This is a genomic window from Chromohalobacter sp. 296-RDG, from assembly GCF_029889885.1.
Taxonomy (GTDB): Bacteria; Pseudomonadota; Gammaproteobacteria; order Pseudomonadales; family Halomonadaceae; genus Chromohalobacter.
Map to the genome: position 1 here is coordinate 1 of NZ_JARANY010000009.1, position 96,602 is coordinate 96,602.

Sequence of the window (96,602 nt, forward strand, 5' to 3'; positions counted from 1 at the left end):
GGGTTATCAGGCACTGCTCGAACTGGAGCGCGAGCTCAATTCCATGGCCGCCGATGCCGACGACGAAGGCACCGCTTCGCAGATGAGCGACTACATCCGCGAGCAGGAAAAGACCGTGTGGATGCTCAGCGCCTACCTAGGCTGATTCGCGCTAGGTCATTCCGTTCAAGACACCGCCCGGCCTTGTGCCGGGCGGTGTCATTAGGACTCCCCACGTGTCTCGTCGCCGGAAGAGCTATCTTCAGCGTCGGGCTCGTCGTCCGCCATGTCGTCCAGTTCTTCAGCGTCCACCTGCTCAGTCAGATGCGTTGGCAGGTCGCGCTTCATGCGCACGCCGAGACGCTTGAGCATCAGCGCCTGGCTGACCAGGCTCCCCTGCCCTGTTGAAAGGCGCCCCATCGCTTGCCGGTAGCTACTGTCGGCGCGCTCCAGATGTCGGCCAACGTCCTCGAGGCTATCCACGAAGCCACGAAACTTGTCGAGCAACTTGCCCGCCCGTGCGGCGATGACGCGGGCGTTGTCGTTCTGGCGCTCCAGCGTCCAGAGACTGGCCACGGTTCTCAAGCTCGCCAGCAGCGTGGTCGGCGTGACCACCACGATGTCGCGCGAGAAGGCGTCCTGGAAGAGCGTTTCATCATGCTGGAAGGCCACCGCGAACGCCGGTTCGACGGGCATGAACAGGAACACGAAATCCGGTGAGTTTAGCCCCGGCAAGTGCGGATAGTCGCGCCCGGAGAGCGTGTCGATATGCGCACGCACCGCCTGGACATGGTCCTTCAATGCCTGTGTACGCGTCGCGTCATCCTCGGCGTTGACGTAGCGCACATAGGCGTTGAGCGAGACCTTGGCATCGACGATCAGGTGGCGATTATCGGGCAGGTAGATAACCGCGTCGGGACGCTGACGCCCCGACTCTCCCTCCACCGAGACCTCGCGCTTGTATTCGATATCACGGCGCAGCCCCGAGCGCTCGAGCACCGATTCGAGTATCACCTCGCCCCAATCGCCCTGCATCTTCTTATCGCCCTTGAGCGCGCGCGTCAAGTTGGCGGCTTCCTCGGTGATCTGGCGATTCAGCGAGGAGAGATGCTCGATCTGCGTCTTGAGGGTCGAGCGCTCGCGCAGCGATTGGCCATGGATTTCCTCCAGGCGCGCCCGGAAGTCGCCTACCTGCTCGCGAAAAGGCGCCAGCATGGCCTCGAGATTCTCGCGACTCTGGGTATTGAACGTTTGCTGGCGTTCCTCGAAGATCCGCCCCGCCAACGCCTCGAAGTCCTTGGTGAGACGTGTCCGCGCCTCCTCGAGCAGGGCGAGCTTCTCGGCATGATGGGAGCGCTCCTGTTCGAGCTGCGTTTCCAGGCGACCATGCCGTTCGCGTAGCGCCGCGAGTTGCTCCTGGCGGTCATCTAGATCGCGTTCGCGTTGCCCCAACAGGCGCTGGGTCTCGAGGCTCTGCTCGCGCACGGCGTCTAGTTGGGCATCGCTCTGGGCCAGTTCGCGCTCCAACCGAGCACGTGTTTCCTCGGTTTCGGCATAGTGACGCTGGGCACGCTCGGCCTCGTGCTCGGCCGTTTCGCGACGCGTGCGTTCACGTCGCCATGCTATACCGAGCGTCAGCGCGGCGAGCACCAGGACAGCCGCAAGAAGGAGAAGATAAGCGACAGGGAACATGCTGGACATGGGCGTGATACCGGCAATGAAAACTTTCGATTGAAACGTTCAGTGAAAACTCTCGACTAGATACTCGATTAAACACTTCGCGCGCGCCACCTTCCCCCACTCCGCCGCATGACGCAAGCGGCCCGGGGCTTGAAGTCCCGCCTTGATGGCCCAAACTCAATCAGTGAAGCTGCCTGATACCGGACTAGGATCGCCCGGTGGTGGCTGTTGTCATCCATGAAGCATCACGACCAGGAGGTCACGATGAGTCAATCGCAGTCAGGTAAACGTGTCGCCATCCTCGCCACCGACGGTTTCGAGGAATCCGAACTTTCCGCACCGCGTGCCGCCTTGAAGAGTCAGGGCGTCGAAGTGCAAGTGGTCACCCCCGAAGGCAAAGGCATTCGTGCCTGGGCCGAAACCGACTGGGGCGACATCTACGAGGCCGACAAGGCCTTGAGCGATGTCGACGCCACCACTTATCACGCGCTGGTGCTGCCCGGCGGGCTCTTCAATCCCGATGAACTGCGCCTCAACGAAAAAGCGCTCGCCTTCGTGCATGGCTTCTTCGAAGCGGGCAAGCCAGTGGCTGCGATCTGCCATGCACCGTGGATCCTGATCAACGCCGATGTCGTCGACGGGCGCAAGATGACCTCGGTCGCCTCCGTGGGACAAGACCTCAAGAACGCTGGCGCCCAATGGGTCGATGAGCCGGTCGTCGTCGATAACGGCTTGGTTACCAGTCGCACGCCCCAAGACATGGACGCTTTCAATGCCAAACTGATCGAGGAGCTAGCCGAAGGTCGCCATAGCGGACAGCACGCCTGATGGCTCCCCACCGACCACAATCGACGTCCGCCTCGCATGAGGCGGACGTTTTGCGTACCGCCGAGAGCGGCGGCCCGCGACGCGGCATTCGAATGCCTTCACGACGCCTGCATTTCGCCGTCAAGAGCCTGTTACGGATCTTCGCGAGGCCGATGAAATCGGATCGCGGTCAAGGCGGGCCGGTCGTCCATCCCTATCGTGGTTACGGCACGCATCGCGAGGCGTTCCTGATGGGGCGGGTCTTCCGTCAGGTAGGGCTGGCGCGCGTCATCCCTAGACGCGGGGCGCTACGCGACGCCGCAGACGTGACTCGACGCCTGGCACGGCGCGGTTTTCCAGATGCCGAGGTGCGTATTCGTCTGGGCGACAATAGCGCCACCGTCACCACCGACCACGACGGCTATTTCGATGTCCGCCTGCCGCTCGACATTCCGCTCGACGAGCACGTTTCATGGCATCGTGCCGAGCTCGAGGTCATGACGGCCGACCGCGACAACGTCCGCTCGCGCGCCGATGTCTATATTCCACCACCAAATACCGATCTAATGGTGATCAGCGACATCGACGACACGGTGATGTACACCGGCGTCGCCGACAAGCTGCGTATGCTGTATCGCCTATTCGTCGAGAAGGCGCATCGACGCACCGCCTTTCCCGGCGTTGCCGAACTCTATCAGGCCTTGCATGCGGGCACGGCGGGCGACTCACGGCGACCGATACTCTACGTCTCGCGAGGCCCTTGGAGCATCTACGAGGTGCTCGAGGCGTTCTTCCAGCTCAACCATATTCCCGTCGGGCCGATCCTTTTCCTGCGCGAATGGGGAATTTCCTGGCGCCATCCCTGGCCACGCCGCGCCGAGGATCATAAGTACGACTTGATCACGCAGATGCTCACGTTGTTCGACACGTTGCCCTGCGTGCTGATCGGGGATAGCGGTCAACACGATCCCGAAATCTACACGCGTATCGTCAAGGAGAACCCGGACCGCGTGAAGACGATCTACATCCGTCGCGTCGACCGCAAGCCCGACCGCGAAGCGGCCATCGCCCGACTGCGCGAGGAGATCGAACATACCGATTGCGAGCTGCTGCTGAGCGATGACAGTGCCGCCATGGCCGCGCATGCGCGCGACCGAGGTTATATCTCCGAGACGGGGCTGGAAGCGGTACGTCAAGCGTCGCGCTGATTCACGCCGCTCGCGCCGTGGCCAAGTCTTCGATCACGGCACGCAGGACTTGCCAGAACTCATCCACGGAATCGAGTTCGACCCGCTCCGCTGGCGAGTGGGCGCCGCGGATCAAGGGACCGAAGGAGATCATCTCCAACTGCGGGTACTTGCCACCGAGAATGCCGCATTCAAGCCCGGCGTGGATGACCTTCACGTCCGGGTCGACTCCAGTCTGCTCGAGGTGCAGACGACGAAAGCGCGCCAACAGCGTGCTCTCGGGGTCCGGCGTCCAGCCGGGATAGGCGTTCTCGACCCGCGTTTCGGCGCCGATCAGCGAGAACAATGCCCGGAAGCGGTCAGCGAGATCTTGTGTGGCACTATCGCGCAACGAGCGTACCAGAGCGCATAGATGGAAACGCCCGGCCTCGAGCTTGACCACGCCCAGATTGTTGGACGTTTCCACCACGCCCGGCACTTCAACGCTCATGCGCTCGACGCCGCACGGCGCCACATGCAGCGCCGCGATCAGCAGGCGACTGGCAGCCTCAGTGAGTGGCGCCTCGGGCTCGCCGGGCTCAAGGGCGAGTTGCACGTCTTCGTCGATTCCCGCCAGTTCGCTGGCAAGTTCGGCCTGCAGTTCGGCCAGCCGCTGCGTGACCGCGTCTTCTTCGTCGGCGGGTAGCGCGATGCTGGCGAAGGCCTCGCGCGGCAGCGCATTGCGCAGCGTGCCGCCGTGATAGGCGACGAGGCAGGCACCGAACGGTTCCAGGGCGCGCAGAACCCGCACCAGCAAGCGATTGGCGTTGCCGCGCCCTTTGTGGATGTCGATACCCGAGTGGCCGCCCACTAGCCCGGTCAAAGCAACGCGTCGCACGATTTCGCCCTCGCCGAGATCCCGCGTGGGCAGCCGCGCACCGACGACCACATCGGCCCCGCCGGCACATCCGATATACACCTGCCCACGATCCTCGGAGTCGAGATTGAGCAGATAACGCCCCTGCAGCCAGCCCTCGTCGAGTCCCAGCGCACCGCGCATGGAGGCTTCTTCTTCCAGCGTGAACAACACCTCGAGCGGGCCATGGCGCAAGGTATCGTCCTCGAGGATCGCCAGCGCAGCGGCCACCCCCATGCCGTTGTCCGCGCCCAGGGTGGTCTCATGGGCATGCAGCCAGCCGTCTTCGACGTAGGTGTCGAGCGCATCGCGGGTAAAATCATGCGGGTGATCGGCATTGGCCTGGGCGACCATATCCAGATGCCCCTGCAGGATGACGCCGGGAAACGCCTCGCATCCCTTAGAGGCTGGCTTGCGAATCTTGAGGTTACCGGCGGCGTCGCGTTCATGCGTCAATCCGCGTTCGTCGGCCCAGGCGGTGAGCGTCTCTACCAGGCGCTGTTCATGACCGGAGGGACGCGGCGTATTGCACAACGTGCGGAAATGGCGCCACAGCGGTTCGGGAGAGAGTTGCAGAAGATGATCGTTCATGGGAAATCGTTCCTGTTGGGAGCCGCCGACATCGCGCGCCACGTCTCCCGGTAACGACAAACGATCAAGGAATGACGACGCAGCACGTGTCGGGCGTCATGACACCTTACGCGCTGAATCGCGCAACGCAAGCCCACCGACAGCGACAGTCATGGCGTCGGATTCAAGCGACACTGCAAGATGCCCGACAGGCGGCGCCAGTGGGCGAGCCGGGCCTGGCGTCCCATCGCACGCGTCGCCTCGACATCACGCCCCTGGAACAACGTCGCGGCCCAATCGTGCAGTGCTCTTGTGTCCTCGTCCGGCATCTCGTCGGCAGCTTCCTGCGGCTGGCGGCGCCACCAGGCCAGCCAGACCCGACACAGCCAGGGCCGTGCGAGGGCCAGCTCACCGCCGCCCTGCGCGAAGCGCTCCAGGCGTGCGCATAGATCGGCATTCACCTCGGGCGCCGCTCCCTCGTACAGCAGCGCCATGACGACATCGGTCTCCAGATGCGCCAGCTCGAAGGCCAGCAGGCTCGGCAGCAGGTGCTGGAAGTCATCCGACCAGGCCGACAACGACGCTTCCGCCTGGATCGTCAGCGCCTGCCCCATCATCAGCGCGTGTTCACCGCTCGCCGCTTCGCGGGTCAGCCCCAAACGCAGCGAGATGAATCCCAAACGCCGCCAGAAGGCGATCAGTGTCGCCTCGGCGCCGAAACTCACGCCCAGATGCGCGACGTCGTGCATGCGAGCCGCAGTGGCCACGGCCTCGACCAGTGCCCGCCCCACGCCGCGCCGCCGCGCGGCGGGATGCACGGCGATGCGCATGATGCGCCACCAGCGCGATGTCAGCGCCGTCTGCCAGCCACCATGCGCCGCCAACGACTGCGCCAGTAGATGACCGCGGGGACGACGCTCGCCGAGCACGACGCGCTCGGCCAGATCGTCGGGAAAACCGCCCTCCGCCTGCACCTGGCATACCCCGAGACAGGTATCGCCGACATAAGCCGCCGCGAGTTGCACGTCCGGGCCGTCGAGCAGTTGGCGCAAATCACTCGGGGAGGTGCGGTAATGCGCCTGCACCAGCAGACCGAACAGCGCCTCGAGGGCGTGCTCGTCATGGGCCAGTGCCTCCCGGTCGAGCCAGCGAATGCGCAGTGGCGCGGCAGCCAGCGCCTCTTCGGCCTGGCCATCGTCGTCCGGCGCGGCATCGAGCAGCAGCATGTCACGGGTCAGACGCTCGAGAGGATCGCCATCGGCCCAGCGGACCGGCTCGCGCAGATGGATCTCGCGCCAATCGGGCGTACGGCGCGATAGGCGCGCGTAAAAACGCACCTGGAAGCCACGTCCGGTGCCTTCGTAACCATGCACGGTGGTGGCGAAAGCAAGACGTGGGAAAGCGTCCAGCCAACGTGCCAACAGTGGCGTGGGGATGGCCGCCGCCTCATCGACGAACAGCGTCGGCGGCGCGTGACACTCCACGCCCGGCTCACTCAGGGCCGCCATGATGGCGTCCGGGGCGAGAAAGCGCACCTCGCACTCGCCCGCCTCCAGTGTGACGTGAAAGCGCGCCTCGGCGCGGTGCCCATGGGGATACAAAGCAGCCAAGCGCTCGAACAACGGCTCGATCGCTGCCCGACGTGGTGCAGTAACCCACAGCGTTGTTTCGCCTGCCGCCAGCCGTCGCGCGGCAGCGATGCCCAGCGCGGCCGACTTGCCACGTCCCCGATCGGCACTCAGGACCACGGGGCGCCGACGGCGCAGCCGCGTCAGCCGATGCACGGCCTCTTGCTGATCATGCGTCATACAGACGTCATCGAGAGAAGGCTCTGTGGGCGCGCTCGCCTCGGGCAGGCGACCGGAACACGGCGTGGCGTGCTCATCAGCCCAGCGCCAGAGGCTGGGCTCACGGAGCAAGCCGCGTGCCAGACGCGTCAGGTAATGGGCGCTCAGAGTCGTCGGCGAATGAGGCCAATGTGCCAGACGCACATAGTCGGCATCCGGATGGGCCTGGCCGCCGGCCCACTCCGCAGGCGTCAGCACGACCAGCAGCCCACCGGCACGCAGCGTACCGCTCAACGCCCCGAAGGCATCCGGATCGAAGCCCGGTTCGTCGCCGGCATCGATGATGATCAGATCATGCTCGCGTCCCAGGCGGGTGCGTGCCTGACGCGGAGCAAGCGCGTCGATGCTTTCTTGGGGGGCGACCGAACCGACCCACAAGGGTGCTTGCCACGTGCGTGCTCGCCATAGAGAAATTGCACGCGCACGTGCCTTCTCGGAAGACGCAGGTATCCAGATGATGCCGCGATGGCGACGTTCACGGCAGGCGTCGATCAAGGCATCCAGCCATGCGATGGAGGACGTCATGTCATCCGAGGGGGCATTCATGCGTCATCTCCCTTGCAGTATCCGCCCTCGACAGCCTCTCACGAACGTTCACAGACTCTCACAACTACGCACGCCCGCGAAGCGATTCGCGGGCGAGGTCGTCGGCGTCAGGCTGTCACCGCGCGGCGCGGCTAAGCGGTCTCACTCCAGGCCGTCGAGGTAGCGCTCAGCATCGAGCGCCGCCATGCACCCGGTACCCGCAGAGGTTACCGCTTGACGGTAGACGTGGTCCATCACGTCGCCGGAGGCAAAGACACCCGGCACGCTGGTCATGGTGGCATTGCCGTCGAGGCCCGACTTGACCCGAATATAGCCGCTGTTCATGTCCAGCTGGCCTTCGAAGATGCCCGTATTCGGCGAATGGCCAATGGCGACGAACAGCCCCGGCGCCTGAATCTCGCGCGAAGCGCCATCGACGGTGGAGATCAAACGCACGCCGGTGACGCCGGTGTTGTCACCCAGCACTTCCTCGAGGGTGTGGTTCCAGACGATTTCCATATTGCCATTCTCGACTTTGTCGAACAGCTTATCCTGCAGGATCTTCTCGGCACGCAGACTATCGCGGCGATGCACCAGCGTGACCTTGGTCGCGATATTGGACAGATACAGCGCTTCCTCGACGGCGGTGTTGCCCCCGCCGATAACCACGACTTCCTGACCGCGATAGAAGAAGCCATCGCAGGTCGCGCAGGCAGATACGCCCTGCCCCATGAACTTCTCTTCCGATGGCAGCCCCAGGTAACGCGCGCTGGCACCGGTGGAAATGATCAAGGAATCGCAGGTATAGGTGCCGTTTTCGCCCTTGAGCACGAACGGACGCTCACGCAGCTCGACCTCGTTGATATGATCGAATAGCACCTCGGTATCGAAACGCTCGGCATGGCTACGCATGCGCTCCATCAATTCCGGTCCCTGAACGCCTTCGGTGTCGCCCGGCCAGTTGTCCACGTCGGTGGTAGTCGTCAACTGACCGCCAGCCTGCATACCGGTAATCAGCAGCGGCTTGAGATTGGCACGTGCCGCATAGACGGCCGCCGTGTAACCGGCCGGGCCGGAACCGAGAATGATCAGTCGTTCGTGACGCACGTCGCTCATGGGGAAACCTCGCTTACGGGATACGCTGGCCGGCAACTGGACCAAAGAATGCTGTGTGGCATGCACGCGTTACGTGCAGGCCACACACCATTCGCTGCAAACGCTTGTCGACACAAAAGGCGGCCTGTTGGCCGCCCTTTGTTGCAAACGTGTCAACGCTTACAGTTCGTCGGAGTGCGTGCCCAGGTACTTGGCAACGCCTTCGGCGGTGTCTTTCATACCTTCCTGACCTTCGTCCCAGCCAGCGGGGCAGACTTCACCGTTTTTCTGGTGGAACTGGAGCGCCTTGACCATGCGCAGCATCTCGTCGACGTTGCGGCCCAGCGGCAGGTTGTTGATGGTCTGGTGCTGGACGACACCGTCTTCGTCGATCAGGAAGGACGCGCGCAGGGCGACGCCGGCTTCCGGATGCTCGATACCGAAGGCTTGCGTGATCTCGTGCTTGACGTCAGCCACCATCGGGAAGCCGACTTCACCAATGCCGCCCTTCTCGGGAGAAGTCTTGCGCCATGCGTGGTGAGTGAACTGAGAGTCGATGGATACACCGATCACTTCAACGCCGAGATCACGGAACTGCGCCAGACGGTTGTCATGCGCGATGATCTCGGACGGGCAAACGAAGGTAAAGTCCAGCGGCCAGAAGAAGACGACACGCATTTTGCCGTTGGTTTCGGACAGCTTGAAGTCGTCGACGATGGTGCCATCGCCCAGAACCGCTGCCGCTTCAAAATCGGGTACCTGACGTCCAACCAATACGCTCATTCGTTTCTCCTGAAAAGTTGGGTGGATGACTATGATTAAACCACGCCAAGACTACCGGCGGGATTCTCTTATGCCAATTTGATTGGCCCAATGGGCAATATAGGCACTCCCTATCGGGCCGATATACCGTGCTTGCCATAGCGGTATTCCCGTAGGGCAGCACTCAAAATACGTCGTCGTCTTGCCCTAGCATGACGTCCTCGAGTTCGCCGCTGAACGGCGATACTGTCACACGCACCTGAATCGGCGCACAGCACTGAGGGCAATCTTCCCAAGTAGCGTGACTACCCACACTGCTATCGATCAACATCTCGAAAGAGGCGTCGCAATAAGGGCACGTCGCCGGCCATGACAACAACATTTCTTCATTCATACCGACTCCTGGCGTCCTCGAGTACGGCGCATTACCGAAGGAATATCGGGCCACTCTTGCCTTCTTTCAAGCCAATGCGTCGAGATCCGCGCACAAGACTGGTGTGACACGCTTCAGGCATTGCCTACTTGCCACCTTGGTAACATGGGCGCGCTTGAAATAAAGGCTTATCATGACAATATCTCCGGTATCGATGATATTGTAGACATTGTCGAAGGAACCTGACTCGCGGCGAACCGAGCCATCGGATGGTCTCCAGACCTTTCCAGCATATCAAGGGCAACGTGGTTCGGCGTTCGCCATGAAAAATCGTCCAGCTTTGATGAGGAGGGGGGCCCATGTCCGAAGCTCCACAGAATACGTTATCGACACTCGATGTCGGCGATCATACCTACCACTATTATAGTCTTGACAAGGCCGCCCAAGCGTTCGGCGACGCTTCGCGCCTGCCCATGACACTCAAGGTATTGCTCGAGAACCAGCTGCGCTACGGCGACGATGAAAGCGTCTCCCCCGACGACATGCAGGCCCTCGTCGACTGGCAGAAGGAAGGACGCTCCACTCGCGAAATCGGCTATCGTCCGGCACGCGTGCTGATGCAAGACTTCACCGGCGTTCCCGGGGTCGTGGACCTGGCCGCCATGCGCGACGCCGTCAAGCGTCTCGGCGAATCTGCCGACCGCATCAATCCGCTCTCCCCCGTGGACCTGGTCATCGACCACTCGGTGATGGTCGATCACTACGGTGATCCTTCGTCGTTCAAGGACAACGTCGCCATCGAAATGGAGCGCAACCGCGAACGTTACGAATTCCTGCGCTGGGGCCAGCAGGCGTTCGATAATTTCCGCGTCGTGCCACCGGGTACCGGTATCTGCCACCAGGTCAACCTGGAGTATCTCGGCAAGACGGTGTGGACGAAGGAAGAAAACGGCAAGACGTTCGCCTATCCGGACACACTCGTGGGTACCGATTCCCACACCACCATGATCAACGGCCTGGGCGTCCTTGGTTGGGGCGTGGGCGGCATCGAAGCCGAGGCCGCGATGCTTGGCCAGCCGGTCTCGATGCTGATCCCCGAGGTCATCGGCTTCAAGCTCACCGGCAAACTGCGCGAAGGCATCACCGCTACCGATCTGGTGCTGACGGTCACTCAGATGCTGCGCCAGAAAGGCGTGGTGGGTAAATTCGTCGAATTCTACGGCGATGGCCTCAAGGACCTGCCGCTGGCGGACCGCGCCACCATCGGCAACATGGCGCCCGAATACGGTGCCACCTGCGGGTTCTTCCCGGTCGACGAAGAAACGCTCAACTACATGCGCCTCACCGGCCGTGACGAACATCAGATCGAGCTCGTCGAAGCCTATACCAAGGCGCAGGGGCTGTGGCGCGAACCCGGTGCTGAGCCGATCTTCAGCGATGCCCTGCACCTCGACATGAACGAAGTCGAGTCCAGTCTGGCCGGGCCCAAGCGTCCGCAGGACCGTGTCGCCCTGACCGACATGAAGTCCACCTTCGAGAAGATCCTCAGCGATCGCAAGCCGGACGTCGCGTCCACCGAGCAAGGCAAGTGGCTCTCCGAAGGCGGGCAGACCGCCGTGGGTACCGACGAGAGTCTGGAGCACGAAGACAGCCAGGCTTGCGAGGTCGATGGCGAGAAGTTCAAGCTCAACCCGGGCGCCGTGGTCATCGCCGCCATTACCTCGTGCACCAACACCTCCAACCCCAGCGTGATGCTGGCCGCCGGATTGTTGGCACGCAAGGCCGTCGAGAAGGGCCTCACCACCAAGCCGTGGGTCAAGACATCACTGGCACCTGGCTCCAAGGTGGTCACCGACTACCTCGACGCCAGCGGCACTCAGAGCGATCTCAACGAACTGGGCTTCAACCTGGTCGGCTATGGCTGCACCACCTGCATCGGTAACTCCGGCCCCTTGCACGAGCCGATCGAGAAAGCCATCGAAGATGGCGATCTGACGGTAGCCTCAGTGCTCTCCGGCAACCGTAACTTCGAAGGCCGCATCCATCCGCTGGTACCCACCAACTGGCTGGCGTCACCGCCCCTGGTCGTGGCTTATGCCCTGGCCGGCAACATGCGCATCGATCTTTCCAAGGATCCGTTAGGCAAGGATCAAGACGGCAATCCAGTGTATCTGAAGGATGTCTGGCCCAGCCAGGCGGAGATCGCCGAAGCCGTCGAACAGGTCAGAACCGAGATGTATCGCAAGGAATACAGCGAGGTCTTCGAGGGTGACGAGATCTGGAAGTCGCTCGATGTACCGGAAAGCGATGTCTACGCGTGGAACAACAAGTCCACCTACATCCAGCATCCGCCGTTCTTCGAAGGCATGGGTAAGGAACCCGCGCCGCTGGAGGACGTCAAGAGTGCCAACGTGCTGGCCATGTTCGGCGACTCGGTGACCACCGACCATATCTCGCCCGCCGGCGCGATCAAGCCCGACAGCCCTGCCGGCCGTTATCTGCAGGAAAACGGCGTCAAGCCTGCGGATTTCAACTCCTACGGCTCACGGCGCGGCAACCACGAAGTGATGATGCGCGGCACCTTCGCCAACGTACGCATCAAAAACGAGATGCTCGATGACGTCGTGGGCGGCTATACCCGCCACGTGCCCAGCGGCGAACAGATGGCGATCTACGACGCGGCGATGAAATACGTCGAGAAGGACACGCCGCTGGTGGTGGTCGCCGGCAAGGAATACGGTACTGGCTCCAGCCGCGACTGGGCGGCCAAGGGTACGCGGCTGCTCGGCGTGCGTGCCGTGCTTGCCGAATCCTACGAGCGCATCCACCGCTCCAACCTGATCGGTATGGGCGTATTGCCGCTGCAGTTCCCCGAGGGCGAGGACCGTAAGTCACTGGGCATGACCGGCGACGAAACGGTGTCCATCGAAGGCATCGCCGATATCGAGCCTGGCGCCAAGGTCAAGGTGACCATCGCATCGAGTAAAGGCGAGAAGAAGATCGAAGCGCTGTGCCGCATCGATACCGCCAACGAGATGGCCTACTATCGCCACGGCGGCATTCTGCACTATGTGCTGCGCAGCATGTTGCAGTAAGCAATAGCGCGCTGAGCTAGCGCTATCTAGTACCATAAAAAAGCAACACCCCGTCGGCATCGCCGGCGGGGTGTTTTTTGTCGATGGGTCGAAAGGCGTGCGTTTAGAAGGCGCGGCGACGATAGGTGCGGTAACGCGGATACCAGAAGTGACGCTCGATGGCGTTCCACAGCGCTTCGTCGCTAGAGGACAGCGCGACATTTTCCTCTTGGGCCTGCTTGGCAACGGCGAAGGCGATGTACTTGCTGATCTCGCGGATGTCGCTCAGTGAAGGCAACAGCGCGCCTTTTCCGGTCTTGACGATGGGCGCGTGCTGGGCCAACGCATTGGAAGCCGCCATCAGCATCTTGTCGGTGACGCGGGACGCGTTGGTCGCCACGACTCCCAGGCCGATGCCAGGGAAGATATAAGCGTTGTTGCACTGGGCGATCGCCACGTCGCGCTCGCCGACGCGCACCGGCGGGAAGGGGCTGCCCGTGGCTACCAGCGCTTCGCCCCGAGTCCAGTCGAGAACGTCCTGGGGAACAGCCTCGACCTTGGACGTCGGGTTGGAAAGCGGCATCACCAGCGGCTGAGCGCAGCCGGCGTGCAGCGTCTTGATCACCTCCTCGGTGAACAGGCCGCTTTGCCCGGAAACCCCGATCAATACGCTAGGCTTGGCATTGCGCACCACGTCGAGCAGGTCGCGGTCCTGGGTCTCCCAGTCGCTCAAGGTGGCGGTCTCGTGCGCGAGACGCTGCTGGAAGTCGTAGAGCCCCTCCATGTCACTGGTCAACAACCCGAAACGGTCGATCATGTAGATGCGCTGACGCGCCTCGGCCTCGCTCAGACCTTCCATCGTCATCGCCACGACGATCTGCTCGGCGATACCGCAGCCCGCAGAGCCGGCCCCGAGAAACGCGATGGTCTGATCCTTGAGCGCCTCGCCCTTGGTCTTGCAGGCCGCCAGCAGCGTGCCCACACACACCGACGCCGTACCCTGGATATCGTCGTTGAAGCAGCACAGCTGGTCGCGATAACGCTCGAGCAGCGGCATGGCGTTGGTCTGGGCGAAGTCCTCGAACTGCAACAGCACGTTGGGCCAGCGCCGTTGCAGCGCCTCCATGAACATACCGATGAACTCGTCGTACTCTTCCTGACTGACCCGTGGGTGGCGCCAGCCCATGTACATGGGGTCGTCGAGCAGCTTCTGATTGTTGGTGCCCACGTCGAGCACGATGGGCAGCGTGTAGGCCGGGCTGATGCCGCCGCAGGCGGTATACAGCGACAGCTTGCCGATGGGGATGCCCATACCCCCGATGCCCTGATCGCCCAGCCCCAGGATACGTTCACCGTCGGTGGCCACGATCACGCGCACCTTGTCCTTGGTAGCGCTACGCAGGATATCGTCCATGCGGTGACGGTCGGGATACGAGATGAAGAGCCCGCGGTGATTACGGTAAATATTGGAGAACTCTTCGCATGCCTCACCTACCGTAGGGGTATAGATGATCGGCAGCATTTCCTCGAGATGCTCTTCCAGCAGGCGGAAGAACAGCGTCTCGTTATCGTCCTGAATCGACCGCAGATAAATGTGCTTGTCGAGGTTGTTCTGACACAAAGTGTACTGGTGATAAGCGCGCTCGAGTTGCTCTTCGATGCTCTCGACATTCTGCGGCAACAACCCCACCAGGTTGAACTCGACACGCTCTTCGCTGGTAAAGGCGCTGCCCTTGTTGAGTAGCGGCATCTCCAGCAGTGAGGGGCCGGCATAAGGAATATAAAGGGGACGCTTGGATGTTTCGCTCATCGTTTGCCTCACGCAGGTGACGGAACTCGGAGCCCTGGGGCTCCGCACGGCTCGAGCTTCACTATATCACGCCGCCTTGCCACCCGCGCACGCCACAACGATGCACGGCGCCTCAAGGGACGCCGTGCATCATTTGCGCGTGTCGATTATACGCATCAGCCACTGCGCGCCACGGGGCGTGCCGAGCCCGAGAAGAACCACGGGCGTAGCCGCACGCCCAGCATGTTGCCGGCAAACGCCGCGACCAACCACAGCCAGCCGTGCAAGCTACCCGATGAAATGCCGCCGAAATAGGCGCCGATGTTGCACCCGAACGCCAGGCGCGCCCCATAACCCAGCAGGAATCCACCGATGGCCGCCGCCACCACGGAACGTAGCGGGATGTTGAATTTCGGCGCGAAACGGCCCGCCAGTGCTGCAGCGGCCATCGCCCCCAGAATAATCCCCACGTTCATGACCGTAGTGACATCGCTCCAGACATTGGCGTTCAAGGCCGCTTGATTGCCGGCCGCCTGCCAATAGCCCCAGCCGCTGACGTCGCCGCCTAACGCCTCGAAGCCCTTGGCACCCCACAGCGCCAACGCCGAGGTAATGCCCCATGGGCGTCCGGCGAGCGCCAGCGTGATGAAATTGAGCACCGCCAAACCCACTGCGCCGGCCAATAGCGGCCAAGGGCCTTGCAGCCAACGCGAGCGGCCAGCCTCGACCTGTGGCGCCCGTTCGAGCTGACCGTGCCGGCGTCTCTCCATAGCCACCGTCACCGCCGCGATCGCGGCGAACAACGCCAGGCTCACGACGATGCCGCCGCCCACGCCGAACAGGCCATGCAGCGACGTCGGCTGGAACGCCGGCCACGTCTGCCACCAGGCAAAATGCGCCGTACCGACCAAGGAGCCGATGATGAAAAACACCAGGGTGATCACCATGCGCGCATTGCCGCCGCCCACCGTGAACAAGGTTCCCGAGGCACAGCCGCCGCCGAGCTGCATGCCCAGACCGAACAGGAATGCACCGACCAGGACCGATACCCCGATGGGTGCGATATAGCCGGAAACCGGCGTGCCAAACAGAGTACCCGCGCCCAGAGCCGGGAAGAACAGCACCACCGCCAGGGCCAGCATGACCATCTGCGCGCGCAAGCCTCGCCCACGACGCTCGGTAATGAACACCCGCCACGCGGAGGTGAAGCCGAAGGCGGCATGATAGAGCACCATGCCCAGGGCGCCCCCCACGATCATGAGCAACCCCGTGGCCGCCCCGAAGGCCGTGCCCACGGCCAGGGCGCCCAGGAGCAAGACGATTGTCGCCGCCAATGCCAACGGCGGTACGCCGCGACGCGGCGTCGGCGCAGCGGACGAAACACTGGATGCGTCAGGCATCGCAACCTCCTGTTATCGTTTGAATGGAAATTGTTGCCTATCTTAGCGCCTGCCCAGACCTTTTAAAAATTCATAAAACGCATTCACGCTATAGCGTTTGGCAATATAAAAAGCCCGTGTCTCGTGACACGGGCTTTGGCAGTGCGCAAGACGCACCGATAAGAAGCGTCAATGAGGCGTCACACGAAACGCCCCAGGCCAGCGACTTCGCGCACACGCTCCATGAGAGGTTGCGCCTCGGCACGGGCCTTTTCGGCGCCCTGCTTGAGCACGTTCTCGATATGCCCGGGGTCTTCGAGCAGAGCATTATACCGCTCGCGAGGTTCGCGCAAGTGCGCGTTGAGATATTCGAAGACCCGATCCTTGGCCTCGCCCCAGCCGATGCCGTTCTCGTAGTCGGCCCGCATGGTGGCGGTCTCTTCGGCGGAGGCAAACGACGAGAAGATCTGAAACAGCGTGCAGCCATCGGGGTCCTTGGGCTCGCCGGGCTCCAGGGAGTTGGTCTTGATCTTGCGCACCAGCTTCTGGAGCTTCTTCTCCGAGACGAACAGCGGGATGGTGTTGTTGTAACTCTTGGACATCTTGCGGCCATCGAGTCCGTTCAATACTTCTACCTTGTCGTCGACTACCGCCTCGGGCAGCGTGAAATACTGTCCCTTGTAGAGATGGTTGAAGCGCCCGCCCATATCGCGCGCCATCTCGATATGCTGGATCTGGTCGCGCCCCACCGGGACTTTAGTGGCATTGAACATCAGGATATCCGCCGCCATCAGCACCGGATAACCGAACAGCCCCATGCTCACGCCCTTATCCATATCCTGATGGCCGAGCTCTTCGTTCTCGTCCACCGCCGCCTTGTAGGCATGGGCGCGGTTCATCAGCCCCTTGGCACAGACGCAGGACAGCATCCAGGTAAGCTCGGGAATCTCGGGAATGTCCGACTGGCGGTAGAAGACAGCATTGTCGGTATCCAGGCCCAACGCCAGCCAGGTGGCGGCGATTTCCAGGCGCGATTGCTGCACGCGCTTGGGATCCTGACACTTGATCAACGCATGCAGATCCGCGAGGAAATAGAAGGAATCCACATCGGGACGTTGGCTGGCCTCGATGGCCGGTTTGATGGCCCCGACATAATTGCCGAGATGCGGGGTACCGGTGGTGGTGATGCCGGTCAGAACGCGTGTCTTGGTCATGAAATTGGGCTGATCGCAACGAAATGTGAGAATCTGCCCAGTGTACAACGACGTCCCGGCCAAGGCGACCGGGCCCAGCCGGAACGTCGTCGTCCGCCACTACACCATCAGGTTCTTGGGATCGACCGCGTCCAGACCGAATGCCTGGGCCACCGCCGAGTGCGTGATGTGTCCGGCATGGACGTTGAGGCCCTCGAGGAAGTGAGGATCCTCCGCCAGGGCGCCTTGCCATCCTTTGTCGGCCAGTGCCAGTACGAACGGCAAGGTAGCATTGGTCAACGCCTGGGTGGAGGTACGCGCCACGGCGCCCGGCATGTTGGCGACGCAGTAATGCACCACACCATCCACGACATAGGTGGGATCGGCATGGGTCGTCGCGCGGCTCGTCTCGAAGCAGCCGCCCTGATCGATGGCCACGTCTACCAGCACACTGCCCGGACGCATGTCGCCGAGCATCTGGCGAGTGATTAGCTTTGGCGCCTGTGCGCCCGGTACCAGCACCGCACCGACGACGATATCCGACTCGCGGGCCGCGGTTTCCAGGGCGTCCGCCGTCGAGTACACGGTATTCAAACGACCTTGATAGCGATGGTCGAGCACTTCCAGCCGCTCCAGCGACTTGTCGAGCACGGTGACATCCGCGCCCAGCCCCAGCGCCATGCGCGCAGCGTTCTCCCCGACCACGCCACCGCCAATCACGGTGACCTTGGCCGGCGCCACGCCGGGCACTCCGGGAATCAGAATACCCGCACCGCCCTGGGCCTTTTCCAGGCTATGCGCGCCGGCTTGGATGGCCATGCGGCCGGCGACACGACTCATCGGTGCCAAAAGCGGCAAACCGCCTTCTTCGTCGGTGATCGTCTCGTAGGCGATGCAGGTCGCTTCGCTGTCCATCAGCCCTCGTGTCAGCGACTCTTCGGCGGCCAAATGCAGGTAGGTAAAAAGCGTATGGCTCGGCTTGAGACGCTTGACCTCCTCCGGCTGAGGCTCCTTCACCTTGACGATCAACTCGGCGTTATCCCATAGCGCGTCGAGATCTTGCTCGATACGCGCTCCCGCCGCTTCATACTCAGCGTCAGGGAAGCCGGCTCCCTCGCCCGCCGAGGCCTGCACTGCCACGCGATGCCCGCGTGCCACCAGTTCGCGCACCACGCTTGGCGTCAAGGCGACACGATACTCATGGTTCTTGATTTCCTTGGGTATGGCAATTTTCATGACGCTTCCTTTACGACGTGATCAACATAGGCTCAACGACTATTCATTACAGCACACGCACAGGAATCGGTGGGAAGGCGAAGAAAAAACGGAAGGACGCGCTATAAAAACACGTTTTAATAGAAAACTTTACGCTGACAACGTCCATGGCCGGACGATTTACGCCGGCCAGGTCGTGCATACCCTGCTCGCCTTAAACGGGACGTGCCTCGCCACACTGCCAGCAGGTATCGAAGACACCTTCCAGCCATTCACCACAGGCAGGGCAACGCCAGGCAGGGCAATCCTCAGTGGGACCGTTGAGGGCATCATCGACCAACGCTTCAGCGCGCTGGCGATGCCCCGCCGGCACCCAGACCTCCGGCTCGCATTCACCGGGCGGCAGTTCGCCGGCGCCACCGCCGAGCGTCATGTTGCGCAGCACGGGCACCAACCCGGCGCTGGCCAACACGTTGTGCACGTGGTTGACCAGCAACGCGTTGGGATGCCGAAAGACGCGAACGCTATCCAACGTCATGATCAGTTGCGGAAAACCCGCACACCCATTGCCTTGAGGTAGGCGGTTTCGGGAATCGCGGGGTGCACGGGATGATCCAGCCCCTGGTGGCCCTGATAGATGACCTGCCCATGGCGGTCCTGATGGCGGACCGCGCCGCGCACGCACTCCATCAAGCGCTCCGGCGTCAGGTGCATAGAGCACGACGCCGAGAGCAGCATGCCGTCGCGCCCCAGTAGCCGAATCGCCTCACGGTTGAGCCGCGAATAGGCACGCTCGCCGTTGGAAATGTCCTTGCGCTTCTTTATGAAGGCCGGCGGGTCGAGCACGATCACATCGAATTGCTCGCCTTCCGCCTTGAGGGCTGCCAATGCCTCGAAGGCCTCGCCCTCACCGACGGCCACTTGCTCGGCCAAGCCGTTAAGCGCAGCGTTATCGGCCACACGCTCCAGGGCCTGGGCGGAACTATCCACGCACAGCACCTCGCTAGCGCCATGTGCGGCCGCCTGAACACCCCAACCGCCCACATAGCTGAACACATCCAGCACGCGCTTGCCGGCGACCAGGCCATTGAGCCATGCCCGGTTGGCGCGGTGATCGAAGAACCAACCGGTTTTCTGGCCATCCAGCACCGGTACCGCGAAGCGCACACCGTTTTCCTCGAGCAGCACTTGATCAGGCAGCTCACCGTAGGCGACCTCGACCTCGTCGCCGAGCCGTTCCTGACGACGCCCGGACGAATCGTTCTTGAATACGATGGCGCGCGGCGCCAGTACTTTCTCGAGCGCGGCAACGATCTCGTCGCGCAGCCGGTCCATGCCTACGGTATTGAGCTGCACCACCAGCACGTCATCGAAACGATCGACGACGAGCCCCGGCAACAGATCGCCCTCGCCATGTATAAGGCGATAGAAAGGCTTGGCGAACATCCGCGCGCGCAGGCCCAACGCCTGCTTGAAACGGTGGACCAACAGCGAACGGTCGAGACGCACATCCATATCCCGCGACACGATACGCGCGCAGATCAGCGAATGCGGATTGACGTAGGCGATACCCATCGGCTTGCCATTAGCGGCCTCGATGACTGCCTGGGCGCCCGGTTCGAAATCCTTCAGCGGCGTGGTCGCGATATCGATCTCGTTGGAATAGAGCCACAAATGGCCCGCCTTGAGACGACGATCGGCGTTTTTCTTGAGGCGTAGACGTTCGGTCACGGAAAACCTCTTGGCAAAGATATCGCGCGGCGCGAAGCGCTCAGCGCTGACAGTGGGGACAAAAAACGCTGGCACGCTGCCCCAGCGTAGCCAAGCGTAAAGGCTCACCGCAACGCCGGCAAGGCGCTTCTTGCCGCCCATAGACGTTGAGGCGCTGAGCGAAATAACCGGGCTCGCCGGTGCCGCTGACAAAGTCGCGAAGCGTCGTGCCGCCCTGCGTGATCGCCGCCGCCAGCACCTCGCGTGCCGCCTCGGCCAGGCGCTCATAGCGCTCGCGAGAGATACGTCTCGCCGCACGCCGGGGGTCGATCCCCGCCAGAAACAACGCTTCGCTGGCGTAGATATTGCCAACCCCCACCACCACGGCGTTGTCCATCAAGAACGGCTTGACGGCAATGCGTCGCTTGCGTGAAAGCCGATAGAGACGTTCGCCGTCGAAATCCGGCGACAACGGCTCGGGCCCCAGACGCACCAGACGCGGATCGTCGACCGGCGAGCCCTGCAGCCAATCGACGATGCCGAAACGACGAGGGTCGTGATAACGCAAAATCGCGCCATCCTCCACGACCAAGTCGACATGATCGTGCTTTCTGGGCATATCGCCAAGCCGCGCCACACGCAGGCTCCCGGACATTCCCAGATGCCATAGCAGGGTACGTTCACCAACGGGCATGAGCAGATACTTGGCGCGCCGCCCTAGCGTACCGATTCGCTGACCGACGAGCATATCCGCCAGGTCATCCGGCACCGGCGTGCGCAGGCGTGGCTGGCGCACGATGACTTCACGAATCTCGCGCCCCTCTATATAGGGCGCAATCCCGCGGCGCGTCGTCTCGACTTCAGGGAGTTCAGGCATGCTGGCTTCCCGCCATCTTTCTTGCTGACATAAAAAAACCCGGAGCGACCCGGGTTTTTCTGACAGGTGAACGTCACCTGAGGCAAAGGAGGGCCAAGATCACTTGATCTTGGCTTCCTTGTACATCACGTGCTTGCGGACGACCGGGTCGAATTTTTTCATTTCGAGCTTGTCCGGCGTGTTCCGCTTGTTCTTGTCGGTGGTGTAGAAATGGCCGGTTCCGGCGCTGGACACCATCTTGATCTTGTCACGCATGAATCATTACTCCCTGTTTGGACGCGTGTTTAGACGCGGTCACCACGCTTGCGAATATCGCTGAGCACTTCTTCAATGCCCTTCTTGTCGATGATGCGCATGCCCTTGGAGGAAACGCGCAGCCTGACGAAGCGCTTTTCGGCTTCTACCCAGAAACGATGGGAGTGCAAGTTCGGCAAGAAGCGACGACGTGTTCTCCGCTGGGAGTGAGAAACATTGTTACCAGTCACCGGGCGCTTGCCGGTAACCTGACATACTTGGGACATGGAAGCCTCCAACCACTGGCGAGTTGTCAAAACCTGTCGGGCAAACCGGGAATGGCAGGCTACCGCCTTCTGCCCTGATTCAAAGGGCGTACTTTATACCAGACGTCAAGCCTTGCCGCAAGCTTGTGGAGGCTCGACGGACGGCCAACCCCTGGCATCGCGGGCACGGCCTCAAAGCCATCCGCGTTCGGCAAACGATGTTACCTCACCATCGCCGACGACGAAATGATCCAGCACACGGATCTCGAAAAGTCCCAGCGCCTCCTTGAGCCGCCGGGTGATCCGACGGTCGGCGTCGCTCGGCTCGGCCACGCCCGAGGGATGATTGTGAGCAAAGATCAAGGCCCCTGCGTTGAGTGCCAGCGCCCGACGCGACACCTCACGTGGGTAGACGGAGGCACTATCGAGCGTGCCTTCCGACAGCGTCTCGAAACGGATCACACGGTGCTGCGTATCCAGGAACAATGCCGCAAACGCCTCATGGGGCAAGTGACGCAACTGCGAGGTCAAGAACTGGCGCACCAAGGCCGGCGAGGTCAGGGCGCCGCCACGCTCCAACAAGCTCCCCAGGTGTCGCCGCGACAGCTCCAAGGAGGCCTGAAGCTGCACATACTTGGCTTTTCCCAGGCCATGCTCCGCGCAAAAGCGCGCCTGATCGGCCTCCAGCAACGGCCGCAGGCCTCCGAAAGCGACCAGCAGGTCACGTGCGAGGTCCACCGCCGAACGCCCCTTCACGCCGACACGCAGAAAAATCGCCAATAACTCGGCATCCGACAGTACCGGCGCCCCCAGGGTGAGCAACTTTTCACGCGGGCGTTCGCCTTCCGGCCAATCGCGTATTCCCATCGCCAGCTTCCCTCAGATTTCGGATGTCACGGCATACTCAGACATAATATCAGAAATATCTTATTAAATAACAACGTCGCACACCGATCACCTCCAACCAAAGTTGCATCGCATGATTATCTAACCTGACTACCATACTAGTCATACAATGTATCGATTCAGGATCTTTACATGACGCCATCGCTGCTCGCGCTCTGGGACGAACAGCCCGACGATAATGTCCGTCAACGCCTCTATGCGGTCCTGCGCCAATCGATCATTCGTATGACGTTGGCGCCCGGCCAAGCTCTATCGGAGAAAGAGATCGCGGACACCTTCGCGGTCAGCCGGCAACCCGTACGCGAAGCTTTTATTCGACTCTCGGAGGCCGGCCTGATCGAGGTACGTCCCCAGCGCGGCACCTACGTCGTGCACATCTCTCAAGCCGATGTCATGGAGGCACGTTTCGTTCGCGAAGCCATCGAGATCGCGGTCGCACGAGACGCCGCCGAACAGGGTCTCGCCCCAGCGGTACGCGACGAGCTTCACGAACTCATCGACCGCCAGCAACGCTGCATCGAGACGCAGGATCATGACCGTTTCTACCGTCTCGACGAAGCATTCCACCGCACGCTCGCGCTAGAGACTGGGCACGACGCCGCCTGGCGCGTGACACAGGAGGTCAAGGCACAACTCGACCGGGTTCGCTACCTGAGCGTGCCGGACGCCACACCGATTACGAAGCTGATCGATCAGCACACCCACATTCTCGAAAGCATCATTGCGCGTAACCCCGAGGCGGCAGAAAAAGCCGTGAGGGAACACCTGCGCGAAATACTCAGCTCACTGCCAAACTTGGTCGAGCGCTTCCCCGAACTGTTCGCGTCCACCCCGGCCGGTGGTCGTCGAACCTCGCTGCATTCTGGAGTCAGTGCATGAAGATTCACGACGCCTATACCATCGTCACCTGCCCCGGCCGCAACTTCGTGACGCTCAAGATCATCACTGACGCGGGTATTCACGGGATAGGCGATGCTACCCTCAATGGCCGTGAGATGGCAGTGGCGGCTTATCTCGACGAACACGTCGTTCCAGCGCTGATAGGCCGCGACGCCAGCCGCATCGAAGATACCTGGCAGTATCTTTATCGCGGCGCCTACTGGCGGCGTGGGCCAGTGACCATGACCGCCATTGCCGCCGTCGACATGGCACTATGGGACATCAAGGCCAAGGCCGCCGGCATGCCACTTTATCAGTTGCTCGGCGGTAAAAGCCGTGAGCGCGTAATGACTTACGCCCACTGCACCGGCCAGGAGATCGATGACTGCCTCGAGGAAGTGGCCCGCCACGTCGAGATGGGCTACCGGGCGGTACGCGTCCAGGCTGGGGTGCCGGGGATCAAGACCACCTACGGCGTGGCCAAGAACCCTGGCGAGCGTTACGAGCCGGCCGACTCCTCACTGCCTGCCGAGCACGTCTGGAGCACCGAAAAGTACCTTAACCATGCGCCCAAGCTGTTTGCCGCCGTACGCGAGCGCTTCGGCGACGAGCTGCACGTCTTGCACGACGTCCATCATCGCCTGACGCCGATCGAGGCAGCGCGATTGGGCAAGGCCGTCGAGCCCTATCACCTGTTCTGGCTGGAAGACTGCGTGCCGGCCGAGAATCAGGAAAGCCTCCGCCTGATACGCGAGCATACCACCACACCGCTGGCAATCGGCGAGGTATTCAACTCGATCCACGACTGCCGCGAGATGATCCAGAACCAGTGGATCGACTACATCCGTATGCCGCTCACCCACGGCGGCGGCATCACCGCGATGCGCCGCGTCGCCGACCTGGCGTCGCTGTACCACGTGCGCACCGGCTTTCACGGCCCCACCGACCTGTCGCCGGTATGTCTCGGCGCCGCGATCCACTTCGACACCTGGGTACCCAACTTCGGCATCCAGGAACACATGCCGCACGCCGACGAGACCGACGCGGTATTCCCCCACGACTATCGCTTCGAGGACGGCCACTTCCTGGTGGGCGAGTCCCCGGGACACGGTGTCGATATCGATGAAGAGCTCGCCGCGAAGTACCCCTACAAACGCGCCAGCCTGCCGGTCAACCGTCTGGAAGACGGTACGCTCTGGCACTGGTAATCCCGTTTCCCTTTCATAGAGCGGAGTCTGTCATGAAAGCCTTTGAGGTTCGCGCCCCCCACGATTTCAGCATCGTTGATAGCGATGCCCCTCGAGTTGCCGCTGGCGAGGTGAGCGTCGGCGTCGCCTTCGCCGGTATTTGCGGCTCGGACATGCATATCATTCACGGCGACAACGCCTTCGTACGCTTCCCACGGGTCACCGGCCACGAGTTCGCCGGCGTCGTCGAAGCGGTGGGCGACGGCGTAGAGGGCCTCTCGGTGGGTGATCGCGTATGCATCGACCCAGTAATCAACTGCGGCGAGTGCTACCCATGCCGTATCGGGCGGCCCAACGTCTGCAGCGCCATGCAGGTGATCGGCGTGCACCGCAACGGTGGCTTTGCCAACCAGGTCAGCGTTCCCGCCGCCAACGCCCATCGGCTGCCCGAGTCCATCGCTCTCGATCAGGCCGCACTGGTCGAGCCCTACACCATCGCCTGTAACGTCCTCGACCGGATGCAGCCGTATGACGGCGATCCTCTGCTGATCCTCGGCGCTGGCGTGATCGGCCTGACGATCCTCCAGGTCGCCCGAGCCAAAGGGCTCACCGACATAACCGTCTGCGACGTCATCGACGACCGGTTGAATGTCGCCCGCTCGCTTGGCGCCAGTCACACCGTCAACGGTCAGCGGGAAGATCTCGAGGCCGTGATGGCCGAGCGCACTAGCGGCGAGGGCGTGCCATTGATCGCCGACGCCGCCTGCGTGCCGGCGCTATTCCCTCAGCTCGCGCGGATCGCCTCGCCGGCCGGACGTATTGGCTTGCTGGGTTTCAACACTACGCCCAGCGACCTGGTTCAGCTCGAGGTGATCAAGAAGGAGCTGAGCATCGTCGGCTCACGACTCAACAACCGCAAGTTCCCCGAAGTCATCGAGATGCTCGCTAGCGGGCGGCTCGATGCCACGGCGCTGGTCAGCCACCGGCTGCCCTTCGCTGAGATGGGTGAGGCGATCCACATGATCGACCATTACCCGGAACGCGTGTGCAAGGTACTCATCGAGCTCGATGCCTGAAGCGCCAAGCGCTTCGCCCCCTCGCACTCGCCAACGATCGACTGCAAACCACTACTCAACAAACCACTACTCAACGCTCAACAACAACAGCCATCAATCAGAGTCAGGAGTGAACGTCATGCTCAAACAGCTACTCGCCAGCGCCGTTATCGGCTCAAGCATACTCGCCGCCCCGTTCGCCACCGCCGCGGATTACACCCTCAAATTCGGCCACCTGGCCAACGAAGACAACATCTGGAACAAAGCCGCCGAGCGCTTCAAACAAGTCGTCGAAGAGGAGTCCGACGGCCGCATCGACGTACAGATATTTCCCAACGAGCAGTTGGGCACCGAGATGGAAGTCATCAACAGCATTCAACTCGGCACCGCTGATATGACCATCACCGGGGAAAGCTTGCAGAACTGGGCCCCCAAGGCGGCGATGATGGCCGTGCCCTACGCCTTCCGCGATTCCGAGCACCTGCACAAGGCAGTCGAGGGCGATATCGGCAAGCAGATCGAACAACAGATCGAGGAGAAAGCCGGCCTGGTACCGATCGCCTGGTTCGAACGCGGCCCGCGTGAGCTGACGTCCAACCGGCCGATCAAGAAACCCTCTGACCTTGACGGTTTGCGCTTGCGCGTACCTAACGTGCCGCTGTTCGTCGATACCTGGCAGGCGCTTGGCGCCAAGCCCACGCCGATGGCCTTCAGCGAGGTCTTCACATCGCTGCAGCAGGGCACCATCGATGGCCAGGAAAACCCACTGTCGCTGATCGAAAGCGCCAGCTTCAATGAGGTTCAGGACTACGTAAACGTGACCGACCACGTGCGTAGCTGGATCTACGTGGTGATCGGCAAGAAAAAGCTCGAGTCAATGCCGAAAGATCTGCAAGAGGTGGTCCTCGATGCGGCTCAGCAGATGCAATCCTATGAAGCGAAACTCTTCACCGAGGACCAGAAACGTCTGCGCAATGCGCTCGAAGAGGCAGGCATGGAGTTCGTCGAGGTCGATCAAAAAGCCTTCGCCGAGGCAGCCGAACCGGCCGTCAAGGCATCGCTCAACGATGAACAGCAAAAGCTCTATGAGGCGATTCAGGACCTCTAATCGGGCGCATCCCCCAACGCCGGGGCTGGGCATGACAGCCCCGGCACTCTGCCGACTCGCCGAGGAATATCCCTGATGAGCGATTCCGATTCCATATCGAGCGATCCACTGCACGACATTGCCGAAATTCCAGCTCTCGGCGGTATCTGGGGGCGGCTTGTCAGCGGACTCGACCGCCTTTTCGCCCTACTCGCATCGCTGGCACTGATAGCCATCGCCGCGGTGGTGATCCTGCAAATCGTCTCCCGAGTGGCACTGCCTAGTTCCCCGGCCTGGACCGAGGAACTGTCACGTTATCTGTTCATCTACATGGTAGCGCTGTCGGCCGGCCTCGTCCTTCGCCGCAACCGCCACGTCAACGTAGAACTTTTCCAGCATCTGTTGGGCCGGCGCAGCCAGTTGGTCTACCGAGCGCTCTGTTGTTTGGTCGTGGGTGTCTTCTCAGCGTGGATGATTCCCTACGCCATGCAATTCGCCCAGGTAGGCGCCTTCCAGACCTCACCGACGCTCGAGGTCCACATGCACTACATCTTCTTCTCGATCGTCGCCCTATTCGGCCTGTCCGCCCTGTATGCGGTGATCGGCTTGATCGAGGCCGGGGTGGCCATTGCTCGCGGCGGATCGGCTCATGCCGGGGAGACGCCGTAATGGAAGTCACCGTCCTGTTCTGCGTATTCATCGTTCTGCTGCTGGTGGGTATTCCCATCGCCTTTTCGCTGGGCATCGCTTCACTTTCTTACCTGCTACTATCGGACATCTCGCTGACCATCGTCCCGCAGCGCATGTACGGTGGTATCGATACCTTCGTGCTGCTGTGCATTCCCGGTTTCGTGCTTGCCGGCAACCTGATGAATGTCGGCAACATCACCGATCACATCGTGCGTTTCGCGAACGCCCTGATGGGTCATATCCGCGGTGGCCTGGGGCTGGCCAACGTGGGCGGCTCGATGATCTTCGGCGGTATCTCCGGCACCGCCGTGGCCGATGCGGCAAGCATCGGCTCGGTGATGATCCCCGGCATGTCCCGTGCCGGCTACGACAAACCCTTCGCCGCCGCGGTCACCGCCGCCTCATCGACGGTGGGTCCGATCATCCCGCCCAGCGTGCCAATGATCATCGCCGGCTCGCTATCCGGCGTCTCGGTCGGCCGGATGTTCCTGGCCGGCGCCATTCCCGGCCTGTTGCTGGGCCTGGCGATGATGATCACCGTGTACATCCTGGCGGTGAAGCGCGGTTATCCCAAGGAGCGGCGGGCGACCTTCAGGGAACTGATCAAGGAAGGCCGTAGCGCTTTCTGGGCGCTGATGATGACCTTCATCATTCTCTACGGCATCATCGGCGGCGTCTTCACACCCACCGAGGCGTCTATCGTCGCCAGCCTATACGCCTTGATAATCGGCATGTTCGTCTACAAGGGCATCACCTGGCGCAACCTGCCGCAGATCATCGTCGACACGGTACTGACCTCTGGCTCGCTGATGCTGCTGGTGGGCTTGGCCAACCTGTTCGGCTGGATCCTCACCAGCCAGCAGATCCCGCAGATGATCGCCGACCAGATCCTGGGCTTCAGCGCGAATCCCATCGTGGTGATCCTGATACTCAACCTGATCCTGTTGGTGGTCGGCACCTTCATGGAAACCATCGCCGCACTGATCATCCTGTTCCCGGCGCTACTGGGAGTGGCTACCGGCGTAGGCATGGACCCGGTCCATTTCGCTCTAATGGCAGTGCTTAACCTGATGATCGGACTGACCACCCCACCTCTCGGGGTCTGCCTTTTCGTTGTCTCGGGTATCGGCAAGCTACCGATGCTGCGTGTGGCTCGGGCCATCGTGCCGTTTCTGATCTGCAACCTGGTAGTGCTGCTACTGGTGTCCTACGTGCCGGCTCTTTCGCTGTGGCTACCCAACCTGCTGATGGGAGACTGATCGATCATGACTCCGACATCAATACTCAGCACGCACGCGCCGGCCACGGTGGGCATCGTCCATCTCGGCCTGGGTGCCTTTCACCGCGCCCACCAAGCGGTCTACCTGGAGCGTAACCTGGCCCGCCATGATGGCGGCTCATGGGGCATCGCCAGCGCCAACCTGCGTTCCAACCGCCAGCTCGTCGAGCTGATGCGCGAACGCAATCAGCGCTATCACGTCGCCGAGTACACCGACAGCGAAACCCTGACTCTGCGCGAGGTCACGGCGATTCGCGAGACACTCTATGCCGGTCCCGGCGGCGAGGACCTCGACGCCCTGCTGGCCCGCATGAGCGAACCCGACGTACGCATCGTCACACTGACCGTGACCGAGAAGGGCTATCACCTCGACCCGGCGGACGGCCGGCTACTGCTCGAAGCCGAGCCGATTCGTCACGACATCGCCGCCCCCACGCAGCCGCAGACCGCACCGGGCATGCTGGTAGAAGCGCTGGCTAGGCGATTCACGGCCGATACTCCGGCATTCACGGTGCTGTGCTGCGACAACATGCCCGATAATGGCAAGCGCACTCGCCGCGCGGTGATCGAGCTGGCACGCCAACGCGACGAGGAGCTCGCCGCATGGATCACCGAACACGTCGCCTTCCCCTGCAGTATGGTCGACCGCATCGTTCCGGCAATGAGCGAGGCCGATTTCGAGCGCCTGCGCGCGCAGGGCATCGACGACCCGGCGGCGGTAACCTGCGAGACTTTCAGCCAATGGGTGATCGAGGACGACTTTCCCCAGGGACGTCCTGACTGGGAACACGACGGCGTGCAAATGGTCGCCGATGTCGCACCCTTCGAATCCATGAAATTGCGCATGCTCAACGGCAGCCATTCGCTGCTCGCCTACCTCGGCGTGCTGGCGGGGATCGAAACGGTAGCCGACGCCATCGGCCGCGAGGAGTTCGTCGACCTGCTGCGCCGCTACATGCGTGACGAGGCCGCGCCGACGCTGAACATGCCCGAAGGCACCGACCTCGACGCTTATGCCGATAGCCTGCTGGCCCGCTTCGCCAACGATAGCCTGCACCATCGCTTGCAGCAGATCGCCATGGACGGCTCGCAGAAGCTTCCCCAGCGCTGGCTCGATGGCGCCCGGAAACAGCTCGCCGACGATGCGGATATCCGCTGCGCCGCACTCGGCGTGGCGGCATGGATCCGCTATACCGCCGGTCGCGACCTGGCTGGCGCGCGCCACCCGGTCGACGACCCGATGGCCGAGACCTTCGCCGCGTTGCATGCCGAATACGAAAGGCCCGAGTCACTGATCGCCGCCTTTCTCGCTCTCGACGCTATCTTTCCGCGAGCGCTGGCCGAGGATGCCCGTTTTAGCGACGCAGTACTCGATGCCTACCGCACACTGAACGACCGCGGCGTCGCCACAGCCTTGGCCGATCTCGACGCCCCGATACGATAGGATACGACCATGGAACACACCTGGCGCTGGTTCGGGCCCAACGACCCGATCACTCTCGACGACATCCGCCAGACCGGGGCTACCGGCATCGTCACCGCCCTGCACGAGATCCCCAACGGGGAAACCTGGCCTTGCGAGGCGATTGCCGAGCGCAAGCGCTTGATCGAGGCCGCCGGACTCAACTGGTCGGTGGTCGAAAGCGTGCCGGTCCACGAGGACATCAAGAAGGCCAGCGGTGACTGCGATACCTACATCGCCAACTACCAGCAGACGCTGCGTAACCTGGCCGCCTACGGTATCGACGTGGTGTGCTACAACTTCATGCCGGTGCTCGACTGGACGCGCACCGACCTGGCCTGGCCACTACCCACCGGCGGCACGGCACTGCGCTTCGACCAGACCGCCTTCGCCGCCTTCGATCTGTATCTGCTCGAGCGTCCCGGCGCCGAACGCGACTACGATGCCGCCGAACGCGACGCCGCTCTTCGCTACCTCGAGACGCTCGATGAAACGGCGCGCCAGCGGCTAATCGACACCATCATCGCCGGGCTACCCGGCGCCGAGGAGCACTACACCCTGGCACGTTTTCGGCAGGTGATCGCCGAGTATACCGAGATCGATGCCACCCGCCTGCGCGACAATCTCGGCCACTTCCTGAGCGCCATCGTACCGGTGGCCGAGGAGGTTGGCATTCGTCTGGCGATCCACCCTGATGATCCGCCCCGCTCGCTGTTCGGCCTGCCGCGCGTGATCTCGACACCCGATGACGTTCAATGGATCCTCGATGCCGCCCCCAGCCCGGCCAACGGCTTGACCTTCTGCACCGGCTCTTTGGGGATCAGCGAAGCGATCGATCTGGTCGCGATGGGCCAGCGATTCGCCGAGCGCATCCACTTCACTCATCTGCGTGCCACTCAGCGCGAGGAAGATCCACGGAGTTTCCATGAGGCAGCCCATCTCGATGGCGACGTCGATATGGTCGGCGTCATGCAGGTCCTGATCGACGAGGAGCATCGCCGCGAGCGTGACGGCGGCCCGCGTCTGCCGCTACGCCCCGATCATGGTCATCACCTGCTCGACGATCTCAATCGCGAGTCGCGCCCCGGTTATCCACTGATCGGGCGTCTCAAGGGGCTGGCCGAGTTGCGGGGAATGGAGACCGCCATCAAGCAGCTGTGCACTTGAAGCGGCGCCGGCTACGCAAAGCCGGGGCACGATGGTAAGGTGGAAGTCCTGCACAACGGTCAGGACTCCCGTCATGCCAACACTCTTCGGCAAGCGCGTGTTACTCGGCATCAGCGCCGGTATCGCCGCTTACAAAAGCGCTCAGCTCGCTCGCCTGTTGAAAAAGGCGGGCTGTGACGTGCGCGTGGTCATGACCGAGGGCGCGCAGGCCTTCATTACCCCGCTGACGCTTCAGGCACTCACCGGTGAAGCGGTGCGCACGTCGCTGCTCGACCCCGAGGCGGAAGCCGGCATGGGGCATATCGAGCTGGCGCGCTGGGCGGAAGTCATCCTCGTCGCGCCGGCTACCGCCGATCTCATGGCGCGCCTGGCGCATGGCCATGCCGACGATCTGCTCACCACGCTGTGCCTGGCCAGCGAGGCGGAGTGCGTCATGGCCCCGGCGATGAACCAGGCCATGTGGCGCCATCCGGCGACCCAGGCCAATGTCGCGACGCTACGTACCTTGGGCTGGCGCCTGCTGGGCCCCGATGGCGGCGAGCAGGCATGTGGTGATATCGGGCCCGGCCGCATGCGTGAGCCGGAAACGCTGATCGCCGAACTTTCGATGGCGCCCGAGGATGCGCCTAGCTCCACGGCGCCCGACGTCGCACCGGCAGTGCGCGATGCCGAAGGATTGATAGTCACGATCACCGCCGGGCCGACGCATGAAGCGCTCGATCCGGTGCGTTACCTTTCCAACCATAGCTCTGGCAAGATGGGCTACGCCCTGGCCGAGGCCTGGGCCCAACGTGGCGCTCACGTGCGCTTGATCAGCGGCCCTGTCGTCCTGGCAACGCCCCCGGAGGTCGAGCACATCGATGTGACATCGGCCAGCGAGATGCTTGCCGCCGCCGAGCACGCCGCCACCGAAAGCGATATTTTCATCGGCTGCGCGGCGGTCGCCGACTATCGCGCCGAACACGTCGCCGAACACAAGCTCAAGAAGACCGACGCCAGCGAGACGATGACGCTCACCCTCGTCAAGAACCCCGATATCGTGGCCGAGATCGCCGCGCGTTCACCGCACCCGCTGGTGGTAGGCTTCGCCGCCGAGACCCGTGACGTGGAACGCTATGCACGCGACAAACTGACACGCAAGGGCATGGACATGATCGTCGCCAACGATGTCTCCCAGGCCGGGCTCGGCTTCGGCGCCGACGACAACGCCGCCCTATTGCTGTGGCGAGACGGCGATGACACCGATAGCCAAGCGCTGCCGCCACAGCCCAAGACCACCCTGGCCGACGCCATCGTCGACCGGGTATTGACGCTTTACGCCCAACGCGCCCCCACGGCGCACGACTGACGGACCCATTCCCATGTCAGATGCCTCGTTGTCTTCCGACACTACCTTGTCGGTGAAGATTCTGGACGAACGCGTTCACGACTTTCCTCTTCCCGGTTACGCCACCACCGGCAGCGCCGGCCTGGACCTTCGTGCCCTGCTCGATGGCCCGCTGACGCTGGCGCCGGGCGACTGCGAGCTGGTGCGCACCGGCCTCGCCGTGCACATCGGCGACCCGGGCCTTGCCGGCATGATTCTGCCGCGCTCCGGCCTGGGGCATAAGCATGGCATCGTGCTGGGCAACCTCGTCGGCCTGATCGACTCCGACTATCAAGGCGAACTGATGATCTCGGTCTGGAACCGCGGCAACCAGACGTTCGTTCTAGAACCGGGCGAGCGCTTGGCACAATATGTGCTTGTGCACGTGGTACAGGCCAAGCTCGATATCGTCGAGGACTTCGCCGCCAGCGAGCGCGCCGGAGGTGGCTTCGGTCACTCCGGCCGTCATTGAGTTCGGGCGGGCGACGCTGACGGTCGCCCCGATGTTCACGGCCACACGGCCATCGACTTGAAGGGATTCACCATGAGCCAACAAGCTCCCAATACGTCCATCAGCGCGTCCATCTTCCGCGCCTATGACATTCGCGGCATCGTCGACGACAGCCTGACCGAGGAAGGCGTCGAACTGATCGGTCGCGCCATCGGTGCCGAAGCCGCCAGCCGCGACGAAACCACCGTGGTCGTCGCCCGCGATGGCCGTCACTCGGGCAAGCGCCTGCAGGCGGCTCTGATTCGTGGCCTGCGCAGCGCAGGACGCGACGTGATCGATATCGGCATGGTGCCCACGCCGGTGCTCTACTTCGCCACCCACACGCTGGAAGGCACGAGTTCCGGCGTCATGGTCACGGGCAGCCACAACCCGCCCGACTACAACGGCTTCAAGATCATACTGGGGGGCGAAACGCTCTCCGGCGACGCCATCACCGCGCTTTATCAGCGCATCCAGGACGATGCGCTTGGCGAGGGTGAAGGCAGCCTGCGTGAAATGGATGTGCGCGATGCCTACCTGGATCGCATCTTCGGCGATGTCAGCCTGAGTGGGAAGATCAAGGCCGTCGTCGATTGCGGTAATGGCGTGGCCGGCGAACTTGGCCCGCAACTGATCGAACGCCTGGGGGCGGAAATGATACCGCTTTTCGCCGATATCGACGGCGATTTCCCCAATCACCACCCCGATCCCGGCAAGCTGGAAAACCTCGAGGACGTCATCCGCACCGTCAAGGAAACCGGCGCGGATATCGGCCTGGCCTTCGATGGTGATGGCGACCGTCTCGGCGTAGTCACGCCCAAGGGCGAGGTGATCTATCCTGACCGTCTGATGATGGCCTTCGCCGAGGACCTACTCGAGCGTAACCCCGGCGCACGCATCATTTTCGACGTCAAATGCACCGGCAACCTGGCCCAGGTGGTGGAAAACGCCGGCGGCACACCGGAAATGTGGCGCACCGGGCACTCGCTGATCAAGGCGCGCATGAAGGAAACCGGCGCGGCGCTGGCCGGCGAGATGAGTGGCCATATCTTCTTCAAGGAACGCTGGTACGGCTTCGACGACGGCCTCTATGGCGCCGCCCGGTTGCTGGAAATCCTCTCGCGGCAACGTTCTACGCAAGGGCTGGACGCCGACGCCTTCTTTGGGCGCTTCCCGCAGGACCTCAGCACGCCGGAGCTCAACGCCAAGGTCAGCGACGAGAACAAGTTCGCCATCGTCGACAAGCTGGCTCGGGAAGGCGACTTCGGCGAGGATGGGGTGAAAACTACCCTCGACGGCATCCGGGTCGACTATGCCGACGGCTGGGGCTTGTGCCGCGCGTCCAACACCACGCCGATGTTGGTACTGCGCTTCGAGGGCAAGAGCGAGGAAGCTCTGGCACGCATTCAGGGCCAATTCCGTGACGCCCTCAAGCAGGTCGCCCCCGAGGCCGATCTCCCCTTCTGACGTTCGGCGGCCGGTGCCTGAGCACCGGCCGCCTTCAAGGAGACAACATTCATGAATGAACACGCACGCGACCCGCGTCTAGTGGTCGAGATCCTGTCGGAGGCGCTGCCTTACATCCAGCGCTTCTCCGGCAAGACCGTGGTAGTGAAGTACGGCGGCAACGCCATGACCGAGGACCCCCTGATCGACTCCTTCGCCCGCGACATGGTGTTGATGAAAGAAGTCGGCATCAATCCAGTGGTGGTGCATGGCGGCGGGCCGCAGATCGGTGACCTGCTCGAGCGTCTAAACATCGAGTCCCGCTTCGTCGGCGGCATGCGCGTCACCGATGCCGAGACCATGGACGTGGTCGAGATGGTGCTCGGAGGGCTGGTCAACAAGAGCATCGTCAACCTGATCAACCGCAGCGGCGGCAAGGCCATCGGCCTGACCGGCAAGGACGGCGCGCAGATCACCGCACGCCAGTTGCGCGTCGAGCATCAAAGCCCGGAGATGACCGCACCGGAGATCATCGATATCGGCCATGTCGGCGAGGTCGAGCACATCGCCACCGACCTCATCGAGATGCTCACCGCGCGCGATTTCATCCCCGTGATCGCGCCGATCGGCGTCGACGCCGAAGGCCATAGCTACAATATCAACGCCGATCTGGTCGCCGGCAAGGTCGCCGAAGCACTGAGTGCCGAGAAGCTGATGCTGCTGACCAACGTCGCCGGGCTGATGAATGCCGAGGATGAAGTCATGACGGGCCTTTCCACCGCGCAGGTGGACGCACTGATCGGCGATGGCACCATCCATGGCGGTATGCTGCCCAAGATTCGCTGTGCGTTGGATGCCGTCAAAGGCGGCGTGGCCAGTTCGCATATCATCGACGGTCGCGTACCGCACGCCACGCTACTGGAGATCTTCACCAATGCCGGGGTCGGCACACTGATCACCGACACCGACGAAGGCGCCGCAGACTGACAATTCCCCTCGCACCCGGGACGGTGCGCCGCAATGCGCGACGATTTGTCGGCATCTCGGCAGCCCATTAGGATGGGCTAACACGATTCCAATAGAAGAAAATCGATGACGCAGGAAACACCCAAGCAAACTCGCCGGGAGCAGATCCTCCAGGCGCTGGCGCTGATGTTGCAAGAGGACAGCGGCAAGCGGATCACGACCGCAGCGCTGGCCCGCCAGGTCGGCGTCAGCGAAGCCGCCCTCTACCGGCATTTCCCCAGCAAGGCGCGGATGTTCGAAGGGCTGATCGAATTCATAGAGGAGACGCTGTTCGAGCGCATCCGTCGCATTCTCGATGAAGAGCCGCAGGCACAGGCGCGCTGTCATCATATTCTGACACTGCTGTTGGGCTTTGCAGAAAAGAACCCCGGTCTGTGCCGGCTACTCGGTGGCGATGCCTTGACCGGAGAAACCGCACGCTTGCGCGTGCGCATGACGCAGCTCTTCGACCGACTGGAGACCCAGCTCAAGCAGATACTGCGCGAAGCCGAGATTCACGAAGGATTGCGCACCACGCTAAAAGTCTCGGCCGCCGCCAACCTGCTGCTGGCCACCGCCGATGGGCGCATTACGCAATATGTGCGCAGCGACTTCCGGCGTCTTCCCACCGAGCACTGGGAAGATCAGTGGCAGATGCTCTCCGCTCGTCTGCTGGTCGCCACGCCACACCCTGCCCACGTATAGACGCTGCATACGACAATGCCCGGCGCATGGCCGGGCATTTGTTCATTGTTGCTTACGCGTACGGATTTTTTCGCTCTATCTTTTCGCGGCAGCGCTCGAACTCAGGCGGCGAAGGCGTCACCGAGCTGCTGCTTGATCTTCTTCATGGCGTTCTTCTCAAGCTGACGAATACGCTCGGCGGAAACGCCGTACACATCGGCCAGCTCATGCAGCGTGGACTTGGATTCGGAAAGCCAGCGACGCTTCAGAATATCCTGCGAACGCTCATCGAGTTCACCCAGCGCCGACTGCAAGCGATGCGAGGAGTCTTCTTCCCAGTCCGCGGCTTCGAGCTGCGCGGCAGGATCGTAACGCTCGTCGTCGAGATAATGGACCGGCGCTTGATAGCCCTGATCTTCATCCTCGGAGGGCGAGGCATCGTAGCCGGCATCGAACGACGAGAGACGGCCTTCCATCTCGCGCACGACCTGCGGCTTGACGTCGAGATCCTTGGCAATGGCATCGACCTCATCGTTGTTGAGCCACGCCAAACGCTTCTTGGCACCACGTAGATTGAAGAACAATTTACGTTGGGCCTTGGTGGTCGCGATCTTCACGATGCGCCAGTTGCGCAGCACGTATTCGTGAATCTCGGCCTTGATCCAGTGCACGGCGAACGATACCAAACGCACTCCCTGATTCGGGTCGAAACGCTTGACGGCCTTCATCAAGCCGACGTTGCCTTCCTGAATCAAGTCGGCCTGAGGCAGGCCGTAGCCGGAGTAGCTGCGTGCGATGTGTACCACGAAACGCAGGTGCGACATGACCAAGCGCCGCGCCGCTTCGAGATCCCCCTGTTCGTACAGGCGGAAGCCCAGTTCTCGCTCCTCGTCGGAGGACAGCACAGCAATGCGGTTGACGGCCTGAATGTAACCATTCAGGTCATGACCGGGAGAAAGATGACCCACGGGCTGAAGACTGTTGCTCATGCAGATGTCTCCATCGGTTGTTCACCCTGCGTGCGTGGCGTATCCAACATCCACGGCTGCACGGCGAAGGAATCATGTGCCTGATAGCACGCATGACCCATTAGAAGGCTAACTTGAACGAAAGTTCAATACATGCCATCAGGCTTGTCAAGCCTAGCGGGGTTTGATGTCGGCAAGATGACGGCCGACGGCTAACCAAGCACCCAGCCAGCCCAATATTGTACTACACACACATAGCAAAACCGATCCCCCGAAGCCGAGTCGCGGCAGCGTGAAGTGGGCCCCGTAACTCTCGGCCAAGGCAGTGACCGGGGCCGATAACCAATGGCCACCCAGGACCAGCAATACGATCGCCAGAACGCCGCCGCCCAGGCCGTACCAGGCACCGCTATAAAGGAATGGGCGGCGCACAAACGCATGGGTGGCCCCGATCAACGTCACCACTTCGATCTCCTGACGCCGGCTCTCCACTGCCAAGCGGATGGTATTGCCAACCACCAGCAGCACACCCAACCCGAACAGCCCCGCCAGCGCCAGCGTCAAACGCTGCCCCAACTCAGCCAAACGCCGCAGGCGCTCCAGCCAAGCGAGGTCGACACGCGCCTCATCGACGCCATCAACCGCCTCGAGATTGCTCGCCAGCACACGCACCGAATCGGGGTCAGTGTCGGCCGGGGTGACCACCACCGCTGCGGGCAGCGGGTTATCTTCCAGCGAGGCCAGTGCATCCTCGAGCCCCACGCCTTGCTGGAATTCGGCCAGACCTTCGGCGGCAGTCACCAGTCGTGCCCCCGCCACAGGTGCCCGATCACGCAGTCGCGCAGCGACATCCATCGCCGCACGCTCATCGAGGCGTGTATCGAGATAGACGGTCACGGTAGCGCTTTCGTCGAGCTCGGCATCCAGCAGTCGGGCGCTATCCAGGGCCAGCCATAACCCGCTGGGCAGTACCAGGGCGATGGCGATCGCCAACATGGTCAACAGGCTGCTCAGCGGGCGCTTGGCGAGCCGCTGAGCGCTATCGAGCCACATCGCGCGATGATGACGCAGCCACGCCCGCGTGCGACTTTCCAGCCCTACCTGCGAGGCTCTAGCGCCACGCCGCGTGGAGCGCTGACTTTCCGGGGACGTCGTGCGCCGTGTCATGCCGCCTCCTCATCGCCGACCAGTCGGCCTTCGCGCAGGCGCAAGACCCGGTGCCGCAGACGCGTGATCAGGGCCAGGTCGTGACTGGCGACCATCACCGTGGTACCGATACGATTGAAGTCCTCGAACAAGCGCATGATATCGGCCGAGAGCTGTGGATCGAGGTTGCCAGTGGGCTCGTCGGCGAGCAGCAACGACGGCTTGTTGACCACCGCCCGCGCAATGCCGATACGTTGGCGCTCACCGCTCGAAAGTTCGATGGGCAGCGCCGTTTCCCGATACAGCAAACCGACCTTGTCCAATGCAGCCCGCACACGACGCGCCGATTCGCGGGGCTCCACGCCCTGAATTTCCAACGGCAGCACTACGTTGGCGAAAACGCTGCGATCGAACAGCAGCTGGTGGTCCTGGAAGACCACGCCGATCTGGCGGCGGTAATAAGGAATCTGGCTGAGATGAAAGCGATCGAGGTCGTGGCCGGCCACCAATACGCGACCGCGCGAAGGCTTGTCCAGGCGCATGATCAAGCGCAGCAACGAGCTCTTGCCGGCTCCCGAGTGCCCGGTGAGGAACAACATTTCCCCCCGCTCTACCCGAAAGTTGATATCGGCGAGGGCCTCGGAGCGCCCGCCGTAACGTTTGCCGACATGCTCGAAGACGATCATACCGCTACGCGTCTCCGCCCGTGTCGCGCTCGAAAAGCGCGGAGACAAAATCCTCGGCGGCGAACGGTCGCAAATCATCGAGGGTCTCACCCACACCGATGAAACGAATCGGCGTACCCAGTTGCTTGGCCAGGGCGAAGATGATGCCGCCCTTGGCGGTGCCATCGAGCTTGGTCAAGGTGATGCCCGTCACCGGTACCGCCTCGTTGAAGGTGGAAGCCTGTGAAAGCGCGTTCTGGCCCGTTCCAGCATCCAACACCAGCATCACCTCATGCGGGGCCTGCTCATCGAGTTTGGCCATGACGCGGCGCACCTTCTTGAGCTCTTCCATCAGATGGTTCTTGTTATGCAGGCGCCCGGCTGTATCGGCGATCAGCACGTCAATATCGCGTGCCTTGGCGGCAGAGAACGCATCATAGATGACCGACGCGCTATCGGAACCGGTGTGCTGCGCTACCACCGGCACCTGATTGCGATCGCCCCATACCTTGAGCTGCTCCACCGCTGCCGCACGGAAGGTGTCACCCGCCGCCAGCATCACACTGCGCCCCTCGTTCTGGAAACGCTGTGTCAGCTTGCCGATGGTGGTGGTCTTGCCAACGCCATTGACGCCCACCATCAGGATCACGAACGGCCCCTCCCCCTTGGGCGGCAACGCCAACGGCTGGGCGACCGGGTCGAGCATATCCTGGAGTTCTTCCTGCAAGGCTGAGTAGAGCGCCTGCGGATCCTTGAGTTCCTTGCGCGAGACACGCTCGGTCAGGCGGTCGATGATCTCGGTGGTTGCCTCGATCCCCACATCCGCCATCAGCAGCTGGGTCTCGAGATCCTCCATCAACTCATCGTCGATCTGTTTCTTGCCCAGAAACAGCCCCGCCAGACCCTCGGTGAAATTGGCGCGCGTCTTGCCGAGGCCCGACTTGATGCGTGCGAACCAACTCTTCTTGGGGCGCTCCCGGGGTTGCGTCACGCTGGCCGGCTCGTCGACCTTTGGCGCTGTCACAGCCTCGTCGGTACGCGCTTCATCTGCTTCGTCGGGATCGGGATCGGGATCGGGATCGGGATCGGGATCGGGATCGGGATCGGCAATCGTCGTCGGCTCGGCCGCAGCCTGAGAAGACGTTGGCGTCGCCTCTTCAGCAGCCGATGGGGAAGACGCCGGCGGTGCCTCATCGTCTGCCGAGTCCTCGTGACCGGCACTGCCCTCTTCAGTGTCGAGCGCCGCCGCATCCTCTTGCGACTCATCGACGTCTTGGGCGGGAGAATCTTGCTTCTTCTTGCGCTTTAAAAAACCGAACATGGGCGTGATCTACGTCTACGCGGACGACGCGCGCCACGCTTCCCGCGACACGGCGGCAATGACGCTCGGCATCCTGAAGTGTCTGAATCGCCACATCCTATCACTGTGCAACGGGTGGCGGTACAATCCGCCGATCATGAATCGACGTCGCTCTTCCTCAGCCAAGCGTGCCGCCCGTGGCACGCACCGCGTCTCGCCGTCACGTGCGAGCGGGCGCTTGCGCCTCATCGGCGGCGACTACCGTCGCCGTCAGCTGCCCGTGCTCGAGCGGCCCGGCTTACGCCCCACGCCGGATCGCATCCGGGAGACACTGTTCAACTGGCTGGCCTTCGAGCTCGCCGGCGCACACGTTCTAGACTTGTACGCCGGCACCGGCGCACTAGGACTGGAGGCACTCTCGCGCGGCGCCGTTCAAGCCCTTTTCGTGGAGACCGACCGCGATGTCGCAGCCAGCCTGAGCACCAATATCGCCACGCTGGACGCCAACGGCCATGTGCGTCGCCAAGCCGCCCTGGAATTTCTCGCAGGCCCCATCACACCCTTCGATATCGTGTTCCTTGATCCCCCCTTTCGCCAGGGCCACGCCGTCGACGCCTGCCAAGCGCTGGAGGCACACGGTTGGCTGAGTGAGGAGGCGTTGATCTATCTGGAAATAGAGCACGAGTGCGAGCCTCGGGTACCCGCTAACTGGCAACTACATCGCGAGGTACGCGCGGGCGATGGCATCGGGCGTCTTTATCGCCGTCACGGACACGATATCTGACGCCCTGTCGGGGCTCGGAGACGCTTGTCGCGCGCGCCGCGCGCGCGTACGCTAACCACCAACGGCTCGGCAAGATTCGCCCGTGCCACTCGCATCGCCCCATCCAACGTGTAGGAGAAGTCCATGAGCCTCGAACTCTTCAACCAGCTCGAGCAGAAGGTGCAGAATGCTGTCGAGACCATCGAGATGCTGAAAATGGAAGCAGAAGAGCTGCGCGAGGAGAACACGCGCCTCAAGCAGGAGCGTGACGAATGGGAACGCCGCCTTAACGGGCTGCTAGGCAAGTTCCAGGATCTCGAAGACGACGCCGGCGATAACGCGCAAAACCAGTAACTCAGACTCGATACTCCAGACCGGGAAGCGCGGTCAGTCGGCCGCTCGCACCTCAAGCGGCCTCGACATCAGAACCGCCGCTTCACGCTCCCCCCCTCTGGTACCGAGGGGGGGATAGTAACCGCGCCGACGCCCATCCTCGCCAAAACCGTATTGACGGTACAGCGCCAGGGCCGGCGCGTTGTTTTCGCGCACTTCCAGCAGTAAGCGCTCGGCACCGCCTTGTCGGGCGCGCGTCACGAGGTGCGCGAGCAGCATGCCAGCTACGCCCTGGCGGCGCGCGTGTGGCGCCACGGTGATCGCTTGCAGCTCGGCCTCGAAGGGCAACCAGGCAAGCACCGCATGCCCCAGCAGGGTCGCGCCCTGCCATGCGCCCCAGACGTCCAGCGTGTCATCGTCGAGTGCCCGCTCGAGGATCGCCCGCTTCCAGGGATGTGCCTGCCCCGCTTCCTCGAGCGCCTCGACGGCATTCAGATGTGCCGCAGCGAGACGCTCAAGGCGCATCGTCGTGTCCCGCCCAGGCCTCACGCCACGCCGCAAGCTGCGGCCAGAGCGCGCGCTTGGCGGCAGCGGATGACTTAAGCGCTGCCAGCGACGGGAGTGTCCAGCAAGGCAAGCTCAAGGTCTCGCTGCGCGCGTCCTCGAGGGCCAGTACCGCGTTCAGGGTCGTATCCTGGCCGAACACCAATAGCCGCTCGGGACGCCAGCCTCGCCGCGCCTGACCAGCGAGATAGGCACGCAGACCATCGCGTGCCTCGTCCAGAGGCGCCGTAACCGATGCGTTATCGACGAGCGGCCATTGAAAACTGCGGAACTCGAGCGCCGCATCCACGCTGATGCCGGCCGCACGCAGCAGGTTGCCAAGCAGCTCACACGCCGTACGGTCAGGTGCATTCACCTCAGGCACCAGCAGCAACCAGCGCCCCTCCAAGGCCGCGACTTGCAGGTCATAGCGTAGTGCCGCGTGCGTCTCGGTCTCGCCGACATCAGCGGTCGGCGCTGCCGGCTCAGCGGCAGGTTCCGGCACCGAGGGCGACGACTCAGTGGGCGCATCGCCTAGCAATAATGCCCGTGCAGACCCACTAGCAGCCGGCTTATCGGTATCTCGCGATAGCGTCGCCCCCGGCGACATTTCTCCCGAAGGTGACATCGACGGCGCCTTCGCTGCATCGTCGAGCAGCGCTTGCAAGCGCTCACCATGACTCGTCGGCGCTTCAACCGGCGGCGCCTCCCATTCGCATACAGGCGTAGGCAACGCATTGGGCAACCGATAACGGCTAGTCCACGCGCCGAGCCCCATAGCCTCGAGATATTGCAACCGCTGGGCGTCGCCTACCATGTCAGCGTGCGCCGCCGCCTCGACAATTGGGAGAATCCGGGCGCGCCGCAGCACGCTGGTGCCATTCCTCAGGCGTATAAAGGTGCAAAGCCAAGGCGTGCACCGGGCCGGAAAGCTCGTCAGCGAGCAGCGCGTAGACCTGCTGATGGCGCTTGACCGGCATCAGGCCCGCGAAGCGCTCGGCGACCAACGTCACTTTGAAGTGCGTTTCGGAGTCCGACGGCACATTGTGCATGTAGCTTTCGTTCTCGACCGCCGCATGCTCGGGGTCGAGTGACTGCAGCTTCTCTTCGATACGTGCCTGAACACTCATGACACCTGCCTCCTCTGTCGGATACGCGTCATTGTAACGTTTCCCGCGGTGGGGAATAAGCATCGCTCACGCCTCGGCGCGCGCCAGCGGAATTCGCCACACGCTGAGTGCCAACGCCACCACCACACTGGCGCAGCCTAGCCACAGCGCATACGACAGCGATCCCCAGGAAAGCGCCAGCATCAATCCCACTGAGGCGGTCCCCAAGGCCTGGCCGAAGGTCCGCACCGAGGCCAGCACACCCGAGGCATTGGCGCTGTATGTCAGCGCGACGCTGCCGATCATTTCGCGATTGTTGGGCGCCTGGAACAGACCATAGCCGACCCCGCACAACACCGCGCGCCAAGCGATCGACACGGCGCCGGACTCCGCCGTCAACGTCACCAGACTCAGCATCCCGAGCAGGAAGATCGCCAGGCCGAGCGACGAGATCAGCGTCGGATTGAAGCGGTCGGCGAGCCGCCCCGAGAGTGGCCCCACCAGCATCAACGCCAGCGGCCAGGGGGTGAATAGCAGGGCAGCCTCGAGTGGTGCCGCGCCCATCACCGTCTGAAACATGAACGGCAGCCCCACGAAGGTGATTCCCTGGGCAACGAAGGCCATCAACGAGATCATCGCGGCGATGCTAAAACGCGTGGCACGAAACATGGGCAACGGTACCAAAGGCGCATCCGCGCGACGTTGGCGCCATACGAACAGCACCAGGCACAACACGCTTCCCAGCAACGGCAACCAGGCACTCGTACCGTGCGCACCGTGGCCGATATGATCGAGTGAAAACACGAAACCGCTGAGCATCGAAGCCGACAACAGAGCTCCCAGCCAATCGAATCCCCGCGACTCGATGGTCTCGCCGGGTAGCGCGCGCATCCCCAGGATCAAGGCCAGCAGCCCCAATGGCAGATTGATGGCGAACAGCCACGGCCAACTCGCGAAATGCAGGATAATGCCACCCAGCGATGGACCGAAGGCGATGCCAAAGGCCACCACCAGGGCCCCCATACCGATTGCCGAGCCCAGCAGGCGCGAGGGGAAAATCAAGCGGTACATGGACGGGCCGATGCTCAACATCGCCGCAGCGCCGATGCCTTGCAACATGCGCGATGCTACCAGCCACTCGAAACTGCGCGACAACGCACAGCACAACGAGGCCAGCACGAACAACGCCAGACCGCCCAAGTACAGGCGTCGCCGCCCGATGAGCCGACTCAAGGCGGCAAACCCCAGCAACAGGGCTGCGCACACCAGTTGATAGACGTTGGCGATCCACACCGCACGCGACTCGCTCACCGACAACTCTTGCGCCAGGGTGGGTAACGCGATGTTGACGATGCCGTTATCGAGTACCGACATCAACGTCCCCAGCACCATCACCAGCATCGCCAAGCGGCGTTGAGGGCCAGGCAAACCTTCATCGCCAGGACGTGTCACGAAAAGACGCCGCATCAGCACGTCGCCACGCCTTTGACCACCACCAACGCCCTTGTCTCGCGACACACCGAAGGCTTAAAAGCCACCGCGTACCGGTTCTCTACACCACTCACCGAAGGCGTCAATCCTCGTCGGTTTCCAGCAGCAGTCCATCGTCGATCTCGGAAATCTCGAGCGGCACTTCATCATCGAGATCCAACGCCAGATAACTATGCTCGACGATGAGGAACCGTTCGAACAGCGCCCAGTCGAGCGGTTCCGGCCACTGGCGCTCATCTTCTTCCCAAGCGCTCAACTCGTTCTCGAGCAGATCGAGGTGGCGCTCGCGCACGTAGGCAGCCAGCACCTCGGGCGAGTCCATTTCCGGAATCAGGTAAACGGTACTTTCACGTTCGACATCGTCGAGGGTCAGGTCGTCCTCACCGACGGTGGGCTCCAGCGAGTTGATCCAGTCAACGAACGCCTGAGTCGGCTTGACGCTCAGCGCAGAGCGATTGAGCAGCTTCATCGGTGTCACCTCTTTTGGGAACCGCTCGGGGTCGGCGGAATTCGAACCGCAGCCATTATGGGCGCTCACCGCGCCCCTTACCAATAACTCTTGCGCGGCTTCGCCGCGAGCCGCGAGCCGCGAGCCGCGAGCCGCGAGCCGCGAAAGTCAGTATCGAGTCATGCCGAAAGCTCACAACCCATTCTCGTAGCTCGTAGCTCGTAGCTCGTAGCTCGTAGCTCGTAGCTCGTAGCCATGGATGTTGACCTTTCTTCCAGCTTATAACTTCTAACTGACAGCTCTGGGCGAAGCCCAGCCTTATTCCGGGCGCATCGCCGGGAACAACAACACATCCCGAATCGATGGGCTATCGGTCAACAGCATGATCAAGCGATCGATACCGATGCCCTCGCCCGCCGTCGGCGGCAGACCGTATTCCAGCGCGCGGACGTAATCGGCATCGTAATACATCGCTTCCAGATCGCCGGCGTCTTTCTCGACCGCCTGCTCGGCGAAGCGCTCGGCCTGATCCTCGGCATCGTTGAGCTCGGAGAAGCCGTTGGCGAGCTCGCGGCCACCCACGAAGAACTCGAAGCGGTCGGTGACGTGAGGATTGGTATCGTTGCGCCGCGCCAGCGGACTGACCTCGGCCGGATATTCAGTGATGAACGTCGGCTGTTCGAGCTTTTCCTCGGCGACGTGCTCGAATATTTCGGTCTGCAGCTTGCCCAGACCCCAGTTCGGCTTGACCGGAACCCTCAAACGCTCGCAGGTCGCCTGAGCACCTTCGAAGGTATCGATGTCGCCTTCGCCGATACCGTCGCCGTATTCCAGAATCGACTGACGCAGAGTGAGACGCTGGAAGGACTCGCCAAGGTCGTAGCGTGCTCCCTGGTAGTCGATCGTCGTCGTGCCCAGCACGTCGCGCGCAACCTCACGAATCATCGCTTCGGTCAGGTCGAGCAGGTCTCGATAATCGGCATAGGCCCAATAGAACTCGAGCATGGTGAACTCGGGATTGTGGCGCGTCGACAATCCCTCGTTACGGAAATTGCGGTTGATCTCGAACACACGCTCGAAGCCACCGACCACCAGCCGTTTGAGGTACAGTTCCGGCGCGACACGCAGGTACATGTCGATGTCCAGCGCATTGTGATGCGTGACGAACGGCCGCGCCGTGGCGCCACCGGGAATCTGCTGCAGCATCGGCGTTTCGACTTCCATGAAGCCGCGTTCGACCAGGAAGCGCCGAATGCCAGCGATCACTCGAGAACGTACCTCGAAGACGCGCCGCGACTCGGGATTCATGATCAAGTCGACGTAGCGCTGGCGATAGCGTGCCTCGGTGTCGGTCAGGCCGTGGAACTTGTCGGGCAGGGGCCGCAGGCTCTTGGTCAGCAAGCGCGCCTCGCCCATCTTCACGTACAGATCGCCCTTGCCTGATTTATGCACCGGCCCGCGCGCCGCGACGATATCGCCGATGTCCCAGCTCTTGACGTCTTCCAGCACCTCAGCGGGCAGACCTTTCTTGTCGACATACAGCTGAATCTGGTCGGAAACGTCCTGAATGACGATGAAAGGCCCGCGCTGGCGCATGATGCGCCCGGCAACCGAAGCCTGACGGTCGAGCGTTTCCAACTCGGCCTTTTCCTTGTCGCCCAATTCAGCCTGTAATTCGGCGGCAAGGCTATCGCGACGAAAATCATTAGGGAAGGCACTACCGCCCTCTTCTGCAGCTTGGGCACGGCGTGCCGCCAACTTGGCACGACGTTCCGCAATCAGGTGATTCTCGTCGTGTTGAGAGGAGTCTTGGTTGGCCATGTCGTTACCTATGAAGAATTGGCTACGGGATGCGAACGGCGGGCCACGGGCACCATCGCTCACCGCCCGTGGCTAGAAGCGCGAGGCTATAGCCCTTGTTTCAGGCTCGCCTCGATGAACTGATCCAGGTCGCCGTCGAGCACTTTCTCGCAGTTGCTGGACTGCACACTGGTACGCAAGTCCTTGATGCGCTGGTCATCGAGCACATAGGAGCGGATCTGACTGCCCCAGCCGATATCCGATTTGTTGTCTTCGGCTTCCTGCTTGGCGGCGTTGCGCTTGTCCATTTCCCTCTCCCACAACTTCGCCCTGAGCTGCTTCATGGCGAAGTCGCGGTTGGCGTGCTGGCTGCGCTGACCCTGGCACGCCACCACGATCCCCGTGGGTTCGTGGGTGATACGCACCGCCGAGTCGGTCGTGTTGACGTGCTGGCCGCCCGCACCGCTGGAGCGATAAGTATCGACACGCAGATCGGATGAATTGATCTCGATCTCGAAGTTGTCGTCGATTTCCGGCGATAGAAACACCGAGGCGAACGAGGTATGACGACGCCCACCCGAGTCGAACGGGCTCTTGCGCACCAGGCGATGCACGCCGGTCTCGGTGCGTAGCCAACCGAAGGCGTAATCGCCTTGAATGTGCAATGTCGCCGACTTGATGCCCGCCACATCACCGCTGGACAACTCGATGATATCGGTCTTGAAGCCGTGGTGCTCGCACCAGCGCAAGTACATGCGCAGCAATATGTTGGCCCAGTCCTGCGCCTCGGTGCCGCCAGACCCGGCCTGGATATCGAGATAGGCGTTGTTGGTGTCCATCTCGCCGGAAAACATACGCTGGAACTCGAGCTTGGCGAGCTGTGACTCGAGCTTTTCGAGTTCGCCTCGCACTTCATCGACGGTGGCGTCGTCTTCCTCCATCACCGCCAGATCGAGCAGTTCTTGATGATCCGTCAGGCCTCGGTCCAGCGCATCGAAGGTTTCGACGACCGCCACCAGAGTAGCACGCTCCTTGCCCAGATTCTGTGCGTAGTCTGGATCGCTCCAGACATCCGGGTTTTCCAGTTCGCGGGTGACTTCCTCTAGCCGTTCTTTCTTTGCGGCATAGTCAAAGATACCCCCTCAGGACGTCTGTCCGTTCGGACAGGTCCTTGATGAGGTGATTGATCGGGTTGATCTCTTGCATGGGAATCCTTTTCAGGCGCGCTGATTCGCACCGCAGCGGCATGCTTGCCGGTCCACGGTGAAGAAAAGAGAACATTGTAGCCAATGCACCCGCGAGCGGCTATCCCATGCTGCGCTTTGCGGCATCAGCAAGCGCTCTATTGAATATATGCAAAAGCATATACGAAATTTGCAATGGACACGTTTCACCAGACGGGGAGAAAGTGATTCGACAGATGTGGTGTCTTACACGGCATCCGACACAACAACAAGCGGGACCCACAACATGCTTCGACAATCGCATACCCTACTCGGCGCCATGGCGCTTTCTTACTTGGCTCTGGCCACGCAGGCCCAGGCCGAGACACTGAATATCGGCGTCATGGGCGAACTCGCTTCCTTCGACACCTCGCAGGTCTCCGGCGGCGTCTGGGAATCTCAGGTGTTGATGGATGTCTACGAAGGCCTACTCAAGAAAAATTCCGAGGGCAAAGCTATCCCCGGCATGGCGGCCGACTGGGACATCTCCGAAGACGGCAAGACCTACACCTTTTACCTCCGCGACGACGCCAAGTGGTCCGATGGCGAACCGGTCACCGCAGAGGATTTCGTCTTCGGCTGGCAGCACCTTCTCGACCCGGCCAGCGCCTCGAAATACGCCTACCTGCTCTACCCGATCAAAAATGCCGAAGCCATCAATACCGGCGCAAAATCGCTCGACGCCCTGGGCGTGGAGTCACTCGATGGCGGCAAAACGTTCAAGGTGACCCTCAACGCGCCGATACCTTACTTCCCGCAATTGCTGACCCATTACACCACCTACCCCCTGCCCAAGCATGCTATCGACGAATACGGCAAGCAGTGGGTCAAGATGGACAATATCGTCACCAACGGCGCATTCAAACCCGAAGAGTGGGTCTCGCAGTCGCGTATCACCGTCGACAAGAATCCCGAATACTACGATGCCGACGAGGTCAGCCTCGACAGCGTGAATTACTTCAATACCGAAGATCGCAACGCCGGGATCTCACGTTTCCGTGCCGGCGAACTGGATGTACTGCGTGAATATCCCTCGAGCCGTTACCAGTGGCTCGAGAAAAACCTGCCAGAAGCCACTCACCTGAGTCCGATGCTGGGGTCCTACTACTACGTACTCAATACCCGCGAAGGCCGTCCGACCGCCGACAAACGCGTCCGCGAGGCATTGAACCTGGTCGCACGTCGTAAGGTACTCTCCGAGCAGATCATGGCCGGCAGTTTCAAGGACGCCTATGCGTTAGTTCCTCCGGGGACTAGCCACTACGACGTTCAGCAAATGGATGGTGTCGAGGGCGACTACGCCAAACGCTTGGCCAAAGCCAAGCAACTGATCAAGGAGGCCGGTTACGGCCCCAATCACCCATTGCATCTGAAATTGCGCTATAACACGTCCGACGAACACAAGAAGATCGCCATCGCCTTGGCGGCGATGTGGAAGCCGCTGGGTGTCGAGGTCGAAATGACCAATGCCGAAGCCACCGTGCACTACCAGACCATTCAGGAAGGTGACTTCGACGTTGCACGCGCCGGCTGGATCGCCGACTACAACGATGCCGAAAACTTCCTGACGCTGCTGCGCAGCGGCGTGGGCAACAACTATGGCGCTTACTCCAACCCCAAATACGACAAGCTGCTCGACCAGGCCGCCAGCACTCAAGACCTGGACAAGCGCGAGGCGCTCCTCGAGCAGGCCGAAAACGTCGTCCTCGATGACTACGCCTTGGTTCCGTTGCTCTACTACGTGACACGCAACCTGGTAAATCCCGAGATCACCGGTTGGCAGGACAATGCCGAAGATGACCACCCCTCACGCTGGGTGAAGTTCTCCGAGTAATCGCTCTTCCCCATGACGAATCCGCCGTCCCATAGGGGGGCGGCGTACGGAATCCCCCATGCTGACCTATACCCTGAAGCGCCTGCTCATGGCGATTCCTACCCTACTGATCGTGATCACGATCTCGTTTTTCCTGATGCGCGTGGCGCCGGGTGGGCCGTTCGACGGCGAGCGCCAGTTACCCCCGGAAATCGAAGCCAACCTCAAGGCGGCGTATCACCTTGACGAGCCATTGCCTCAGCAATACCTGCGCTACATGGGCAATCTCTTGCAGGGCGATTTCGGGCCGTCGTTCAAGTACAAGGATTTCTCGGTCACCGAGCTGATCGCTCAAGGCTTCCCGGTGAGTCTCGAGATCGGCGGCCTGGCAATTCTTCTCGCGCTATTGATAGGCCTCCCGCTGGGCATCATCGCTGCCTTGCGACGCAACTCGATGATCGATTACACGGTAATGGGCACGGCGTTGGCGGGTATCGCAGTGCCCAACTTCGTGATCGCGCCGATCCTGGCGCTGGTATTCGGCGTCCTGCTTGCCTGGCTCCCGGCCGGTGGCTGGAACGGCGGCGCCCTACCCAATCTGGTGTTGCCGGTGATCGCCTTGTCGATTCAGCAGATCGCCTACATCGCACGCATGATGCGCGCTAGCATGATCGAGGTGCTGGGCAGCCACTACATTCGCACGGCGCGCGCCAAAGGACTTTCCGAGCGTCAGGTGATCTGGCGCCACGCCATTCGCCCTGCACTGCTCCCCGTGACTTCCTACCTGGGTCCGGCGATCGCCGGAATCATCACCGGCTCGGTGGTGATCGAGCAGATTTTCGGTATCCCGGGCATCGGACGTTACTTCGTTCAGGCCGCGCTCAACCGCGATTACACCCTGGTAATGGGCACGGTGGTGTTCTACGGCGCACTGATCGTGCTGATGAACCTGCTCGTCGACCTGCTCTATTCCGCGCTCGATCCGCAAATCCGTTATGACGACTGACCGGCGAGAAACGACCATGACGACGGAAACCACGTCCTACAGCGGGCACAATCTACCTCCCGGCAGCCCCAATCCGTCGGCCGAGCCCGACCCCGTGGCGGGCGAAAGCCTCGGACAAGATGCCTGGCGACGGCTCAAGCAGAACAAGGCGGCGATGGTCAGCCTGATCTTGCTGATCCTCATCAGCACGGTATGCGTGATCGGCCCCTACCTGCTTCCCTGGGGCCTCGCCGAGGTCGACTGGAACGCCTTCAGCGCCGCGCCGAGCCTCGAGAGCGGCCACTTTCTGGGTACCGATGCCAACGGCCGCGACCTCTTGACCCGCACGCTCTATGGCGGCCGCGTATCGCTATCGGTGGCCTTGGTGGCCACCTTCGTCAGCCTGGTGATCGGAGTGCTCTACGGGGCCATCTCCGGCTATGTCGGCGGGCGCCTGGACAGCGCCATGATGCGCTTCGTCGACATCATGTACTCGCTGCCGTTCATGTTCCTGGTAATCCTGTTGATGGTGGTGTTCGGGCGTAACATCTTCCTGATCTACGCCGCCATCGGTGCGGTCGAGTGGCTCGACATGGCGCGCATCGTGCGCGGCCAGACACTGGCGCTCAAGCAGCGCGAGTTCATCGAAGCCGCTCACGCATTAGGGGTCCGCGATCGCAAGATCGTCACCCGCCACCTGATCCCCAACGCCATCGGTCCAGTGATCATCTACGTCACGTTGACCGTGCCCAAGGTCATCCTGCTCGAGAGTTTCCTGTCTTTTCTCGGTCTCGGAGTGCAGGAGCCGCTGACCAGTTGGGGCGTCTTGATTTCCGAAGGCACCGACATGATGCAGAGCGCGCCGTGGCTGCTGCTGGTGCCGTCGCTGTTCCTCGCCGTAACACTGTTCTGTCTCAACTTCCTGGGCGATGGGTTGCGCGACGCTCTGGATCCGAAAACACGCTGAGGTGACCGTGACTGACAACCTGCTTGAAATCGACAACCTGAGCGTCGACTTCCAACTGCCCACCGGGACCGTCTCGGCGGTCCAGGATGTGAGCTTTTCCATCCAACCCGGCGAGACGCTGGCGCTGGTCGGTGAATCAGGCTCCGGCAAGTCGGTGTCCTCGACCGCCGCGATGCGACTCTTGCCTGAGTTAGCCCAAACGTCTGGCGCCATCCGCTTCAAGGGTGAGGACCTGCTGAGCGTCACACCCAAACGCATGCGCCGCATCCGCGGCAATGCCATCTCGATGATCTTCCAGGAGCCGATGACCTCGCTCAATCCCTTACAGCGCATTGGAGCGCAGATCGCCGAGGTGCTGGAAAAGCACCTCAGTCTCAATAGGCGTCAAGCGCGCCCCAAGGTCATCGAACTTCTCGAGCAGGTCGGGATACCCGACCCTTCTCGGCGCATCGACAGCTATCCCTATGAGCTCTCCGGCGGCCAACGCCAGCGGGTACTGATTGCCATGGCACTGGCCTGCGAGCCGGAGCTTTTGATCGCCGACGAGCCCACCACCGCGCTCGATGTCACCGTCCAGGCGCAGATTCTGGCGCTGCTCAAGGATCTTCAGGCGCGCTACGGCATGGCGATTTTGTTCATCACCCACGACTTGGGGATAGTGCGTCACTTCGCCGACCGTGTGTGTGTAATGCGCCACGGTGAACACGTCGAATCCGGCACCATTAGCGAGGTATTCGGCAATCCCCGACACGATTACACACGCATGCTGATCGAGGCCGACCCCCGTGGTCGCAAGGCGCCGGTCGACACGACAATGCCAGTGCTTCTGGAAGCGAAGGACGTGCGTGTACGTTTTGCGCTCAAAAAGCACCTGTTGCATGACAACGAGTACTTCGAGGCGGTACGCGGCATCGACCTGAGCATTCGTCGCGGGCAGACCGTGGGCATCGTCGGTGAGTCCGGCTCGGGCAAGTCGACGCTGGGCAGGGCGCTGTTGCGCCTGCTCAAGAGTCGCGGCGAGATTCGCTTCGATGGCAGCGATATCGCCACGCTCGATACCGGCAGCATGCGACCGCTGCGTTCACGCATGCAGGTGGTCTTCCAGGACCCCTTCGGCTCGCTGTCGCCGCGCCTGACCGTCGGCGAGGTCATCAGCGAAGGCCTGCGTGTTCACTACCCCGAGCTCAATCGCCACCAGCGCGAGACGCGAAGAATCGAGACGCTCGAGGAAGTTGCGCTAGACCCGGCGATGCGCAACCGCTATCCCCACGAGTTCTCCGGCGGCCAGCGTCAGCGCATCGCCATCGCCCGGGCGCTGGTACTCAAGCCGGAATTCCTGTTGCTCGACGAACCTACCTCGGCGCTCGACCGCTCGGTACAGGTCACGGTGATCGACCTGCTGCGCGACCTGCAGCAAAAGCATGACCTGACCTACCTGTTCATCAGTCACGACCTCTCGGTCGTGCGTGCTCTGGCCGATACCGTGCTGGTGATGAAGGACGGCCAGGTGGTCGAGCAGGGCACCACCGAGGAGATCTTCGCCAACCCGCGCGAACGCTATACCCAGGAACTGATGAGGGCCGCCTTCGTCGACGCCGCTGCTTGACTTCAACCTCCCCCTCGTAATTCCCGCTGCAGACGTCTTACGTTTGCAGCGGCGGCATTGAATGGCACGACCTTGACATATGCTAAATACACACTCTGAACTGTGGCGTAGCCTCAACGCGTTCGTCTAGCAAACTTGGCGAGCTACAAAGACATACACGGCTATGTTTGTCGCTGCCAACCTCTCCGACTACGTTTACACAGGGGATGGCAGCAGCACCGTTCCTAGCAGACTAATGGAGGAGTTTGCGATGAAAGAGACTCAAGACCTTTTCCCGACGCGCCTGGAACGCAAACTGGGAATGTTCGAGCGCATCGACCCGGTGGTGCATAGCGAAGGCGAGCAACGCAAGGGGCCACTCAGCGAAGCCGAGCTCGACGAGTTCGAACGCAAGGGCTTCCTATCCTTCGAGGGATTTTTCGGCGAAGACGAGATGGCCGCGTTTCTGGATGAATTGGCCGACTACGAGAACGACGATGACCTCAAGCTCTCCGAAGGCACCATCCTGGAGCCCAGCAAGCAGGAAATTCGTTCGATCTTCGGTATCCACGAGGTATCCGAGCGTTTCAGCCGCCTGACACGCGACCCGCGCCTATTGGCGATGGTCCAGCAAATTCTCGGTGGCGATGCCTATATTCATCAGTCACGGATCAACTACAAGCCCGGCTTCAAAGGCAAAGGTTTCGACTGGCATTCCGATTTCGAGACCTGGCACAGCGAAGATGGCATGCCCCGCATGCGCTCGGTGAGCTGTTCGATCATTCTCACCGAAAACGGAGAATTCAACGGCCCGCTGATGCTGGTGCCCGGCTCGCATAATTACTTCGTTCCCTGCGTGGGCCGCACGCCGGAGAACAACTATAAAGAGTCGCTGAAAAGCCAGGAAATCGGCGTGCCGGACGATGCCAGCCTGCGCGAATTGATGCTCAAGGGCGATATCGAAGCGCCCAAGGGGCCTGTCGGCTCGCTGGTGATGTTCGAGTGCAACACTCTGCATGGCTCGAATACCAACATGTCGTGCTGGCCACGCAGCAACCTGTTCTTCGTCTATAACAGTGTCGAGAACACGCTGCACAACCCGTACTGCGGTAACCGCCCTCGACCCGAGTTTCTCGCCAACCGCAAGGACTGGGGCCCTCTGAAGCCTGTCGGATGAGACATCGTCAGGGAAGGTAGGGAGCTGTCTTCGCCAATGACACGGCCTTGAGCATGGCCGGTCACCCTGAAACGATGAACCCCGGCAACTCGCCGGGGTTCATCGCTATCAATACGGGTTGAAGCCTCGGTTCAGAAACGATAATCCATCGACAGTGCGAAGACGTTGGCGTCGACTTCATAGGTACCGGAAAGATCTCCGCGGGTCGCATTCTCGTTGGTCGGCGTTGCGTTCTGATCGATATCGCCATCATCACCGAACACGCGCATGTACCCTGCCGTCACACCAAACTCCGACGTCGGCATCCAGGTCGCACCGAGTGTCGCCCAACGGCGGTCGGCATCCGGTACACGCGGCGTGCGATGCTCGCTGTCCGGAACCGGCGATTCGTCGACCCCCAGCCCCGTTCTCAACATCCACTGCGAGTTGAGCCGATAGTTGGCCCCGACCGAGAAGGCCCAGGTATCGTCCCAGTTTTCGGTCGTGGTGCTCAGTTCGCGGCCACCAGACTCGACGGTCAGTTCCTTGAAGCTGCTCCATTCCGTCCATTCAGCGTTCGCCATCAAGGCAAGCCGATCGGTCAACTGATGATAGATGCCCAGGTTGAGGTTGGCCGGAGTGGTGATATCCGCCTTGCCTCCGGCATCTTGTAATGACGAATTCGCCAGCACTTGCTGGCCAACCGGATCGCTAGAGCTGTAATCGACGTCACCGTCCAGCGTCAGCTCGACTTCTGAGCGGTAGCTGATGCCCAGGCGAGTCCGCTCGGTCGCCTGGAATAACGCCCCCAGGGTATAGCCGTAACCCCAATCATCGCCGGTCACCTCGGCCATGCCGTCATTAGCACCCGGTGCAGCACCAGGCACACTTGCCAAAGCTCCCTGCCCACCTAGATCGATGGCATTAGACAGAGTAGCGTCAGCATACTGGGCACGCAGCCCCACCGCCAAGTTGAGACGATCGGTGGCACGGTAGTTCAGTGTCGGCTGTATATCGATGGTCTCGAGCTCAGTTTCGACAGCGTGATAGCGGCCGATCCACTCCTTGTCATACTTCGTCGAGAGGCCATACGGCGCAGAGATCGCAAGACCCAAATCGAACCGTTCATTCAGGCGCGTCTTGAAGGCAAAGCTGGGCACCCAGGCTTCCTCGCCGCCTTCGCGCGAGCCGCCACGATCATAGCTCACCGGTGATCCGGCTGGGCTCGCCGAGGCATCGGTCAATTCGAAGTTGGCATCGAGATAGGAAATACCGCCCGCTATTTGAGTGCCCTCGACATTACCGATGGCTGCCGGATTAAAGGTCATGTAACTGACATCCTCGGCACCGGCCGCCGCACCTGCCATGGCGTTACCCAATGCCTTGGCGCTCTGTTCACGAACCTGAAAGCCCGATGCGGCAGCCTGACCGGACACCATCACGGCAGATGCCAGGGTCACAGCGACAGTGAGCTTGTTGATATTGTTATGCATGAAAACGTCCTCTTCTGCGGAGACGTGGAGGAGAAAATCTTCTAGATTTTTTGCCTTTGTCCGAATAATGGCGTGCCTTTTCGTTTTGGCCGATGGGCGTTTTCAAGTCAAGAGCAAACGTTTGTTTTAATCCTGGAAACGCTCATTCTTTAGTCTTACCAAGACTCTCTTTTCTAGTGTCTTTAACAGCAGGCGGAGTATTTATGTATTTATTTCAATGCATTAAAAGAAGACATTGGAAATAGACTGGATCTTCCTTGACCTTTGTGTCACCCAAAGGTTTTAGACTTGTCTCATCATTCAGGAGGGTGCCATGAAAGTCAGCGATCTGGCCCGAGCCGCCGACGTCACCGGCGAAACAGTGCGCCATTACACACGCGAGGGGCTACTGCATCCGCAACGCGACCCCGACAACGGCTATCAGCTCTACGATGCCAACGACCTCAATCGCCTGCGTTTCATCCAGCGCGCACGCACGCTGGGGTTCAGTCTTCGCGAGGTGCGCGAGATTCTCGAGCATGCCGACCATGGCGACTCTCCATGCCCCATGGTGCGCGACCTGCTGGCCGAACGATTGCCGGAAATTCAATCGCGCATCCGTGAGCTGCAGGCCCTGGCGACGCGCATGGAACACGCTTTGGCCGCCTGGAGGGATATGCCGGATGGCACGCCCGACGGCCATAGCTTGTGCCGGCTGATCGAGAGCCTACCCATGGAAAGTGATGACGATTTCTCACGCCAGGCGCCATGAGCGCCCCGAACGGAGAACGCAAGATGAGCACAACGGCTCCCCATTCCTTCACCGTGCCCGGCATGAGCTGCCAGGGGTGCGTCAAACGCATGCGCGAGGCTATCCAAGCCGGGGATGATCAAGCTGAAGTCACCGGCGAGCCCGATGAAAAGCATCTCGACGTCAGATCATCTCTGGGCGCGGAGCGCCTGAGCGCGTTGCTCGAGCAAGCCGGTTATCCCCCCGAAACCTCGGCTGCTACAAGCAGCACGCACCATTTCCAAGTGCCCGGCATGAGCTGCCAGGGCTGCGTCAAACGCATGCGCGAGGCGGTTCAGGCCGAGGACGATCAAGCCGAGGTCACCGGCGAGCCCGATGAAAAGTCTCTCGACGTCAAATCATCTCTGGACGCAGAGCGCCTGAGCGCGTTGCTCGGGCAAGCCGGCTACCCTCCGGAAACGACGACCAGTGCCGCTGACGACAGCGCATCATCGACGGCCTCGAGCGGCGACCGGCAAGACACCGAGGCAACGCCCGACGGGGCGCCCGTTCGCCTATCGTTGTCCGGCATGACCTGCGCCGGCTGCGTCAACACCGTTACCCAGGCCTTGAACGCCACGCCCGGCGTGCGCTCGGCCAGCGTCAACTTCGGCTCGCATACCGCCGAGGTCTTCGGTGACACGCGCCCCCAACAGCTGGTGGATGCCGTTGAAGCGGTCGGCTACGGTGCCGAGCCCATCGAGGATCTCGGCCAGGCCGCACGCACCCGTGAGCAAAACGAGGCGCGCGAATATCGCCAACGGCTCCGCGACACCGCATTGGGGCTCATCCCCGGAGTGCTGCTGATGGGCAGAATGCTGTTCCATCAGCCACAGTTGAGCGGGCCGGAACGCTGGGTCTGGCTGCTGATCGGCGTGGTCACGCTGGGCATCATGGCCACGGCGGGCCGACGCTTCTTCGTCAATGCCTGGAAGACCTTCCGTCATCATCAAGCCAACATGGATACCCTGATCGCCGTCGGTACCGGCACAGCCTGGCTCTATTCGATGACGGTGGTACTGATCCCCGAGGCGATCCCAGTCGCCGCGCGCGGGCTCTATTTCGAAGCCTCGGTGATGATCATCGGCCTGATCAGCCTCGGCAATGCCATGGAACTGCGCGCCCGGGGGCGTACCTCACGGGCGCTCAATCGCCTGCTCGACCTGCAGGCGCCCACCGCCCGGGTGATTCGTGAAGGCGACGAGCGCGACATACCGCTCGAAGAAGTCGCCGTCGATGAGCGAATCCGCGTGCGCCCCGGCGAGCGCCTAGCCGTGGATGGTCGCGTCGAGGAAGGCGACAGCCATATAGACGAATCGATGCTAACCGGCGAGCCCCAGCCCGTCGCCAAGCATCCCGGCGACGAGGTCAGTGCGGGTACGGTCAACGGCCGTGGCACACTGGTCTATATTGCCACCCGTATCGGCGCCGACAGTCGCCTGGGACGCATCGTCGAGCAAGTGGCCAGCGCCCAGAACTCACGTCCTCCCATCGGCGCCCTGGCCGACCGAATTTCCGCCGTCTTCGTGCCCAGCGTGTTGATCATCGCCGTCCTCACGGCGCTGGTCTGGTTCAATTTCGGCCCCGCGCCGCAGTTGGTCCACATGCTGGTTACCGCCACCACCGTACTGATCATCGCCTGCCCATGCGCCCTGGGTCTGGCGACACCGATGTCGACCATGATCGGCGTCGGCAAGGCCGCCGAGCACGGCATCCTGGTGCGCGACGGCGAGGCACTGCAGACCGCCAGCAAACTGACCACGCTGGTCGTCGACAAGACCGGCACCCTGACCGAGGGTCGCCCGCGCGTGACTGCTGCCCAGTGGGCCACCGAGGATATCCACACCGCATTGAGCTGGGTGGCGGCCCTCGAACGCGGCTCCGAGCATCCCCTCGCCGAGGCACTCGGCGACTACGCCGACCAACAGGGCGCCACGCAGACCGCACTTCCCGAGTTGCGCGAGTTTCAAGCGCTCAGCGGGCGTGGCGTCACCGCCGTCACCGACACAGGCCAGTCGCTGCGACTCGGCAACGCCGCTCTGATGCACGAAAGCGATGTCGAACTGGGCCAGGCCCAGGCATGGGGAGCTGAGCTTGAAGGCAAGGCGCAGACACCGCTCTATCTGGCCGCCGACGGGCAGGTGCTGGGCGTCTTCGGCATCAGCGACCCGCTGCGCGAGGATAGCCGCGAAGCCGTGGCGCGCTTGCAGGCGGACGGCATCGAAGTGGTCATGCTGACCGGCGATAACGCACACACCGCCCGGGCCGTGGCACAAGCGCTGGGAATCGCGCGTGTCGAGGCCGAGCTATTGCCCGAGGACAAGCGCGAGATCGTCGCGCGGCTGCAACGCGACGGCCATCTCGTCGGCATGACCGGCGACGGCATCAACGACGCCCCGGCCCTGGCGCAAGCCAACGTAGGCTTCGCCATCGGCCAAGGCACCGACGTGGCGATCGAATCGGCGGGCATCACGCTGATGCGCAATTCGCTCCACGGCGTGGCCGATGCTATCGAGATCAGCCGCGCCACGCTGCGCAACATCAAACAGAACCTGTGGGGCGCCTTCGGCTACAACGGCCTGGGGATTCCCATCGCCGCCGGGGTGTTCTATCCGCTGACGGGAATGCTGCTCTCGCCCATCGTCGCCGCCGTGGCCATGTCACTGTCCTCGGTCACCGTGGTCAGCAACGCCAACCGGTTGAGGCTTTTCAAATCCACGGCACACAGTGCCAGAACATCCGAGGAGGCCGCATGACACTGCTCATCAATCTGATTGGGCTGGCATTGATCGCCGGCATCGTCTGGTGGTTCTGGCTATCGCCACGTTGAGATCATTGCCGTGTGATGGCTATGCTGGGAGGCATCGCGTCGCGGTAAACGAGGAGTGATATGCCACGCATCCAAGGCGTTCTCGAAACCGCCCTCTACGTCACCGACATGGCCCGCGCCCGGGCCTTCTTCGAGAACGTGATGACGCTGTCGGCCTTCACCGCCGATCATCGTTTCACCGCGTACGAGGCCGGGCCGGGCAGCGTGTTGCTGCTGTTTCAGCAAGGCAGCACCGAGGAAACCGTAAACCTGCCGCACGGCATGGGCACCATACCGCCCCACGATGGCACCGGGCGCGTGCATCTGGCACTGGCCATCGCCCGCGACGCATTGCATGACTGGGAAGCCCAGCTCGCCGTGCACGAAATTCCCATCGAAGGCCGCACCCACTGGCCGAAAGGCGGTGAAAGCCTCTACTTCCGCGACCCGGACGGTCACCTACTGGAGCTGGCCACACCCGGCGTCTGGCCGAACTACTGAGAGAAAAAAGTCAGTACGACGCTACGCGTCTTGAAGAAAGAAGAGCGCCGCTACGCGGCTGGAAGAAACCTCAGGGAAACAGAATCGCTTCCGCCTCTTCCCTCTTCCCTCTTCCCTCTTCCCTCTTCCCTCTTAAACAGGTTCTGCGTGCTCGACCATCAGCTGCAATGATTCACGACCCCGCCAGCGATTGCGCGATAACTTGTAGGCACAGCGCAGACGATCTCCGAGCCCGAACGGCGGCAGTTCGCCGGGTGTCAGGGCGCGAAACCAGATCGCCTTGAGGCTCACCGCGCCGCACGAGAGCTCGAGCATCAGATGGTTACCCTCGGCCCCCACCGGGCGTAGCTGCTCGATGCGAAACTCGCCGTCGAAAAGCGGGGCGTCGAACTCGCGACCGTAAGGCGCCAAGCGCGCCAGTTCATCCACCGCCGCCAGCGACAGTTGCTCGGGCGTCAAGGCACCGTCGGTCAGTACATACGGAAAAAGTTCGCGGTCACCGAGTCGTTCCTCGACCGCCGTGAGGAAGGCGTCACGAAATTCCGCCAGACGCTCGCGGGGTACGCCGATGCCCGCCGCGCCACTATGCCCACCGAAACGCGGCAACGCCTCGGGGGCCAGTTCATGCACACGCTGCAATGCATCGCGCAGGTGCAGCCCTTCTATGGAACGTCCCGAGCCAGTCAGCATGCCTGGCGCGGCGGCCGGTGTGAGCACCAGCGTAGGGCGCCCGAAGGACTGCACCAGACGCGAAGCGACGATACCCTGTACGCCGGCATGCCCATCCTCGAGGAAGACCACGATAGCCGATGCACCTTCGGCCAGCGCGTCGAGCGCCAATGTTCGGGCGCTCTCGACCATGTCCGCCTCGATCGCCTTGCGCGACTGATTGTCGGTATCCAGCACCTCGAGATGACGCCGTGCCGAGGCATCGTCGGCGGCAAGCATGAAATGCAGCGCCGCATAAGGGTCGTCGAGGCGCGAGCGTGCGTTGATGCGCGGCCCCATCTGAAAGGCCAGGGTCTCGGCATCGAAGGGCATGCTGTCGTCCCCAAGACGCTCGGCCATGACCCGCCAGCAGGCAGCCCCCATGCGGTTGATCAGCGTCAGTCCATGGCTGACCACGGCGCGGTTGGCGGGGCTCGCCCCCATCGAGACGCAATCCGCCACGGTGCCCAAGGCGACGTAGGACAGCCACGGCGATAATTTCGGGGTCGAGGGCGAGGCCACACCCTGCTCGATGAGCACCGAGCGCGTCAGTGACATGGTCAGCCACGCCACCATGCAACCGGCGATGGTGGGATCCGGGTAATCGCAATCGCTGCGCGTGGGATTGACGGTGGCATACGCCGACGCCGGTGGCCCCGCCGTCGGCAAGGCATGATGGTCGGTGACCACGACATCGAGCCCCGCCTCACGCAGGCGCGCGATACGCGGCTCATCGGAGCTACCGCAGTCGGCGGTGATCACCAGACCGGGTCGTGGCGACAATGCCAGGGTGCGCTCCACCAGCGGCAAACTGATGCCGTAGCCATCGAAGATACGGTGGCCGATCAAGCTGTGCAGCTTGTGCATCGGTACACCGAATAGCTCGTTCAGAGTCCGCAGGATGACGACGTGCGAGGTAATGCCGTCGACATCGTAGTCGGTCAAGATGCCGATATGCTCGCCCTCGGCCACCGCCAGGGCGATCCGCTCGGCGGCACGGCGCGCGTCCTGCAGACGCTCGGGATGCGCCAGATAGCGCAGGCTGGGGTCGATCAGCGATGCGATATCATCCGTGTAGTCATGCAGACGCCCGGCCAGTATCCGCGCCTGCAGTTCGCTGAGCCCGGCCGACTGCGCGCGGCGGTAGACACCCTCATCACGCGGACGCGACAAGATACGACGGTTCAGTAGGTGTTGCGGATCATGCTCAGCTACTGACACGAATGACTCCTCGGGAGACGGCGGTATGGCAAACCGGGACGTCGCGGATCACCACGACGCCATGGAACGTCAGCGGCGCTGTTCGGCGACGAAGGCTTGCACGGCCTCGAGCTCGGCCGGCAGCACCGTGTAGTGCTCTTCACGCTCGAGCAAGCCGGCCATGTGTACGGGCAGCGGCACGCCCTCGAAACCCGCCTGGAGCACCGCATCGGCGAACTTGGCCGGATGCGCGGTCGCCAGGGTGATCATCGGCGTCGCGGCATCCGCGCGAACACGCTCGGCAGCGCGATAGCCCGTCGCGGTATGCGGGTCGAGTAGTTCCTTGGTACGCCCATGCGCCTCGCGGATCACCTCGAGAATGGTGTCGTCATCCACGCTGTGGCTGGCGAACTTCTCGCGCAGCTTGGCGAGCGGTGCCTCGGCGAGTACCGCCGGCTCGTGCTGGAAGCGCGCGAGCAGATCGCGCACGGCGTCGCCATCGCGATCGTAAGCCTCGAACAGCAAGCGTTCGAAGTTCGACGACACCACGATATCCATCGACGGTGCCAGAGTTTCCTTGAGCGCCTGCTTGGAGAAGTCGTTGTCGGCCAGAGTGCGATGCAGGATGTCGTTGGCATTGGTCGCGACGACGAACTGCTTGACCGGCAATCCCATGCGATAGGCCACGTAGCCGGCGAAGACATTGCCGAAGTTGGCCGAGGGCACGCAGAAGCTCACCTCGCGATGCGGCGCGCCCAACGCCACCGCAGAGGCCACGTAATAGACCACCTGCGCCATGATGCGCGCCCAATTGATGGAATTGACCGCCACCAGACGCGTGCCGTTCAGAAACGCTTGATCGGCGAAGCTTGCCTTGACCATCGCCTGGGCATCGTCGAAGTCGCCCTCGATGGCGATGTTGAAGACGTTGTCAGCCAGCACCGAGGTCATCTGTCGACGCTGCACCTCGGATACACGATTATGCGGATGCAGGATGAAGATATCGAGGTTGTCGCAATGCCGACAGCCTTCGATCGCCGCCGATCCGGTATCCCCGGACGTCGCGCCCATGATTACCGCCCGCTCGCCACGCTTGGCCAGGAAGTGATCGAGGATGCGCCCCAGCAGTTGCAGAGCGACATCCTTGAACGCCAGCGTCGGACCGTGGAAAAGCTCGAGCAGGAAATGGTTGCTGGCGAGCTGGTTGAGCGGCACCACCGCCTCGTGGCTAAAGGCGGCATAGGCATCGGTGACGAGGCCTCGGAAGGTCTCGTCGTCGATCTCGCCACCGACGAAGGGCTTCATCACGCGAAACGCGATCTCGGCATAGGAAAGCCCCGCCATTGCCTCGAGATCCTCCGTCGAGAGTGCAGGAATCGTCTCCGGCACGTAGAGACCGCCATCGCTAGCCATCCCGGTCAGCACCACTTCTTCGAAACTCAGCGCCGGCGCCTGGCCGCGCGTACTGATATAACGCATCATTCCACTCCGTGGGTCTCGAGCCACGAGCTACGAGCCACGAACTCTTGATTGCTCGCCGCTCGCAGCCCGAAGCTCGCGGCCGATGTTATTCCTGCTCGTCGAGGGCTTCGACACGAATCCGGGTCACCGGACCGGCAATATCGGCCAGCGATTCGAGCTGACGGATCGCCTCGTTCATGTGCTGCTCGCGGGTGCGATGCGTCATCAGGATGATGGGCACCAGCTCACCTTCGGTGGCTTCCTTCTGGATGATCGCCTCGATGGAAATGCCCTGCTCGGAGAGGATCGTCGCCACTCGCGCCAGTACGCCCGGACGGTCCACCGCCAGCAGACGCAGGTAATAAGCGGTGACAATGTCCTCCATGGGCAGGATCGGCAACGAGCCGTCGGCCTCGTCAATACCGCTGAAGGCGAGATACGGCACACGGTAATGGTGCTCGGTGGTGATGTCGCGAGCCACATCCAGCAGGTCGGCGACCACCGCCGAGGCCGTGGGTTCAGCCCCCGCGCCGGCGCCATAGTAAAGCGTCGGCCCAACGGCATCGCCCATCACCGCGATGGCATTCTTCACGCCATGCACGCTGGCCAGCAAGCGCTCCTTGGGAATCAAGGTCGGGTGCACGCGAAGCTCGAGGCCCTTCTCGGTGCGCTTGGAAAGCCCCAGGTGCTTGATGATGTAGCCCAACTGGTCGGCCTGCTCGACATCCTCGGCGGTGACCCGCGAAATACCTTCCGTGTAGGCCTTGTCGAACTGAAGCGGTACGCCAAAGGCAATCGAAGCCAAGATGGTCAGCTTGTGGGCGGCGTCGATACCCTCGACATCGAAGGTCGGATCGGCTTCGGCATAACCCAGTGCCTGCGCTTCGGCGAGCACGTCATCGAAGGCGCGGCCTTCATCACGCATGTGGGTCAGAATGTAGTTGCCGGTGCCGTTGATGATACCGGCGAGCCATTGAATGCGGTTGGCACCCAGGCCTTCACGCAGCGACTTGATCACCGGGATGCCGCCGGCCACGGCTGCCTCGAAGGCCACGATCACGCCCTTCTCGTGCGCGGCCTGGAAGATTTCGTTGCCGTGCACGGCGATCAGCGCCTTGTTGGCGGTGACCACATGTTTGCCGTTCTCGATGGCAGTCATCACCAGCTCACGGGCCACATCGTAGCCGCCGATCAACTCGACCAGCACATCGACATCGGGGTTGCGTGCCACCTCGAAGACATCGCGGGTGACCTTGACCCCGGCGGTTTCGCATTGCGGGTTATCGCGACGCGTACCGACCTGCTCGACGATAATCGGCCGACTGGCGCGACGGGCGATATCGTCCGCATTGCGCGTCAACACATTGAAGGTACCGCCACCCACGGTCCCTAACCCACAGATACCCACTCTCACCGGTTTCAACGTCACGCTCCCCTTGCTCAGTGTATGTGTCCAGCGTACCTCCTGCGCCTAGCGTCGGAGGTCATCATATTTATCGTCGCTCGGTCATTCCTTGATGCCGAGCATCGACGCCAGCCGCTCGGCCGGCACGTACCCCGGCACCATGCGGCCATTCGGCAACACGATGGCAGGCGTTCCTTGAATTCCCAGTTCACGCCCCAGTGCATACTGCTCGGCCACCGGCGCCTCGCACTGCGCCGTAGCCTCCGGAGTTCCTCCGCGCATCGCGGCGGTGAGCGCTTCGGTGGCATTGTCGGCGCACCAGGCCTGGCTCAGCACGCGTGCCGCCTCGGCGTCGACACCGGCACGCGGAAAGGCCAGATAGTCTACCTCGATTCCCATCTGATTGAGACGGGGGACTTCCTTATGCAACTTTTGGCAATAAGGACACGAGGTATCAGTAAAGACGGTAATGCGCGCCTTGACCTCGCCGGCAGGCTTGTAGATGACGCGCTCATCCTCGGGGACGTTATCGAGACGCGACTGGCGGCGTTCGTTGGCGGCACGCTCGGTCAAGTTGACCATCTGCCCGTCACGGTTTCGATACAGGTCACCGACCACCATGTATTCCCCATCGGCGTCTGTATACAGGGTCTCGCCGCTCTCGAGGCGCACCTCATAGAGCCCCGATAACGGCGACTCCTCGATCGATGCCACTGGCATCGGCTGCCCGTTGTGGGTCAGCTTGGCGGCCAGCCCCTCGGGGGGCGCAGCAAGGCTTAGCGGCGCGGCCATAAGGGCCAAGGCGCCCCCCATGACGGACAATACGGCTCTAGACATAATCAACCTCTAGGATGATGTTGGGCGTGCAGCGCTTCCAGACGCGCTTGAGCCACCTGGGTATAGATTTGCGTGGTCGACAGGTCACTATGACCCAGCAACATCTGTACGACACGCAGATTGGCCCCATGATTCAACAAGTGCGTCGCGAATGCATGGCGCAGCGTGTGCGGCGAGAGAGGCTTGTCGATACCGGCCACCACAGCATGTCTCTTAATACGATGCCAGAACGTCTGGCGGGTCATGAACCCATCATGGCGCCCGGGAAACAAGGGCGGTCGGGTCGGATCGTTCATCAAGTCCCCACGCCCTTGACGCAGGTAGCGTTCGAGCCACGCGGCCGCCTCCTCGCCCAACGGGACCAGGCGCTCCTTATCGCCCTTGCCGAGCACGCGCAACACACCTTGACGCAAGTTGACCGCATCCACCGTCAAACCGATCAGTTCAGAGATACGCAGGCCGCAGCCATATAACACTTCGAGCATGGTGCGATCGCGCAGTCCTAGTGGCGTATCCGAGTCAGGCGCCTCAAGCAGACGCTCGACCTCAGCTTCATCCAGAGTGTTGGGCAATTTGGCGACGGCTTTGGGAGCACGCGCTTCGGCCAGGGGGGCATGGGCGATATGCCCTTCGGCCAGCGCCCAACGGTAAAAGCGCCGCAGACAAGATAACAGACGCGCTACCGAGCGGGGATGGTAGTGATCGCGACGCGCCGTCAGAAATGTCTCCAAGGCGTCTTCCCCGGGAGCCAGTAGACGCTCGCTGCGCGACGCGAGGTGCGCCAGCCAGGCGTCCAGATCGCGACGATAGGCATCCAGCGTATGCCGACTCAGCCCGCGCTCCAGCCAGAGCCCATCGAGAAAAGCATCACGCCACTTGAAATCATCCACTGATTCTGCCCTCCCCGCGTCGTCTGTGCCCGCCCCATATGCAAAAACCCCGCAAGCCAAGGGCCCGCGGGGTTCTCGTCGAGCGCACTCCAAAGAGAGCGCTCATGACGTCTCGACGACGCCGCAAGCCGCTTAACGAGTCAGCTTTTCCTTGATGCGAGCGGACTTGCCGCTACGCTCACGGAGGTAGTACAGCTTGGCCTGACGCACGTCACCGCGACGCTTGACCGCAATGGAATCGACCAAAGGGCTATATGTCTGGAAGGTACGCTCGACGCCAACACCATGGGAAACCTTGCGCACAGTGAAGGCGGAGTTGAGCCCACGATTGCGCTTGCCGATCACAACGCCTTCGAAGGCCTGCAGACGCTCGCGGTTACCTTCCACGACCTTGACCTGAACGGTCACGGTATCGCCCGGCGAGAATTCCGGAACGTTCTTGCTCATCTGCTCGGTTTCGAGCGCCTGGATCACTTTGTTCTTGCTGCTCATGACTAAACTCCTTGATATTTGGATGATCGACTCTTCCTGTGTCGAGAGCCGATCGTGATCCCGGCGTCGCGAAACGCAGGAATCGACGTTGTGGGTGACGCGCGGCGCTCATTCATCGAGCAACCATCGCTCCTCCGTCCTACCGACGTGCTGACTCGTGGCATGTTCCGCGATGAACTCGTCAAGCAATTGTTGCTGCTCGCGATCCAGAGCGCGACCTTCAAGAAGGTCCGGTCGCCTGAGCCAGGTGCGTCCAAGGGACTGCTTCAGCCGCCAGCGGCGAATCGCCGCGTGGTTGCCGCTAAGCAGGATGTCCGGCACGCCACGCCCATCGATCGTCTCGGGGCGCGTGTAGTGCGGGCAATCCAGAAGCCCCTCGCTAAAGGAATCCTCGAGTGCCGAATCACCATGGCCAAGCACGCCCGGCACCAGCCGGGAGACGGCATCGACCATCACCATGGCCGGCAATTCACCACCGCTGAGCACATAATCGCCGATCGACCATTCTTCGTCGATATCGGCATCGACCACTCGCTCGTCGATGCCTTCGTAACGACCAGCGATGACGATCAGCGCCTCCAGGTCGGCCAGCTCCCGCACACCACGTTGATCGAGCCGCCGCCCCTGGGGCGACAGATAAACCACGCGTGTACACTCTGGCGCACAACCACGGCGCTCGGCGTCGCGGCGTGCCTCGGCGATAGCGGGTCGCAACGTGTCGACCTTCATCAGCATGCCGGGGCCACCGCCATAGGGCCGATCATCCACCGTGCGGTGCTTATCCATGGCGTAATCCCGGGGATTCCAGAAATCCACCACTAGCAATCCCTGGTCGACGGCACGCCCCGTTACGCCGTAACGAGTGATCGCCTCAAACATATCTGGGAACAGGGAGACAACACCAATCCACACGGCTTCATCACTCGGCCAGTGACACCCAAGATACGGCGTCAGAATTCAGAATCCCAATCCACTGTCATACGCCCGGCACCGAGATCCACCTCGCGGATCACGCCATCGGGCAGAAACGGTATCAACCGCTCTCGGTCATCGAGACTCGCCTCACTAGGCTGGATCACCAACACGTCGTTGGCACCCGTCTCGAAGAGATAATCTACTTGCCCCAGACACTCACCAGATAGCGTCTCGACCCGCAGGCCTTCGAGCTGATACCAGTAATAATCGCCCGGCGCGAGCGCCGGCAATGCCTGCGTGGGCAGGAGAATATCCGCGCCGGCCCAACGTTCGGCCAGTTCACGGCTCGAGATGCCTTCCAGGCTGGCGACCAGCCCTTTGCCATGGGGACGCCCTTGGCTCAACTTGCACTCGAAGTGCTCGCCGCGCAGTGACAACACCCATTCGGCATGCTCGAAGATGCCCTCGATGGGGCTGGTGTACGAATACACCCTCAACCACCCTTTCACGCCGTAGGGACTGGTCAGGCGACCAAGCACCACGTGCTCGTCGTCTTGCGCCGCATCGGCGCGACCGGTCTCGTGCGACATAGCGGGTAGTGCACTCACGCTTGCTGCTTGCGTGCTTCTTTCAGCAACTCGGCGACGCGGTCGGAGAGCTGGGCACCCAGACCCTGCCAATGCTCGGCACGCTCGAGATCGACGCGTAGGCGCTCTTCCTGACCACGGGCTACCGGGTTGAAGAAGCCGATACGCTCGATGAAACGGCCGTCGCGAGACTTACGCGAATCGCTGACGGCGAGGTGATAAAAGGGACGCTTCTTGGCGCCACCACGGGCCAAACGGATGGTAACCATGCGCTATAATCCTACGGTTGAAGTTTTACGTTACGCCACGGACTGTCGCGGCGGGCACGACCCACCTGCGAAGATGCAGCATTCTACGGAAAAAGGCTCGTATTGGAAACCTTTTCCTTGACAACGGAAGACGTTATCAACGGCGCGGCAAGCCGCCGCCAGGGCCACCCATACCGCCTGGGCCGCCCATACCACCTGGGCCACCTGGGCCACCTGGGCCGCCGCCCATGTCTCGCATCATTTTCTGCATACCACCTTTCTTGCCAGCCTTTTTCATCATCTTCTGCATCTGCTTGTGCTGCTTGAGCAAACGGTTGAGGTCAGGTACCTGCAAGCCGGCGCCCGCCGCGATGCGGCGCTTACGCGAGCCACTGATGATTTCCGGCTTGCGGCGCTCTTTCGGGGTCATCGAGTTGATCAACGACTCGAGCTTGCCGAATTCCTTCTCGGCACCTGGCCCCTGCGCTGCCTCGGCCATCTGCCCCATACCGGGCAGCTTACCCATCAAACCACTCATCCCACCCATCTTCTTGAGCTGCTGGAGCTGTTCGCGGAAGTCCTCGAGATCGAAGCTGTTGCCTTTCTTGACCTTCTTGGCCAGTTTCTCCGCCTTGCCTTGGTCAACATTGCGCTCGGCTTCCTCGATGAGCGACAGCATGTCACCCATGCCTAGAATCCGCGACGCGACGCGATCCGGGTGAAACGGCTCGAGGGCATCGACTTTCTCGCCCATGCCCATGAACTTGATCGGCTTGCCGGTGACGTGTCGCACCGAGAGCGCCGCGCCGCCCCGAGCGTCACCATCGGCCTTGGTGAGAATCACTCCGGTCAACGGCAACGCTTCATGGAAAACCTGTGCGGTATTGGCGGCATCCTGACCGGTCATGGCATCGACCACGAAAAGCGTCTCGTCCGGCGATACCGCCCCATGCAAGGCCTGAATTTCTTCCATCATCGCCTGATCGACGGATAGTCGACCGGCGGTATCCACGATCACCACGTCATGAAACTGGATCTTGGCATGCTTGATCGCTGCCTGGGCGATGTCCACCGGCTGTTGGGCGCTGGCCGAAGGAAAGAAGTCGACCTCTACCTCTTTGGCCAGCGTCTCGAGCTGGTCAATGGCGGCCGGACGATAGACGTCGGCGGAAACCACCAGCACTTTTTTCTTTTCCCGCTCGCGCAGGAAGCTCGCCAACTTGGCGACCGAGGTCGTTTTACCCGCACCCTGCAGACCGGCCATCAAGACCACCGAGGGCGCGCTCTTGAGCGACAGCGCCTCGTTGGCCTCGCCCATGATGGCTTCCAGCTCCTGCTGGACGATCTTGACGAATTGCTGGCCCGGGGACAGGCTGCGCGAGACCTCTTGGCCCACGGCGCGCTCGCGCACCCGCTCGACGAACGCCTTGACCACCGGCAGAGCCACGTCGGCCTCCAGCAGCGCACGACGCACCTCGCGCAGCGTGTCCTTGATGTTGTCCTCGGTCAGCTTGGCCTGACCGGTGATCGACTTCAGCGTGCCCGACAGGCGATCGGTCAAACTTTCAAACATGGCGCTCTCCGGCAGGAATTGCCTAGGCATGAAAAAACGATTATACGCGTTCGCGACGACTCTCTCCATGCACCCGTTGCGATACGTAAGCGGCGGGGGGATTCGCTACCGCGCGGGGATTCGCTATAGTAACGTTCCCGAGTCCGCGTGACATGCTCACGTGATATTGATGCTTCATTTTCTTCGACGCCGACCGGCGCAGGGACTGGCCACCGATGCAGGCGCTGCCTTTTGCGATTCTCGCCATTATCTGTTACCTAGCTGCGGGCGCCTGGCAGGCGCTCGCGCTTGCCAGGCGTGTGTCCCCCAGGACGATCCTGGTACGCTCGCTGGGCTTACTCGCGGTCAGTGCCCACACCGTGGTCGTGGCACACAGTGTGTTTCTCGGGCACGGCCTGCATCTGGGGCTTTTCGAAAGCGCCTCACTCTTTAGCTGGTTGATCGCCGCCCTGTTGATCGCAGTCAGCCTGGTCAAGCCATTGTTGAATGCCGGTGTCGGCCTCTTCCCACTGGCCGCGCTGACGCTGGTTGCACTAATGCTTTATCCCAGCCACATGGTCGAAGCCAACGTCTCGCCCGGTATCGTCTTTCATATCGTGACCTCCAGCGTAGCCTCGGCATTGCTCAGCATCGCAGCGGTACAAGCCGTATTGGTGGCTTTTCAGCACCACGCGTTAAAACGCCGTCATACACGCGGGATCATCCAGGTATTGCCCGCACTGACGAGCATGGAGCGCTTGCTGTTCGAACTCATCGGCGCCGGCTTGCTGTTACTGACGGCGGCCATCGTCAGCGGCTTCATCTTCATCGACAATCTTTTCGCCCAGCACCTCGTCCACAAGACGGTCTTCTCTCTCGCCGCCTGGCTGGTTTTCACGGGGCTGCTCATCGGCCGACACTGGCTGGGCTGGCGCGGCACGCGTGCAATGCGCTGGACCCTGGGCGGCTGCCTGCTACTGGTGCTCGGCTACTTTGGCACCAAGGTTGCGCTACAATTGATCTTTCACGATATCTAGGCGAAAACGCAGCAACTTGACACTTTCAAGGGGAAACCCTACAAACGATGTTGGCTTTTCAGCGAGGACCTCTCCACCTTGAGCGATGACATACCCTTAGGGCTGCTGTTAACGCTGCTGCTCGTGCTCATCTGCCTATCCGCCTTCTTCTCCAGCTCGGAAACCGGGATGATGTCGATCAACCGCTATCGCCTGTCGCACCAGGCCAATAGCGGGGAGCGCACCGCCAAGCGGGTCTTGCGGTTATTGGGCCGTCCCGATCGGCTGATCGGCGTCATCCTCATCGGCAACAACTTCGTCAACAACCTCGCTGCCTCTATCGCCACGATCATCGCCATCCATTTCTTCGGCGATGTCTCCGGACCGGCCATCTCGACCGCTGTGCTGACCATCGTGATTCTGATCTTCGCCGAGGTCACGCCCAAGACGTTCGCCGCAGTCAAGCCCGAGCGCATCGCTTACCCCGCGTCTTTGGCACTAGAACCGCTACTCAAGCTCTTCTATCCGCTGGTGTGGCTCGTCAATGCGATTTCCAATGGCCTGCTACGGCTCTTGGGCGTCAAGGATATCGACGGCAGTGCCGACAACCTGACGCGTGATGAGTTGCGCACGGTCGTTCACGAGGCCGGCACCATGATTCCCCGGCGTCACCAGTCCATGCTGCTATCGATCCTCGATCTGGAAAACGTGACCGTCAACGACATCATGGTGCCACGTCAGGAAATCGCCGGCATCGATCTCGACGACGACCTCGAGCCCATTCTCGCCCAGATCCGCTCCAGTCAGCACACGCGAGTGCCGGTCTACAAGGGTGACATCAACAACATTATCGGCATCCTGCACCTGCGAAACGCTGCACGCTTCCTCTCGAAGCCCGAGGTGACCAAGGCCGCCATCGTCCAGGAGGCCCGCGAACCCTACTTCATTCCCGAGTCGACGCCGCTTCACACCCAGTTGCTCAATTTCCAGCAACAAAAGCGCCGTATCGGCATCGTGGTCGACGAATATGGCGACGTGGAGGGGTTGGCAACACTGGAAGACATTCTCGAGGAGATCGTCGGCGAATTCACCACCGACGAAGCGGCCACGCACCGCGAGATTCATCCCCAGGAAGACGGCAGCTACATCATCGAAGGCACTACCAACATCCGCGACATCAACAAAGTGCTCGCCTGGCAGCTGCCTACCGACGGCCCCAAGACGCTCAACGGCTTGATTCTCGAGCACCTGGAAGCCTTCCCCGACGCACCCGCCTGCCTACAGTTGGGGGCGATCCGCATGGAAATCCTGCAGATCAAGGACAACCTGATCACCTCGGCACGCTGCTGGCAATCAGCACGCCGTGCCCGGGTGCTGGGTTAATCCGGCGAAACGCCGATCTCGGCTTCAGCCTTGCGCTTGAGTTCGCTCACCTGCCGCTCCATGTCGGCGCGCCTGGCCTCGCCCACCGCAATAGGGTCCCCGAAATGGAGCGCCACCCGCGCCCGGAAACGCCGTGGCCACTTGGTCAACGCCTTGCCACCGCAATTTGATGTCCAGGATCCCCAAAGTCCGGCCAATCCGGCAGGTACCACCGGCACGGGATCCCGCGCCAGAATGATGTCCACGCCACGCCGAAAACGCTGCATTTCGCCGTCGCACGTCAAGCGCCCCTCGGGGAACAACATCACCACCTCGCCCTGACGCAGGGCGTGACTCACTTCGTCCAGGGCTCGTCGTACACCGCCAGGGTCGCAACGCTCGGAATCCACCGGGATCGCGCCAGCAATGCGAAAGAACCAGTTGAGCCATCGAGATTCGTAGATAGGGCGGTCCATCAAGAAACGCAGCGGACGTGGGCATCCGCCGCCCAGGATCAAGGCGTCCATGAAGCTGACGTGATTGCACACTACCAATGCCGCGCCGCGTGCGGGTACGGATTGGCGGCCGCGAAAACGCAGCCGATAGAGCACGCGAATCAGCACGAAAATCGACAGACGCAGTGCCGGGCGCGGCACCATGCACAGGATGACCACCGCCAGCGTCAGGGATACCGCCGACAAGGCCAGCATGAAGGTATTGAGCGAGGCATCGATCACACTCAGCACGACCACACCGAAGCCCGCCGCCAGCACCATGAACAGTGCATTGAGAATATTGTTGGCGGCGATCATCCGGGCACGATAGTCATCGTCGCTTTCGAGCTGAATCAGCGTGTACAACGGCACGATATACAAGCCGCCGCCCAGACCGATCACCGCGAAATCGAGGATCTGACGCCAGAAGCCCGGTGACAGGCTCAATGCTGCCAACCCGGTATCGCTGCCTGCCAGCGGCTGACTCAGCCCCAGATCGAGACCGGCCAAGCCGAAGAGCATGGCGCCGGCCGGTATCAAACCGACCTCCAGGCGCCCCGCCGACAACCGAGCACACAGCAGCGCGCCCGTGCCAACGCCCAGCGCGAACGCAGCCAACAAGGCACTGACCACGGCTTCGTCGCCATGCACAACATCGCGAGTCCAGGCAGGCAACTGAGTCAGGTAGCAGGCACCTAGAAACCAGAACAGGCTGATGCCCGACAAGGCACGGAATATCCGTGGTTGACGCCAGGCGTCGCGCATCACTTCACGTCCGCCATGCCAAGGCCGCCACTGTGTTGTGCCCCCCTGACTGGGCGGTGCGCTAGGCACCCAGAGACTAGCGACGAGCCCCAAGAGCGCCAGCGCCACCAAGGTGGCGGCGATACTCCCCCGCGCCCAGTCACCGTCGAGCGATGCCAGCACTCCTGCCAGCAGCGTCCCCAGCAGAATCGACAAGAAAGTGCCCAGGCTGATCCAGGCGTTGCCCTTGACGAGTTCGGTCGGCGACAGGTGTTGCGGCAAAATGGCGTACTTCACCGGCCCAAACAGCGCCGACTGGGTTCCCATCATGAACAACAAGGTCAGCAGTACGGCATAGGCCTCATACCAGACGGCGGCGGCCGCCATGCTCATGGTCAAGAGTTCCAGCCCCTTGAGGCGTCTGACCAGGCGCCGCTTGTCGAGACGGTCGGCCAGCAAGCCGCCCCATGCCGAAAACAACAGGAAAGGCAGAATGAAAAGCCCCGCCGCAAGATTGTTGAGCAATCCCGTGTCCCAGCCATAGCGGGGAACGGCGACGAAGGTCAGTAATAACAACAGGACATTCTTGAACACGTTGTCGTTGAACGCGCCCAAGGCTTGTGTCCAGAAGAAGGGAGCGAATCGACGCTGGGTAAGCAATCGGGGAATCACGGCTCTCTCGGGCCGTACTTGAGCCCCATCAGCGTGGTCGTCAGCAATTGATCGAGCAGCTCGGTGACTTCCAGCGATTGACCCTGCCAGACGCCCAAGCGTTCGTTGAGCCCCAACTGGACCAGACCATGCACGCTACCCCACAAGGTGCGGGCCATACGCCGTGCCTCGAGCTCCCCCATCAGCGGCTGGTACTCGGCAAGCGCCGCCTCGACGCGCACGAACAGGCCCTCGATCATATCGTTCTGACGTTGGTCCAGCTCGCCCTCTTGGGCCAGCGGATATTCGAACAGCATCTGCCAGCGATAGGGCTCGTGCTGCGCAAACATCCAATAAGCTGTCGCTAATGCTTTGAGACGCGGCTCGGGATCGGCACCCTCGAGCCCCTCCACGGCCACCCGCAGGCGACCCAGTGTCTCGACGTTGACGTATTGCAGCAGATTACCAAAGCTACCATAGAGTTTGAGCAACGTGCTGGGCGCGCATCCCACGTCTCGCGCCAGGGAGCGCAACGACAGCGTATGCACGGGATTATCGCGTAGCCAGGCGTCACATGCCGCCATGACCTGGCCATGCAGCACCTCGGGTGCATGCTGTCTGGGACGAGCCATCGGTTTCCTCGTGATGAGCAGGCGCGGCGTCTTCTTACTGAACCGCGCGTGGTCGAACAGCGTTTCCCCCAGCATATCGGGAACGCACGCAAACGCAAGTGGCAAGCCGTGCGATAAATCAAAAGCAGCGCTGGTCAGCGCCCGCCAGCGTAGCTTACCCTGTCGCGTCGAACCGCGAGGAGAGAGCATGGCCGGCCGTCTTTACATCAAGCCCTGGACAACGCCGCCGCTCGACGCGCTTCGCCAGGACAGTCAGCCGATCGTCGGCCCCAATCTGGCACCGCGTCGCCCTATTTCGATCATTCGTCAGGATGCGGGCGAAGCGCATTGGACGACGGCATTCTGGGGGTTGACCCCGCCCTGGCTCAAGGTGCTGGACCATGCCCCGCACTGCGCCCGTGCCGAATCACTCGAGCAGCGCCCGATGTTTCGCGAGGCCTTCCACGCGCGGCGCTGCCTGATCCCGGTCGCCGGTGTCTATGTCTGGAAGCCGCAACCACGCATGAAGCAGCCGTTTCTGGTCACGCGCGTCGACCGGGCGCCACTGCTGCTGGCCGGGGTCTGGTGCCGCTATCACACCACGCTGACGGAGTTCAACGACTCCACGGCCTTGATCACGGTGCCCAGCAATGCGCTGCTGACACCGCTCAGCGATCGCTTCCCGGCCGTCATCGAGGCGGGCGATGCCCACGAGTGGCTGACGCCAACCACCTCGGACGAGCGTGCTCATGAGATGTTGACCCCTGCCTCCTTGGAACTGTTGGGCGCTTTTCCTGTATCAAGACGTGTCAACGATCCAAAGCATCAAGACTGGGCCTGCGGACATCCCACCGGCCCGATGACCTACTGGCATCACTGAACAAGGAGTCTTCACCGTGTTTTCGTCCTCTCCCCTTGCATGCCGCTGGCTGCTCGGCGCGCTCATCGTTCTCGTCGCCGGTTACCAGACGGCGCGCGCCAGCGATCCGGTGGCCGAGGTCGTCGAGCCAACCGTCAGCCCCAACGACACCCGCGACTACCGTGCCCTGACGCTCGACAATGGCCTCGAGATCCTGTTGGTCAGCGATCCGCAGGCCGACAAGGCTGCCGCCGCCATGAACGTGGACGTTGGTAGCGCCGACGACCCCGACGCTACCCCCGGCTTGGCGCATTTCCTCGAACACATGCTGTTCCTGGGTACCGACCGTTACCCGGAAGCCGACGCCTACCAGAACTTCATTTCCGCCCACGGCGGCGATCACAACGCTTTCACCGCCTTGCGCGATACCAACTACTTCTTCGACATCGAGCCGCAAGCGCTACCCGAGGCTCTGGATCGCTTCAGCCGCTTCTTCATTGCACCGCGATTCAATGCCGAGTACGTCGACCGCGAGCGCAACGCCGTCAACTCGGAGTATCAAGCGCGCCTGCGCGACGATAGCCGGCGCCTCCAGGAGGCCACCAATCAGGCACTCAATCCCGAACACCCCATGACCCGTTTCTCGGTCGGTAGCCTGGAGACACTCAAGAACAACGATACGTCCTCGCTTCGCGAACGTCTGGTCGATTTCTACAAGGCGCACTACGGCGCCAACGTCATGCACCTGACGGTCATCGGTCCCCAGTCGCTCGACGAGCTGGAGGCCATGTTGCGCGATCGCTTCGCCGAGGTGCCCGATCGTCATTTAACGCGTAGCGAGATCGACACACCCCTGGTCACCGACGACGAGCTGCCCGCGCGCCTGGCGGTCAAGAGCCTGTCGCAGGACAAGCAGGTGCGCTTCCTGTTTCCGATTCCCGATCCGCAAGGCGACTACCAGACCAAGCCGGCCGACTACCTCGCCAACCTGTTGGGCCATGAAGGCGAAGGAAGCCTGTTGGCGGCATTGCGCCACAAGGGATGGGCCGATGGCCTCTCGGCGGGCACCATGAACGGCGATGGCCAGCACGCGTTCTTCACCGTCTCGGTCAGCCTCACGCCGGAAGGCGCACAGCATATCGATCGCATCCAGGCCAGCCTGTTCGATCAGATAACGCGGATTCGCGAGGACGGGCTGCAAACGTGGCGCTACGCTGAGCAAGCCCGCCTCAACGAACAAGCGTTTCGCTTTCAGCAACCGGGCGAGCCCATCGATCAGGTCAGCCAATTGGCCATGAATCTAGCCGATTATCCGCTCGAGGATGTGCAATACGCGCCGTACCGCATGGACGGTTTCGATGCCGCCCGTATTCGGGATTATCTCGCCGACATGACGCCGTCGCACCTGCTGCGCGTCTACAGCGGCCCGGACGTCGACGGCGACGATACCTCGCCCTACTTCGACGCACCCTATACGCTGACGCGCCTCTCGAACTGGCCGGAGGCCGCGCCACTCGATGATCTCGGCCTGCCGCCGCATAACCCCTTCATCGCCCGCGATCTGGAAGTTCACGAGGCCAGTGGCGATGAACCGCAGGCCATCGTCGAGGCGCCCAGCGTCGAGCTCTGGCACCTCGCCAACGATCGCTTCGGTACACCGCGTGTGGAGTGGCGCTTTAGCCTGCAGAATCCCGACGCTTCCGACAGCGCCAGCGATGCTACCTTGACACGCTTGCTCGCCGGCTGGGTCACCGACAGCCTCAACGAACGCTTCTATCCAGCCCGGCTGGCCGGACAATCCTTCAACGCCTATGCACACGCACGCGGCATCACGCTTACCTTCTCGGGTTGGCGCGATCGTCAGGCACGGCTGATGGAAGACGTCGTCGAACGCCTCAAGGAAGGTGATATCAGCAAAAAAAGCTTCTCGCGCGTCAAGTATCGGCTTTCGCAGCAATGGCAAAACGCGCCCCAAGCGCCGCTGCATCAGCAGATGTATCGCACGCTCAGTGAGTCGCTGTTGCGCCCTCAGTGGACGACGTCCTCGATGCTCGAGGCGCTGGATACGCTGAGCGTCGACGACCTGCGCGATTATCGCGACGCATTCCTCGGGGATCTTTATCTGCAAGCCATGGCGGTAGGCAACCTAGATGCCGACCTGGCACGCCGTGAGGGCTTGCAAGTAGCCAATGCACTGACACCCCGGCTCGAAGCCTCGGATATCCCCGCCTTGTCACCGCTAGCGATTCCCGAGACGCCGCCGACCCTGCATCCGCGCAGCACCCGCAACGACGCCGCCGTATTGCGCTATCTGCAAGGCCCGGACCGCGGACTCGACAGCCAAGCCCGTCTGGCGGTACTCGGCAAAATGCTCGAATCGCCGTTCTACAACCAGTTGCGCACCGAAGAGCAACTCGGCTATATCGTCACGGCCGGCTATTCACCCGTGCTCGATGCGCCGGGCCTGGCGATGCTGGTGCAATCCCCGGACACTCCCAGCAAGCGCATCGCCGCACGCATGGATGCCTTCCTGAATGACTTCGACGCACGCCTTCAAGCACTCGACGATGACGAGCTGGCGCCTTATCGCGACGCGGTCAGCAGTCGTCTGAGGGAGCGCGACAACAGCCTGGGCGAGCTGACCAACCGCCTCTGGCAGACACTCGCCTACGCCGAACCAGACTTCTCGCGACGCGAGAAACTGGCGGATCGCGTCGAGGCCATGGATGCCTCGGCAATTCGGCAGGCGTGGCGCGCGCTACGGCACACACAGCCGCTCACGGTGAGCTACGACGCAGATACCCAGCCCAGCGATGTCATGGGGCTGACGCGTAACTTCCGCTCCCTCCCCGACAGCGACTGAACACGATCACCAGCGGTACCCACCATGCAAAACGCCCGAGCTCATGGCCCGGGCGTTTCGTGTCTGATCAGCACATATCGTGTCAATCGAAGGCTTGCGGCGGCATCATCGCTTCGACGTGCATGACCAGTTCCTCGAGCACCTGGCGCTGTTCGGCATCCAGCGAGGTCTGGTTGAGCCGTTCGATCTCGCGCGCAAACTCCGTCAGCGTCAGGCTCGACACCTCGGCATCATTCATACGCGCCCAGCGGTAGGTTTCCCACTGCGCCTGTTCGTCGCCACTCAGCGTATCGGGATAATTGCGCGCCCGCAGACGAAATAGCATTTCCTCCAGGCGTGGATCCTGAAACGCAAAACGCGCATCAGCTAGATCCCAGGGCGCCATTTCGCGGGCACGCTGCATTTCGCGACGATCCGCTGGCGAGAAAAAGCCCCCCGAATACAGCATCAAGTCCGGATCGTTGGGCGGCGCTCCGGGACCATCAGCGAACACCTCGGCAGCCTTGGCCGCCACATCCGGCGCGGCCTGAAGCTGCTTCCAGTGCCCCCGACAAGCCTCCATGTCCAGCCCCAGCCGGGCCACGATGTCACCATATTCGCCTTGACGGGGGCCACTGGTGTCCTTGAGCGAGGTGGCCGGCATGATTACCGGGCTCTTGTTGATTTGAATCACCTTGAGTGGAATGCGTGCCTCGCCCTCGGCCAGTTCATCGGCGCTGGCGAATACCCGCTCGCGAATCTGTGTGGCGCTCAATGACAGCAGCGGCGTCGGGTCCACCGACAAATCATAGACGATCACTCCATTGGGGTTGCTCGGATGCTCGACCAGCGGCACCACCAGAGCGCTACACCCCCGACTGGCAGGATAACGCCGCGAGACGTGGAGCATCGGCTTGCGCGCCTGGATGTCCAGCATCTTGGCGACCGTTCGCTTGTCACGCAGCTTGAGCAGATATTCGAACAATTGGGGATTGCGCGATTTGAGCAAGCGCGCTAGCTCAATGGTCGCACGCACATCGGCCAGGGCGTCGTGAGCCCCGGCGTGCTCGATGCCGTTAGCGGAGGTCAAATCCTCGAGGCGAAAGCTCGGCGCACCATCCTCGCGCGTAGGCCACTCGATGCCTTCCGGACGCAGGGCGTGGTACGTACGCACCACATCGATCAAATCCCAGCGCGAGTTGCCGTTCTGCCACTCACGGGAATACGGGTCGATGAAATTGCGGTAGAAGAGATGACGACTGACCTCATCGTCGAAACGCAGCGTGTTGTAGCCCAGTGAACAGGTGCCAGGCACACTCATTTCGGCATGAATGCGCGCGGCGAACTCGATCTCGGCGAGACCTCGACGGCGCGCGGCTTGCGGCGTAATGCCAGTGATCAAACAGGCCTGGGGGTGCGGCAGAAAATCATCCGCCGGCTTGCAATGGAACGTCAGCGGCTCGCCGATCGGATTGAAATCGAGATCGGTGCGGATCGCGGCGAACTGCGCAGGGCGGTCGCGCCGAGGATCGGCACCGAAAGTTTCATAATCATGCCAAAGAAAGGTCGGCTCACTCTTACCCTGCGCCATGGCCGCAGTCTCCCCACTGCCAAAAGCGCTCAGCCTAGCATACCCAGCCAACCGACTCAGCCGAAATGCACCTACTCGTCACGCGGCAGCGTGACGTTAAGCTCGAGCACCGAACAGTCATTGTCACGATCGAGACTGATATTGATCGCATCCTGGTCTACTTGCACGTAACGCCTGATCACCTCGAGCAACTCATTCTCCAGCATCGGCATGTAGTCCGGCTGGTCACGCTCACCGCGTTGGTGCGCCACGATAATCTGTAGGCGTTCCTTGGCAACCGAGGCCGACTTCTTGCGTTCGCGTTTGAGAAATTCGAGTAGTTTCACCGGCGACCTCCTCCAAACATACGGGAGAGCAGCCCTTTCTTCTGGTACCCATAGAAACGTAGCGGTACTTCCTCGCCGAGCAGGCGCGAGACGGTATCAGCGTAGGCTTTACCGGCGTCGCTATCCATGTCGTGCACGACCGGCACGCCCTGGTTCGAGGCACGCAGCACCGCTTCCGACTCGGGAATCAGCCCCACCAGGTTGATGGCCAGAATCTCGCGCACGTCCTCGAGCGTCAGCATATCGCCCGAGGTCACCCGGTTGGGGTCGTAGCGCGTGATCAGCAGGTGTTCCTGCACCGGTGGTTCACTGCGTTCGGCGCGACGCGTCTTGGACGCCAGCAACCCGAGGATACGGTCGGAATCGCGTACCGATGACACTTCAGGATTGGTCACCACGATGGCCTCGTCGGCGAAATACATCGCCAGCTGCGCGCCATGTTCGATGCCCGCCGGCGAATCGCAAACGATGAAATCGTACTCTTGGGATAGCGTTTCGAGTGCCTTCTCCACGCCTTCGGGGGTCAACGCCGCCTTATCGCGTGTCTGCGAGGCCGGCAAGATATGCAGGTTTTCAGTCCGCTTGTCACGGATCAGCGCCTGATTGAGACCAGCCTCTCCCTGAATGACGTTGATCAGGTCGTACACCACGCGTCGTTCGCACCCCATGACCAAATCGAGGTTGCGCAAACCCACGTCGAAATCGATCACCACGGTCTTGTTGCCACGCAACGCCAAGCCCGTGGCGATAGCCGCGGCGCTGGTCGTCTTGCCAACTCCGCCCTTGCCGGAGGTCACTACAATGATCTTGGCCAAGATGAGCTTCCTGTTGCTATTGAGTCGTTCGTACTAGCCATCCACATTGGCGCGAAATGGCGCCCTAACATCCCGACTAGCCGAGCGATGAAATGTTCAATTGGTCATCGCGCAGTTGAACCTGGACAGGCTGGCTCAGCAAGCGCGGGTCGATATCTTCCAACCGTTTGTAATTGCCGGCCAGCGACAATAACTCAGCATGCAATTCCTTACAGAATATACCCGCCTGGCGATTCCCGTGAATGCCACCCAACGCGCGGCCACGCAGCGGGCCATAAACGTGCACGCTACCCGCCGCCAGAACCTCGGCTCCAGGGTTGACCGCACCGACCACGACTAGGTCGCCCTCTGGCGCGGTAACTTGCTGGCCCGAGCGTACTGTACCACGGTAGATACGCCCCACGGCGGGTGTGGATGACGCCTCGGCTTCATCGGGTTGCGGCTCAGCGGCGGCGAGCGGTGCCTCTTCCACGGCACGCGGACGCGCTTCTTGCGGCGGGAACCACCCGAGCCCCAACGCCCAGGCAGATTGCTTCACTGGGTCGGTGCCGCCGCGCACGGCCACCGGCAAAAGCTTATGGGCACGGCACACAGCGCAAATTCGTTCCAGCGCCAAGTGCGGTTCATCGAGTTGCTCGACGCTGAGCACCACCGGCGTATGTTGAAAAAACGCTGGCGACTGGCTCACCTTACCGGCCAGTTGAGCTCGTATCTGCTCGGGGTCGGCGCTCGTCAACTCCATGACCGTCATAGGCAACATACCACCCTTGAAGGTGAACGCCGATGCTACCCGATCCATGTTGAGGCTCATGGCCACACTCCACAGCTGATGACTGATGTATAAGGGTAAAGCTAAGCGAGGGTCGCGATGCCTGCAACTGATGATAAGACCAGCGTTCCGACTTTGTCAGGTGTCTCCGCAAACCGACGCCCTTACCATCGCCGCCTTTTCCCGGTGCCGGCTCGCATGCTTTGATACGCTATGGCACATACGACACTCAATCATGTGACGCTTTTGCTAATATCGTGGCCGACGTGAGACGACAGGAATGCTGTCTCAGCATTATCGCCACGCATTTAATACGCCAAGAACAGGGATGCATGCCGGGTCATGTCTGGATTCTTCCGCCGTTTTTTTGCACCACGCTGGCAACATCGCGACCCTCGCGTCCGTCATGCTGCCATTGCGAAACTCGATATTCACAAATCGGCCGAACGCCACGCCCTCGAGCGCCTGACGCACGATGAGGATGCCAACGTAAGGCGTGAAGCCCTCGCCCAGTTCGAGGACCCCTCGACGCTGCTCGAATGGCTCGTCACGCATGACAGCCCCGAGTTGCGAAACCGTATCATGCAGTTATTGTCCGGCAGCGTGCCCGGAACACCACCCTTGAAGCAACGCCTCGATTTGCTCGGAACAGTGGACGATCGAAACCTGCTAGTGCAACTGGTCGAGACAGGGGACAATCAGGAGCTACGTCTGGCCGCACTGGCCAAGCTCGATGACGAGGCAACGCTGATCCAGCAAGCACGCGACAACGGCATTGCCATGGTCCGCCACGCCGCCGCCGAACGCGTATCGAGCACCGAAGGACTGCAGCGCCTGGCGCGCGAGACGCGTCGCGACAAAGTCGTTACGCGCAAGGCCCGCGAGCGCCTACAACGCCAACGCGCCGACGCCGCCGAAGCCCAAGCCCAGCAGGCCGCTCGACAACGCCTTCTGGAAGCCCTCGAGGCGCATGCCTTGCATGCCTGGGAGCCGCTCTACGGTGCGCGTTATCGCCATCTTGTCCGCGAGTGGGAAGCGCTGACCGATACCCCCAGCGACGACCAGGAGCGGCGTTTCCAGGAAGCTAGCCAGCGCTGCTACAAGACACTCTCCGATCATGATACCGAAGGGCATGCCCAGCATCAGGCGATACAACGCCAGGACGAGGCGGCACGCACCCGCGAGGCGCTCGTCGAAGCGCTCGAGGACGCCGTCGCGAGCCTCAAGCAGGCCTCACAGCTGACCCACCAGGATATCGACAGCCTGCGCGCCCAGCAGCGCCTGCATGGCGAACGTTGGCTGGCCCTGTCCGATCACTACCCGCCGGAAGAGGACATCCAGACACGCTATGCTGAAGCGCAAGCAGCTTGCCAGCACATCGGCGACGCTTGGGATCGTGCCTCGACGCAGGCTCAGGCACTCGAAGCCGCCTTGCGCGACGACCGTGCCGCCATCGACGACTGCCTGGCGAAGATCGATTGGCCGCACGACCTGCCACCGACGCCGCTGATTCATGAAGCCCGGCAACTACGTAACGCCGAGGCAGCCAATGCAAGCACACCCGTCGACCTCTCGACGCTGCGTACGGACCTCGACAAACTCGAAAGCCAGCTTGATCGCGGCACCCTGAAGACGGCTAGCCGTCTTCACCGGCAGCTTCGTCAACGTATCGATGCCTTGCCCCACGCCTCACGCGGCGACCTTGAAGCCCGCTTCAAGCGTCTCGGTGCACGGCTGGCCGAGTTACGCGATTGGCGAGGCTTCGTCGCCGGCCCCAAACGCACGCAACTCATCGAAAGCATCGAAGCGCTGGCCGAGGACGACGAGTCCCCCGATGCCGAGCGTGACCGTCGTCATCGCCAACTGGTCAAGGAATGGGCGGCGCTGGGCGATGCCGCCGCCACGGCCGAGCTTTCGCAGCGTTTTCGCAGCGCGTCCCAGCGCGTCCACGCGGCCCTGAACGACTGGTACCAACAGCGCGATGCCGCACGCACCCGTAACCTCGAGGCACGCGAAGCACTGTGCGAACAACTCGAGGAACTCATTACACACCCGGATGCCCAGGCCGACCCGGATGTACTGCGTCAAATTCGCGACCGCGCACGTGAGCAATGGCAACAATTCTCGCCAGTCCCGCGCGAGCACGCCAAGCCGCTCGGCCAACGCTTCGGCCACATCCGCCATGAATTGCAGACGCTAATCGACCGCCGGGCCAATGAAATCGGCGAGGCCAAGCGTGGCCTGATCGCCGAGGCCGAAAACCTGATGGAAGCCGACATGCCTTCCTCGCAACGCACCGAAGCGGCCAAAGCGCTCCAATCTCGCTGGCGGGCGCTGGGGCGTGCCGCCAAGGGTGAAGAGCAGATGCTCTGGCGCCATTTCCGCGGACTTTGCGATCGTATCTTCGCCGCCCGCGAAGCCGAGCGGGACAATCGTGCCCAAAAAGCCCAAGCTCGCCTGGACAGCATGCAAGCCCTGATCGACCGCTTCGATGCCTGGCAGCCTCAATGCGCCGACGACAGCGAGACACTGGAAAGTGCCGTGCGTGACGCTGAGGCTCTGGAACCCTTGCCCGGCGGCCGCCGCAGCGAGGGCATGCGCCGCCGCTGGCAAGGGATCGTACGTGCCCGTCGCGAACGCCTCGTGCAACTGATCCTCGCCGAGCAAGCCGAGCGCTGGACGCGCTTGCGCTCCTTGCTCGACGCCCACGTCAATGCAGATGACGCGTCCTTGCGCGACGGCCAAATGTCGGATGTCGCGCTACCCGAGGGCATGCCTCAGGACCTGCAGGATGCCCATGCGGCACGTAACACCGCTCGCCGAGAGGGCGACAGTGAAACGGCGCATCACGAACTGAGCCGACTGGTGGTTCAAGTGGCACTGCTCGCCGACGAACCAGTGGCCGCACAAGAAGAGCCGCTGCGTCTGGAAGTGCAAGTCGCGCGGCTCAATAATGGCCTGGGCCAGGCGCCGCAACCCGACCAGGAACTGGCCGATGTCTTGCGCCAATTGCTGGAAACCGGGCCCGTCGCGTCCGATGCATGGGCTTCCCGAGTCACGCGCTTCGATGCCTTGTTCGACGTTATCGCCCAACGCGTGGCCTGAATATACAGCGAGACGATGGTTTTCTTCTTGACCCAAGTCGTAAAAAATGTAGAATACGTCGCAGTTGATGCGGGGTGGAGCAGCTTGGTAGCTCGTCGGGCTCATAACCCGAAGGTCATCGGTTCAAATCCGATCCCCGCTACCAAACAGATAAAAAAGCGGTGTCCGTGAGGACACCGCTTTTTTGTGTTTCCCGCACCAAGCGTTGCATCTCACTCAGCCTCGCCAGATCCTTGTGTGCGTTCGGATGACGACATCCCCAAGCGCCCGATCCCCGGCAGCTTGAGCGCCGGCCGCGTTAGGTCGATGCCTAGCGTCAGGCCCATCAGTTGCCACTCGATGCCTTCGTCATAGGCGACGGTCAATCCCAGCACCCCACCCAGCGAGACTTGATAACCGGTCCCACTCGGCGCCTCGGCCACGATAGTGTCCAGCAGGTAATCCTTGCCCACGGCGGTCGGCGGAAAATCGACACGCACCCCCGGTACCCGGCGCACCACCCAGGCCACGAAGGTATTGCTGTTGGGGCCCGGCCACACGCGATAGCGATCAGTCACTGGATACGCCGCCACGGCCTCGCGAATCTCGGGGATCGCGCGCTCGGCCGCCTTACCTCGTAACTCGGTCAGCAAGGTCGGTGCGCTTCCATACCAGGCGCGGTCGGGCGCGTCGGGACGCGAGGAGACCGTGGGTCGCCGCCAGCCGAGGACCTGGTGGACCTGATAATGCGTCGCGCCAGCCGGCTTGGTAGCGATCCATGTATGCACACCGAACGCCCCACGCCAGTCGAAGGCGCGAGCCGCATATAACTGCACCAAGGCCTCGGGATGCGTGCTCGGTGCCGGCGCCACCCCCACCGAGGAGCGATCCGCCTGGGACCAGGCGCCACCTAGCGCGACGCGCTGACTTGCCAGCATGTAGGCGGGGCCAGCCATCAACAGGGCCAGCACGACGGTCAGACTCACCGTCAGCCATAAGCTTTTCTTGATCGCTCGGTGCATGCGACTGTTCTCCAGATGTAGTGATGCATTCATTACATACCATCATGCGCCAGCGCCGGGGGCTTGAATCCGCGCCTCGTGACCCGCATAACAAAAAGCAGTTCAATAGCGTCTTTACGCTTTACGTTCACACGATACTATCGATCCACACGCTACTTATCGAAAGGCCATTGCCATGCCGATCATCGATCCGCGTACCGGCGAACCCCTTACGTCGCCTCAAGACGAGAACACCAGCGCTTCGCAAACCACTGCCGGCACTCAGGATGCTTCTCAGTTCATCGTTGATGTCGACATGTCCAACTTCCAGCAGGTCGTGCTCGAAGGTTCGATGCAAGGGCCGGTGTTGCTCGATAGCTGGGCATCCTGGTGCGAGCCGTGCAAGAACCTCATGCCGGTGCTGGAGAAGCTGGCACACGAATACGGTGGCGCCTTCACCCTGGCCAAGCTGAACATCGAGGATAATCAGGAAATCGCCACGCAACTTGGTATCCGCTCGGTGCCCGACGTCAAGCTGATTGTGCAGGGGCAGCTCTACGATCAGTTCCAGGGCGCTTTGCCCGAATCGCAGATCCGCGAATGGTTGTCGCAGTATCTCAAGGCGCCCGAGGCTGCCGAAGCCACCCCCGAGGAGAAAGCCCAGCAGGCCTTGGATGCGGGTGATGCCGCCACTGCACGCGGTATCTACGAAACGCTGGTCAAGGAGTGGCCCGAGCACTACGACTATCAGATCGAGCTAGCGGGCGCACTAATCGCAGAAGGCAATGCGGTGGATGCCCGGGCACTGCTCGACAACCTGCCCCCAGAACATCGCGACACGCCCAAGGCACGCGGTGTCCGCGCGCGCATGGACTTCGGCGAGGAAGCTCCAAGTGCCGAGGAAGTGGCCGAGCTGGGCGAGCGTGACGATAGCGAGGCGCAATTCAAGCGCGCCCTACGCCAAGTCGCCGATGGCCAATACGAAGCCGGGCTAGATGGCTTGATGGCGCTGATGAAAACCGATCGCGCCTATGGCGACGACGTCGCCCGCAAGACCTTGTTGCGCGTCTTCGATGCCCTCGGCGCCGACCATCCCCTGACGGTCGCCTACCGCCGCAAGATGTTCGCGCTGCTCTACTAAGCCCTGCCACAGGGGGTGCCTCACGTCAGGAGGCCCCCTGCGCCTCGCACCACCCTGAACATGGCTATCCAGAACGCAAAAGCCGTGCATCGATGCGTTCCAGCGCCTCTTCGAGCAGATGGGTGGGCGTGCCAAAATTCAATCGCACGAATCCCGGGCACCCGAAATCGGCTCCATCGGACAACGCGACGCGCGTCGAGTCCAACAAGGTTTGCTGCGGCGAGACGCCAAGCCCCGCCTCGCGCATGTCGAGCCAAGCCAAATAGGTCGCCTCGGGGGGTGCCATCGTGACGCCAGGCCACCGGGATACATGATCGCGCAATCTCTGCAGATTGGTGTTAAGCGTCGCCAGCAACTCACGGCGCCAAGCTTCGCCGTGCGCATACGCCGCCTGAGAGGCGGTCAATCCCAAGATATTGACCTCAGGAAGCAATCCCGCTGCCGCCTCACGAAAACGCCGCCGTAGCTCGGGGTCGGGAATCACCGCGCAGGCGCTAGATAGCCCAGCGATATTGAAGGTCTTGGAAGGCGCCCAGAGAGTAATCGTGCGCTGGGCCAAGGCCGGCGATAAAGACGCCAACGGACGATGCCGACGCGTCGCATCGAGTATCAGATCGCAATGCAGCTCGTCGGAAACGATCAACAGGTCGTGGCGTTCGGCGAGCTCGCCCAGAGCGTGTAGTTCGTGCTCGTCCCAGACGCGTCCCGTGGGATTGTGCGGATGGCACCACAGCAGCAGACGCGTCTGCGGCGTGATCGATGCTTCCAGTGCCTCGAGATCGAGTCGCCAAGGCGCGCCCGGCGCCTCGGGCTCGGCCAGCATCACGCGCTCGGCGATGCGACCGCTGCGTTCGGCCACACGTAGAAAAGGCGGATAGATCGGCGTCGCGGTCAGCACCGCCTGGCCAGGACTGCAGAAGGTCTGGGCGGCCAGATGTAGAGCTGGCACCACGCCGGGAATCCATACCTGCCAGTCAGGCTCGATCGACCAGGCGTAATGATCGGCGCTCCACGCGCAGAGCGTCTCGCGAAGCGTATCGGTCAATCTGCCATAACCGAAGACACCATGAGACACGCGTTCCTCAAGCGCCGAGACGACCGCCGGGGGAGACACGAAATCCATGTCCGCGACCCATAGTGGCAGGACATCGTCAGCATAACGCTGCCATTTTTGTGACGGATACTGTCGCCGATCCAACGGCGTGGCAAAATCGTATGGCATGCTAAGACTCATCGACTCGAACGGAAGACTCTCGAACATGCCTGAAACCTCGTTCTATGCCAAGGCCATGCGAGGCACACCACGTCTGGTGAGACGCTGGCTGATGCTGGGCCAGGCCGCTCCCGATCGTCTGGCGATGATTCTCGCTGACACCTCGCGCCTGGCCGGGCTCGGCGAACCGCAAGCCGAACCCGATGGGCGCTGTCTGCGTGAATGGAGCAGCGACTGCCAACCACCTCTGTGGGCAGCACGTACCGCCGTCTTCCTGCTGATCCAGATGCCGGCACGCCCGACGCCCGACGACGACGAAGAAGCCTGTGCCTGGGCCTACTGCTGGCTGCGCAACCGCGATTTTCAGTCCCTAGACGCCGCTCACGAGGCCCTACCGAGTCACTTACGCGAACCGCTTGCCAAGGCCCTGGACGCCGCTTGGGTCGACCAGGACGCCTTGCGTCTTATCTGAGGACGCAGAGCAGACTTGACCACATGCCACCAGCAGCCGATGCTAATGAACCTTCCGCACACTGAGTCAACGAGGAGGTCGCTCCCGCATGACGCCCGCCATTCGCCTTCTTGAGCGCAGCGCCATCCCGCACGAGGTGCTGCAATACACGCACGATCCCAAGGTTGCCGCCTACGGCGAGGAGGCCGTGACGGCGCTAGGGCTGGCGCCGGATAGCGTGTTCAAGACCTTGCTCGCGCAACTCGATGATGGGCGTCTTGTCGTCGCTCTCGTGCCCGTCATGGCCACACTCGACCTCAAAGGACTCGCCAAGGCTGCCGGCACACGCAAGGCCAGAATAGCCGACCCCGCTCTGGCCGAGCGCACCACGGGCTATGTCGTGGGCGGCATCAGCCCACTAGGACAGCGCAAACGCCTGCCCACCTTCGTGGACGACAGCGCCCGCGCCTTGTCGTCGCTCCACGTCAGTGGCGGTCGGCGTGGCCTGGAAATATGCCTGGCGCCCACGGCATTGATCGCCCTGCTCGAGGCGACCACAGCCCCGCTGGCGCGGGCATGAAACACCTTCGATAGGCGGGGATGCTCGTATGGCGATTCGCTACGACCTATGGCTCACGCCCGACGACGAACCCCGCCACCGCAGGGTCGAAAAGGCGCTGGAGCACTTCTTCGTGGCACGCTTCGCAGACTATCCTCACCTTCAGTTGCCCGGCGCTGACCCCTACGATTATGATGCTCCCTTCAACCGCCTGTATGACGCCTTACTCGCACGAGCACGCGACTATTGCGAGCGTGAATGGCACTACGTGCCGACGCCCGCGCAGCTCAATACGGCATTCTTCCGGGCCGTGGCCCACTCGCCGAAATTCGTACTGGACCCCCGCGATGGTGATTCGTCCTGAAAAGGCGCCCGATGAGCGCCAACTGGCCCTCATTACCCAACAACTGGGCCGCGCGCCGCGTGGCATCCAGACCGTGTCTGCGGCCACGCAAGACGGCATACCGCTGGTGCTGCGCATGCATGCCATCGTCGACGACAAACCGTTCCCGACGCATTTCTGGCTGTGCTCCGATCACTTGAAGATCGCCATCTCACGCATCGAGGCCCAAGGCGTTATCAAGGCACTCGAGTCATGCCTCCAGGAAGAGGTCGACTTCATGGCTGCGTACCGGCGTAGCCACGAGGATTACGTGGCCCAACGCTGGCAGACCATGAGCGACGCCGAACGCGATATCGTCGACCGCCACGGCTATCACGATCTCTTCACGCGGCGCGGCATCGGTGGCATCGCTAACTGGGATCAGGTGCGCTGCCTGCATATGCAATACGCCCATCATCTATGCGGCGACAATGCCATCGGACGCTGGATGGATGCCGAGTACGATGTGCTCGCCTGTCTGCGCTAGCATTCTGTGGCACTTGGCCGGTCATCGCGCAAGACACGGATGTCGAGACAAGTCTATCGATCTGATAAGGAGGAATCGTGCGCATCTGTATCTATATGGGGTCGCGTGAAGGACGCGATGCCGGCTTTCGTCGCGCCGCCGAGGCGCTGGGTCGGTGCATTGCGCAACGCGGCTGGGGGCTGGTCTACGGCGGCGCCCGCGTCGGCTTGATGGGCGCCGTGGCCGATGCCGCGCTGCACGAAGGCGGCGAGGTCATCGGCGTCATTCCCCATCACTTGGTCGAGCGCGAACTGGCCCACGAGGGGCTGACGCATCTGCTGCGTGTCGACGATATGCATGCGCGCAAGTCGGCCATGGCCGAGCACGCCGATGCGTTCATCGCCCTGCCCGGCGGCATCGGAACCCTGGAAGAGCTGTTCGAGACGTGGACCTGGCAATACCTGGGGCTTCACGATAAGCCTATCGGCGTACTCGACGTCAACGGCTTCTATCGACCATTATTGGAATTTCTGGACCATACCGTCGCGCATGGCTTTCTCAACCCCGAGACACGCGCGAGACTCGCCGCCGCCGCTGACCCCGATCACTTGCTCGACCGCTTGATGGCAGCAAAAAACGCACCACAGTCGACCTCGTGAGCGTACGCCACGATGCTTCACGGGCGCCGACCAGTTGATTCCATCTTCAAGGAGGAAAGGTCGATGTACGCTATCGCCATCAACGATCAGACGCTGGTCTGGCAACCCCATGACGCGCCGCGCGGCATTGCCGCTGACGAAGTGCGCATCGATGTCGCCTGGGCGGGGATGAACCGCGCCGACGTGATGCAACGCGCAGGTCAATACCCACCGCCGCCCGGCGAAAGCGAGGTCCCCGGGCTCGAAGTCAGCGGCACCATCGCCGAGGTGGGCCGCAGCGTGGAGCGCTTCAAGCCCGGCGACAAGGTCTGCGCCCTGCTGGCTGGTGGCGGTTACGCTGAACAAGTAGTGGTCGCCGAGGCCCAGGTACTGCCCATTCCCCAAGGGTTCGCCCTGCGTGACGCCGCCGCACTGCCGGAAGTCTTCGCCACCGCTTGGCTCAATCTATACATGGAAGGCGCCGCCAAACATGGCGAGCGAATCGTCCTGCATGCCGGTGCCAGTGGGGTGGGGACGGCCGCCATTCAATTGTGCCGTGCCTTCAGCAACCCGTGCTTCGTCACCGTCGGTAGCCAGGAAAAGCTGGATGCCTGTAAGCGGCTTGGTGCCGATGCCGGCTGGAATCGGCACGAGGGCAGCTTCGTCACGCCGATCAAGGACTGGGGCGGCGCGGACATGATTCTCGACCCGGTGGGCGGCGACTATATCGCCCAGGATCTACAGGTGCTCAACCCCGACGGGCGGGTGGTATTGATCGGCTTGATGGGAGGGCGTGACGCTCAGATTGACCTCGGTCACATGCTGATGAAGCGTCAACGTGTCATCGGCTCGACGCTGCGTTCGCGCTCGCCTCGCGCCAAAGGCGCCATTCTCGATGCGCTGCATGCCCATGTTTGGCCCAAACTAGCCAATGGTGACATCAAACCGCTGATAGACAAGGCCTGGCCGATTCAAGATGCCGACACCGCGATGCAGCACATGATCGACAATGCCAACACAGGCAAGGTGCTGTTGAGCGTCAGTGGAGAAGGGTAGCGGCCATCTAAAGCCAATTATCGCCGGGCGAGTGACTGGAACACGATCTAGAGGGGTTTCTAGGCGAGCCCTGCGGCATCACGCGTACGCTGATAGGTCAACTGCAACAAGCGTGCATCGTCACCGGCTCGGTGGCGCTGAATGCCTCGCTCACGGATGATGACCTCTTTCATCGCCCCCCACCGTTCGAGTTGCGATTCATCCAGCAAACGACGCAGTGCCTCGAGACGAAAGCGCGGCAGCATGCCCGCGTGGTGAAACAATAGCGACAGCCAGGTATTGTCGTATCCCCAGCTATCGCTATAGGCGATACCGTCGACTCCCAGTTCATCGTTGAGCCATCGCGCAACTTCGATGACGGGATAGCCCTCGCGGTGCAGTCGACCACGCGAAATGCCATGCAACAGTTCGGCCTTGGGATCCCAGTGGGTCCACTCATCCAACGGTTGGATAAGGAAGGCACAAGTACTGCCATCGGCCCGCGCGATGCCCACCTCTATCGGATAGCTGCCACGCCCGAAACCGGACGCTTCGATATCGAGCAGTATCGGCAACACGTGGCAGCATTCCTCTTCAAAGCGATATCACGAACGCGACGTAGCCCACGATGTCCACCGGGACCACACCAATCAGACTACGTGAACGGGAAACACGATGCGAGCCCCATGGCACTACTCTCAGTCAGTGCGTCTCAATGCGTCAGTGACGCGACCGGCTCGCCGGCTTCGCTGCGTTGCGCGCGTTCGGCAAGTGCGTCCCATTGCGCAGCACGCCGGGAGTCGACGGGAAGCCCCAGGTGGGCATGACGGTAGGCCTCGGCCATACGCTCGGCGGCCAGGCCATGGCCGGCTTCGGCGGCACGCGCATACCATGTCACCGCTTTTTCTTCACGGCGAGCGTACTGCGCACAGCCGAACTCGTAAATGCGGCCCGCCTGGTACTGCGCATGCACATCACCCGCATAGGCGGCCTGAAAGACATAGCGCGCCCCCTTGGCCTTATCCTGCGGGGAGTTACCACGATGAAACAGCATATGGCCATAGAACGAAAGCGCGGCGGTGTGGCCGGCTTCGGCACAGCGCTGAAAAAGTCGCATCGTCAAACGATGCTTGCCGGGAGAGCGTGTCATCCAGCGGGCATGTAACAGTTGGGCTGCGAGACGGTATTCGAGCCGAATCCGCAGAGAGGATACCTGTTGCATAACCATCGACCCTGAAGTCGTCGTGACCGAGAAAGGTACGTAAACGATTGCGTCGGCTCGGGCTCTCCCTGCACGCGCCAACACCCCGGATAAAATCACTGTCACCGTTGCCTGACATACCGCTTGGTGCCCGTATCCCCGGCAACGGGGCGCCAAGCATACGCTTACTCTCAGACGGACTCAACCCCCGTTTGCCGCCCGCAAACGGCACCGCTACCATGCCGTTTCAATCACTTTTTTCGATACCCGCGCGGAGCCTCAGATGCAAACACGCCCCCTCGGTCAGACCGGCATTGACGTCAGCCGCTTGTGCCTAGGTACGATGACCTTCGGCGAACAGAACACCGAAGCCGATGCCCATGCACAACTCGATCGCGCCACTGCCGCAGGCATCAACTTCATCGATACCGCCGAGATGTACCCTGTCCCGCCCAAGGGCGAGACCCAGGGACTCACCGAGGCTTATATCGGCAGTTGGCTCAAGGCACGCGGCAAACGTGACGACCTGGTCATCGCCACCAAGGCCGCTGGCCCTGGCCTCGACCATGTACGCGGTGGCCCGCGTTTGACCCGCAGTCATTTGCAGCGTGCCGTCGACGATAGCCTGACGCGCCTGAATACCGACTATATCGATCTTTACCAGCTCCACTGGCCCGACCGTAGTGCCAACTTCTTCGGCAAGCTGGACTACCAGCATAACGAGGACGAGGATGCCACGCCGTTGGCAGAAACACTCACGGCCCTCAAGGAACTCGTCGACGCGGGCAAGATTCGCGCCATCGGGCTATCCAATGATACGCCGTGGGGCGTGATGCAAAGCCTACGCCTTGCTGACTCGTTGGATGTGCCGCGCGTAGCTAGCGTGCAGAACCCCTATAACCTACTCAATCGCAGCTTCGAGGTCGGGCTCGCCGAGATCGCCCATCGTGAAGACGTCGGCCTTCTGGCCTACTCGCCATTGGCCTTTGGCGCGCTCACCGGCAAATACCTCGATGGCGCCCGTCCGCCCAAGGGTCGCTTGACCTTGTTCGAGCGCTTCAAGCGCTATACGTCCGACCTGGCCGAGGAGGCGATCAGCGCTTATGTCGGGATTGCACGCGAACATGGTCTGGACCCTGCCCAGATGGCCTTGGCCTATGTCAACTCACGCTCGTTCTTGACCAGTAACATCATCGGCGCGACCACACTCGAGCAGCTCGACGCCAATCTGGCCAGCGAGGATCTGACGCTGGACACTAGCGTGTTCGAGGCCATCGAGGCCGTGCATCGTCAGCACCCCAACCCCTGCCCTTGACGCTAATGGCGTGCCTATCGCCATGATAGGCATGCCATCATCGGAGCGCCTGGGTATGCTTGTTATACTGACGATACTGAACATTTCGATCCCGAACGCGAGGACTGCGCATGCTAAGCGTCATTTCACCGGCCAAGACACTGGATTTCAAAACATCGCCGACGACCGCGACCTATACCCAACCGGAGTACCTTGAGCAAAGCGCCGAACTGATCGAGATCCTGCGCGATTATTCACCTCAACGGCTTTCCGAGTTGATGGGCATCAGTGACAAGCTGGCAGGACTCAATGCCGCGCGATTTGCCGAATGGGCACCGCCATTCTCGCCAGAAAACGCCAAGCCGGCCGTACAGGCGTTCCAGGGCGACGTTTACATGGGGCTTGATGCACCCTCGTTCAGTGAGCGGGATAATCAGGAAGCACAGCAGCGTCTGCGCATTCTCTCAGGGCTTTATGGGCTGCTGCGTCCACTCGATCTGATTCAGCCTTATCGTCTGGAGATGGGAACCAAGCTGGCTAATCCGGCGGGCAAGGATCTCTACGCCTTCTGGCGAGAGCGCCTCACCCAGGGCCTTTCCCGAGCCGTAGAAGAAAGCGGCTCGCCGGTGCTGGTCAATCTCGCGTCCAACGAATACTTCAAGGCCATTGATGCCAAACGCTTGACGTGCCGTGTCATCACGCCAGTCTTCAAGGATGAGAAGAACGGTCAATTCAAGAGCATCAGCTTTTATGCCAAGAAAGCCCGAGGCTTGATGGCCGCCTGGATGATTCGCCAGCGTGTCGACGATCCCGAGGACTTGAAACGCTTCGACGTCGGCGGCTATCGCTTCAACAGCAGCCTGTCTGACGGCGACACCTGGGTTTTCACACGCAGAGCAGACGAGACGGTCACTTACTGATAGCTTGCGTGGCCGGCCTTGAGCCGGCCAGCCTCCGGCACCACAAGCGTCAATCCCACACTCAGAACACGCCGCCCTTTTCCAATGCCGGCAACACAGGCACAGGAAACGTTGGCTCGACGCCGGTGAGGTTCGACAAGGGAGGGTTTACTGGGCGGCGCCAAGGAGCACTTCATGATCTTGCCGTGCGCCTGAGACAATAACGACCTGACGCACATTCAGGAATACGTACTCCAGCTCTGGGGCGCCTTGGTATGTGCAGGGTATCGTGCAGAATCCCAGCGTCTGAGATCAGCGAATATGCGTCACGTTGGTGACGCCTTACCCTATAATAAACATACAAAAGGCCGGGCAAATTGCCCAGCCTTTCAGGAATTCCAAGCGATCAACGCAGAGCCTTAGTCCTGCGCGTCCTCGGCTGCATTTTGAATATCCTCACCCGCTTCTTCCATGCTATCGCCAGCATCGTCCATAGCGTTATCCACGGATTCTCCAGCCTCTTCTGCGGGGCCGTTATCGTCGCACGCCACGACACCAACTGCCGTCATGCCAATGATCAGCGCCAAGGCCATTTTCCGAAGCCATTCACTACGCAGCATACTATTCTCCTTAATGATTACGTACTCCATGTACGATGCTCACTTAAGCACAGAGGACAACAACAGGCAAATAGTACGGAAACTACGGCATATGCATAGGCATAAAAAACCCCCGCCTCTTTCGAAGCGGGGGTTTTCGAATAAATGCCTGAAATGCCTGACGATGACGGGCCGGCCATCCGGGACTCTCCATGGGGAAGGCCCTCAATGAATGAA

90 protein-coding genes and 1 tRNA gene are annotated in these 96,602 nt (G+C 61.9%); 42 read left to right on the plus strand and 49 right to left on the minus strand.

The window, feature by feature from the left end:
• The coding region (locus OP495_RS05500) for a ferritin-like domain-containing protein (RefSeq protein WP_280567814.1) at positions 1-145 on the plus strand (145 nt) is incomplete at its 5' end.
• A gap of 56 nt (positions 146-201) precedes the next feature.
• On the opposite strand, the gene rmuC is transcribed toward OP495_RS05500, so the two are convergent.
• Positions 202-1,680: a DNA recombination protein RmuC gene (rmuC, locus tag OP495_RS05505; protein WP_280563581.1), complete on the minus strand. Its 1,479-nt coding sequence runs from the start codon at positions 1,678-1,680 to the stop codon at positions 202-204.
• Between the two features lie 243 nt (positions 1,681-1,923).
• Here rmuC and OP495_RS05510 point away from each other — a divergent pair, with 243 nt between their 5' ends.
• Positions 1,924-2,487 (plus strand): type 1 glutamine amidotransferase domain-containing protein, encoded by a 564-nt coding sequence (locus OP495_RS05510; protein WP_280567739.1) that lies wholly within the window; start codon positions 1,924-1,926, stop codon positions 2,485-2,487.
• A gap of 92 nt (positions 2,488-2,579) precedes the next feature.
• Positions 2,580-3,674, plus strand: a complete 1,095-nt coding sequence (locus OP495_RS05515) for a phosphatase domain-containing protein (RefSeq protein ID WP_280563583.1) — start codon at positions 2,580-2,582, stop codon at positions 3,672-3,674.
• Between the two features lies 1 nt (position 3,675).
• Here the strand turns inward: OP495_RS05515 and OP495_RS05520 are convergent, their stop codons facing one another.
• The 5 genes from OP495_RS05520 to OP495_RS05540 all read right to left on the minus strand — a co-directional run bounded on the left by OP495_RS05520 (position 3,676) and on the right by OP495_RS05540 (position 9,741).
• Positions 3,676-5,139 (minus strand): aminoacyl-histidine dipeptidase, encoded by a 1,464-nt coding sequence (locus OP495_RS05520; protein WP_280563584.1) that lies wholly within the window; start codon positions 5,137-5,139, stop codon positions 3,676-3,678.
• Between the two features lie 149 nt (positions 5,140-5,288).
• Positions 5,289-7,511 carry a GNAT family N-acetyltransferase gene (locus tag OP495_RS05525; protein ID WP_280567742.1) on the minus strand — a complete coding sequence of 741 codons (2,223 nt, stop codon included), beginning with the start codon at positions 7,509-7,511 and terminating at the stop codon, positions 5,289-5,291.
• A gap of 141 nt (positions 7,512-7,652) precedes the next feature.
• Positions 7,653-8,606, minus strand: a complete 954-nt coding sequence (trxB, locus tag OP495_RS05530) for a thioredoxin-disulfide reductase (RefSeq protein ID WP_280563586.1) — start codon at positions 8,604-8,606, stop codon at positions 7,653-7,655.
• A gap of 159 nt (positions 8,607-8,765) precedes the next feature.
• Positions 8,766-9,368, minus strand: coding sequence for a peroxiredoxin (locus tag OP495_RS05535; protein WP_280563587.1), 603 nt, complete (start codon positions 9,366-9,368; stop codon positions 8,766-8,768).
• A gap of 163 nt (positions 9,369-9,531) precedes the next feature.
• Positions 9,532-9,741, minus strand: coding sequence for a CPXCG motif-containing cysteine-rich protein (locus OP495_RS05540; protein WP_246919207.1), 210 nt, complete (start codon positions 9,739-9,741; stop codon positions 9,532-9,534).
• A 338-nt stretch (positions 9,742-10,079) separates the two neighbouring features.
• Here OP495_RS05540 and acnA point away from each other — a divergent pair, with 338 nt between their 5' ends.
• The gene (gene acnA / locus OP495_RS05545; protein ID WP_280563588.1) at positions 10,080-12,815 is read left to right on the plus strand and encodes an aconitate hydratase AcnA; all 2,736 of its coding nucleotides are present in this window, start codon (positions 10,080-10,082) and stop codon (positions 12,813-12,815) included.
• A 103-nt stretch (positions 12,816-12,918) separates the two neighbouring features.
• On the opposite strand, the gene OP495_RS05550 is transcribed toward acnA, so the two are convergent.
• The 10 genes from OP495_RS05550 to radC all read right to left on the minus strand — a co-directional run bounded on the left by OP495_RS05550 (position 12,919) and on the right by radC (position 22,324).
• On the minus strand, positions 12,919-14,604 hold the full coding sequence (locus tag OP495_RS05550; protein WP_280567743.1) for an NAD-dependent malic enzyme: 1,686 nt from the start codon (positions 14,602-14,604) through the stop codon (positions 12,919-12,921).
• Positions 14,605-14,759: 155 nt separating this feature from the next.
• Entirely contained in the window at positions 14,760-15,983 is a 1,224-nt protein-coding gene (locus OP495_RS05555; protein WP_280567745.1) for a YeeE/YedE family protein, read from the minus strand.
• A 179-nt stretch (positions 15,984-16,162) separates the two neighbouring features.
• The gene (locus OP495_RS05560; RefSeq protein ID WP_280563591.1) at positions 16,163-17,176 is read right to left on the minus strand and encodes a tryptophan--tRNA ligase; all 1,014 of its coding nucleotides are present in this window, start codon (positions 17,174-17,176) and stop codon (positions 16,163-16,165) included.
• A 99-nt stretch (positions 17,177-17,275) separates the two neighbouring features.
• On the minus strand, positions 17,276-18,391 hold the full coding sequence (ald, locus tag OP495_RS05565; protein ID WP_280563592.1) for an alanine dehydrogenase: 1,116 nt from the start codon (positions 18,389-18,391) through the stop codon (positions 17,276-17,278).
• 193 nt (positions 18,392-18,584) lie between these two features.
• A complete protein-coding gene (locus tag OP495_RS05570) occupies positions 18,585-18,908 on the minus strand; it encodes a DUF2007 domain-containing protein (protein ID WP_280563593.1) in 324 nt (107 codons plus the stop codon).
• A gap of 2 nt (positions 18,909-18,910) precedes the next feature.
• On the minus strand, positions 18,911-20,101 hold the full coding sequence (locus OP495_RS05575; RefSeq protein ID WP_280563594.1) for a class I SAM-dependent rRNA methyltransferase: 1,191 nt from the start codon (positions 20,099-20,101) through the stop codon (positions 18,911-18,913).
• A 40-nt stretch (positions 20,102-20,141) separates the two neighbouring features.
• A complete protein-coding gene (gene mutM / locus OP495_RS05580; protein WP_280563595.1) occupies positions 20,142-20,957 on the minus strand; it encodes a bifunctional DNA-formamidopyrimidine glycosylase/DNA-(apurinic or apyrimidinic site) lyase in 816 nt (271 codons plus the stop codon).
• Positions 20,958-21,056: 99 nt separating this feature from the next.
• Entirely contained in the window at positions 21,057-21,212 is a 156-nt protein-coding gene (gene rpmG, locus OP495_RS05585; RefSeq protein WP_011508261.1) for a 50S ribosomal protein L33, read from the minus strand.
• Between the two features lie 29 nt (positions 21,213-21,241).
• Positions 21,242-21,478, minus strand: coding sequence for a 50S ribosomal protein L28 (gene rpmB / locus OP495_RS05590; protein ID WP_280563596.1), 237 nt, complete (start codon positions 21,476-21,478; stop codon positions 21,242-21,244).
• 171 nt (positions 21,479-21,649) lie between these two features.
• Positions 21,650-22,324 (minus strand): DNA repair protein RadC, encoded by a 675-nt coding sequence (radC, locus tag OP495_RS05595; protein WP_280563597.1) that lies wholly within the window; start codon positions 22,322-22,324, stop codon positions 21,650-21,652.
• Between the two features lie 171 nt (positions 22,325-22,495).
• Here radC and OP495_RS05600 point away from each other — a divergent pair, with 171 nt between their 5' ends.
• The 13 genes from OP495_RS05600 to slmA all read left to right on the plus strand — a co-directional run bounded on the left by OP495_RS05600 (position 22,496) and on the right by slmA (position 36,181).
• Positions 22,496-23,242, plus strand: coding sequence for a GntR family transcriptional regulator (locus tag OP495_RS05600; RefSeq protein WP_280567746.1), 747 nt, complete (start codon positions 22,496-22,498; stop codon positions 23,240-23,242).
• Positions 23,239-24,450 carry a D-mannonate dehydratase ManD gene (gene manD, locus OP495_RS05605; RefSeq protein WP_280563599.1) on the plus strand — a complete coding sequence of 404 codons (1,212 nt, stop codon included), beginning with the start codon at positions 23,239-23,241 and terminating at the stop codon, positions 24,448-24,450. The genes OP495_RS05600 and manD overlap by 4 nt, the downstream gene beginning before the upstream one ends.
• Positions 24,451-24,482: 32 nt before the next feature.
• Entirely contained in the window at positions 24,483-25,505 is a 1,023-nt protein-coding gene (locus OP495_RS05610; RefSeq protein WP_280567747.1) for a Zn-dependent oxidoreductase, read from the plus strand.
• Between the two features lie 118 nt (positions 25,506-25,623).
• A complete protein-coding gene (locus tag OP495_RS05615; protein WP_280563601.1) occupies positions 25,624-26,592 on the plus strand; it encodes a TRAP transporter substrate-binding protein in 969 nt (322 codons plus the stop codon).
• 75 nt (positions 26,593-26,667) lie between these two features.
• Positions 26,668-27,240: a TRAP transporter small permease gene (locus tag OP495_RS05620; RefSeq protein WP_280567748.1), complete on the plus strand. Its 573-nt coding sequence runs from the start codon at positions 26,668-26,670 to the stop codon at positions 27,238-27,240.
• On the plus strand, positions 27,240-28,520 hold the full coding sequence (locus tag OP495_RS05625; protein ID WP_280563603.1) for a TRAP transporter large permease: 1,281 nt from the start codon (positions 27,240-27,242) through the stop codon (positions 28,518-28,520). The genes OP495_RS05620 and OP495_RS05625 overlap by 1 nt, the downstream gene beginning before the upstream one ends.
• 6 nt (positions 28,521-28,526) lie before the next feature.
• Positions 28,527-29,984 (plus strand): mannitol dehydrogenase family protein, encoded by a 1,458-nt coding sequence (locus OP495_RS05630; protein ID WP_280567749.1) that lies wholly within the window; start codon positions 28,527-28,529, stop codon positions 29,982-29,984.
• A 9-nt stretch (positions 29,985-29,993) separates the two neighbouring features.
• Entirely contained in the window at positions 29,994-31,169 is a 1,176-nt protein-coding gene (uxuA, locus tag OP495_RS05635; RefSeq protein ID WP_280567750.1) for a mannonate dehydratase, read from the plus strand.
• Between the two features lie 73 nt (positions 31,170-31,242).
• Positions 31,243-32,517, plus strand: coding sequence for a bifunctional phosphopantothenoylcysteine decarboxylase/phosphopantothenate--cysteine ligase CoaBC (gene coaBC / locus OP495_RS05640; protein ID WP_280567751.1), 1,275 nt, complete (start codon positions 31,243-31,245; stop codon positions 32,515-32,517).
• A gap of 13 nt (positions 32,518-32,530) precedes the next feature.
• Entirely contained in the window at positions 32,531-33,007 is a 477-nt protein-coding gene (dut, locus tag OP495_RS05645; RefSeq protein ID WP_280567753.1) for a dUTP diphosphatase, read from the plus strand.
• Between the two features lie 72 nt (positions 33,008-33,079).
• On the plus strand, positions 33,080-34,492 hold the full coding sequence (locus OP495_RS05650) for a phosphomannomutase/phosphoglucomutase (protein WP_280567755.1): 1,413 nt from the start codon (positions 33,080-33,082) through the stop codon (positions 34,490-34,492).
• Positions 34,493-34,543: 51 nt separating this feature from the next.
• Positions 34,544-35,458: an acetylglutamate kinase gene (gene argB, locus OP495_RS05655; protein ID WP_280567758.1), complete on the plus strand. Its 915-nt coding sequence runs from the start codon at positions 34,544-34,546 to the stop codon at positions 35,456-35,458.
• 105 nt (positions 35,459-35,563) lie between these two features.
• Positions 35,564-36,181 (plus strand): nucleoid occlusion factor SlmA, encoded by a 618-nt coding sequence (gene slmA, locus OP495_RS05660; RefSeq protein WP_280563610.1) that lies wholly within the window; start codon positions 35,564-35,566, stop codon positions 36,179-36,181.
• A gap of 101 nt (positions 36,182-36,282) precedes the next feature.
• Here slmA and rpoH read toward each other — a convergent pair whose 3' ends face one another.
• The 4 genes from rpoH to ftsY form a co-directional block, all read right to left on the minus strand.
• Positions 36,283-37,149, minus strand: coding sequence for an RNA polymerase sigma factor RpoH (rpoH, locus tag OP495_RS05665; RefSeq protein WP_280563611.1), 867 nt, complete (start codon positions 37,147-37,149; stop codon positions 36,283-36,285).
• Between the two features lie 153 nt (positions 37,150-37,302).
• Positions 37,303-38,295, minus strand: a complete 993-nt coding sequence (ftsX, locus tag OP495_RS05670; RefSeq protein WP_280567759.1) for a permease-like cell division protein FtsX — start codon at positions 38,293-38,295, stop codon at positions 37,303-37,305.
• Positions 38,292-38,960, minus strand: a complete 669-nt coding sequence (gene ftsE / locus OP495_RS05675; RefSeq protein WP_280563613.1) for a cell division ATP-binding protein FtsE — start codon at positions 38,958-38,960, stop codon at positions 38,292-38,294. The genes ftsX and ftsE overlap by 4 nt, the downstream gene beginning before the upstream one ends.
• Before the next feature lie 4 nt (positions 38,961-38,964).
• Complete coding sequence (gene ftsY / locus OP495_RS05680) at positions 38,965-40,260, minus strand: signal recognition particle-docking protein FtsY (RefSeq protein WP_280567763.1); 1,296 nt, start codon at positions 40,258-40,260, stop codon at positions 38,965-38,967.
• On the opposite strand from ftsY, the gene rsmD reads away from it, so the two are divergent.
• Entirely contained in the window at positions 40,238-41,023 is a 786-nt protein-coding gene (gene rsmD / locus OP495_RS05685) for a 16S rRNA (guanine(966)-N(2))-methyltransferase RsmD (RefSeq protein ID WP_348521298.1), read from the plus strand. The two genes, ftsY and rsmD, sit on opposite strands and share 23 nt — an antisense overlap.
• Before the next feature lie 123 nt (positions 41,024-41,146).
• A complete protein-coding gene (locus OP495_RS05690; RefSeq protein WP_280567764.1) occupies positions 41,147-41,356 on the plus strand; it encodes a cell division protein ZapB in 210 nt (69 codons plus the stop codon).
• Between the two features lie 33 nt (positions 41,357-41,389).
• Here OP495_RS05690 and rimI read toward each other — a convergent pair whose 3' ends face one another.
• From rimI to prfB, 7 genes are all read right to left on the minus strand, one after another.
• Positions 41,390-41,860: a ribosomal protein S18-alanine N-acetyltransferase gene (rimI, locus tag OP495_RS05695; RefSeq protein WP_280567766.1), complete on the minus strand. Its 471-nt coding sequence runs from the start codon at positions 41,858-41,860 to the stop codon at positions 41,390-41,392.
• Positions 41,850-42,749 (minus strand): hypothetical protein, encoded by a 900-nt coding sequence (locus tag OP495_RS05700; RefSeq protein ID WP_280563617.1) that lies wholly within the window; start codon positions 42,747-42,749, stop codon positions 41,850-41,852. Before OP495_RS05700 ends, rimI begins: the two co-directional genes overlap by 11 nt.
• Positions 42,697-43,008, minus strand: a complete 312-nt coding sequence (locus OP495_RS05705) for a BolA/IbaG family iron-sulfur metabolism protein (RefSeq protein ID WP_280563618.1) — start codon at positions 43,006-43,008, stop codon at positions 42,697-42,699. Before OP495_RS05705 ends, OP495_RS05700 begins: the two co-directional genes overlap by 53 nt.
• 66 nt (positions 43,009-43,074) lie before the next feature.
• Positions 43,075-44,454, minus strand: a complete 1,380-nt coding sequence (locus OP495_RS05710; protein WP_280567815.1) for an MFS transporter — start codon at positions 44,452-44,454, stop codon at positions 43,075-43,077.
• A 106-nt stretch (positions 44,455-44,560) separates the two neighbouring features.
• A complete protein-coding gene (locus OP495_RS05715; protein WP_280563619.1) occupies positions 44,561-44,947 on the minus strand; it encodes a hypothetical protein in 387 nt (128 codons plus the stop codon).
• A gap of 297 nt (positions 44,948-45,244) precedes the next feature.
• Positions 45,245-46,747, minus strand: a complete 1,503-nt coding sequence (gene lysS / locus OP495_RS05720) for a lysine--tRNA ligase (protein ID WP_280567768.1) — start codon at positions 46,745-46,747, stop codon at positions 45,245-45,247.
• 86 nt (positions 46,748-46,833) lie between these two features.
• Positions 46,834-47,932 (minus strand): peptide chain release factor 2 gene (gene prfB, locus OP495_RS05725; RefSeq protein WP_280567769.1). Its coding sequence is split into 2 segments (ribosomal slippage): positions 46,834-47,856 and positions 47,858-47,932, totalling 1,098 coding nucleotides; the frame shifts between segments, so codons are not numbered across the junction.
• A 264-nt stretch (positions 47,933-48,196) separates the two neighbouring features.
• Here prfB and OP495_RS05730 point away from each other — a divergent pair.
• The 5 genes from OP495_RS05730 (at position 48,197) to thpD (ending at position 54,476) form a co-directional block, all read left to right on the plus strand.
• Entirely contained in the window at positions 48,197-49,783 is a 1,587-nt protein-coding gene (locus tag OP495_RS05730; protein ID WP_280567771.1) for a peptide ABC transporter substrate-binding protein, read from the plus strand.
• 58 nt (positions 49,784-49,841) lie between these two features.
• The gene (gene oppB, locus OP495_RS05735; protein ID WP_280567774.1) at positions 49,842-50,768 is read left to right on the plus strand and encodes an oligopeptide ABC transporter permease OppB; all 927 of its coding nucleotides are present in this window, start codon (positions 49,842-49,844) and stop codon (positions 50,766-50,768) included.
• Positions 50,769-50,784: 16 nt separating this feature from the next.
• Positions 50,785-51,714, plus strand: coding sequence for an ABC transporter permease subunit (locus OP495_RS05740; protein ID WP_280563624.1), 930 nt, complete (start codon positions 50,785-50,787; stop codon positions 51,712-51,714).
• A gap of 7 nt (positions 51,715-51,721) precedes the next feature.
• Positions 51,722-53,320 carry an ABC transporter ATP-binding protein gene (locus OP495_RS05745; RefSeq protein WP_280567777.1) on the plus strand — a complete coding sequence of 533 codons (1,599 nt, stop codon included), beginning with the start codon at positions 51,722-51,724 and terminating at the stop codon, positions 53,318-53,320.
• A gap of 250 nt (positions 53,321-53,570) precedes the next feature.
• The gene (gene thpD, locus OP495_RS05750) at positions 53,571-54,476 is read left to right on the plus strand and encodes an ectoine hydroxylase (RefSeq protein ID WP_280563626.1); all 906 of its coding nucleotides are present in this window, start codon (positions 53,571-53,573) and stop codon (positions 54,474-54,476) included.
• A 131-nt stretch (positions 54,477-54,607) separates the two neighbouring features.
• On the opposite strand, the gene OP495_RS05755 is transcribed toward thpD, so the two are convergent.
• Positions 54,608-55,948 carry an outer membrane protein transport protein gene (locus OP495_RS05755; protein ID WP_280567780.1) on the minus strand — a complete coding sequence of 447 codons (1,341 nt, stop codon included), beginning with the start codon at positions 55,946-55,948 and terminating at the stop codon, positions 54,608-54,610.
• 313 nt (positions 55,949-56,261) lie between these two features.
• On the opposite strand from OP495_RS05755, the gene OP495_RS05760 reads away from it, so the two are divergent.
• From OP495_RS05760 to OP495_RS05770, 3 genes are all read left to right on the plus strand, one after another.
• Complete coding sequence (locus OP495_RS05760; RefSeq protein ID WP_280563628.1) at positions 56,262-56,699, plus strand: MerR family DNA-binding protein; 438 nt, start codon at positions 56,262-56,264, stop codon at positions 56,697-56,699.
• A gap of 23 nt (positions 56,700-56,722) precedes the next feature.
• Positions 56,723-59,473, plus strand: a complete 2,751-nt coding sequence (locus tag OP495_RS05765; protein ID WP_280567784.1) for a heavy metal translocating P-type ATPase — start codon at positions 56,723-56,725, stop codon at positions 59,471-59,473.
• 134 nt (positions 59,474-59,607) lie between these two features.
• Positions 59,608-60,027 (plus strand): VOC family protein, encoded by a 420-nt coding sequence (locus tag OP495_RS05770; RefSeq protein ID WP_280563630.1) that lies wholly within the window; start codon positions 59,608-59,610, stop codon positions 60,025-60,027.
• Between the two features lie 132 nt (positions 60,028-60,159).
• On the opposite strand, the gene OP495_RS05775 is transcribed toward OP495_RS05770, so the two are convergent.
• The 10 genes from OP495_RS05775 to ffh all read right to left on the minus strand — a co-directional run bounded on the left by OP495_RS05775 (position 60,160) and on the right by ffh (position 70,343).
• The gene (locus OP495_RS05775; protein ID WP_280567786.1) at positions 60,160-61,956 is read right to left on the minus strand and encodes a DHHA1 domain-containing protein; all 1,797 of its coding nucleotides are present in this window, start codon (positions 61,954-61,956) and stop codon (positions 60,160-60,162) included.
• Positions 61,957-62,025: 69 nt separating this feature from the next.
• The gene (thrC, locus tag OP495_RS05780) at positions 62,026-63,414 is read right to left on the minus strand and encodes a threonine synthase (protein ID WP_280563632.1); all 1,389 of its coding nucleotides are present in this window, start codon (positions 63,412-63,414) and stop codon (positions 62,026-62,028) included.
• 88 nt (positions 63,415-63,502) lie between these two features.
• Complete coding sequence (locus tag OP495_RS05785) at positions 63,503-64,819, minus strand: homoserine dehydrogenase (protein WP_280567789.1); 1,317 nt, start codon at positions 64,817-64,819, stop codon at positions 63,503-63,505.
• An 84-nt stretch (positions 64,820-64,903) separates the two neighbouring features.
• Entirely contained in the window at positions 64,904-65,638 is a 735-nt protein-coding gene (locus OP495_RS05790; RefSeq protein WP_280563634.1) for a DsbC family protein, read from the minus strand.
• A gap of 2 nt (positions 65,639-65,640) precedes the next feature.
• Entirely contained in the window at positions 65,641-66,528 is an 888-nt protein-coding gene (xerD, locus tag OP495_RS05795; protein ID WP_280567792.1) for a site-specific tyrosine recombinase XerD, read from the minus strand.
• Between the two features lie 132 nt (positions 66,529-66,660).
• The gene (gene rplS, locus OP495_RS05800) at positions 66,661-67,020 is read right to left on the minus strand and encodes a 50S ribosomal protein L19 (protein WP_280563636.1); all 360 of its coding nucleotides are present in this window, start codon (positions 67,018-67,020) and stop codon (positions 66,661-66,663) included.
• A gap of 108 nt (positions 67,021-67,128) precedes the next feature.
• On the minus strand, positions 67,129-67,932 hold the full coding sequence (trmD, locus tag OP495_RS05805) for a tRNA (guanosine(37)-N1)-methyltransferase TrmD (RefSeq protein ID WP_280563637.1): 804 nt from the start codon (positions 67,930-67,932) through the stop codon (positions 67,129-67,131).
• Between the two features lie 38 nt (positions 67,933-67,970).
• Positions 67,971-68,525, minus strand: a complete 555-nt coding sequence (rimM, locus tag OP495_RS05810; protein WP_280563666.1) for a ribosome maturation factor RimM — start codon at positions 68,523-68,525, stop codon at positions 67,971-67,973.
• Positions 68,526-68,539: 14 nt separating this feature from the next.
• Positions 68,540-68,791, minus strand: coding sequence for a 30S ribosomal protein S16 (rpsP, locus tag OP495_RS05815; protein WP_280563638.1), 252 nt, complete (start codon positions 68,789-68,791; stop codon positions 68,540-68,542).
• 136 nt (positions 68,792-68,927) lie between these two features.
• Positions 68,928-70,343, minus strand: coding sequence for a signal recognition particle protein (ffh, locus tag OP495_RS05820; protein WP_280567794.1), 1,416 nt, complete (start codon positions 70,341-70,343; stop codon positions 68,928-68,930).
• A 215-nt stretch (positions 70,344-70,558) separates the two neighbouring features.
• Between ffh and ccsA the strand changes: the two genes are divergently transcribed.
• Together ccsA and OP495_RS05830 are read left to right on the plus strand one after the other, a co-directional pair.
• A complete protein-coding gene (gene ccsA / locus OP495_RS05825) occupies positions 70,559-71,359 on the plus strand; it encodes a cytochrome c biogenesis protein CcsA (RefSeq protein ID WP_280567795.1) in 801 nt (266 codons plus the stop codon).
• 78 nt (positions 71,360-71,437) lie between these two features.
• Positions 71,438-72,721 carry an HlyC/CorC family transporter gene (locus OP495_RS05830; protein WP_280563641.1) on the plus strand — a complete coding sequence of 428 codons (1,284 nt, stop codon included), beginning with the start codon at positions 71,438-71,440 and terminating at the stop codon, positions 72,719-72,721.
• On the opposite strand, the gene OP495_RS05835 is transcribed toward OP495_RS05830, so the two are convergent.
• Positions 72,718-74,610 carry an MFS transporter gene (locus OP495_RS05835; protein WP_280567798.1) on the minus strand — a complete coding sequence of 631 codons (1,893 nt, stop codon included), beginning with the start codon at positions 74,608-74,610 and terminating at the stop codon, positions 72,718-72,720. The two genes, OP495_RS05830 and OP495_RS05835, sit on opposite strands and share 4 nt — an antisense overlap.
• A complete protein-coding gene (locus tag OP495_RS05840; RefSeq protein ID WP_280563643.1) occupies positions 74,607-75,221 on the minus strand; it encodes a TetR-like C-terminal domain-containing protein in 615 nt (204 codons plus the stop codon). Before OP495_RS05840 ends, OP495_RS05835 begins: the two co-directional genes overlap by 4 nt.
• Before the next feature lie 187 nt (positions 75,222-75,408).
• Here OP495_RS05840 and OP495_RS05845 point away from each other — a divergent pair, with 187 nt between their 5' ends.
• Entirely contained in the window at positions 75,409-76,080 is a 672-nt protein-coding gene (locus tag OP495_RS05845) for an SOS response-associated peptidase (protein WP_280563644.1), read from the plus strand.
• A gap of 16 nt (positions 76,081-76,096) precedes the next feature.
• Positions 76,097-78,922, plus strand: coding sequence for an insulinase family protein (locus tag OP495_RS05850; protein ID WP_280567800.1), 2,826 nt, complete (start codon positions 76,097-76,099; stop codon positions 78,920-78,922).
• Between the two features lie 82 nt (positions 78,923-79,004).
• Here the strand turns inward: OP495_RS05850 and sbcB are convergent, their stop codons facing one another.
• The 4 genes from sbcB to minC all read right to left on the minus strand — a co-directional run bounded on the left by sbcB (position 79,005) and on the right by minC (position 82,444).
• Positions 79,005-80,492, minus strand: coding sequence for an exodeoxyribonuclease I (gene sbcB, locus OP495_RS05855; protein ID WP_280567802.1), 1,488 nt, complete (start codon positions 80,490-80,492; stop codon positions 79,005-79,007).
• Positions 80,493-80,563: 71 nt separating this feature from the next.
• On the minus strand, positions 80,564-80,818 hold the full coding sequence (gene minE, locus OP495_RS05860; RefSeq protein ID WP_280563647.1) for a cell division topological specificity factor MinE: 255 nt from the start codon (positions 80,816-80,818) through the stop codon (positions 80,564-80,566).
• Positions 80,815-81,633: a septum site-determining protein MinD gene (minD, locus tag OP495_RS05865; protein WP_280563648.1), complete on the minus strand. Its 819-nt coding sequence runs from the start codon at positions 81,631-81,633 to the stop codon at positions 80,815-80,817. The genes minE and minD overlap by 4 nt, the downstream gene beginning before the upstream one ends.
• A 76-nt stretch (positions 81,634-81,709) precedes the next feature.
• Entirely contained in the window at positions 81,710-82,444 is a 735-nt protein-coding gene (minC, locus tag OP495_RS05870) for a septum site-determining protein MinC (protein ID WP_280563649.1), read from the minus strand.
• Positions 82,445-82,744: 300 nt separating this feature from the next.
• Here minC and OP495_RS05875 point away from each other — a divergent pair, with 300 nt between their 5' ends.
• Positions 82,745-85,507, plus strand: a complete 2,763-nt coding sequence (locus OP495_RS05875; RefSeq protein ID WP_280563650.1) for a DUF349 domain-containing protein — start codon at positions 82,745-82,747, stop codon at positions 85,505-85,507.
• 68 nt (positions 85,508-85,575) lie between these two features.
• Positions 85,576-85,652, plus strand: a tRNA-Met gene (locus tag OP495_RS05880).
• 67 nt (positions 85,653-85,719) lie between these two features.
• Here OP495_RS05880 and OP495_RS05885 read toward each other — a convergent pair.
• On the minus strand, positions 85,720-86,541 hold the full coding sequence (locus OP495_RS05885; RefSeq protein WP_348521299.1) for a DUF3750 domain-containing protein: 822 nt from the start codon (positions 86,539-86,541) through the stop codon (positions 85,720-85,722).
• A gap of 142 nt (positions 86,542-86,683) precedes the next feature.
• Here OP495_RS05885 and OP495_RS05890 point away from each other — a divergent pair, with 142 nt between their 5' ends.
• On the plus strand, positions 86,684-87,628 hold the full coding sequence (locus OP495_RS05890) for a co-chaperone YbbN (RefSeq protein WP_280563651.1): 945 nt from the start codon (positions 86,684-86,686) through the stop codon (positions 87,626-87,628).
• Positions 87,629-87,692: 64 nt separating this feature from the next.
• Here the strand turns inward: OP495_RS05890 and OP495_RS05895 are convergent, their stop codons facing one another.
• Positions 87,693-88,850, minus strand: coding sequence for a PatB family C-S lyase (locus tag OP495_RS05895; RefSeq protein ID WP_280567804.1), 1,158 nt, complete (start codon positions 88,848-88,850; stop codon positions 87,693-87,695).
• A 37-nt stretch (positions 88,851-88,887) separates the two neighbouring features.
• On the opposite strand from OP495_RS05895, the gene OP495_RS05900 reads away from it, so the two are divergent.
• The 6 genes from OP495_RS05900 (at position 88,888) to OP495_RS05925 (ending at position 92,393) form a co-directional block, all read left to right on the plus strand.
• Positions 88,888-89,313, plus strand: a complete 426-nt coding sequence (locus OP495_RS05900; RefSeq protein ID WP_280567806.1) for a hypothetical protein — start codon at positions 88,888-88,890, stop codon at positions 89,311-89,313.
• An 88-nt stretch (positions 89,314-89,401) separates the two neighbouring features.
• The gene (gene ybaK / locus OP495_RS05905) at positions 89,402-89,872 is read left to right on the plus strand and encodes a Cys-tRNA(Pro) deacylase (protein WP_280563654.1); all 471 of its coding nucleotides are present in this window, start codon (positions 89,402-89,404) and stop codon (positions 89,870-89,872) included.
• Between the two features lie 28 nt (positions 89,873-89,900).
• Positions 89,901-90,215, plus strand: a complete 315-nt coding sequence (locus OP495_RS05910; protein WP_280567807.1) for a hypothetical protein — start codon at positions 89,901-89,903, stop codon at positions 90,213-90,215.
• The gene (locus OP495_RS05915; RefSeq protein ID WP_280563656.1) at positions 90,199-90,720 is read left to right on the plus strand and encodes a DUF501 domain-containing protein; all 522 of its coding nucleotides are present in this window, start codon (positions 90,199-90,201) and stop codon (positions 90,718-90,720) included. The genes OP495_RS05910 and OP495_RS05915 overlap by 17 nt, the downstream gene beginning before the upstream one ends.
• Positions 90,721-90,794: 74 nt before the next feature.
• Positions 90,795-91,358, plus strand: coding sequence for a TIGR00730 family Rossman fold protein (locus OP495_RS05920; protein WP_280567816.1), 564 nt, complete (start codon positions 90,795-90,797; stop codon positions 91,356-91,358).
• Between the two features lie 63 nt (positions 91,359-91,421).
• Entirely contained in the window at positions 91,422-92,393 is a 972-nt protein-coding gene (locus OP495_RS05925; RefSeq protein ID WP_280567808.1) for an NAD(P)H-quinone oxidoreductase, read from the plus strand.
• 59 nt (positions 92,394-92,452) lie between these two features.
• Here the strand turns inward: OP495_RS05925 and OP495_RS05930 are convergent, their stop codons facing one another.
• Positions 92,453-92,950, minus strand: a complete 498-nt coding sequence (locus OP495_RS05930; protein WP_280567809.1) for a hypothetical protein — start codon at positions 92,948-92,950, stop codon at positions 92,453-92,455.
• Positions 92,951-93,084: 134 nt separating this feature from the next.
• Positions 93,085-93,594, minus strand: coding sequence for a sel1 repeat family protein (locus OP495_RS05935; RefSeq protein WP_280563659.1), 510 nt, complete (start codon positions 93,592-93,594; stop codon positions 93,085-93,087).
• 262 nt (positions 93,595-93,856) lie between these two features.
• Between OP495_RS05935 and OP495_RS05940 the strand changes: the two genes are divergently transcribed.
• A complete protein-coding gene (locus OP495_RS05940; protein ID WP_280567811.1) occupies positions 93,857-94,888 on the plus strand; it encodes an NADP(H)-dependent aldo-keto reductase in 1,032 nt (343 codons plus the stop codon).
• Between the two features lie 110 nt (positions 94,889-94,998).
• Positions 94,999-95,787: a peroxide stress protein YaaA gene (gene yaaA / locus OP495_RS05945; RefSeq protein WP_280567813.1), complete on the plus strand. Its 789-nt coding sequence runs from the start codon at positions 94,999-95,001 to the stop codon at positions 95,785-95,787.
• 398 nt (positions 95,788-96,185) lie between these two features.
• Here yaaA and OP495_RS05950 read toward each other — a convergent pair whose 3' ends face one another.
• Positions 96,186-96,386, minus strand: a complete 201-nt coding sequence (locus OP495_RS05950) for a hypothetical protein (RefSeq protein WP_348521300.1) — start codon at positions 96,384-96,386, stop codon at positions 96,186-96,188.
• Between the last annotated feature and the right edge of the window lie 216 nt (positions 96,387-96,602).

Bases quoted from the DNA above. Each gene is read 5' to 3' on its own strand.
- minC (WP_280563649.1), bottom strand. From the start codon at position 82,444: ATGAGCCTCAACATGGATCGGGTAGCATCGGCGTTCACCTTCAAGGGT.
- OP495_RS05525 (WP_280567742.1), bottom strand. From the start codon at position 7,511: ATGAATGCCCCCTCGGATGACATGACGTCCTCCATCGCATGGCTGGAT.
- OP495_RS05890 (WP_280563651.1), top strand. From the start codon at position 86,684: ATGCCGATCATCGATCCGCGTACCGGCGAACCCCTTACGTCGCCTCAA.
- OP495_RS05600 (WP_280567746.1), top strand. From the start codon at position 22,496: ATGACGCCATCGCTGCTCGCGCTCTGGGACGAACAGCCCGACGATAAT.
- coaBC (WP_280567751.1), top strand. From the start codon at position 31,243: ATGCCAACACTCTTCGGCAAGCGCGTGTTACTCGGCATCAGCGCCGGT.
- OP495_RS05885 (WP_348521299.1), bottom strand. From the start codon at position 86,541: ATGAATGCATCACTACATCTGGAGAACAGTCGCATGCACCGAGCGATC.
- OP495_RS05520 (WP_280563584.1), bottom strand. From the start codon at position 5,139: ATGAACGATCATCTTCTGCAACTCTCTCCCGAACCGCTGTGGCGCCAT.
- OP495_RS05845 (WP_280563644.1), top strand. From the start codon at position 75,409: ATGGCCGGCCGTCTTTACATCAAGCCCTGGACAACGCCGCCGCTCGAC.
- OP495_RS05535 (WP_280563587.1), bottom strand. From the start codon at position 9,368: ATGAGCGTATTGGTTGGACGTCAGGTACCCGATTTTGAAGCGGCAGCG.
- OP495_RS05540 (WP_246919207.1), bottom strand. From the start codon at position 9,741: ATGAATGAAGAAATGTTGTTGTCATGGCCGGCGACGTGCCCTTATTGC.
- ffh (WP_280567794.1), bottom strand. From the start codon at position 70,343: ATGTTTGAAAGTTTGACCGATCGCCTGTCGGGCACGCTGAAGTCGATC.
- rpmB (WP_280563596.1), bottom strand. From the start codon at position 21,478: ATGTCCCAAGTATGTCAGGTTACCGGCAAGCGCCCGGTGACTGGTAAC.
- OP495_RS05620 (WP_280567748.1), top strand. From the start codon at position 26,668: ATGAGCGATTCCGATTCCATATCGAGCGATCCACTGCACGACATTGCC.
- acnA (WP_280563588.1), top strand. From the start codon at position 10,080: ATGTCCGAAGCTCCACAGAATACGTTATCGACACTCGATGTCGGCGAT.
- rmuC (WP_280563581.1), bottom strand. From the start codon at position 1,680: ATGTCCAGCATGTTCCCTGTCGCTTATCTTCTCCTTCTTGCGGCTGTC.
- yaaA (WP_280567813.1), top strand. From the start codon at position 94,999: ATGCTAAGCGTCATTTCACCGGCCAAGACACTGGATTTCAAAACATCG.
- OP495_RS05840 (WP_280563643.1), bottom strand. From the start codon at position 75,221: ATGGCTCGTCCCAGACAGCATGCACCCGAGGTGCTGCATGGCCAGGTC.
- rimM (WP_280563666.1), bottom strand. From the start codon at position 68,525: ATGTCGCACGAGACCGGTCGCGCCGATGCGGCGCAAGACGACGAGCAC.
- OP495_RS05610 (WP_280567747.1), top strand. From the start codon at position 24,483: ATGAAAGCCTTTGAGGTTCGCGCCCCCCACGATTTCAGCATCGTTGAT.
- rpoH (WP_280563611.1), bottom strand. From the start codon at position 37,149: ATGAGCAACAGTCTTCAGCCCGTGGGTCATCTTTCTCCCGGTCATGAC.
- OP495_RS05515 (WP_280563583.1), top strand. From the start codon at position 2,580: ATGCCTTCACGACGCCTGCATTTCGCCGTCAAGAGCCTGTTACGGATC.
- OP495_RS05705 (WP_280563618.1), bottom strand. From the start codon at position 43,008: ATGAGTGTTCAGGCACGTATCGAAGAGAAGCTGCAGTCACTCGACCCC.
- OP495_RS05895 (WP_280567804.1), bottom strand. From the start codon at position 88,850: ATGCCATACGATTTTGCCACGCCGTTGGATCGGCGACAGTATCCGTCA.
- ybaK (WP_280563654.1), top strand. From the start codon at position 89,402: ATGACGCCCGCCATTCGCCTTCTTGAGCGCAGCGCCATCCCGCACGAG.
- OP495_RS05510 (WP_280567739.1), top strand. From the start codon at position 1,924: ATGAGTCAATCGCAGTCAGGTAAACGTGTCGCCATCCTCGCCACCGAC.
- OP495_RS05790 (WP_280563634.1), bottom strand. From the start codon at position 65,638: ATGTCTAGAGCCGTATTGTCCGTCATGGGGGGCGCCTTGGCCCTTATG.
- OP495_RS05630 (WP_280567749.1), top strand. From the start codon at position 28,527: ATGACTCCGACATCAATACTCAGCACGCACGCGCCGGCCACGGTGGGC.
- mutM (WP_280563595.1), bottom strand. From the start codon at position 20,957: ATGCCTGAACTCCCTGAAGTCGAGACGACGCGCCGCGGGATTGCGCCC.
- OP495_RS05875 (WP_280563650.1), top strand. From the start codon at position 82,745: ATGTCTGGATTCTTCCGCCGTTTTTTTGCACCACGCTGGCAACATCGC.
- OP495_RS05625 (WP_280563603.1), top strand. From the start codon at position 27,240: ATGGAAGTCACCGTCCTGTTCTGCGTATTCATCGTTCTGCTGCTGGTG.
- ccsA (WP_280567795.1), top strand. From the start codon at position 70,559: ATGCAGGCGCTGCCTTTTGCGATTCTCGCCATTATCTGTTACCTAGCT.
- OP495_RS05935 (WP_280563659.1), bottom strand. From the start codon at position 93,594: ATGCAACAGGTATCCTCTCTGCGGATTCGGCTCGAATACCGTCTCGCA.
- manD (WP_280563599.1), top strand. From the start codon at position 23,239: ATGAAGATTCACGACGCCTATACCATCGTCACCTGCCCCGGCCGCAAC.
- rplS (WP_280563636.1), bottom strand. From the start codon at position 67,020: ATGAGCAGCAAGAACAAAGTGATCCAGGCGCTCGAAACCGAGCAGATG.
- OP495_RS05730 (WP_280567771.1), top strand. From the start codon at position 48,197: ATGCTTCGACAATCGCATACCCTACTCGGCGCCATGGCGCTTTCTTAC.
- ald (WP_280563592.1), bottom strand. From the start codon at position 18,391: ATGAAAATTGCCATACCCAAGGAAATCAAGAACCATGAGTATCGTGTC.
- OP495_RS05940 (WP_280567811.1), top strand. From the start codon at position 93,857: ATGCAAACACGCCCCCTCGGTCAGACCGGCATTGACGTCAGCCGCTTG.
- OP495_RS05770 (WP_280563630.1), top strand. From the start codon at position 59,608: ATGCCACGCATCCAAGGCGTTCTCGAAACCGCCCTCTACGTCACCGAC.
- OP495_RS05555 (WP_280567745.1), bottom strand. From the start codon at position 15,983: ATGCCTGACGCATCCAGTGTTTCGTCCGCTGCGCCGACGCCGCGTCGC.
- ftsY (WP_280567763.1), bottom strand. From the start codon at position 40,260: ATGTTCGGTTTTTTAAAGCGCAAGAAGAAGCAAGATTCTCCCGCCCAA.
- radC (WP_280563597.1), bottom strand. From the start codon at position 22,324: ATGGGAATACGCGATTGGCCGGAAGGCGAACGCCCGCGTGAAAAGTTG.
- OP495_RS05950 (WP_348521300.1), bottom strand. From the start codon at position 96,386: ATGCTGCGTAGTGAATGGCTTCGGAAAATGGCCTTGGCGCTGATCATT.
- trxB (WP_280563586.1), bottom strand. From the start codon at position 8,606: ATGAGCGACGTGCGTCACGAACGACTGATCATTCTCGGTTCCGGCCCG.
- OP495_RS05570 (WP_280563593.1), bottom strand. From the start codon at position 18,908: ATGACGTTGGATAGCGTTCGCGTCTTTCGGCATCCCAACGCGTTGCTG.
- OP495_RS05550 (WP_280567743.1), bottom strand. From the start codon at position 14,604: ATGAGCGAAACATCCAAGCGTCCCCTTTATATTCCTTATGCCGGCCCC.
- OP495_RS05615 (WP_280563601.1), top strand. From the start codon at position 25,624: ATGCTCAAACAGCTACTCGCCAGCGCCGTTATCGGCTCAAGCATACTC.
- ftsE (WP_280563613.1), bottom strand. From the start codon at position 38,960: ATGATCGTCTTCGAGCATGTCGGCAAACGTTACGGCGGGCGCTCCGAG.
- rpmG (WP_011508261.1), bottom strand. From the start codon at position 21,212: ATGCGTGACAAGATCAAGATGGTGTCCAGCGCCGGAACCGGCCATTTC.
- OP495_RS05755 (WP_280567780.1), bottom strand. From the start codon at position 55,948: ATGCATAACAATATCAACAAGCTCACTGTCGCTGTGACCCTGGCATCT.
- argB (WP_280567758.1), top strand. From the start codon at position 34,544: ATGAATGAACACGCACGCGACCCGCGTCTAGTGGTCGAGATCCTGTCG.
- OP495_RS05760 (WP_280563628.1), top strand. From the start codon at position 56,262: ATGAAAGTCAGCGATCTGGCCCGAGCCGCCGACGTCACCGGCGAAACA.
- OP495_RS05910 (WP_280567807.1), top strand. From the start codon at position 89,901: ATGGCGATTCGCTACGACCTATGGCTCACGCCCGACGACGAACCCCGC.
- OP495_RS05925 (WP_280567808.1), top strand. From the start codon at position 91,422: ATGTACGCTATCGCCATCAACGATCAGACGCTGGTCTGGCAACCCCAT.
- OP495_RS05560 (WP_280563591.1), bottom strand. From the start codon at position 17,176: ATGACCAAGACACGCGTTCTGACCGGCATCACCACCACCGGTACCCCG.
- OP495_RS05690 (WP_280567764.1), top strand. From the start codon at position 41,147: ATGAGCCTCGAACTCTTCAACCAGCTCGAGCAGAAGGTGCAGAATGCT.
- uxuA (WP_280567750.1), top strand. From the start codon at position 29,994: ATGGAACACACCTGGCGCTGGTTCGGGCCCAACGACCCGATCACTCTC.
- OP495_RS05710 (WP_280567815.1), bottom strand. From the start codon at position 44,454: ATGCGGCGTCTTTTCGTGACACGTCCTGGCGATGAAGGTTTGCCTGGC.
- OP495_RS05740 (WP_280563624.1), top strand. From the start codon at position 50,785: ATGACGACGGAAACCACGTCCTACAGCGGGCACAATCTACCTCCCGGC.
- oppB (WP_280567774.1), top strand. From the start codon at position 49,842: ATGCTGACCTATACCCTGAAGCGCCTGCTCATGGCGATTCCTACCCTA.
- OP495_RS05715 (WP_280563619.1), bottom strand. From the start codon at position 44,947: ATGAAGCTGCTCAATCGCTCTGCGCTGAGCGTCAAGCCGACTCAGGCG.
- OP495_RS05900 (WP_280567806.1), top strand. From the start codon at position 88,888: ATGCCTGAAACCTCGTTCTATGCCAAGGCCATGCGAGGCACACCACGT.
- OP495_RS05765 (WP_280567784.1), top strand. From the start codon at position 56,723: ATGAGCACAACGGCTCCCCATTCCTTCACCGTGCCCGGCATGAGCTGC.
- ftsX (WP_280567759.1), bottom strand. From the start codon at position 38,295: ATGACACGGCGCACGACGTCCCCGGAAAGTCAGCGCTCCACGCGGCGT.
- sbcB (WP_280567802.1), bottom strand. From the start codon at position 80,492: ATGGCGCAGGGTAAGAGTGAGCCGACCTTTCTTTGGCATGATTATGAA.
- rimI (WP_280567766.1), bottom strand. From the start codon at position 41,860: ATGCGCCTTGAGCGTCTCGCTGCGGCACATCTGAATGCCGTCGAGGCG.
- OP495_RS05915 (WP_280563656.1), top strand. From the start codon at position 90,199: ATGGTGATTCGTCCTGAAAAGGCGCCCGATGAGCGCCAACTGGCCCTC.
- OP495_RS05650 (WP_280567755.1), top strand. From the start codon at position 33,080: ATGAGCCAACAAGCTCCCAATACGTCCATCAGCGCGTCCATCTTCCGC.
- lysS (WP_280567768.1), bottom strand. From the start codon at position 46,747: ATGGCCAACCAAGACTCCTCTCAACACGACGAGAATCACCTGATTGCG.
- rpsP (WP_280563638.1), bottom strand. From the start codon at position 68,791: ATGGTTACCATCCGTTTGGCCCGTGGTGGCGCCAAGAAGCGTCCCTTT.
- slmA (WP_280563610.1), top strand. From the start codon at position 35,564: ATGACGCAGGAAACACCCAAGCAAACTCGCCGGGAGCAGATCCTCCAG.
- thrC (WP_280563632.1), bottom strand. From the start codon at position 63,414: ATGCGTTATATCAGTACGCGCGGCCAGGCGCCGGCGCTGAGTTTCGAA.
- dut (WP_280567753.1), top strand. From the start codon at position 32,531: ATGTCAGATGCCTCGTTGTCTTCCGACACTACCTTGTCGGTGAAGATT.
- thpD (WP_280563626.1), top strand. From the start codon at position 53,571: ATGAAAGAGACTCAAGACCTTTTCCCGACGCGCCTGGAACGCAAACTG.